This is a genomic window from Streptomyces musisoli (genome assembly GCF_016741855.1).
Taxonomy (GTDB): Bacteria; Actinomycetota; Actinomycetes; order Streptomycetales; family Streptomycetaceae; genus Streptomyces; species Streptomyces musisoli.
Genome location: NZ_JAERRH010000017.1, coordinates 57,672 through 170,427 on the forward strand (window position 1 = coordinate 57,672; position 112,756 = coordinate 170,427).

At 72.8% G+C, this 112,756-nt stretch carries 106 protein-coding genes and 1 riboswitch (2 of these 107 only partly in view); of the genes, 61 read left to right on the forward strand and 45 right to left on the reverse strand.

From position 1 onward, the window contains the following. On the reverse strand, positions 1–2,208 hold the beginning of the coding sequence (locus JK361_RS31585; RefSeq protein WP_201824836.1) for a type I polyketide synthase. It extends 5,325 nt beyond the left edge of the window; 2,208 of the gene's 7,533 nt are visible here — the first part of the coding sequence; the start codon lies at positions 2,206–2,208; its stop codon lies off the left edge, out of view. Between the two features lie 437 nt (positions 2,209–2,645). Then, the gene (locus JK361_RS31590) at positions 2,646–4,049 is read right to left on the reverse strand and encodes a cytochrome P450 (protein WP_201824838.1); all 1,404 of its coding nucleotides are present in this window, start codon (positions 4,047–4,049) and stop codon (positions 2,646–2,648) included. 572 nt (positions 4,050–4,621) lie between these two features. Between JK361_RS31590 and JK361_RS31595 the strand changes: the two genes are divergently transcribed. Together JK361_RS31595 and JK361_RS31600 are read left to right on the forward strand one after the other, a co-directional pair. Beyond that, positions 4,622–6,358, forward strand: coding sequence for an AfsR/SARP family transcriptional regulator (locus JK361_RS31595; RefSeq protein WP_201824840.1), 1,737 nt, complete (start codon positions 4,622–4,624; stop codon positions 6,356–6,358). A 43-nt stretch (positions 6,359–6,401) separates the two neighbouring features. After that, entirely contained in the window at positions 6,402–7,472 is a 1,071-nt protein-coding gene (locus JK361_RS31600) for a Rieske 2Fe-2S domain-containing protein (RefSeq protein ID WP_201824842.1), read from the forward strand. Between the two features lie 218 nt (positions 7,473–7,690). Here JK361_RS31600 and thmT read toward each other — a convergent pair whose 3' ends face one another. The 4 genes from thmT to JK361_RS31620 form a co-directional block, all read right to left on the reverse strand. Continuing rightward, a complete protein-coding gene (thmT, locus tag JK361_RS31605; protein WP_073923219.1) occupies positions 7,691–7,876 on the reverse strand; it encodes a 2-hydroxymuconate tautomerase in 186 nt (61 codons plus the stop codon). Positions 7,877–7,980: 104 nt separating this feature from the next. Next, complete coding sequence (solA, locus tag JK361_RS31610) at positions 7,981–9,132, reverse strand: N-methyl-L-tryptophan oxidase (RefSeq protein ID WP_201824844.1); 1,152 nt, start codon at positions 9,130–9,132, stop codon at positions 7,981–7,983. Positions 9,133–9,138: 6 nt separating this feature from the next. Continuing rightward, positions 9,139–9,795, reverse strand: a complete 657-nt coding sequence (locus JK361_RS31615) for an FMN-binding negative transcriptional regulator (RefSeq protein ID WP_201824846.1) — start codon at positions 9,793–9,795, stop codon at positions 9,139–9,141. A gap of 61 nt (positions 9,796–9,856) precedes the next feature. After that, positions 9,857–11,155, reverse strand: coding sequence for a lysine N(6)-hydroxylase/L-ornithine N(5)-oxygenase family protein (locus JK361_RS31620; RefSeq protein ID WP_201824848.1), 1,299 nt, complete (start codon positions 11,153–11,155; stop codon positions 9,857–9,859). A gap of 867 nt (positions 11,156–12,022) precedes the next feature. On the opposite strand from JK361_RS31620, the gene JK361_RS31625 reads away from it, so the two are divergent. Further along, the gene (locus JK361_RS31625) at positions 12,023–12,403 is read left to right on the forward strand and encodes a response regulator transcription factor (RefSeq protein WP_201824850.1); all 381 of its coding nucleotides are present in this window, start codon (positions 12,023–12,025) and stop codon (positions 12,401–12,403) included. Positions 12,404–12,561: 158 nt separating this feature from the next. On the opposite strand, the gene JK361_RS31630 is transcribed toward JK361_RS31625, so the two are convergent. Continuing rightward, positions 12,562–12,729: a hypothetical protein gene (locus JK361_RS31630; protein WP_201824852.1), complete on the reverse strand. Its 168-nt coding sequence runs from the start codon at positions 12,727–12,729 to the stop codon at positions 12,562–12,564. An 805-nt stretch (positions 12,730–13,534) separates the two neighbouring features. Here JK361_RS31630 and JK361_RS31635 point away from each other — a divergent pair. From JK361_RS31635 to JK361_RS31665, 7 genes are all read left to right on the forward strand, one after another. After that, positions 13,535–14,854, forward strand: coding sequence for an aromatic ring-hydroxylating oxygenase subunit alpha (locus JK361_RS31635; RefSeq protein ID WP_201824858.1), 1,320 nt, complete (start codon positions 13,535–13,537; stop codon positions 14,852–14,854). Beyond that, positions 14,851–15,363, forward strand: coding sequence for an aromatic-ring-hydroxylating dioxygenase subunit beta (locus JK361_RS31640; RefSeq protein ID WP_201824861.1), 513 nt, complete (start codon positions 14,851–14,853; stop codon positions 15,361–15,363). Before JK361_RS31635 ends, JK361_RS31640 begins: the two co-directional genes overlap by 4 nt. 184 nt (positions 15,364–15,547) lie before the next feature. Beyond that, the gene (locus JK361_RS31645; protein WP_201824863.1) at positions 15,548–15,940 is read left to right on the forward strand and encodes a carboxymuconolactone decarboxylase family protein; all 393 of its coding nucleotides are present in this window, start codon (positions 15,548–15,550) and stop codon (positions 15,938–15,940) included. Beyond that, a complete protein-coding gene (locus JK361_RS31650; RefSeq protein WP_201824865.1) occupies positions 15,930–16,466 on the forward strand; it encodes a hypothetical protein in 537 nt (178 codons plus the stop codon). Before JK361_RS31645 ends, JK361_RS31650 begins: the two co-directional genes overlap by 11 nt. Before the next feature lie 158 nt (positions 16,467–16,624). Continuing rightward, positions 16,625–17,671 (forward strand): hypothetical protein, encoded by a 1,047-nt coding sequence (locus tag JK361_RS31655; protein ID WP_201824868.1) that lies wholly within the window; start codon positions 16,625–16,627, stop codon positions 17,669–17,671. 426 nt (positions 17,672–18,097) lie between these two features. After that, positions 18,098–18,499 carry a hypothetical protein gene (locus JK361_RS31660; RefSeq protein WP_201824870.1) on the forward strand — a complete coding sequence of 134 codons (402 nt, stop codon included), beginning with the start codon at positions 18,098–18,100 and terminating at the stop codon, positions 18,497–18,499. A gap of 286 nt (positions 18,500–18,785) precedes the next feature. Then, positions 18,786–19,931 (forward strand): 3-deoxy-7-phosphoheptulonate synthase, encoded by a 1,146-nt coding sequence (locus JK361_RS31665; RefSeq protein ID WP_372448762.1) that lies wholly within the window; start codon positions 18,786–18,788, stop codon positions 19,929–19,931. A gap of 52 nt (positions 19,932–19,983) precedes the next feature. Here the strand turns inward: JK361_RS31665 and JK361_RS31670 are convergent, their stop codons facing one another. From JK361_RS31670 to JK361_RS31680, 3 genes are all read right to left on the reverse strand, one after another. Beyond that, entirely contained in the window at positions 19,984–20,139 is a 156-nt protein-coding gene (locus tag JK361_RS31670; RefSeq protein ID WP_201824871.1) for a hypothetical protein, read from the reverse strand. A 15-nt stretch (positions 20,140–20,154) separates the two neighbouring features. Beyond that, on the reverse strand, positions 20,155–20,337 hold the full coding sequence (locus JK361_RS31675; protein WP_201824872.1) for a hypothetical protein: 183 nt from the start codon (positions 20,335–20,337) through the stop codon (positions 20,155–20,157). A gap of 367 nt (positions 20,338–20,704) precedes the next feature. After that, positions 20,705–22,156 carry an MFS transporter gene (locus JK361_RS31680; protein WP_307787367.1) on the reverse strand — a complete coding sequence of 484 codons (1,452 nt, stop codon included), beginning with the start codon at positions 22,154–22,156 and terminating at the stop codon, positions 20,705–20,707. A gap of 121 nt (positions 22,157–22,277) precedes the next feature. Here JK361_RS31680 and JK361_RS31685 point away from each other — a divergent pair, with 121 nt between their 5' ends. The 3 genes from JK361_RS31685 to JK361_RS31695 all read left to right on the forward strand — a co-directional run bounded on the left by JK361_RS31685 (position 22,278) and on the right by JK361_RS31695 (position 25,496). After that, entirely contained in the window at positions 22,278–23,201 is a 924-nt protein-coding gene (locus JK361_RS31685; protein ID WP_201824878.1) for a helix-turn-helix transcriptional regulator, read from the forward strand. 488 nt (positions 23,202–23,689) lie between these two features. Then, on the forward strand, positions 23,690–24,415 hold the full coding sequence (locus JK361_RS31690; protein ID WP_201824880.1) for a lysophospholipid acyltransferase family protein: 726 nt from the start codon (positions 23,690–23,692) through the stop codon (positions 24,413–24,415). A 58-nt stretch (positions 24,416–24,473) separates the two neighbouring features. Further along, entirely contained in the window at positions 24,474–25,496 is a 1,023-nt protein-coding gene (locus JK361_RS31695; RefSeq protein WP_236053870.1) for an NAD-dependent epimerase/dehydratase family protein, read from the forward strand. 51 nt (positions 25,497–25,547) lie between these two features. Here the strand turns inward: JK361_RS31695 and JK361_RS31700 are convergent, their stop codons facing one another. The 8 genes from JK361_RS31700 to JK361_RS31735 all read right to left on the reverse strand — a co-directional run bounded on the left by JK361_RS31700 (position 25,548) and on the right by JK361_RS31735 (position 32,523). Continuing rightward, entirely contained in the window at positions 25,548–27,143 is a 1,596-nt protein-coding gene (locus tag JK361_RS31700; protein WP_201824888.1) for an alpha/beta hydrolase, read from the reverse strand. A 183-nt stretch (positions 27,144–27,326) separates the two neighbouring features. After that, complete coding sequence (locus JK361_RS31705) at positions 27,327–28,094, reverse strand: urease accessory protein UreD (protein WP_307787368.1); 768 nt, start codon at positions 28,092–28,094, stop codon at positions 27,327–27,329. Continuing rightward, positions 28,082–28,759, reverse strand: a complete 678-nt coding sequence (ureG, locus tag JK361_RS31710) for an urease accessory protein UreG (RefSeq protein WP_201824890.1) — start codon at positions 28,757–28,759, stop codon at positions 28,082–28,084. The genes JK361_RS31705 and ureG overlap by 13 nt, the downstream gene beginning before the upstream one ends. Before the next feature lie 171 nt (positions 28,760–28,930). After that, entirely contained in the window at positions 28,931–29,605 is a 675-nt protein-coding gene (locus JK361_RS31715) for an urease accessory protein UreF (RefSeq protein ID WP_201825097.1), read from the reverse strand. 11 nt (positions 29,606–29,616) lie between these two features. Next, complete coding sequence (locus JK361_RS31720; RefSeq protein ID WP_201824892.1) at positions 29,617–31,338, reverse strand: urease subunit alpha; 1,722 nt, start codon at positions 31,336–31,338, stop codon at positions 29,617–29,619. Continuing rightward, positions 31,331–31,642 (reverse strand): urease subunit beta, encoded by a 312-nt coding sequence (locus tag JK361_RS31725; RefSeq protein WP_201824900.1) that lies wholly within the window; start codon positions 31,640–31,642, stop codon positions 31,331–31,333. Before JK361_RS31725 ends, JK361_RS31720 begins: the two co-directional genes overlap by 8 nt. Positions 31,643–31,651: 9 nt before the next feature. Then, positions 31,652–31,954, reverse strand: coding sequence for an urease subunit gamma (locus JK361_RS31730; protein WP_201824902.1), 303 nt, complete (start codon positions 31,952–31,954; stop codon positions 31,652–31,654). A 281-nt stretch (positions 31,955–32,235) separates the two neighbouring features. Then, on the reverse strand, positions 32,236–32,523 hold the full coding sequence (locus JK361_RS31735; RefSeq protein WP_201824904.1) for a type II toxin-antitoxin system Phd/YefM family antitoxin: 288 nt from the start codon (positions 32,521–32,523) through the stop codon (positions 32,236–32,238). Between the two features lie 85 nt (positions 32,524–32,608). Between JK361_RS31735 and JK361_RS31740 the strand changes: the two genes are divergently transcribed. The 3 genes from JK361_RS31740 to JK361_RS31750 all read left to right on the forward strand — a co-directional run bounded on the left by JK361_RS31740 (position 32,609) and on the right by JK361_RS31750 (position 34,607). Further along, on the forward strand, positions 32,609–33,244 hold the full coding sequence (locus JK361_RS31740) for an ATP-dependent Clp protease proteolytic subunit (protein WP_201824905.1): 636 nt from the start codon (positions 32,609–32,611) through the stop codon (positions 33,242–33,244). A gap of 7 nt (positions 33,245–33,251) precedes the next feature. Continuing rightward, complete coding sequence (locus tag JK361_RS31745) at positions 33,252–33,557, forward strand: hypothetical protein (protein WP_201824908.1); 306 nt, start codon at positions 33,252–33,254, stop codon at positions 33,555–33,557. Positions 33,558–33,976: 419 nt separating this feature from the next. Beyond that, positions 33,977–34,130: riboswitch (cyclic di-AMP (ydaO/yuaA leader) on the forward strand. A 3-nt stretch (positions 34,131–34,133) separates the two neighbouring features. Continuing rightward, positions 34,134–34,607, forward strand: coding sequence for a C40 family peptidase (locus JK361_RS31750; RefSeq protein WP_184962525.1), 474 nt, complete (start codon positions 34,134–34,136; stop codon positions 34,605–34,607). A 252-nt stretch (positions 34,608–34,859) separates the two neighbouring features. Here the strand turns inward: JK361_RS31750 and JK361_RS31755 are convergent, their stop codons facing one another. Further along, complete coding sequence (locus JK361_RS31755) at positions 34,860–35,318, reverse strand: ATP-binding protein (protein ID WP_201824910.1); 459 nt, start codon at positions 35,316–35,318, stop codon at positions 34,860–34,862. A gap of 212 nt (positions 35,319–35,530) precedes the next feature. On the opposite strand from JK361_RS31755, the gene JK361_RS31760 reads away from it, so the two are divergent. Together JK361_RS31760 and JK361_RS31765 are read left to right on the forward strand one after the other, a co-directional pair. Then, positions 35,531–36,391 (forward strand): helix-turn-helix domain-containing protein, encoded by an 861-nt coding sequence (locus JK361_RS31760; RefSeq protein ID WP_201824911.1) that lies wholly within the window; start codon positions 35,531–35,533, stop codon positions 36,389–36,391. A 9-nt stretch (positions 36,392–36,400) separates the two neighbouring features. Continuing rightward, entirely contained in the window at positions 36,401–36,622 is a 222-nt protein-coding gene (locus JK361_RS31765) for a DUF397 domain-containing protein (RefSeq protein ID WP_201824913.1), read from the forward strand. A 57-nt stretch (positions 36,623–36,679) separates the two neighbouring features. On the opposite strand, the gene JK361_RS31770 is transcribed toward JK361_RS31765, so the two are convergent. Further along, positions 36,680–37,807: an 8-amino-7-oxononanoate synthase gene (locus tag JK361_RS31770; RefSeq protein ID WP_201824915.1), complete on the reverse strand. Its 1,128-nt coding sequence runs from the start codon at positions 37,805–37,807 to the stop codon at positions 36,680–36,682. A 147-nt stretch (positions 37,808–37,954) separates the two neighbouring features. On the opposite strand from JK361_RS31770, the gene bioB reads away from it, so the two are divergent. The 4 genes from bioB (at position 37,955) to JK361_RS31790 (ending at position 42,299) form a co-directional block, all read left to right on the forward strand. Then, a complete protein-coding gene (bioB, locus tag JK361_RS31775) occupies positions 37,955–39,187 on the forward strand; it encodes a biotin synthase BioB (RefSeq protein WP_201824917.1) in 1,233 nt (410 codons plus the stop codon). After that, a complete protein-coding gene (locus tag JK361_RS31780) occupies positions 39,180–40,460 on the forward strand; it encodes an adenosylmethionine--8-amino-7-oxononanoate transaminase (RefSeq protein ID WP_201824918.1) in 1,281 nt (426 codons plus the stop codon). Before bioB ends, JK361_RS31780 begins: the two co-directional genes overlap by 8 nt. Position 40,461: 1 nt before the next feature. After that, a complete protein-coding gene (gene bioD, locus JK361_RS31785; protein ID WP_201824920.1) occupies positions 40,462–41,178 on the forward strand; it encodes a dethiobiotin synthase in 717 nt (238 codons plus the stop codon). A 428-nt stretch (positions 41,179–41,606) separates the two neighbouring features. After that, the gene (locus JK361_RS31790) at positions 41,607–42,299 is read left to right on the forward strand and encodes a class I SAM-dependent methyltransferase (protein ID WP_201824922.1); all 693 of its coding nucleotides are present in this window, start codon (positions 41,607–41,609) and stop codon (positions 42,297–42,299) included. A gap of 84 nt (positions 42,300–42,383) precedes the next feature. Here the strand turns inward: JK361_RS31790 and JK361_RS31795 are convergent, their stop codons facing one another. Both JK361_RS31795 and JK361_RS31800 read right to left on the reverse strand, forming a co-directional pair. Next, complete coding sequence (locus JK361_RS31795) at positions 42,384–42,758, reverse strand: fic family toxin-antitoxin system, toxin component (RefSeq protein WP_201824924.1); 375 nt, start codon at positions 42,756–42,758, stop codon at positions 42,384–42,386. Positions 42,759–42,846: 88 nt separating this feature from the next. Further along, positions 42,847–43,089, reverse strand: coding sequence for a toxin-antitoxin system HicB family antitoxin (locus JK361_RS31800; protein ID WP_201824926.1), 243 nt, complete (start codon positions 43,087–43,089; stop codon positions 42,847–42,849). A gap of 124 nt (positions 43,090–43,213) precedes the next feature. On the opposite strand from JK361_RS31800, the gene JK361_RS31805 reads away from it, so the two are divergent. From JK361_RS31805 to mug, 10 genes are all read left to right on the forward strand, one after another. After that, a complete protein-coding gene (locus JK361_RS31805) occupies positions 43,214–44,026 on the forward strand; it encodes an ABC transporter ATP-binding protein (RefSeq protein ID WP_201824928.1) in 813 nt (270 codons plus the stop codon). A gap of 4 nt (positions 44,027–44,030) precedes the next feature. Then, positions 44,031–46,598, forward strand: a complete 2,568-nt coding sequence (locus tag JK361_RS31810; protein WP_201824930.1) for an ABC transporter permease — start codon at positions 44,031–44,033, stop codon at positions 46,596–46,598. A 247-nt stretch (positions 46,599–46,845) separates the two neighbouring features. Beyond that, complete coding sequence (locus JK361_RS31815; RefSeq protein ID WP_201824932.1) at positions 46,846–47,730, forward strand: LLM class F420-dependent oxidoreductase; 885 nt, start codon at positions 46,846–46,848, stop codon at positions 47,728–47,730. Positions 47,731–47,776: 46 nt separating this feature from the next. Further along, the gene (locus JK361_RS31820; protein WP_201824934.1) at positions 47,777–48,202 is read left to right on the forward strand and encodes a GNAT family N-acetyltransferase; all 426 of its coding nucleotides are present in this window, start codon (positions 47,777–47,779) and stop codon (positions 48,200–48,202) included. 318 nt (positions 48,203–48,520) lie between these two features. Beyond that, the gene (locus JK361_RS31825; RefSeq protein WP_201824936.1) at positions 48,521–49,882 is read left to right on the forward strand and encodes a hemolysin family protein; all 1,362 of its coding nucleotides are present in this window, start codon (positions 48,521–48,523) and stop codon (positions 49,880–49,882) included. Then, positions 49,879–50,898, forward strand: coding sequence for a hemolysin family protein (locus JK361_RS31830; protein ID WP_201824938.1), 1,020 nt, complete (start codon positions 49,879–49,881; stop codon positions 50,896–50,898). Before JK361_RS31825 ends, JK361_RS31830 begins: the two co-directional genes overlap by 4 nt. A gap of 66 nt (positions 50,899–50,964) precedes the next feature. Beyond that, positions 50,965–51,753 carry an SGNH/GDSL hydrolase family protein gene (locus JK361_RS31835; RefSeq protein ID WP_201824940.1) on the forward strand — a complete coding sequence of 263 codons (789 nt, stop codon included), beginning with the start codon at positions 50,965–50,967 and terminating at the stop codon, positions 51,751–51,753. 10 nt (positions 51,754–51,763) lie between these two features. Continuing rightward, a complete protein-coding gene (locus JK361_RS31840) occupies positions 51,764–51,994 on the forward strand; it encodes a hypothetical protein (protein WP_201825107.1) in 231 nt (76 codons plus the stop codon). Positions 51,995–52,053: 59 nt separating this feature from the next. Further along, entirely contained in the window at positions 52,054–53,496 is a 1,443-nt protein-coding gene (purB, locus tag JK361_RS31845; RefSeq protein WP_201824942.1) for an adenylosuccinate lyase, read from the forward strand. Between the two features lie 80 nt (positions 53,497–53,576). After that, the gene (gene mug, locus JK361_RS31850) at positions 53,577–54,107 is read left to right on the forward strand and encodes a G/U mismatch-specific DNA glycosylase (RefSeq protein WP_285440301.1); all 531 of its coding nucleotides are present in this window, start codon (positions 53,577–53,579) and stop codon (positions 54,105–54,107) included. Here the strand turns inward: mug and JK361_RS31855 are convergent. Genes JK361_RS31855 through JK361_RS31865 form a run of 3 tightly spaced genes read right to left on the reverse strand, consistent with a single transcriptional unit; the run spans position 54,068 to position 56,186 of the window. Beyond that, a complete protein-coding gene (locus JK361_RS31855; protein ID WP_201824944.1) occupies positions 54,068–54,511 on the reverse strand; it encodes a hypothetical protein in 444 nt (147 codons plus the stop codon). The two genes, mug and JK361_RS31855, sit on opposite strands and share 40 nt — an antisense overlap. A 41-nt stretch (positions 54,512–54,552) precedes the next feature. Further along, complete coding sequence (locus tag JK361_RS31860) at positions 54,553–55,263, reverse strand: ABC transporter permease subunit (protein ID WP_201824947.1); 711 nt, start codon at positions 55,261–55,263, stop codon at positions 54,553–54,555. A gap of 2 nt (positions 55,264–55,265) precedes the next feature. Then, positions 55,266–56,186 carry an ATP-binding cassette domain-containing protein gene (locus tag JK361_RS31865; protein ID WP_201824961.1) on the reverse strand — a complete coding sequence of 307 codons (921 nt, stop codon included), beginning with the start codon at positions 56,184–56,186 and terminating at the stop codon, positions 55,266–55,268. A gap of 107 nt (positions 56,187–56,293) precedes the next feature. Here JK361_RS31865 and JK361_RS31870 point away from each other — a divergent pair, with 107 nt between their 5' ends. The 3 genes from JK361_RS31870 (at position 56,294) to JK361_RS31880 (ending at position 59,370) form a co-directional block, all read left to right on the forward strand. Next, positions 56,294–57,448, forward strand: coding sequence for a sensor histidine kinase (locus tag JK361_RS31870; RefSeq protein ID WP_201824963.1), 1,155 nt, complete (start codon positions 56,294–56,296; stop codon positions 57,446–57,448). A 14-nt stretch (positions 57,449–57,462) separates the two neighbouring features. Further along, positions 57,463–58,119, forward strand: coding sequence for a response regulator (locus JK361_RS31875; protein ID WP_201824965.1), 657 nt, complete (start codon positions 57,463–57,465; stop codon positions 58,117–58,119). A gap of 96 nt (positions 58,120–58,215) precedes the next feature. Further along, positions 58,216–59,370, forward strand: coding sequence for an ROK family transcriptional regulator (locus JK361_RS31880; RefSeq protein WP_201824967.1), 1,155 nt, complete (start codon positions 58,216–58,218; stop codon positions 59,368–59,370). A 280-nt stretch (positions 59,371–59,650) separates the two neighbouring features. On the opposite strand, the gene JK361_RS31885 is transcribed toward JK361_RS31880, so the two are convergent. Next, complete coding sequence (locus JK361_RS31885; RefSeq protein WP_201824969.1) at positions 59,651–60,412, reverse strand: GntR family transcriptional regulator; 762 nt, start codon at positions 60,410–60,412, stop codon at positions 59,651–59,653. A gap of 337 nt (positions 60,413–60,749) precedes the next feature. Further along, positions 60,750–61,631 (reverse strand): RNA polymerase sigma-70 factor, encoded by an 882-nt coding sequence (locus tag JK361_RS31890; RefSeq protein ID WP_201824972.1) that lies wholly within the window; start codon positions 61,629–61,631, stop codon positions 60,750–60,752. Positions 61,632–61,752: 121 nt separating this feature from the next. Here JK361_RS31890 and JK361_RS31895 point away from each other — a divergent pair, with 121 nt between their 5' ends. The 4 genes from JK361_RS31895 to JK361_RS31910 all read left to right on the forward strand — a co-directional run bounded on the left by JK361_RS31895 (position 61,753) and on the right by JK361_RS31910 (position 66,680). Then, positions 61,753–62,406 carry an NADPH-dependent F420 reductase gene (locus JK361_RS31895; protein ID WP_201824974.1) on the forward strand — a complete coding sequence of 218 codons (654 nt, stop codon included), beginning with the start codon at positions 61,753–61,755 and terminating at the stop codon, positions 62,404–62,406. A 170-nt stretch (positions 62,407–62,576) separates the two neighbouring features. After that, a complete protein-coding gene (locus JK361_RS31900; RefSeq protein ID WP_201824976.1) occupies positions 62,577–63,407 on the forward strand; it encodes an alpha/beta fold hydrolase in 831 nt (276 codons plus the stop codon). 132 nt (positions 63,408–63,539) lie between these two features. Beyond that, on the forward strand, positions 63,540–65,126 hold the full coding sequence (locus JK361_RS31905; RefSeq protein WP_201824978.1) for an alkaline phosphatase D family protein: 1,587 nt from the start codon (positions 63,540–63,542) through the stop codon (positions 65,124–65,126). Between the two features lie 117 nt (positions 65,127–65,243). Then, positions 65,244–66,680, forward strand: a complete 1,437-nt coding sequence (locus JK361_RS31910; protein WP_201824979.1) for a GNAT family N-acetyltransferase — start codon at positions 65,244–65,246, stop codon at positions 66,678–66,680. A gap of 437 nt (positions 66,681–67,117) precedes the next feature. On the opposite strand, the gene JK361_RS31915 is transcribed toward JK361_RS31910, so the two are convergent. Further along, entirely contained in the window at positions 67,118–68,317 is a 1,200-nt protein-coding gene (locus JK361_RS31915; protein ID WP_201824981.1) for a trans-sulfuration enzyme family protein, read from the reverse strand. Positions 68,318–68,377: 60 nt separating this feature from the next. On the opposite strand from JK361_RS31915, the gene JK361_RS31920 reads away from it, so the two are divergent. From JK361_RS31920 to JK361_RS31945, 6 genes are all read left to right on the forward strand, one after another. Beyond that, the gene (locus JK361_RS31920) at positions 68,378–68,863 is read left to right on the forward strand and encodes an Lrp/AsnC family transcriptional regulator (RefSeq protein ID WP_201824982.1); all 486 of its coding nucleotides are present in this window, start codon (positions 68,378–68,380) and stop codon (positions 68,861–68,863) included. Positions 68,864–68,916: 53 nt separating this feature from the next. Continuing rightward, positions 68,917–70,608, forward strand: a complete 1,692-nt coding sequence (locus JK361_RS31925; protein ID WP_201824983.1) for a DUF885 domain-containing protein — start codon at positions 68,917–68,919, stop codon at positions 70,606–70,608. Positions 70,609–70,741: 133 nt separating this feature from the next. Next, positions 70,742–71,419 (forward strand): hypothetical protein, encoded by a 678-nt coding sequence (locus tag JK361_RS31930; protein WP_201824984.1) that lies wholly within the window; start codon positions 70,742–70,744, stop codon positions 71,417–71,419. A 160-nt stretch (positions 71,420–71,579) separates the two neighbouring features. Further along, positions 71,580–71,825, forward strand: coding sequence for a ferredoxin (locus JK361_RS31935; RefSeq protein ID WP_201824985.1), 246 nt, complete (start codon positions 71,580–71,582; stop codon positions 71,823–71,825). Further along, the gene (locus JK361_RS31940; RefSeq protein WP_201824986.1) at positions 71,815–73,206 is read left to right on the forward strand and encodes an NAD(P)/FAD-dependent oxidoreductase; all 1,392 of its coding nucleotides are present in this window, start codon (positions 71,815–71,817) and stop codon (positions 73,204–73,206) included. Before JK361_RS31935 ends, JK361_RS31940 begins: the two co-directional genes overlap by 11 nt. 36 nt (positions 73,207–73,242) lie before the next feature. Beyond that, complete coding sequence (locus tag JK361_RS31945; RefSeq protein WP_201824987.1) at positions 73,243–74,481, forward strand: cytochrome P450; 1,239 nt, start codon at positions 73,243–73,245, stop codon at positions 74,479–74,481. Positions 74,482–74,712: 231 nt separating this feature from the next. On the opposite strand, the gene JK361_RS31950 is transcribed toward JK361_RS31945, so the two are convergent. Continuing rightward, positions 74,713–75,189, reverse strand: a complete 477-nt coding sequence (locus JK361_RS31950) for a rhodanese-like domain-containing protein (RefSeq protein ID WP_201824988.1) — start codon at positions 75,187–75,189, stop codon at positions 74,713–74,715. Between the two features lie 94 nt (positions 75,190–75,283). Here JK361_RS31950 and JK361_RS31955 point away from each other — a divergent pair, with 94 nt between their 5' ends. Continuing rightward, positions 75,284–75,730, forward strand: a complete 447-nt coding sequence (locus tag JK361_RS31955; protein WP_201824990.1) for an Lrp/AsnC family transcriptional regulator — start codon at positions 75,284–75,286, stop codon at positions 75,728–75,730. Positions 75,731–75,760: 30 nt separating this feature from the next. On the opposite strand, the gene JK361_RS31960 is transcribed toward JK361_RS31955, so the two are convergent. Together JK361_RS31960 and JK361_RS31965 are read right to left on the reverse strand one after the other, a co-directional pair. Further along, positions 75,761–78,760 carry an AAA family ATPase gene (locus tag JK361_RS31960; protein WP_201824991.1) on the reverse strand — a complete coding sequence of 1,000 codons (3,000 nt, stop codon included), beginning with the start codon at positions 78,758–78,760 and terminating at the stop codon, positions 75,761–75,763. Further along, a complete protein-coding gene (locus JK361_RS31965; RefSeq protein WP_201824993.1) occupies positions 78,757–79,920 on the reverse strand; it encodes an exonuclease SbcCD subunit D in 1,164 nt (387 codons plus the stop codon). Before JK361_RS31965 ends, JK361_RS31960 begins: the two co-directional genes overlap by 4 nt. Before the next feature lie 458 nt (positions 79,921–80,378). On the opposite strand from JK361_RS31965, the gene JK361_RS31970 reads away from it, so the two are divergent. From JK361_RS31970 to JK361_RS32010, 8 genes are all read left to right on the forward strand, one after another. Beyond that, the gene (locus tag JK361_RS31970; RefSeq protein WP_201824995.1) at positions 80,379–80,777 is read left to right on the forward strand and encodes a hypothetical protein; all 399 of its coding nucleotides are present in this window, start codon (positions 80,379–80,381) and stop codon (positions 80,775–80,777) included. Between the two features lie 156 nt (positions 80,778–80,933). Next, positions 80,934–83,276 carry a hypothetical protein gene (locus JK361_RS31975; protein ID WP_201824997.1) on the forward strand — a complete coding sequence of 781 codons (2,343 nt, stop codon included), beginning with the start codon at positions 80,934–80,936 and terminating at the stop codon, positions 83,274–83,276. Positions 83,277–83,329: 53 nt separating this feature from the next. Next, positions 83,330–84,937: a hypothetical protein gene (locus JK361_RS42230; protein WP_268983202.1), complete on the forward strand. Its 1,608-nt coding sequence runs from the start codon at positions 83,330–83,332 to the stop codon at positions 84,935–84,937. Next, positions 84,934–86,238, forward strand: a complete 1,305-nt coding sequence (locus JK361_RS31990) for a serine/threonine protein phosphatase (RefSeq protein ID WP_236053871.1) — start codon at positions 84,934–84,936, stop codon at positions 86,236–86,238. The genes JK361_RS42230 and JK361_RS31990 overlap by 4 nt, the downstream gene beginning before the upstream one ends. Then, complete coding sequence (locus JK361_RS31995) at positions 86,235–87,467, forward strand: protein kinase domain-containing protein (protein WP_201825003.1); 1,233 nt, start codon at positions 86,235–86,237, stop codon at positions 87,465–87,467. Before JK361_RS31990 ends, JK361_RS31995 begins: the two co-directional genes overlap by 4 nt. Before the next feature lie 51 nt (positions 87,468–87,518). Continuing rightward, positions 87,519–88,223 (forward strand): vWA domain-containing protein, encoded by a 705-nt coding sequence (locus JK361_RS32000; protein ID WP_201825005.1) that lies wholly within the window; start codon positions 87,519–87,521, stop codon positions 88,221–88,223. Next, positions 88,220–88,645: a hypothetical protein gene (locus tag JK361_RS32005; RefSeq protein WP_201825007.1), complete on the forward strand. Its 426-nt coding sequence runs from the start codon at positions 88,220–88,222 to the stop codon at positions 88,643–88,645. The genes JK361_RS32000 and JK361_RS32005 overlap by 4 nt, the downstream gene beginning before the upstream one ends. A gap of 913 nt (positions 88,646–89,558) precedes the next feature. Then, complete coding sequence (locus JK361_RS32010; RefSeq protein ID WP_201825009.1) at positions 89,559–89,948, forward strand: hypothetical protein; 390 nt, start codon at positions 89,559–89,561, stop codon at positions 89,946–89,948. Position 89,949: 1 nt separating this feature from the next. On the opposite strand, the gene JK361_RS32015 is transcribed toward JK361_RS32010, so the two are convergent. The 3 genes from JK361_RS32015 to JK361_RS32025 are packed head-to-tail and all read right to left on the reverse strand — an operon-like array spanning position 89,950 to position 91,879. Further along, on the reverse strand, positions 89,950–90,576 hold the full coding sequence (locus tag JK361_RS32015) for a YigZ family protein (RefSeq protein ID WP_201825016.1): 627 nt from the start codon (positions 90,574–90,576) through the stop codon (positions 89,950–89,952). A gap of 35 nt (positions 90,577–90,611) precedes the next feature. Continuing rightward, positions 90,612–91,154: a SixA phosphatase family protein gene (locus tag JK361_RS32020; protein ID WP_201825018.1), complete on the reverse strand. Its 543-nt coding sequence runs from the start codon at positions 91,152–91,154 to the stop codon at positions 90,612–90,614. Beyond that, the gene (locus JK361_RS32025; RefSeq protein WP_201825020.1) at positions 91,151–91,879 is read right to left on the reverse strand and encodes a hypothetical protein; all 729 of its coding nucleotides are present in this window, start codon (positions 91,877–91,879) and stop codon (positions 91,151–91,153) included. The genes JK361_RS32020 and JK361_RS32025 overlap by 4 nt, the downstream gene beginning before the upstream one ends. A 164-nt stretch (positions 91,880–92,043) precedes the next feature. Between JK361_RS32025 and JK361_RS32030 the strand changes: the two genes are divergently transcribed. The 3 genes from JK361_RS32030 (at position 92,044) to JK361_RS32040 (ending at position 95,574) form a co-directional block, all read left to right on the forward strand. Continuing rightward, a complete protein-coding gene (locus tag JK361_RS32030) occupies positions 92,044–92,454 on the forward strand; it encodes a CoA-binding protein (RefSeq protein ID WP_201825022.1) in 411 nt (136 codons plus the stop codon). Between the two features lie 199 nt (positions 92,455–92,653). Then, entirely contained in the window at positions 92,654–94,288 is a 1,635-nt protein-coding gene (locus JK361_RS32035; RefSeq protein WP_201825023.1) for an APC family permease, read from the forward strand. A gap of 68 nt (positions 94,289–94,356) precedes the next feature. Further along, complete coding sequence (locus JK361_RS32040) at positions 94,357–95,574, forward strand: 4-hydroxybenzoate 3-monooxygenase (protein WP_201825029.1); 1,218 nt, start codon at positions 94,357–94,359, stop codon at positions 95,572–95,574. A gap of 19 nt (positions 95,575–95,593) precedes the next feature. On the opposite strand, the gene JK361_RS32045 is transcribed toward JK361_RS32040, so the two are convergent. Continuing rightward, positions 95,594–95,941 carry an ArsR/SmtB family transcription factor gene (locus tag JK361_RS32045; protein ID WP_236053872.1) on the reverse strand — a complete coding sequence of 116 codons (348 nt, stop codon included), beginning with the start codon at positions 95,939–95,941 and terminating at the stop codon, positions 95,594–95,596. Between the two features lie 60 nt (positions 95,942–96,001). On the opposite strand from JK361_RS32045, the gene JK361_RS32050 reads away from it, so the two are divergent. After that, positions 96,002–97,273 (forward strand): cation diffusion facilitator family transporter, encoded by a 1,272-nt coding sequence (locus JK361_RS32050; protein ID WP_201825031.1) that lies wholly within the window; start codon positions 96,002–96,004, stop codon positions 97,271–97,273. A gap of 174 nt (positions 97,274–97,447) precedes the next feature. On the opposite strand, the gene JK361_RS32055 is transcribed toward JK361_RS32050, so the two are convergent. Together JK361_RS32055 and JK361_RS32060 are read right to left on the reverse strand one after the other, a co-directional pair. Then, positions 97,448–98,005, reverse strand: coding sequence for a YbaK/EbsC family protein (locus JK361_RS32055; protein ID WP_201825033.1), 558 nt, complete (start codon positions 98,003–98,005; stop codon positions 97,448–97,450). Between the two features lie 43 nt (positions 98,006–98,048). Then, on the reverse strand, positions 98,049–98,621 hold the full coding sequence (locus JK361_RS32060; protein WP_201825040.1) for a helix-turn-helix domain-containing protein: 573 nt from the start codon (positions 98,619–98,621) through the stop codon (positions 98,049–98,051). A 109-nt stretch (positions 98,622–98,730) separates the two neighbouring features. Between JK361_RS32060 and JK361_RS32065 the strand changes: the two genes are divergently transcribed. Beyond that, positions 98,731–99,588 (forward strand): EamA family transporter, encoded by an 858-nt coding sequence (locus JK361_RS32065; RefSeq protein WP_201825042.1) that lies wholly within the window; start codon positions 98,731–98,733, stop codon positions 99,586–99,588. A gap of 136 nt (positions 99,589–99,724) precedes the next feature. Here JK361_RS32065 and JK361_RS32070 read toward each other — a convergent pair whose 3' ends face one another. Then, positions 99,725–100,489 (reverse strand): acyltransferase, encoded by a 765-nt coding sequence (locus JK361_RS32070; RefSeq protein WP_201825044.1) that lies wholly within the window; start codon positions 100,487–100,489, stop codon positions 99,725–99,727. 108 nt (positions 100,490–100,597) lie between these two features. Between JK361_RS32070 and JK361_RS32075 the strand changes: the two genes are divergently transcribed. After that, complete coding sequence (locus JK361_RS32075) at positions 100,598–101,125, forward strand: gamma carbonic anhydrase family protein (RefSeq protein ID WP_201825046.1); 528 nt, start codon at positions 100,598–100,600, stop codon at positions 101,123–101,125. A 262-nt stretch (positions 101,126–101,387) separates the two neighbouring features. On the opposite strand, the gene JK361_RS32080 is transcribed toward JK361_RS32075, so the two are convergent. After that, entirely contained in the window at positions 101,388–102,035 is a 648-nt protein-coding gene (locus JK361_RS32080; protein WP_201825048.1) for a DedA family protein, read from the reverse strand. A gap of 573 nt (positions 102,036–102,608) precedes the next feature. Between JK361_RS32080 and JK361_RS32085 the strand changes: the two genes are divergently transcribed. Then, positions 102,609–103,541 (forward strand): lysylphosphatidylglycerol synthase transmembrane domain-containing protein, encoded by a 933-nt coding sequence (locus JK361_RS32085; RefSeq protein ID WP_201825050.1) that lies wholly within the window; start codon positions 102,609–102,611, stop codon positions 103,539–103,541. Positions 103,542–103,580: 39 nt separating this feature from the next. On the opposite strand, the gene JK361_RS32090 is transcribed toward JK361_RS32085, so the two are convergent. The 6 genes from JK361_RS32090 to JK361_RS32120 form a co-directional block, all read right to left on the reverse strand. Next, positions 103,581–104,648: a class I SAM-dependent methyltransferase gene (locus JK361_RS32090; protein WP_201825052.1), complete on the reverse strand. Its 1,068-nt coding sequence runs from the start codon at positions 104,646–104,648 to the stop codon at positions 103,581–103,583. Next, positions 104,645–105,826: a glycosyltransferase gene (locus JK361_RS32095; RefSeq protein ID WP_201825054.1), complete on the reverse strand. Its 1,182-nt coding sequence runs from the start codon at positions 105,824–105,826 to the stop codon at positions 104,645–104,647. Before JK361_RS32095 ends, JK361_RS32090 begins: the two co-directional genes overlap by 4 nt. After that, positions 105,823–106,623, reverse strand: a complete 801-nt coding sequence (locus JK361_RS32100) for an alpha/beta fold hydrolase (protein WP_201825056.1) — start codon at positions 106,621–106,623, stop codon at positions 105,823–105,825. The genes JK361_RS32095 and JK361_RS32100 overlap by 4 nt, the downstream gene beginning before the upstream one ends. Before the next feature lie 4 nt (positions 106,624–106,627). Then, a complete protein-coding gene (locus JK361_RS32105; RefSeq protein WP_201825058.1) occupies positions 106,628–106,948 on the reverse strand; it encodes an acyl carrier protein in 321 nt (106 codons plus the stop codon). Then, the gene (locus tag JK361_RS41585) at positions 106,945–112,518 is read right to left on the reverse strand and encodes a type I polyketide synthase (RefSeq protein ID WP_236053875.1); all 5,574 of its coding nucleotides are present in this window, start codon (positions 112,516–112,518) and stop codon (positions 106,945–106,947) included. The genes JK361_RS32105 and JK361_RS41585 overlap by 4 nt, the downstream gene beginning before the upstream one ends. A gap of 1 nt (position 112,519) precedes the next feature. Then, on the reverse strand, positions 112,520–112,756 hold part of the coding region annotated (locus JK361_RS32120) for an SDR family NAD(P)-dependent oxidoreductase (RefSeq protein WP_201825070.1) (this coding region is incomplete at its 5' end). 1,510 nt of the annotated region lie beyond the right edge of the window; 237 of 1,747 annotated nt are visible.

Sequence of the window (112,756 nt, forward strand, 5' to 3'; positions counted from 1 at the left end):
GTCCAGGCGCAGGAACCGGAAGGACACGCTGTCGGCGACGCAGCGGTCCTCGAGGGCCTCCAGCGTCTCGCTGTCGCCGGCCAGGGTGACGTCGTTGCGGGAGTTCACGGCCGCGACCACCACGCGGTCGGCCGACCCCGTCTCGTCGAGCAGGCGCTGGGCCTGCGCGGGCGACAGCGCCACGGCCGCCATCCGCCCGGTCCCGAAGGTGGGCGCCTGCGAGAGGCTGCGGTGCGCGATCACGCGGCACGCCTGGGAGCGGTCGAGCACGCCGGCGCAGTAGGCGGCCGCGACCTCGCCGACGCTGTGGCCGCAGACCGCGTGCGGGAGCACGCCCCGCTCGCGCAGCGACATGACCAGGCCGGCCTGCAGCGCGAACAGCATCGGCTGCGCCACCTCGGTCAGCGCCCAGCGGGCGTTGTCGGGCGTGGCCATCTCGGCCTCGACCGACCAGCCGAGCAGCGGCTCCAGTTCGCGGCTGACGGCCTGGACCTCGGCGGTGAAGGCGGCGTCGTGCCCCAGCAACTCCGCGCCCATCCGCGGCCACTGGGTGCCGTTGCCGCTGAAGACGAACCCGACGCGTCCGCGGGAGGTGCTGACGGCCGAGGCCGCCTCGTCCGACGCGCCCTTCTCCGCCAGCTCCCGCAGCGCCTGCGCGGCCGCCGCGCCGCTGGTGGCCAGCACGGCGGCGCTCAGCTCGCGGCGCGCGCGCCGCCGCACGGTGGTGTACCCGACGTCCGCCAGGGCGGAGTCGTCGATGGTCTCCAGGTGGTCGGCCATCGCCAGCGCCGACTCGCGCAGCGCCGCCTCGGTGCGGCCGGTTACCACCACCGGCACGGCCGCGCCCGCCGGGGCGGACGCGCCCGCGTCGGCGCCCGGGGCCGGCTGCGTGTCCAGCAGCTCCAGCACCACGTGCGCGTTCGCGCCGCCGATGCCGAACGAGTTCACGCCGGCGATGCGCCGCACGCCGGGGCCGCCGTCCAGCGGCTGCATCGCCGTCACCGGGTCGAGCCCCAGTCCGCCGAAGTCGATCGACCGGTTCAGCGGCTGCGCGTGCAGGGTCGCGGGCACCCGCTGCTCGCGCAGCACCAGCAGGGCCTTGAACAGGCCCGCCATACCGGCCGCGGCCTCCAGGTGTCCCAGGTTCGACTTCACCGAACCGATCGGCAGCGGCTTCCCGTTGCGCCGTCGGCCCAGCACCCGTCCCAGGGCCTCGCACTCCGCCGGGTCGCCCGCGGCCGTGCCGGTCCCGTGGGCCTCCACGTACGACACCTGGTCGGCGGTCACCCCGGCCTCGGCGTACGCGCGCTCCAGCATCGCCGCCTGCGCGTCCGCGCCCGGCATGGACATCCCGAGGGTCCGGCCGTCGGCGTTGACCACCGACGACCTGATCACCGCGTGCACCCGGTCGCCGTCGGCCAGGGCGCGGCTCAGGGTCTTCAGCAGCACGACGCCCGCGCCCTCGGACCTGACGAAGCCGTCGCCGTCCTGCGAGAACGAGTGGCAGCGCCCCGTCGGGGAGAGCATCGACGCCTGGCTGGAGATGACGTGCCCGCCGGGGCCGAGCACCAGGTTCACGCCACCGGCCAGCGCGACGTCGCAACGGCCCGAGCGGACCGTCTCGGCCGCCAGGTGAAGGGCCGTCAGGGAGGAGGAGCAGGCCGTGTCGACCGTGTGGGACGGCCCGTGGAAGTCGAACAGGTAGGACAGGCGGTTCGCCGCGCTGAACGCCCCGGTTCCGGTGGGGGCGAACGAGTTCATCACCCCGGGGCGGCGCAGCAGCAGGCCCCAGTAGTCCTGGACGGTCAGGCCCATCACGACCGCCACGTCCGAACCCGCCAGCAGCCGCGGGTCGACGCCGCCGTCGTCGAAGGCCTCCACCGCGCACTCCAGCAGCAACCGCTGCTGCGGGTCGATCTGGGCGGCCTCCTTCGGCGAGATGCCGAAGTACTCCGGGTCGAACCCCCAGACGTCCCCGAAGATCCCGGCCGCGCCGGTGTATGCCTTCCCCGGCCGCACCCCGCCGCCGTCGATCACGAAATCGTCGGTGCTGAACCGGTCACCGGGTACCGACGTGACGAGGTCCTCGCCGCCGGCCAGGGCCGCCCACAGCCCGCCCAGGGTGGTGATACCCCCCGGGAGGCGCAGGCCCACCCCGATCACCGCGACAGGCTCCCCCGTGCCCTCGGCAGTCCTGGCACCGCTCATGCCGTCTCGTTCCTGACTGACCATTACTGCGCCTGCCTTTCACATATTTTTTCCACACGCGTTACCGCTTGCGTTTTCATATGCGTGACCGCTCGCGTTTCCGGACAGGGGATCCTGTGGCCGTCCACGCGGCTGCTCGTGGTTCTCGAATAACTCGCACCGGTCCCCGTTCGGGGACCTGTGTCCGGTAGGGAGTGGAGAAGACCGGCTTCGGCGGGGCGCGGTCCACCGCACGGTGTCCTGCGGGCTCGCGCCGCGTCACACCGTGGGAACGCCACCGCTTTGCCGGAGATCGACGGGTGCGCCCCGGAGCCCTGGAGGCTTCACCACTCCAGGGCACGGGCGACCCGCGCGAGCGGCCCACCGGTCGTCCCGGGCGGCGGGAACAGCCTCGCCGACCCGGACTCGTCCGTGCGCTCGCGCCGTGTTCCGTGCGCTTATGCGGCCGCCCTGGCGGTCAGTCGCATCTTGAGGTGACGCGGCCCCATCGAGGGGGTGATGGGCGGGTGCCCCTGGCCGGGCATCGTCTCCAGCCGCCAGCGGGAGGCGATGTCCGCCAGCGCCAGCACGGCCTCGACGACGGCGAACTGGTCGCCGATGCACTTGCGCGCGCCGCCGCCGAAGGTGAGGAAGGCGTTGTTGCGCGGGGTCGAGTGCCGCTTCTCGGCGTCCCAGCGGTCGGGGTCGAAGGCGTCGGGGTTCGGGTAGTAGTGCGGCAGGCGGTGCATCGCGTAGGGGCTGTACGCGATGGTCGTGCCGGCCGGGATGTCGTAGTCGCCCAGGCGGGTGTCCGCCGTGACGATCCGGGTCCAGATCATTCCGGCCGGCGGGTACAGCCGCAGCGCCTCGGTGATGATCTGGTCGGCGAGCTTCAGGTCGGGCAGGTGGTCCATGGAGACCGGCTTGCCCTCCAGGACGCGGTCGACCTCGGCGAACAGCCGCCGCTGGATGTCCGGGTGAAGGGCGATCAGGTACAGCGCCCAGGACAGCGTGATCGCCGTCGTCTCCGAACCCGCCACCAGGAAGGTCAGCACCTCGTTGCGGAGTTCGGCGCTGCTCAGGCGCTCGCTCTGGCCGCCGACCGGGCACTCGGAGGCGCCGGTGTCGCGGGACGCCAGGAGCGCCGAGAGCAGGTCCCCGTGGTCCTCCGGGTTGGCCTGGGCCTTGGCGATGATGTCGGTCACGGTGTTGTGGAGCCCGGCCAGGGCCCGCTGGTAGCGCCGGTTGCCCGGGGTGGGTATCCGGTTCAGCACGGCCGGCGTGAACGTCTGCCGGTAGGTCGCGTGCTGCACCTCGATGGCGTCGCTGACCAGCCGGCGCAGGTCCTGCGGGGGCAGCGTCCCGCCGAGCATCGCCTTGAGCATGTTGTGCATCGTCAGGCTGAGCATCTCCGCCGGCATGTCCAGGATCTGACCGTGGCGCCACTTGCCGGTGATCAGGCTCGTGCCCTCGGTCATCACCCGGGCGTAGCCGGAGAGCCGGTTGCGGTGGAACGCGGGCTGGACCAGCCGGCGCTCCCGCCGGTGCATGGAGTGCGGGCAGGTCACCAGGCCGTCGCCGAACACCTCCCTGGCCCGGTCGAACAGCAGGCCGCCCTTGTCGTAGATGCGGTCGTTGAGGAGGATCTGCGAGGTCAGCTCCGGGTCGCAGACCATCACCGCCTTGAGCGGGCCGACGCTGATGCTCATGACGTCGCCGTGCGCGGGCAGCGAGCGCAGGAATCCCCGTGGGTCGCGCAGGGCCTTCACCGCGTGGCCCACGACGGGGAGGCCGCCGGGCGCTACGGGAATGTCCTCACCGGGATCCGCGGTGGACCTCTTGCCTGCAAGCGAGTTGCGCATGTGCCCCTCCCAGGTGCGTCAAGTGCCATTTCGGCCTATTTGAAAAACGGGCCGATAAACTGATCGAGTGTTTTACCGATGCGACACAAATGAGCGCATTTCGCGATAGCCCAGACTATCAACATGATCGCGACGGGGGCGTGACTCGAGCGTGATCGAAGCGTGATCCCGCTGGTAGACCCCACTTTCACCGACCCGAGCCGGCCAATCGTCCACGCCCGGAAGGCACTCCGGGATCACCGGCAGGGCGCCGGATCCGGACCCCTTGGTGACGATTGCCAGCCAAAGATCACAAACGGAACTCCAAACATGACCCGGACACTCCCGACGGAAACCGCCGACGGGCCTTGACGGCCCCCATATGAATTATGATTCAATAGCATCGTGCGTCCGGAACCTGTGTGCTTCATGGGTTCCGGTTGACGAGAACTGCTACTCAAACGGGGGCTTAAGTGCAGTTCGCAATCCTTGGGTCGGCTACGGTGCGTTCTGCGAGCGGCGACCCCTTGGCAATTATGAGGCCCCGCCAGCGGAGCACGCTGTGCATCCTCTTACTGAATAGCGAACGACGGGTGAGCAAGGAATATCTCGTCGACGCGTTGTGGGGAGCCGACCTGCCCAGCGATCCGGGCGGCGCGCTCCGGAGCAACCTCTACGGCCTGCGCAAGGCGACGCCGATCAAGGGCCGGCTGCAGACCGGCCGCGACGGCTACGGCCTCGCCCTGCACGAGGGCGACGTGCTGGACCTGCACCGCTTCCGGGGCCTGGCCCAGCAGGCGCGGACGGCCCAGCTGCTGGGCGACGTCGACGCCGCGGCCCGGCTGTTCCAGCGCGCCCTGGACACCTGGGGCGACCCGCCGCTGGCCGACATCCCGGCCACGCCGATCATGCAGCCGGTCATCTCGGAACTGCTCGAACACCGCCACGCCGTCCAGGAGTCGCTGGTGGACGCCCGGCTGGCCCTCGGTCAGCACCACGAACTGCTGCCGTTCCTGATGTCGCTCACCACCGCGCAGCCGCTGCGGGAGCGCCGGTGGGAGCAGCTCATCCTCGCCCTGTACCGGTGCGGCAGGCGGGCGGAGGCGCTGGACACCTTCACCCGGGCGCGCCGGCTCCTCGTCGAGGACTACGGCATCGACCCCGGGGGCCCGCTGCAGCACCTGCAGCAGCTCATCCTGGCGGACGACCCGCTGCAGGCCCTGACCCTGCCCGTCCCGCCCCAGCGGATCCACGCCGACACCGCGCGCGAGCCGCGCCCGCAGCGGCCCGAGGTCCCCCGGCCGCTGGTCGGTGTCCCCCACCAACTCCCGGCCGAGCCGCGGAACTTCATCGGGCGCGAGGCCGAACTCAGGATGCTCACCGAGGTGGCGGACGGAATGTCGCCGGTCGGCTCCTCCCCGGTGGTCTCGGTGCTGTGCGGCCCCCCGGGGATCGGCAAGACGGCCTTCGCCCTCCACCTCGCCCACCGGATCGCGGACCGCTTCCCCGACGGGCAGCTGTACATCGACCTGGGTGCCTTCGGCCCGACCGACCCGGTCGACACCCAGCAGGCGATCCGGTCCGTCCTCGCCCCGCTGATCCGGCTGCCGGAGCCGGACACGATGTGCCCGGCCGCCTACGCCAACCTGTACCGGACCACCCTCGCGCAGCGGCGGATGCTCATCCTGATCGACAACGCGTACGACAGCGCGCAGGTGCAGCCACTGATCCCGGCCGGCCCGCAGTGCATGGTCATCATCACCAGCCGCCGCAAGCTCACCGGCCTGGTGACCTCGCACGGCGCCCGGCTGACCACCCTGGACCTGCCCTCCCGGGCCGAGGCGACCGCCCTGCTCGCGAGCCGGCTGGCCGCCGACGACCTCGCCGTCGACAGCGCCGCCCTCGCCGAGGTGACCGAGGCGTGCGGGCGGCTGCCCCTGGCGCTGGTGATAGCGGCCACCCGAGCGGTCGGCAGGCCCACGGTCCCGCTGCGCCACCTGGCCGACGAACTGCGCAGCGAGCAGAACCGGCTGGACGTGCTGCGCGGCGGCCGGGCCTCGGGCGACATCCGGGCGGCCTTCTCGTGGTCCTACCGGCGCCTGACCTGCGCCCAAGCACGCATGTTCCGCGTCCTCGGCGCGCACCGCGTGCGCGAGACCACCGCCGCCGAGGCGGGCCGGCTGGCCGAGGTGCCGGCCCTGGCGGCGACGCAGGCCCTCACCGGGCTCGCCTACGCGCACCTGATCCGGGAGTACGCCCCCGGGCGGTACCGCTTCGACGACCTGGTGGGCGCCTACGCAGCCGAGAAGGCGCGGGAGGAAGAGGACTGACCGCCCGGGTGGCGGCCGTGAGCAGAGGAACGAGGAGGAAGACTTGGACAGGCCATCGCTGGCCGGGCTGTGGGATCTCCTGTGGCCGGGAGCCGGTCCGTCACGGGCCGACCTCGCCGTGGGAGCCGAGGATCGGGCGCCGCTGCCGTACCCGTCGGGCTGGTTCTGCCTGGCGCTGTCCCGCGAGGTGCCGGCCGGCGCGGTGGTGAACCGGCGCTTCATGGGGCGCGACGTCGTCCTCTACCGCACCAGGGGCGGCGTCCTGCGGGTCGTGGACGCCCACTGCCCCCACCTGGGCGCCCACCTGGGCGCCGGCGGGGCGGTGGACGGCGAGCACCTGGTGTGCCCGTTCCACCGGTTCGCCTTCGACGTCGAGGGGTCCTGCGTCAGGGCGCCGGGCGGCGCCCCGCCCCGGGCGGCGCTGGGCCAGTACCCCGTGCGCGAGCGGGGCAGGGTCGTCTACGTCTGGCACGGCCACGACGCCGTGCCGCCCTCCTGGGAGCCTTCGGAGCTGCCCGACGACCGGTTCGCGCCCGCCGCCACCTGGAGCACGGTCCTGACCTCGCACCCGCAGGAGGTCATGGAGAGCTTCGTCGACTACGAGCACCAGGCGGTCGTGCACAACGTCGCGCTCCGTGAGGTGAAGCCGCCGCTGGAGGACGGGCCGCTGCTGCGCATCGCCTTCGGCGCGGCCATCAGGCTCTCCGTCGGCCTGGGGACCATCCGGGTGGAGCAGGGCCTCGCTCTGTCCGGACTCGGGCTGGCATCAGGCGAGGTGACGCTCCACCAGATCGGCATGACGCTGGGGGTGGTGGTCACGGCGACCCCGGTCGGGCCGTGGCGGACGCAGCTGCGGGTGGTCATCATGACGGACGCCGCCTCGCGCCCGGACTCCCCCCTGCTCCGGAAGGCCGCCGCCATGTCGCTGTCCGCCGTGGCGGGGCAGGCGCTCATGCGGACCGTGGTCCACCACATGGTCCAGGACGCCCGGATCTGGAACCGGAAGCGGTACCTGCCGGACCCCGCGCTCACCTCCGAGGAGGGCGCGATCGGCCAGTACCGCGGCTGGGTGGGGCAGTTCTACCCCCTGGAGGCACCGGCCGACCGGACCTGACCGGCGGCCGACCCGGGCCCTGCCTGGACGCCAATGAACTCCCTGCGGTCCGCAGGGAGTTCATTGGCATCCAGGCACCGATCAGAACCGCCGGCCGGCCTGCGTGCAGTCGGCCGGGGCGACTCTCCGCGCCCCGGCGACGGCTGACGGCGCGACAGGTCGCGCCTGGGCTAGGCCTCTCCTTTGGATCATGCCGGGCTGATCCGAACGAAATACCCCTAGCGGCGGGAGTACATGGTCCCGCCGAGCGCCCAGTGCTCGCGGTCGACCTCGTCGATGATCACCCAGACGTCCTCCTGCTTGGCGTCGCAGGTGCGCACGATCGCCTCGGTCACCTCCTTGACGAGGGCTTCCTTCTGGTCGGAGGTGCGACCGGGGAACATCTGCACGCGGATCATGGGCATGTGCTTCTCCTCAAGGGGGTTGGGGATCGGTGGGTCAGCCGAGCGGAGCGACGAGGCAGGGCCGGCGATGGTCGGGCCCCGGTGCACGGTGCGGGCCGCGCCGGTCACGCGTTCGCGTCGGTCAGGCGGCGCGGGTCGAACAGCGAGATGTCGTGGGTGCTGGTGCCCTCGGTGGCCAGCTGCGCGATCACCTCGCCGAGCGCGGGGGCGAACTTGAAGGCGTGGCCCGAGGTGCCGGCGGCGACGGTGATCCGGTCGCTCTGGGCCGACGGGCCGATGATGAAGCCCAGGTCGGGCGAGTTGTCGTACATGCAGACGCGGCTGCGCAGGTAGCGGCCGGGCAGCGCCGGGATCCGCTTGGCCAGGAACTCCCGTACAGCCTCGACGTCCTGCGTGCTGACGTGGCGGTCGAGGGAGTCCGGGTCCGCGAGCTCACCGCCGCTGTGGATGCCGGCCTTGACGCCGCCGGAGGGGCCGTCGACGGCCGGGTGGCCGTAGCCGACCGTGCCGTTCTCGCCCTCCCAGATCCAGTACGGCTGACGGCCGGTGTAGAAGTCCTCGGCCCGCGAGATCGGGTCGAACCAGAGCATCACCTTCCGCAGCACCTTGATGTGCGGCCGGAGCTCGGCGAGCAGCTGCGGGGCCCAGGCGCCGGCCGCGACCACCAGGCGGTCGGCCTCGTACACGCCGGTCTCCGTGCGCACCCGCACACCGCTGCCGGTGTCCGAGAAGTCCAGCACCTTCTCGTCGAACCGCAGGTCGGCGCCGTGTTTGCGGGCGAGGTCGAGGTGCGCGGTGACGACCTGCTCGGGACGCACGTAACCCGAGGACGGGTCCCACACGGCGACGTCGCCCGGCCCGGGGTTGAACTCCGGGAACCGCGAGCGGATCTCGTCGCTCTCCAGGTACTCGAACTCCAGGCCCGCCTCCCGGGCCGAGGCGAGCGCGGCGGGCACGAGCGCGCCGCCGGCCGGGCCGACGCAGATCCCGCCGGTGCGGTGGAACAGCGTCTCGCCGCGGATCTCGCCGAGCTCGTCCCAGAGGTCGTAGGCGCGGTCGAGCAGCGGGACGTACCCGGCGCCCATGAAGTACGCCTTCCAGACCCCGCGGCTCTCGCCGTGGCTCGCACCGCGCGCGTGCGCGGGCCCGAACCGGTCGATGCCGATCACCCGGCTGCCGCGCGCGGCCAGGTGGTAGGCCGCGGCGCTGCCGAGCCCACCCAGGCCGACTATCAGGACATCAGCGGTTTCGGTCACGCTCTCTCACTCTCCGGTGGTGGCGGTCGGGGCGGCGGTCTTCATCAGGCGGCTGACCTCACGGCGCAGCCCGACCGGGCTGTCGGCGAAGTGCGCGACCACCTTGTCCCTGGTGCACTCGGCCTTTTCCTGGCTGAGCTTGAGCATCGTGTCGACCGACTCGACGGTGAAGCGGAAGGCGCCGACGCCGTCGACGATCTCGTCGAAGTAGTCGAGCGACGGGCCCGGGTCCCAGCCGAGGCCGTGCTCGGCCTCGAAGGCCGCCACCGTCCAGCGCACCACGTCGAGCGCGTCCTCCCGGGCGGGCATCGGGTGGATGCGGCCCTGGACGTGGGTGGTGGCGAAGTTCCAGGTGGGGGCGGCCGGGGTCTGCTCGTATACGGCGGCGGAGACGTAGGCGTTGGCGCCCTGGAAGACCAGGGTCGCGTGCTGCCCCTCGTACAGCGTCGCCCAGTGCGGGTTGGCCCGGTTGAGGTGGCCGTAGAGCGTGACGCCGCTCAGCGACTCGATCCCCTCGGGCTCGGCGGCCGGCGGGAAGATCACGGGCAGGTGCGTGGCGAACGGCGCCGCGGGGCCGTTGCTCAGCAGCAGCGCCAGCGGGTACTCGCGGATCAGCCGGACGGCTTCGGTGTCCGGGGACTGGTAGATCTTCGGAACGTACATCTCGTGCGTCTCCTTTCTCCTGGCCGCTCACCCGACCTCCCGGAAGCCTCCGGGACCCCGGTCATCGGGCGGACGCGGTGAGGACCTGGGCGGGAACCGCGGCCGTCACGGCCGCGAGGATCTCGCCTGCGCGCACCGCGGTGACCGAGAGCAGCGTCGAGGCCAGGCCGTGGGTGTGCTCCGTCGGGCCCTGCACGTAGATCCCGGCGCGGACCCGGTCGGTGGTGACGAGCCGGTAGTCCCGGTCGAGGTGCGGGCGGGACTGGTCGTCCAGCTTGAGCTGGTCGGCCAACGAGCCGAGCAGGGCGAGCGGATCGGCCGGGCGGTACCCGGTGCCGAACACGACCGCGTCCGTCTCGAACTCGGTCAGCTCCCCGGTGGGCAGGTGCTCCACGACCAGCCGTACCGCGTCGCCTTCCTGCGACAGCGAGGCGAGCCGGCTGACGTTCATCATGACCAGCCGCGGCTGGGTGCCCCGCACCTGCTCCCGGTAGGACCGCGCGTACAGGTCCTGGATCAGTTCGAGGTCCACGACCGCGTAGTTGGTGTTGCGGTGGTAGTCGACCAGCCGGCGGCGGACGTGCTCGGGCGCCACGTAGTACTCGTCGACGGCGTCGGGGTCGAAGATCTGGTTCGCGAACGGGGAGTCGTCCGCCGGGCTGTACCCGTAGCGCCCGAACACGGCCCGTACCTCGGCCTCCGGGAACCTCCCGTGCAGGTGCGCCACCGCCTCGGCGGCGCTCTGCCCGGCACCGACGACGGTGAGGCTGCGCGGCGCGACGGACTCGAACTCCGGCAGCCGGTGCAGCAGTTCCGAGGTGTGCCAGACCCGGTCCGACCGTTCGATCCCGTCCGGCAGCCAGGGCTGCAGACCGGCGGCGATCACCACGTTCCGGGTGCGGTGCACCTCCTCGGCCCCGTCGCGGTGCACCACGACGTCGAGCAGGTCGACGGCCCCGTCCGGGCCGGGCACCGGACGGATGTCCACCACCTGCGCGCCGTAGCGCACCAGGTGACCGACCCGCTCGGCGCACCACGCGAGGTAGTCGTGGAACTCGGTGCGCAGCGGGAACAGTGACTTCTGGTTGATGAACGCGGCGAGCCGGCCCCGGTCCCGCAGGTAGCACAGGTAGCTGTGCGGGCTGGCCGGATTCCGCATGGTGACCAGGTCCTTGAGGAACGAGACCTGCATCGTCGCCTCGTCCAGCAGCATTCCGGTGTGCCAGCCGAAGGCCGGCTGCCGCTCCAGGAACAACGCGTCGCACCCGGCCGGCGCGCCCGCTTCGTCCAGCGCGAGCGCGACGGCCAGGTTCGACGGTCCGAATCCGACGCCGACCAGGTCGAGCACCGCTTCCGGCATGGTGGGGCTCCTCTGACGAAGTGGAGAACGGGTTGCGTCCCGGCATGTGCGATGCCCCCGTGGACAGTGGTGCAGCCGGGGCGGTACCGGATTCATCCTTTATCGGGCCCCCCGGCTCAAACAAGCAGCGCTGTCGGCGATGGCCCGATCGCGATCCGCTTTGGCCGGTTCGAAACCGACCCCGAGCGGCTTTGTCACCCTTGACTGCTTGCACGCAAAAAAGACTGACGAGGCGTCATATCGGTCCGGGGCCAATGCGGCGGCATGGCGCATACACTCCTTTTCCAACCCCCGCAACAGCGAATCCAGTAGACCCACCCCGCGGAGTCGGCCACCGTTCACCCCACCGACCGCCCACCGATACCGATTCCCACCCACGGATGCGTCCGCGAATTCCCGCCCTGCCCGCCCCGCGGGAATTTCATGACCATCCGTCAGATACGACCGAATCCGTCGCGACTGCGGCGCGCGCGGATCGACCGGAAGTACTCCGGCAGCGCCCGGGTGAGGAGCGCGTACGCCGGCCCGTACGGCGTGTGGGATCGCCCGGCACACTCCACACGACGTCCATCACGGACACACCGACGCAATCAACGCCGTCCGCGCCGAGGTCCTGACCGCCGCCTACCAACGCCGCCCCGGACCCGCCGACCTGCCGACCGCCGCCTGGATCAACCCACCCAGCCGCGACCAGCAAGAACTCTGACTCAAAGATTCTCGGACCGACCTACCTCCGAAATCTGGACAGCTACCGCCCTCTCCCGAGTTCGATCTTCGATACAGTTGACGTGGTTACTACCGGGCCTGGGGCAACGGAGCCGACCGGGCGCGGGACTGTCCATTCGACCACGGGGCAAGGAGACACGGATGGCTGCCCAGAATAGCGACCGCTTACACCCTCTGACCGACCAGCAGACGGATATCCCCGTCGCTCGGGACTCGACGGCGACGCGCCCGCGTCCGCGACGAGCGGAGGCTCCGACCACCCGCGCTTCTCAGGGGAGGGTGACAACCAATCGCGGCGGTGAACCGGCCGGCCAGATGTCTCCCTCCAGCGCCCTGACACCGCGCCAGCTCGAGGTTCTCGCCCTGCTGACCGACGGCATGACGAACCGCCACATAGCTCGGGCACTCGGTATCACCGAGAAGACCGTAAAGAACCACATGCAAGCGATCTTCGCCCGGCTCAACGTGTCCGATCGGACCCAGGCCGCGGTCTACGCGGTCCGGCACGACCGAGCAGCATGACGGCTGCTGCCCGGCCGTCACCGCGCCGGGCAGCAGTGGCACCATCGATCGTTCCCGGCGTCGCCGGTGGCCGCCAAAGGCTCGGACGGCCGACCCGCTCTCCACTGTCCGAGACGCCACGCGGTCGCTCTCACCGGACGGACGACCGGCACACGTTCTCACACCAGCCTCTGAGCGCTGCCGTGTTGATGTTCACGCAGGATCTCCACCAGCCGGCCCCCGCCTTCCCCGAACGGGTCGAGCACCAAAAGTCCCGTCTGGCCCTGTAGCTTCCCCACCTCCCGCCGGCAGTCCAGGCCGGAGAAACCGGCGCTGTCGACACTCACCGCTGCGACCTTGGCCGGCCTGACGAAAACGGTGAACTCCTCGACGCAGGCGCCCTCGTCGAGGAGTTCGTGGCAGACGGCCGCCGGGGCCCTGTCGACGTGGTCCGGATGGTTCAGCAGCCACCGCAGCGTGGCGCGTTCAGGCCGGTGTCAACGCCTCTGGTCGCGGCTTGGGTTCGGAGCCGGCTCGCTCCCGCCGCTCGGGTTGCCGGTCGCGAGTTGCCCCGGCAGCGCGGTGAGTCTTCCCTGCACCTCGATCACCGCCCAGCCTTCGCCGGTTCGGCCTGCAAACACCGGCCGAACCGGCGTTCGTGACCCGGCCCTCGCCGGCACCTCGGAATTCGGGTGCCTCGCTGCTGGAACTCACCGGGCCGGGTCTTGGTGCTCGCCCTCGACTCAACATTTGCAGAATAGATCTTGCCTCACACGATCATGACGGAGAGGGTCTAATCCCGGAGCCCCGTCCCAGGGCTCGGCCGCCGGCCCGTCGACGGCAAAAACCCTGCTCATGACCTGTCGGCGGGCGCCGAAACATAGCGACAGCGAGCGATGGGTCTTAAGTCCTATGTACGGCCGACTTGGCGATCTGACAACCTGCCCGTGGTTGCAATCCACCACCTAGGAGAGCTGCGGAGTCCCGTACAGCCCCCGGTGGTCGGGTTTTACATCCCACACTGATGCATTTGGTTCAGACACACGTCGGGGGCCGGGTGTGCGCCGCGCAGCCGGAGTGCGGCGATGCTGCCGCACGCACGGCCGAGGCGGTCGTCAGAACCGTCCAGAAACTACTGCGAAAGAAGGAGCAGTGACGATCGAACTGCAGCCGCCGGTGGACGACCCGATCGTCGTCGATGATTTGGAGCGCCTCTCGTTCCGGGTGGATCGCCGCGCCTACACCGACGACGACGTGGCCACGCGGGAGATGGCCAGGATCTTCGATCGCTGCTGGTTGTACGTCGGGCACGAATCGGAGGTGCCCGAGCCGGGCTCCTACGTGTCACGCGACGTCGGCGGGCGCCCGGTGATCATGTCGCGCGGCTCCGACGGGGTGATCCGGGTATTCGCCAACAGCTGCACTCACCGCGGGGCTCTGCTCTGCTCGCAGCCGGCCGGACAGGTCAAATCATTCCGGTGCCCTTATCACGACTGGACGTTCTCCAACAAGGGCGAACTGACCGGGGTTCCGCTTCCCGACGGGTACGGGCCGAGCTTCCGGAAGGCGGACTTCGGTCTGGCGACGCACCGCAGTGACAGCTACCGCGGTTTCGTCTTCGTCACCTTCGATCCGGAGCAGCCGCGCACCCTGGTCGAGTACCTGGCGGGAGCCACGGAGTACATCGATCTGGTCGCCGACCAGTCCGAGACCGGGATGGAGGTGATCCAAGGCGCGCAGCTCCACGGGGCTCAGGCCAACTGGAAGCTCATGATGGAGAACAGCGTCGACATCTACCACTTCCGAGCACTGCACAAGCGTTACGTCAGCTACATGCAGTCGCTCGGGTCGGTGCCACCACGACGACGCGGTGGCTTCGCCCGCGCCCTCGGCCTGGGCCATGGAGCCAACGAGCTGCCGCCGGCCGCGGCCCGCCCGCTCGCCCACTGGACGCCGATGTTCGATCCCGAGCTCCGGCCGCGGATGGAGGCGACCGCCGCACGTTTCGCCGACAAGTTCGGCGCCGAACGCGCCGAGCGGATCACCGGCATGAATCGCGCGCTGCTGATCTTCCCCAACCTGATGATCATCGACGCGATTGCGCTCACCATTCGCAAGATCGACCCGGTCGGTGCCAACCGGATGTCCATCACCTCGGTTGCGCTGGCCCCCAAGGACGAAGATCCGGAGATCCGGGAACTCCGCAAGAGTCACTACCTGACGTTCCTCGGTCCCGCCGGCTTCGCCACTCCCGACGACATCGAGATCGTCGAGTCGTGCCAGCGAGGTTATCTCGACCGCACGGTGCGCTACTCGGATCTGTCGCGCGGTATGGACAAGGAGATCCCCGAGACGACCGACGAGCTTCCTGCCCGAGAATTCTGGCGGCAGTGGGACCGGCTGATGCACGGCGACGACGGTCACTTCGAGGTCGCTCAGCAGGCCGAGTTGCAGGGGACGGAGAAGCGATGACCAGCGAAGTGATAGTCGACGAGGCAGCCCAGGTGAGGCTGTGGCACCGGGTCAGCCAGTTCCTGTTCCGTGAAGCTCGGATGCTCGACGAGTGGCGTCTGAACGAGTGGTACGACGAGATGCTGACCGATGACATCCGCTACGTGGTGCCGGCTACCGACGTCCACGGCGAGTCGGCCGACGCGCTCGGGCTCATCGATGACAACGCTGCCCGGCTTCGCCAGCGGATCGAGCAGCTCCTCAATGGCGAGGTGTGGTGCGAGGACCCTCGGTCGCGAACCAATCGCGTGATCAGCAACGTGGAAATCCTGGCTGATCAGGGCAGCTACCTCGAGGTGGCGGCGAATGTCGTCGTGTACCGCTTCGGGCACGGGCGCTCCGACGCCTACGTCGGAAAGTATCGGTTCGAACTCGTCCCCGAGGGCGAGTCGTTCCGGATCCGGCGACGTCTCGTGGTGCTCGACCACGAGACGTTGTACGAGCACGGCAAGATCAGCATCGTCCTGTAACGGGGCCGATGACAGCGGCCAGCCCCGGCGGCTTCCCAGCCGTCGCCGCCGCAGCCGAGCCGGGCCTCTCTCTCGAGGCAGGCCTACGTCCTCGGCGTCGACGGCGGCTGGGGCCCGGACTGGTCCTCGTCTTCGTGACGTCGTGACGTTACAACCATCCGCCCCAATATGGAGGAGTTGATCGATGAATCAGCCGTCTGCCCGGCACGAGCGGGGTGAAGCCATCTTCAAGGAGGTCTTCGGCCGCGAACCGCGCCCGGGTAATTACCCGGAATTCCTGCAGATCACCATCGACCACTTGTTCGGGGAGATCTGGGCCCGCCCGCAGCTGAGCCTCGAGGAGCGCGAACTGGTCGCACTGACCGCGGTCGCGCTGGCGCGGACCGATTGGGAGCTGCGGGGGCACATCGGTGCCTCCCTGAACCTCGGGATGTCGCGGGAGAAGATCGTCGAAGTGATCATTCAGCTCGCCTATTACGGCGGCTGGCCGGTCGCCAACAACGGACTGCGCGTCGCCCAGGAAGTTTTCGCCGAGCTGGACGCCGCCACCGGAAAGGACGCGGACCATGACCAGTGAAACGTCTCCTCTCGACCCGGCGGAGAAGGTCGACCTGTGGCGCCAGCGGTACTTCGAGGCCCAGGCGGCCGCGGAGGAGTTCGTCCTGGGAGAGCACGGCGAAGAAGGCCTGGCCGGATGGATCGAGGCGAACTCCCGTATCACCGCGGACCTGCTGCGAGCGCAACGGCCCGACGGGGTATCGGCTACCGATCACTTCATGACCCGGATGCAACGCCAGCTCTTGCTGTACGACTCGGCAGTGTCCACCGAGCCTCAGCCCTCGGGCACCGTTCTGCGTAACGCCGACTGCGGGATCCTCCGGTACCGCAAAAAGGCCGCCCGCGCCGGCGTCGTCCTGACGTTCAAGTCCCCGTGCGGGTACTGCCAGAAACTCCACACCGCCATCGCCAACCGCTATGTGGAGCCGGACGTCAAGGTCTCGTGCGAACAGACGGAAGACGGGTGCACCTGGCGCGCCGAATCCGCTCACGCTCCCGGGGAGGATGCGGCCGGGTCACCGCACGGCGGACAAGCTGCTGATTGAACCGACGGCAGTACAGTCCCCCGCCGGTCGGCCTAGAAGGGCGTTCGGCGATGCCATCAGCTCGGACATTTTGTCGCGACTTTGCCTGACCCCCGACCGAAACGTCTTCCAGCACTTCTCGTACTCGTCTATCGGAGTGATTAGGCATGCCTTTGTCGATGGTTGACAAAATAATCCGCCTGAACCTGATGTCTTTCCCGCGCCCCCTTAATGTGGCGCAGTTCTACCCGGCGCTTTCAACGTACAGCGTCGAGCAGCCCTTTTCGCTCGACGATTTCCGAGACGCGGTCGGTCACTTCTTCGACAAGAACCCGCTCTTTTCGAAGTGTCATTTGATCGAGCGAGAGTTCGAGAGTCCGGAAGAATTCCCGATCGGGTCCTTCCAGGGGATCGTGCTCGACGAGTACCCCAACTACTACGACGGATTCCTGTTGATGTCCGTCAGGTACAAGTCGAACCCCAACATCCAGGGGATCTTCACAGCCTTCCCCATGTCGATGCAGGACGGCTTCCGGTGCTTCCAATTCCACCAGGCGTTGATGAGCACCATGAAGGCGGGCGAAGACCGCTTCCGCATCGCGGAGGTGATAGCGGAGCTTCAACTGCAGACCGCTGACATGGACCAGTACCTCCCCGCGAGGAAGCCGTCCGTCGATGAGGGCGAAACGGTGCGCCTCATGCCCTGGACGGTTCGAGAGACCGTCGAGCCGGCCGTGAAGCTCGGTTCATTTCTCGACACGGTCAAGGCGGAGTTCCAGAGGAGGTCCAGCGAGAACCTTCTCGTGATGAAGAACGCCTCGTACGCCGCAGGCCTTCCCTTCGGAAACCATCTCGTGTTCCTGTTCGTTCCGCGCGAGGTGGTCGATCGGAGCAGTGGTAGTCAGATTCGCGACTACTACAAGGAGTTGGCGGTCGCCGCGGAGAAGAAGGTCGCGGAGTTGGAGACACCGGAGGACTTCGCACGAGCCGGCGCGGAAGTGTTTCCGTGGATAGGCACGCACCCCCGTCGATTCGGCGTCAACAACTACGGCGACGTCTCGCGGTTCGACGGGTCGGACTTCCTTCCGGACAAGGGAACCCTCGTGCAGTACCAGTGGCACATGCCGTACATGGTCTCGCGTGGAGCGGCCGAGGAAGGCTCGGGGATGTACATGACCATTACCATCAACGGTAAGGCGCTGCATTTCCTGACGCAGCGGCGGTAGGGAGAGATGAAGATCGTCACGTTGTCTTGCGCGTGGGGTTTCTCCCGTCGCTGACAGGCGCGTTGCTCGAGGCGGGGACGATCGTGCATGCGCGGACGATGCCGACTGAGCGTGCACCGGGATCGTTGTTCCCGTGGTACCTGCGCCTACGGAACAAGAACGTGGCTTCGGCGTGCGTCAGCCGGAACGATCACCAGACCTGGCCCGCACCGCGGCCCTCGGTCCATGTGTGGCCGTGGGCCGCCAACGCGGCATGAACCTCGACGGCAGCCGGGCGTGAGCGGATTCCGCGCGCCAGGGGCGTCCGTCGCCCGCCTGTTCGCACGACACCGTGACGTCCGGTTCGGTTCCACCCCGAATCGGTGCTCAGTCAGGACGGTCAAATACAACACAAGAAACAAGCAATAGCTTGAGTCTGGAGTAGCCGTGAAGATCCTCAAATCTTTTTACAGGGTATACCTTCGAAAGACGGAACTCGAAGCATGTAAAAAGTTCTACATGGCACTCCAAGGAGTGGACCGTCCGCACCACGAATTCTACTACGAGGAGTTCAGGCTCGATATCGTAGGGATCGGAAGTTTTCTCCTGCTCGCGGGAGACAAGGCTGACACTGAGCGGTTCGAGGCTACCAAGTTGACCTGTCTGGTGGATGACCTGGACGCCGTGCGCGCCTACTTCATCCAGACCGGGGTCAAGATCATCGACGACATCAAGGTGGTTCCTTCAGGACACAACTTGCGCGCCATGAGTCCGGACGGAACGATCGCCGAGTACGTCCGACACAGCGATGAATTCAAGCGCAAGATGGCTGGAAACGCCTACGACTGAGAATGCCGGATCGATCACGCTGATCCCCTCGAATCGGGTGATCAGCGCGCGGTACGATCGTTCCAATCGATCTAGCGCGATCTCCTACTCATCTGAGTAGTTGACCGACTTCGCCTTCCAGAACAGGCTGGGTGCCAGTGGGCCGTCGGCGGAATGTCTGCAAATTCGGAGCGACGAGCTTCCAATTCGGGGGATCAAACTCGTGACCACGCCTCTCACTCTCACACCGTTAGTTGAACCCGACTTCACTTCCGATCCGGAGCGCGAGGGCCAATGGCTTCGGACTCTGCCGGCCCAGCAGCAGCCGCGGTGGAAGGACCACGGTCTGGCTGAACGGCTCAGCAGCGAGCTCAGTGACTTGCCCGGCATGGTGACCTGGGACGAGGTACGCCATCTGCGGCTGCTCCTCGCCGAGGTCGCGGCCGGCGGACTACAGATCCTTCAGGCGGGCGACTGCGCCGAGGACCCCGCGGATTGCGTTCCCGAGGTGCTCCGCCGCAAGGCCGGCATGCTCGACGCGCTGGCCGGGGCGATGCAGGCCCGAACCGGGCTGTCCGTGGTGCGGGTGGGTCGGATCGCGGGTCAGTTCGCCAAGCCCCGCTCCGCCGACCTGGAGCGGCACGGAGAGCTGGAAATACCGGTGTTCCGCGGCCACTTGGTCAACGACCCGCAGCCCGATCCGCAGCTGCGCCAGCCGGATCCGGCGCGCCTGCTCACCGGCTACCGGGCCGCTCACGCCGGAACGGAATTCCTGCGCCGACTCGGCGGTGCCTGGGGTCTGCCGGCCGCGGCACCCGTGTGGACGAGTCACGAGGCCCTCGTGCTGGACTACGAGCTGCCGTTGCTGCGCCGTGGCCAGCAGGGCTTGCTGCTGTCCTCGACGCACTGGCCGTGGATCGGGGACCGCACCCGCCAGCTGGACGGTGCACACGTGCAGCTGCTGGCCCGGGTCCAGAATCCGGTTGCCTGCAAGGTCGGTCCGACGATGACACCCGCCGAGCTGACTCAGCTCTGTGCGGTCCTTGACCCGGCTCGTACGCCCGGCCGACTGACGCTCATCTCCCGGATGGGCGCGGATCGGGTCGCGGAGTGGCTGCCACCGTTGATGGCCGCTGTCCGCGACGCGGGGCATCCGGTCATCTGGCTGTGCGATCCGATGCACGGCAACACTCAGCGCGGCCCCCTGGGCCGCAAGACCCGCCTGCTGACCAGCGTCACGCGCGAAGTGGAGCTCTTCCAAGAGGTGGCCGCCGCAGAGCACGCGGTCGCAGGGGGGCTGCACCTGGAAGCCACGCCGGAGGACGTCCGTGAATGTGTGGCGGACGAGTCGTATCTCGATGACCTCCTCGACCCGCTGGGCTACACCACCCTGTGCGACCCGCGCCTCAACATCGACCAGGCCGTGGCAGTCGTGTCGGCCTGGCGTCCTTGAGCGACACGACCACCGTCCACGGAACGACGACCGGCCGCTGGACACTTTGCGTTCAAGGTCTGGTCGGTAACGGTGGAGACAGACCTGCTCCGGTGAAGTAGCCGTCGATCGGACGGGTGCGGTTCTGCACGCGTCCGAGGCGGCTCTTCACCGCGGCGGCGAGTTCGCCGGCGGTGCGGGCGGCGAGGTCTGCCAGGCTGCCTTTCATCGTCGACCAGACCTTTCATCGTCGACCAGACCTTCTCGACGGGTTGAGTTCGAGCGCGTAGGCGGGTAGCCGGAAGACCCGCAGCAGACAGCGGGCGGCGATCGCCGAGCGGATCGCGGGAGTCCTGCGCAGCGACAGGCGGCGGTCCCAGATCAGCGCGATCGGTGCCCGTAGCTGCTGGTGAGCGGCGTCGAGCAAGCAGAGCCCGGCCAACGCTGTCGGCCCTGCCGGCGACCTCTACGCCCTCGCCTGCGTGCTCCGCGAACCGCGCACCGGGAAACCGCCGTTCACCCCCGACGACAGCCGCTCCCACAGGTGGCACCTCGTCCAGGCCCCGTCCGCGCCCATCCGTACCCTGCGCCCGGACGTGCCGGCCGACATCGAGAATCTCCTGCCGCCGATGCTCACCAAGGAATCCGAGCAGCGGTGGTGCCGGCGGCGTCCTCGAAGGGGAGCTGAGCGGCTACGAGTCGGCGAAGTCCTTCGACCTCGAAGTGGCCGGCCCGCAACTCCTAGGGGAGTTGCGGGCCTTCACCCTGTCCGCCCGTCTGCGGGCCCGGCGCTCTCAGACCGCCTTGCGCGGCAGTCGCAGGCTCAGCAGCACCGTCAGCACGACCGTGCCCAGCTGGACGAGCAGCGTGATCAGCAGGGCGTCCCGCATGCCCGAGCCGGGCAGCAGCGCGAGGAAGAGCGAGCCGAGCGTCGCCACCCCGAGCGCCAGGGCCGACTGCTGGGTGGTGATCATGACGCCGCTGCCCACACCGGCCCGGTGCGCGGGCACGTCCGAGAGCACGATGCGGAAGAGCGTCGGCTGTTGCAGTGACGTGCCGAGTCCGGCGAGCGCGACCCCGGGGGCCAGCTCCACGATGCCGATTTCCGGCCAGTTCCGCCAGACCGCCCCCGCGATCAGCGCGACGCCCACCGCCTGGATCAGCCCGCCGGCCGACACGACCCGGCTGCCGAACCGTGCGGTCAGCCGCGGTCCCGCGAGGGAGCCGAAGAAGAACACCACCGCCATCGGCACCAGGGCGAGCCCCGCCTCGACGGGCCCCATCCGCAGCCCCTGCTGCAGCGCCACGGCGAACACGAACATAAAGCCGCTGAAGCCGAGTATGAGCGGCAGGAGCAGCGCGAGTCCCCTGCGCAGCGGTACCGATTGGAACAGGCTCGGCGGTACCAGCGGAGTCCGGCCCGTCCGGTCGGCACGCAGCTCGACCCGGCAGAAGGCGGCCACGGAGACCGGGAACAGCGCCAGCATGACCCAGGTCCACACCGGCCAGCCCGCCGCCCGGCCCTCGGTCAGCGGCAGCAGCAGGGTGATCAGGGAGGCGGCGAGCAGCAGCGTGCCCGGTACGTCGACCGACGCGGGCTGTGGGCTGCGGGTCTCCGGGACGGAGCGCGCCGCGAGGATCAGACCGAGCAGGGCGACCGGCACGTTCACCAGGAACACCGCACGCCAGCTCATGCCCTCGACGAGCACACCGCCGAGGATCTGCCCGACCACCATGGAGAGCCCGGTGGTGGCACCGTAAAGGCCCATCGCCCGTGCCTTGCGCGGACCTTGGGTGGTGGACTGGATGGTGGCGAGCACCTGCGGCAGCATCAGCGCGGCCGCGGCGCCCTGGGCGACCCGGGCCCCGACCAGCGTCCAGGCGTCGGGGGCCAGACCGCAGGCGAGCGAGGTGAGGCCGAAGGCGGCCATGCCGGTCAGGAAGAGCTTGCGGCGTCCGACCGTGTCGCCGAGGCGGCCGCCCAGGACGAGGAGTACGGCGTACGCGACGCCGTAGCCCGCGACGACGAGTTCGAGCAGGGCGGGGCCCGCCTGGAGATCCTGGTCGATGGCGTGCAGGGCGACGTTGACGATGAAGAAGTCGATGAGCGGCAGGGCGGCGCCGAGCAGCAGGGTGAACAGCCCGAGCGGGCTTAACTCGGGCGCTGCGGAGATGTGTTCACGCGGATGGAGAGGGGTAGTGGGAAGGGAGACGGGAGGACGGGGCGACGCAGTCGATTCACTCACGACGTCTACGATCCTCGCCTCCTGAGCCTGGTACCAGAGTGTCTTTGGAGTGCCCTTATCCTGGTATAAGAAGTACCTGGCAACGGGCTGAGGCATACGGCACCCTGGGAGTACGACGACGATGACGCACAGTCCGGTGAGCGTGTCCCAGGCCGCTGAGCGCAGCCCTCAAACCAGCGGGAACGGGCCGGGCGCCGAGGTCGAAGCGTCTGAACCCGCCGTCCGCAGGGCCGAGTTGGCGTCCTTCCTGCGAAGCCGTCGCGAGCGCATCACCCCGGAGCAGGTGGGCCTGCCGCCGGGCCGCAGGCGCCGCACACCGGGGTTGCGCCGCGAGGAGGTCGCCCAGCTCGCCGTGGTCGGGGTCACCTGGTACACCTGGCTCGAGCAGGCCCGTGACATCCAGGTGTCCGGACAGGTCGCCGACTCGATCGCCAGGGCGCTGCTCCTGGACCCGGCCGAGCGCACCCATCTGTTCGCGCTCGCCGGTGTGGCCGATCCGCACGCCGACTCGCAGTGTCCGGCGCTTTCGCCCGCGATCGAGACGATGCTGCGCCAGCTCGAGCCCTATCCGGCCGCGGTGATCAACAGCCGCCTCGACGTGCTGGCGTACAACCGCACGTACGGCAGGCTCGTCATCGACCTCGACCAAGTCCCGGTGGAGGACCGCAACTTCCTGGTGCTCAGCTTCCTCTACCCGGCCTGGCGCAAGGGCGTCGTCGACCAGGAGACGGTGACCAAGGTGGTGGCGAAGTACCGCGCGTCGATGGTCGAGCACATGACCGACCCGCTGTGGAAGGGCCTGGTGGCGCGGCTGCAGCGGGAGTCGCCGGAGTTCTGCGAGGTGTGGGGCCGGCACGAGGTGCTGCAGCCGGACCAGCCCACCACCAGGTTCCTCACCACCGACCTGGGCCTGATGACCTTCGACTACACCCGGCTGTGGCTGGGCCCGCGCAGCGGACCGCAGCTGGTGACGTACACACCGTCGGACGAGGCCACCCGGGAGCGGATGACCACGCTGTACGAGCGAGTGCGCGGCGAGGACTGAGGCCGCGCCGCCGGCCGCGGGCGTCGGCTACCGGCCGGCCGGGGCGTCGCGGGTGGTCTCCGGAACCGGCCGACCGGGTCCGCAACCGCAAGCGCCGGGGTGCGAGCGGCGGGGTGCGATCGGTGGACGTCCGGCCGGCTTCGGCCGTGAGGACTACAGGGCCCGCGATGGCTACGAGACCGTCCGCCGCGACGCGAGCCGCCGCGAACACGACGTCGTCGCCGAGACCGGCATCGCAACCATCGCTCGCGGCCTCATCCTCTGGTCGGCCGCCCGAAGCTTTCCAGGTCGGCCGACCAGCCGTACATTCGATGCCTTCCGAAGCACGCCCTGACGGCTCGTCAGGTGACTCGCCAGGGGGTCAGCATGACATCGACCGAACGTGGCTACAGATGACGACGGGTGCATATCGGCCTGCACCCGCCATGGATGAGTCGACCCGGGGAAACGCCGGTTCCACGGGGACCCGGTGATGTGAGGAGCGAGCCGTGTTCTACTACCTGCTCAAGTACGTGCTGCTGGGTCCCCTGCTCAGACTGGTCTTCCGTCCCCGGATCGAAGGTCTGGAGCACGTGCCCGCCTCGGGTCCGGCGATCGTCGCCGGCAACCACCTGTCCTTCTCCGACCACTTCCTGATGCCGGCGATCCTGAAGCGCCGCATCACCTTCCTCGCCAAGGCGGAGTACTTCACCGGCCCCGGGCTGAAGGGCCGGCTCACCGCCTTCTTCTTCCGCAGCGCCGGGCAGATCCCGGTGGACCGCTCCGGCAAGGAGGCCGGGCGGACGGCGATCCGTGAGGGCCTCGGGGTGCTGGGCAAGGGAGAGTTGCTCGGCATCTACCCGGAGGGCACGCGCTCGCACGACGGCCGGCTGTACAAGGGCAAGGTCGGGGTGGCCGTGATGGCGCTGACGGCGGGGGTCCCGGTGGTGCCCTGCGCGATGATCGGCACGTTCGAGGCGCAGCCGCCCGGCAAGGTCGTGCCCCGGATCCACCCGGTGACCATCCGCTTCGGCGAGCCCCTCGACTTCTCCCGCTACGCCGGCATGGAGCACGAGAAGGCCGTGCTGCGGGCGGTCACCGACGAGATCATCTACGCCATCCTGAGGCTGTCCGGGCAGGAGTACGTCGACGAGTACGCGGCCGTCGTCAAGGAACGGCAGGCGGCGGAGCAGCGCGCGCGTCAGCGCAGGTTCCCGCGCGCGCCGCTCGTCTGATCTCTGCCGTCGGCAGAAGGACCGCGCCCCCGGCGGCCCGTGTACCTAGGCTCGCCGCATGAAGAGGGCTGTGGTGATCGGGGCGAGCGGGCAGATCGGCCGCCCTGCGGTGGAGGCGCTGGCACGGGACGGCTGGGCGGTGACGGCCGCCTCGCGCGGCGGCGGCCGGGACGCGGCGTGGGGCGAGGGCGTGCGCACGGTGCGGCTGGACCGGGCCGACGACGCGGCCCTGGCCCGGGTGGTGGGCGACGGCTGCGACCTGCTGGTCGACGTTGTCGCGTACGACGCCGGGCACGCACGGCAGTTGACGGGGCTCGCGGACCGGATCGGGTCGGCGGTGGTGATCTCCAGCGTGTCCGTGTACGAGGACGGCGCGGGCCGGGGCTTCGACACCCAGGGCGAGCCGGACGGTTTCCCGGTCTACCCGGTGCCGGTCCCCGAGACCCAGCCGACGGTCGCGCCGGGTGGGGCGACCTCCGCCACCCGCAAGGCCGCGCTGGAGCGCGAACTGCTCGACTCCGGCTCCGGGCTGCCGGTCACGGTGCTGCGAGCGGGGGCGGTGCACGGGCCGTACACCCCGCTGCCGCGCGAACTGTACTTCGTCAAGCGGAATCTGGACGGGCGGGAGCGGCGGGTGCTGGCGTTCCGGGGGGAGAGCCGGTTCCATCCGTCGAGTGCCCGGAACATCGCCGAGCTGGTGCGGCTGGCGGCGGCCCGGCCGGGCACGCGGGTGCTCAACGCCTGTGACGGGCAGACCCCCACGGCCGCCGGCATCGGTGCGGCCGTCGACGCCGTGATGGGGGCACGGACCCGGACGGCGTACCTCGACGGGCCGCCGGCCGGCTCCGTGGGCCGGACGCCGTGGTCGGTGCCGCTGCCGGTGGTGTTCGACATGTCCGCCGCCGAGCGGGAGCTGGGCTACCGGCCGGTGGTGTCGTACGACGAGAGTCTGTCCGCGACGGTGGAGTGGCTCACCGGTGTGCTGCGCGGGCGCGACTGGCGGGCCTGTTTCCCGCTGCTCGCCCAGGCGTACCCGGACCTGTTCGACTACGCGGCGGAGGACGCCTGGCACACGGTATAGCGAAGGGGCGGCCGGGGGAACCGGCCGCCCCTCGTCACCGTACCGGTGCGGTCACGGCTTGGGCGTGGCGTGCGGGGTGCAGGTCACGTCCTTGCGGTCCAGCGTGCCGTCGAGCAGGTAGGCGTCGACGCGCTGGTTGATGCACGGGTTGACCAGGCCGGTCACCCCGTGGGAACCCGCGTTCTTCTCGGTGATCAGGCGGGAGCCGTGGAAGCGGTGGTGCAGTTCGACGGCGCCCTCGTAGGGGGTGGCGGCGTCACGGGTGGACTGCACGATCAGCACCGGCGGCAGGCCCTTGTGGGTCTTCACGTCCAGCGGGGTGTGCTGCTTGGCGGGCCAGGTGGCGCACGGCAGGTTCATCCAGGCGTTCGCCCAGGTCATGAACGGGTAGTCCTTGTTGAGCCGGGTGTTGTCCCGGTCCCACTTCTGCCAGCTGGTGGGCCACTTGGCGTCGGCGCACTCGACGGCCGTGTAGACGGCGTTGGAGTTCTCCGAGGCGATGTTGCCCGCGGTGTCGGACAGGTCCGGCGCCGCCGCGTCGACCAGCGCCTGGGTGTCGCCGGCCTCGTACTTGCTGAACACCGTCGCGACCGGCACCCACGAGGAGTCGTAGTACGGGGCGCTCTGGAAGAAGGCGATCAGCTCGGCCGGGCCGACGACTCCGCCGATGGGCTGCTTCTTCGCCGTGGCGCGCAGCTGGAGCCACTTGGCCTGGACGGCGGCGCGGGTGGTGCCGAGGTGGAAGGCGGCGTCGTTGGCGGCGACCCAGTCCTCCCAGTCCTTCCAGCGGCCCTCGAACGCGACGTCCTGGTTCAGGTTGGCCTGGTACCAGATGTTGTCGCGCGCCGGGTTGACCACGCTGTCGACGACCATGCGGCGCAGGTGGCCCGGGAAGAGGGTGCCGTAGACGGCGCCCAGGTAGGTGCCGTAGGAGACGCCGAGGTAGTTCAGCTTCTTCTCGCCGAGCGCGGCGCGGATGACGTCCAGGTCACGGGCGGTGTTCGGCGTCGTCATGTACGGCAGCATGGCGCCGCTGTGCTCGCCGCAGCCGTCCGCGTACTCGTGGGCCAGCTTGCGCTGCGCCCTCTTGTCCGCCTCGCTGTCCGGCACCGGGTCCGCCTTCGGCGCCTTGACGAACTCCTGCGGGTCGATGCAGGAGATCGGCGCCGAGTGCCCGACGCCGCGCGGGTCGAAGCCCACGAAGTCGTACGCCTTGGCGACATTGGCCCAGACGGGGTTCTTGCTGGTGACCCGGGCCGGGAAGCGCATGCCCGAGCCGCCGGGACCGCCCGGGTTGTAGACGAGCGCGCCCTGGCGCTCCTTCTTGGTGCCGGTGTTGCCGATCCGGTCCACGGCGAGCTTGATCTGCTTGCCGTACGGGTGGGCGTAGTCGAGCGGCACGCTCACCCAGCCGCACTGGATGGGCTTGGCCAGCCCCCAGTCGGCCGGGCAGTCCTGCCAGTGGATACCGGCCTTGGCGGCCCGGGCGGCGGCGATCGCGGCGCCCTTGGCCTCCGGGTCCGGGCCGGGCCGGGACGCGGCGCCGGCCATGGGTGCCGACACCGCCCCGGCTATCAGCGTCGCGGTGACGAGTATTCCGGCCGAACCGACCGCCAACAGGCGGCTCTTCGGTCTGTTCTCCCTCAAGTGAGCCCCTCCCCGAACCTTGCTGCGAACGAATCTTGCTGCGAGTGTCAGACGGGGATCCTCGCGGCTGTCAGCCCGCTGAGAACAGGGGTAGCCATACTAACTTTACCAATCCGATAACCGGACCGCCATGTCCCGCTGAGCGGAGCGCCGCCGCTCCCCGGGCAGTGGCCCCCGGGCGCCTCAGACCAGCCTGGTCAGCGCCTCGTCCAGCAGCCGCCGCAGCCGCAGCGCGTCCGGGGCGACCGCGCTGACGAGGGCGGCCGGCCCGGCCAGCGGCACCAGTGCGGCGCACTCGCCCAGCGCCCGCGCCTCGACCGGACGCTCACCGAACTCGGGCCGGACGACGACCAGCTGACCCACGGCGCGATACCCCGCCAGCACGGCCGGCCCGTCCCAGCCGCCGGGTGCGCCGAGCCCGCAGGCCAGTTCCTGGTCCAGTACGGTGCGTCCCGCGGCCCGCACGGTCAGCCGGCTGGTGAGCCGCCCGGGCCGTTCCCCGACGCGGCCGAGCACCTGCTCCTCGCGCAGCACGAGCCGGGCACCGGCGCCGGCCTCGACCCGGGTCGTGACATACAGGTCGCTGCCCTCGGCGGAGATCAACTGCTCGGGCAGCCAGTGCAGTTCGGCGCCGTCGGCGACGTCGAGCCGTACGTCGTACCGGGCTTCGCCGCCGGCCTGGCCCGGCAGGGCGATGGTGGCGGCGGCCGACCCGACGTGCAGCCGGGCGCCCTCCTCCACCCGGACGTCCACGGTGAGGCGGTCGCCGCCGAGCGGGCCGCTCATCGCCCCGACGAGCACGACCTTCGCCTCGGATCCGCTGGACCGGGTGCGGCGCGGTGCCAGCGGCACTTCGCCGTCCAGGACGGGCAGGGCCGTACCGCCGCGCCCGTCGGCGCGGGCGACGATCCGGGCCTGCGCCCGGACCCCGGTGACGGTCACGCCGTCCACGCGGCGAGCTGTCCGCGCACCCACGCGGCCACGTCGGCGACGCCTGCGCCGCCGCGCAGCGACTGGAACACGACCGGGAGTTCCGCCCGCTGCGCCTTGGCGTCGGCGGACATCCGGGTGAGGTCGGAGCCGACGTACGGGGCGAGGTCGGTCTTGTTGACGACGAGCAGGTCGGCGGTGGTGACGCCGGGCCCGCCCTTGCGCGGGATGTCGTCGCCGCCGGCGACGTCGATCACGAAGATCTGCGCGTCCACGAGACCCTTGGAGAAGGTGGCGGTGAGGTTGTCGCCGCCGGACTCGACGAGGATCAGGTCCAGCGGGCCGACGGCGTCCTCCAGATCCTCCACAGCCTCGAGGTTGGCGGAGATGTCGTCGCGGATCGCGGTGTGCGGGCAGGCGCCCGTCTCGACGGCGCTGATCCGCTCGGGCGGCAGCACGGCCTCCCGGAGCAGGAACTCGGCGTCCTCGCGGGTGTAGATGTCGTTGGTGACGACCGCGAGGGACAGTTCGTCGCGCAGCGCCCGGCAGAGGGCGGCGACGGTGGCGGTCTTGCCGGACCCGACGGGACCGCCGAGCCCGACGCGCAGGGCCCGCCGGGTTCCGTCGGGACGGCGGGCGTCGGCGCTGAGGGCGGCGGGGCCGGGGTGGGTGTGGTCGAGGTGCATGCGGCGGCTCCAGTTTTCGGCCGGTCCGGCCCTGTGGCCCGTCCGGCGGGTGCGGACGCAGCCGTTCGGGCCGTTTCGGGGGTCGGGGGCCGAGCCCCCGGGGTCGGGAAGGCAAGCGAAGGGAAAGGGAAGCGAAGGAAAAGGGAAGGAAAGGAGCGGCGGCGGAACCCGCTAGGACGCGAACAGCCGGACGGGCCAGGCCGCGTGCCACTCCGCACCGACCTCCAGCAGGGGTCCGGACGCCGCCGGCAGCGCGTCGACGCCCTCGGCGCGCGCTCTGCGTGCCGCCGCCACGGCGCGGTCCGCCACGCGGTCCAGCTCGGGTGCCAGCCGGGCCAGCGCCGCCGTGGCGTGGAACGGGTCGAGGCTCAACAGCCGCACGGTGGCCGTCGCCGGCCCGCTCACGCTTTCGTACACCGCGCAGTGGGCCGCGTCCTCGGGCCCGAGCCCGGCCGCCCGGGCGGCGAGGCCGAGCACGACCGGCTGATGCGCCCCTTTGGGGAACTCCCGTGCCACCGCGTCGAGTTCGAGGGAAGGCCAGGTCGCCCGGGCGGCCCGCAGCAGTTGCCGGCCCAGGCGCCGCGCGGCGGTCCGCAGGGCCGGGGACGGCGTCCGGGCGTCGGCTGCCGCGTCCAGCTCGCCCGGATCGGCGCCGAGGGCGGCCGCCGCCGCGAGCGCCCCCGCGACCAGCCCGGCGGTGTGCAGCCGGCCCCGGCAGAACTCCTCCAGGCTCGCGGCGTCGGTGATACGGCCCGCCTTGACGGCGGCCTCGGCCCCGCCGGAGTGCGCGTGCCCGCCGGCGGGGAAGCGGCCGTCGGCCAGGACGAGCAGTGCCGCTCGTGTCATCATGCCGCCCCTCAGAAGAGGAAGTAGCGCTGGGCCATGGGCAGTTCGACGGCGGGGGTGGCCTCGACCAGCTCGCCGTCGATGTGCACGGCGAAGCTGTCGGGGTCGATCCGGACGTCGGGCCGGGCGTCGTTCTCCCGCATGTCGGCCTTGGTGACCGCGCGTGTGGACTCGATCGCCACGAACCGCTTGCCGAGCCCCAGCCGCTCCGGCAGCCCGTCCTCGATCGCCGGACGGCTCACGAAGTTGACCGAGTTGGCGGCCGGGGCGCGGCCGATCGCGCCGTACATCGGGCGCGGCAGGATCGGCTGCGGGGTGGGGATGGAGGCGTTGGCGTCGCCCATCTGCGCGTAGGCGATCTGTCCGCCCTTGATCACGAGGAGCGGCTTGACGCCGAAGAAGGCGGGCTCCCACAGCACCAGGTCGGCGAGCTTGCCGGTCTCGACGGAGCCGATCTCGGCGGCGAGGCCCTGGGCGAGTGCCGGGTTGATCGTGTACTTGGCGACGTACCGCCGTACCCGGTGGTTGTCGGCGCGGCCGTCGCCGGGCAGCGCGCCCCGCCGGCGCTTCATGACGTGGGCGGTCTGCCAGGTGCGCAGGACCACCTCGCCGACACGGCCCATGGCCTGGGAGTCGGAGGAGATGATCGAGATCGCGCCCAGGTCGTGGAGGACGTCCTCCGCGCCGATGGTGGACGGCCGGATCCGGGATTCGGCGAACGCCAGGTCCTCGGGGACGGCCGGGTTGAGGTGGTGGCACACCATCAGCATGTCGAGGTGTTCCTCGGCGGTGTTGACGGTGAAGGGCCGGGTCGGATTGGTGGAGCTGGGCAGGATGTTGGCCTGCGAGACCACGGTCATGATGTCGGGTGCGTGGCCGCCGCCGGCGCCCTCGGTGTGGTACGAGTGGATGCCCCGGCCCGCGACGGCCGCGAGGGTGTCGCCGACGAAGCCCGCCTCGTTCAGGGTGTCGGTGTGGATCGCGACCTGGACACCGGTCCGGTCGGCGACGGTGAGCGCGGCGTCGATCACTGCGGGCGTGGAGCCCCAGTCCTCGTGCAGCTTCAGGCCGACGGCACCGCCGCGGATCTGGGAGAGCATCGCCTCGTGGCTGACGGTGTTTCCCTTGCCGAGGAGGCCGACGTTGACCGGGTGGGCCTCCATCGCCTCCAGCATCCGGGCGAGGTGCCAGGGGCCGGGGGTGACGGTGGTGGCCTTGGAGCCCTCGGCGGGGCCGGTGCCGCCGCCGACCAGGGTGGTGATGCCCGAGGCCAGCGCCTCGTCGGCGACCTGGGGGCAGATGAAGTGGACGTGGGCGTCGATGGCGCCGGCGGTCAGGATGCGCCCGTTGCCGGCGATGATCTCCGTCTCGGGGCCGATGACCAGGCCGGGGTGGACACCGTCCATGGTGTCGGGGTTGCCGGCCTTGCCGAGGGCGGTGATCCGGCCGTCGCGGATGCCCACGTCGGCCTTGACGATGCCCCAGTGGTCGACGACGACGGCACCGGTGATCACGGTGTCGGGCGTGCCGTCGGCCCGGGTGGCGCGGGACTGGCCCATGGACTCGCGCAGGACCTTGCCGCCGCCGAAGACGGCCTCGTCCCCGGAGGCGCCGGGGCCGCCGGAGCGGTCCTCCTCGATCTCGATCAGCAGGTCGGTGTCGGCGAGCCGGATGCGGTCACCGGTGGTCGGGCCGAACAGGTCGGCATAGGCGGCGCGGGAGATCTCAGGCATCGAGGGCACCTCCGGTCTCGCCGCGCAGGCCGGGCACGATGCGGGCGCCGGCCAGTGGCACGAGTTCGATCTCCACGGGGATGCCGGGCTCGAAGCGGACGGCCGTGCCGGCGGCGATGTTCAGCCGTCTGCCGCGGGCGGCGGCGCGGTCGAACTCCAGACCGGGGTTGGCCTCGGCGAAGTGGTAGTGGGAGCCGACCTGGACGGGGCGGTCGGCGGCGTTGAGAACGACCAGTCGGGTGACCTCGCGCCCGGCGTTGAAGTTGACGGGGTCGTCCGCGAACAGGATCTCTCCGGGAATCATCGCGGGCCCTCAGATGATCGGCTCGTGGACGGTGACGAGCTTGGTGCCGTCGGGGAAGGTCGCCTCGACCTGGACGTCGTGGATCATCTCGGCGATCCCGTCCATGACGTCGTCCCTGGTGAGGATCTTGCGGCCGGAGGACATCAGCTCGGCGACCGTACGGCCGTCCCGCGCGCCTTCCAGGATGTGCGACGTGATGAGGGCGATCGCTTCCGGGTGGTTGAGTCTGAGGCCGCGGGCCCGGCGCTTCTCGGCGACGTCGGCCGCCACGTGGATCAGCAGCCGTTCTTGTTCGTGCGGGGTCAGTTGCACGTCCCACCTCACATTTCTTGCTCCGGACCGTGCGGGGTCCGGTTGCCGCAGCCACCGCGACGGGGATAGGTGTAACACACAGACAAATCCCCGAATCGTCGTCAATCCGGGCAGAAAAACCCCTGGTGGCGTGGATCGGCAGGCTAGAACGCCGGAGTTTCAACGACGTTAACCAGACCTTGGAACGCGTATGACCGCCGGATGGGCTCCCGCAGAGACGGGCGGACCGCCCGGGAAACACCGGACCACCGGCGCCCGGCGGCCAGGGAGGTACCGAGGGCTCAGGAGGTGCCCGGCCGCCGGTGCTCGGCGGCGAGGCCGAATCGCTGCTGTCCGTGCGCCGCGGATCCGGCCTCGTGGACCCCGGACACCGTGCTGACGATCTGCTCCTCGGTCTGTGCGTCGACCGCGTCGAGCGCGTCGAGCCGCTCCAGGTCGGCGGCCGAGACCAGCGCGACCAACGGCTTGCCGTGCCGGGTCACGACGACGCGCTCACCGCCGTAGACCACCCGGTTGATCAGGTCGGCGAGTTCAGCCCTGGCTTGCGTCACCGGAATTTCGTAGGCCATACCCCCATCATAACGTCACGTACGTCCTGTACATTTTTTACAGAAGCCGAGCCCATCGGGGCCCGTCGTGAGGAGGCGCATGTCCATGACCCGCCCGTCCGCCCGCCACGTCCTGCCCGAGTTCACCGAGCGCACCGGCTCCGCCCTGCGCACGCTCGATCCGTACGCGAAGCTCTTCGAGGACCGGATCGTCTTCCTCGGGACGCCGGTCGACAACGCGGCCGCGAGCGATGTGACCGCCCAGCTCATGTACCTCGAACACACGGCGCCGGACCGGGACATCACGCTGTACATCAACTCGCCGGGCGGCTCCTTCGACGCCGTGGCCGCCGTCTACGACACAATGCGGTACGTCGGTTGCGACGTGGCGACCTACTGCCTCGGCCAGGCCGCCGCCTCTGCCGCCCTCCTGCTCGCGGCCGGTGCCCCCGGCAAACGGTTCATGCTGCCCGGCGCCCGGGTCCTGATCGAACAGCCGGCGCTGCCGGAGCCGGTGCGCGGCCGGCCCAGCGACCTCCTCATCCAGGCCGAGGAGTTGCAGCGGATCCGAACGACGATGGAGGAGATGCTCGTCCGGCACACGGGGCGCACGGCCGGACAGGTCCACAAGGATCTGGAACGTGACCTCGTGCTGGACGCCCCCGGGGCGCTCGCCTACGGCCTGGTGGACGGCGTCGTGCCGAGCCGCCGGGACATGGCCGGCGCACCGGACGCGAGGTGAGCCGCCCATGCTGCCGGAACTGCCACCGCTGCCCGCCCTGACCCGCGCCGAGGGCGAGCTGATCGACCGTTACCTGGAGACGATCGACCTGCTGGGCCGTATCAATCCCGGCAGGCAACGGGACACCTACGGCGGCCTGCGCGCGGCCCAGGCGCTGGTGCGCAAGGCCGCAGAGCTGCGGGACGCGCTCGCGCTGATGCACCGCCGGGGCGAGACGGAGCTGCACGGGGACACGCTGGCACGGGCGCTGCGGGTGCTGGACGGTGAACGCCGGGCCGCTCGCGTCGCGCTCCCGCCGGACGGCGTCGGCTGAGGCGGACGCCCGTCCGGCCCCTGGGACCCGCGCGTCGACACCGGCCGCTCGGACCGGACTTCAAACGGCCCGAACGACGTACCGCCGACCGGTGTACATCCAGATCGTTTTCCGGAACTCCCGAGTTGCGCAACGCGCGGGTTCATGTGTCGCCGGGAAAGCGCTTTTCCCCAGGTCCGGGGCTACGCCCGGGATCTGACGGCGACTCGAACGGAGCACTGTCCACCCGAACGGATGAGTGGTGAGTAACGCCACAAACACCCGGTTCCGTTGGGATTTTCGGACAGTCGTGAGTCAAGATCCCTGTCTGACGACAAGCCCCCGCCACCGCGGCGGGGCGGTCCGGGCGGACGCCGAGTCCTGCCGCCGCCCGGATGACCGGTCGACAGGAGTGGATCGGCAGGAGTGGAGGACCCAAGCAAGACGGGTCGCCGGAACGGATGTCCGTGTGTTCGACACAGACGGACGGATGCTCCGAGCAGCCCTTGGGGTGAAGCCGCGGCAACGCGGCCGGGCAACTTCGCCAGCCCGAATCCGACAGGTCATCCTTCACAGGCGGCTGACGAAGGGTTGCGCATGACTGCGCTCAATCGTGTCCCGTCGCTGATGGCCCGGGCCGGCACGGCCTCGGCCCTCACCCTCGCCGCCGTGGGCGGCTCGATCGCGGTGCCCGGTCTCGCCACCGACGCCTCCGCCGCGACCATCGCGACGAAAGCACTCAAGATCGCGGCTTCCAAGAAGGGCGCCCCGTACGCCTGGGGCGCCAGCGGACCGCGCAGGTTCGACTGCTCGGGGCTGACGCTCTACTCGTTCAAGAAGGCGGGGAAGAAGCTCCCGCGTACCGCCGCCCAGCAGTACAACAAGTCGCACCACATCTCCGCCCGCAGCCGCAAGGCCGGCGACCTGGTCTTCTTCCATTCGGGCTCCTACGTCTACCACGTCGGCATCTACGCCGGTCACGGGAAGATCTGGCACGCCCCGAAGACCGGAGACGTGGTGAAGCTCCAGAAGATCTGGACGAAGAGCGTCTGGTACGGCCGGATCAGCTGACCCGCGGTCAGGCCGGGAGCGGCTCCAGCAGCAGGGCCGCTCCGAGTGCCGTCGGCGCCACCCCGGTGCCCGCCTGGAGCCCACGGGCGGCCCGGGGCCGTCGCGCGCCCGCTCGGCGCGAGCGAGAGCCCGAGCGGGGCCCGAGCGGGGGCCTTGGCCGGCGTACGGACCGGGCTCCGGCCTCCGGGGGCTCCGGGGCTCCGCCAGGGCCCTCTCGTGCGGCCCGATGCCCGGGATCCGGCTCCGGTGGGGTCACGGCTCCTGCGGCAGGCCCGCCGGGACGGGTGCGGCCGGGACCGCCCAGGGAAGCTCGATGGAGACCGTCTTGCCGCCCTCACGGGTGGGGCGGACGCGGAGCCTGCCCCCGCACTCCGCGGTGAGACAGCGGATGATGACCATGCCGCGGCCGTTGTCCTGCTGGACCGCGGCGGGCAGTCTCTTCGGAAAGCGGGGATGGCTGTCCGTGACGCCGATGCGAAGGTGTTCGTCATGGTGCAGCGCGATGTCGACCGTGAAGGTGGGTGACTGGCCGAAGGTGTGCTGTACGGCGTTGGTGGCGAGTTCGGAGACGATGAGTCGCACGGTGTCGGCCACTTCGGTGTCCGACGGCAGGCCCCACTCCGCCAGGGTACCCACGACGTAGGAACGGGCGGCGGAGACCGAGGCGGGATCGCTCGGCAGAGTGACGGATGCTTCCAGGTGGTCTGCCATGGCGACGTCGTCCCTTTCCCACGGGACCGCGGTCCGACAGACGGCGGAGGGTTCGAGTACGGTCCCGGACTGGTGCTTGCCCGTCAGACTGCCATCACCGGGACGGTCACGGGGGGCATCCACCAAGATATGCATATATCTGTCGCTCGAAGCGGTGAACTCTGCGACGCGAGACCGTATTTGGGCGGCCCGGAAGGAGTAAGGAGGAGCCCATGCAGAACGGTCCGGCAGTACGCCGCCGCAAACTGGGCGCCGAACTGCGTACGCTGCGTACCGGCGCCGGGCTCACGAGCGGTGAGGCGGCTCGGCTGGTCGGCTGGCACCAGTCGAAGGTGAGCCGCATCGAGACCGGCTCAAGCGGTGTGAAACCGGCCGATCTGCGGTTACTGCTCGACGCCTACGGGGTGCGGGACGGGCATCTGCGCGAGTTGCTGCTGATGCTGGCGGGGGCGGAGGACGCCGGCGGCCGGCACCGCTGGTGGCACGCCTACCGCGGGGTGCTCCCGCCCACCTACCGCGATTTCATCAGTCTGGAGTCGCAGGCGAGCGCGATGCGCACCCTGGAGACCACGGTCGTACCCGGCCTGCTCCAGACCCCCGAGTACGCCCGCGCGGTGACCCGGGCGGCCGTGAAGGACCTGGACGAGGACGGCCTGGACACACTGGTGGAGGTGCGTTTGGCCAGGCAGGACGTACTGCGTTCGGACCCGCCGCTGGTGCTGAGCGCCGTGCTGGACGAGGCGGTGCTGCGCCGCGAGGTCGGCGGTCCGGGGGTGATGGCCCGGCAGCTGGAGCGGCTGATGGAGGCCGCCCGCCTGCCCCAGGTGCGGCTCCAGGTGCTGCCGTACGCGGCGGGAGCCCATATCGGCCTCACCGGGCCTTTCGTTATCTTCTCATTTCCGAGCACTTCTGATCTGGATGTGGTTGTTCTCGACCAGTTGACGAGTAGCCTCTACCTGGAACGGAAAGAAGACCTGATGGCCTACTCCGAGGCCTTCAGCACCCTTCAGTTCCACGCCCTTTCCCCCGAGGACTCGTTGGACTACATCGCCGGGATAGGTGACGGCGCGTAAGGAGGCACCATGTCAGCTCTGCCTCGGAACGTCCCTGCCAGTACCGACCTGCACGACGTGCGCTGGCTGCGCAGCAGCTACAGCACGGGAGCCAACAACTGCGTGGAGACGGCCCGGCCGCGCTCCGGCCCCGTGGCCGGACTGCTCGCCGTGCGCGACTCGAAGAACCCCGCCGGACCCGCGCTGCTCTTCTCAACCGCCAGCTGGGCGGGCTTCATCACCACACTCTGATCAGAATCGATCATTTTTCATTCACACTCGTGCGACACACGGCCGTGTCACGCCGACTCATGGTCGCGTTTCGCCGATGACTCGTACAGCGCGTTCGATCTCGGCCCCGGAGAGGTCCGCGCGGGCGGTCAGCCTCAGCCGTGAGATGCCGTCGGGCACGGAGGGAGGTCGGAAGCAGCCCACGGCCAGGCCCGCGGTCCGGCAGTCGGCCGCCCAGCGCACCGCCTGCTCCGGGGAGGGAGCCCGCACGGAGACCACCGCGGCGTCCGGACGTACCGCCTCCAGACCCGCGGCGGTCAGCCGTGCGTGCAGTTCCGCGGCCACCTCGCGGGCCCGCGCGGCCCGTTCGGGCTCGCGCCCGAGCAGCCGCAGCGCCGCCAGCGCGGCACCGGCCGCCGCCGGCGCCAGCCCCGTGTCGAAGATGAACGTCCGGGCCGCGTTGACCAGGTGGTCGATCACCCGGGCCGGGCCGAGCACCACCCCGCCCTGGCTGCCCAGCGACTTGGACAGGGTCGCCGTGACGACCACGTCGTCGGCCCCCGCGAGCCCGGCCGCGTACGGCGCGCCCCGGCCGCCGTCGCCCAGCACGCCGAGTCCGTGGGCGTCGTCCACCACCAGCCCGGCGCCGTGCTCCCGGCACGCCGCGGCCAGCGCGGCCAGCGGCGCCCGGTCCCCGTCCACGGAGAACACCGTGTCGGAGACGACGATCGCCGCCCCCTCGTGCGCGCCGAGCGCCTTGCGCACGGCCTCCGGGTCGGCGTGCCCGACCACCTGCGTCTCGCCCCGGGCGAGCCGGCAGCCGTCGATGAGGGAGGCGTGGTTGCCCGCGTCGGAGACGACCAGCGAGCCGTGCGGGCCGAGCGTGGTGACCGCGGCCAGGTTGGCGGCGTACCCGGAGGAGAACACCAGGGCCGCCTCGAACCCGCAGAAGGCGGCCAGCTCCTCCTCCAGCTCGGTGTGCAGGCCGGTGGTGCCGGTGACCAGCCGGGAGCCGGTGGAGCCGCCGCCCCAGGTCCGGGCGGCGTCGGCCGCTCCCCGGGTGACCTCGGGGTGCCGGGCCAGGCCCAGGTAGTCGTTGCTCGCCAGGTCCAGCAGCGGCGAGTCGGCGGGGCGCGGACGCAGGGTGCGCACGAGTCCGGCGCGGCGGCGCGCCTCGGCCTGCTCGTCGATCCAGCCGAACGCCATGGGTCCTCCGGTGCTTTTGTAGGTAGCGGACAGACCCTAGCGGCACGGCCGACTACCCAGGGTGTGGCAATACCCACACGGTGAACCGCCTCTGTTGTGCAAAGTCTCCTTGGCCCGGGACGGTCCCGTAGGACAGGATCGGGCCTCATGGACCTGCTGAACACGCTGGTGGACAAGGGGCTTCGGCGCGAGCTGCCGACCCGCGAGGAAGCGCTCGCCGTGCTGGCCACCTCCGATGACGACCTGCTCGACGTGGTGGCCGCGGCCGGAAAGGTGCGCCGGCACTGGTTCGGGCGGCGGGTGAAACTCAACTATCTGGTCAACCTCAAGTCCGGTCTGTGCCCGGAGGACTGCTCCTACTGCTCCCAGCGGCTCGGCTCCAAGGCCGACATCCTGAAGTACACCTGGCTCAAGCCGGACGAGGCGTCCCAGGCCGCCGCCGCGGGCCTGGCGGGCGGCGCCAAGCGGGTCTGCCTGGTGGCCAGCGGGCGCGGTCCGACGGACCGGGACGTGGACCGGGTCTCGGAGACCATCAAGGCCATCAAGGACCAGAACGAGGGCGTCGAGGTGTGCGCCTGCCTCGGCCTGCTCTCCGACGGCCAGGCCGATCGGCTGCGCGAGGCGGGCGCGGACGCCTACAACCACAACCTCAACACGTCCGAGGGAACGTACGGGGACATCACGACCACCCACACGTACGCCGACCGGGTGGACACGGTGCAGAAGGCGCACGCGGCCGGTCTGTCCGCCTGTTCGGGCCTGATCGCGGGCATGGGCGAGACCGACGAGGACCTCGTCGACGTCGTCTACTCGCTGCGTGAGCTGGACCCGGACTCGGTGCCGGTGAACTTCCTCATCCCGTTCGAGGGCACCCCGCTGGCCAAGGAGTGGAACCTCACCCCGCAGCGCTGCCTGCGCATCCTCGCGATGGTCCGGTTCGTCTGCCCGGACGTGGAGGTCCGCATCGCGGGCGGCCGCGAGGTCCATCTGCGCACGATGCAGCCGCTGGCGCTGCACCTGGCCAACTCGATCTTCCTCGGTGACTACCTGACCAGCGAGGGCCAGGCCGGCAAGGCCGACCTGGAGATGATCGCGGACGCCGGCTTCGAGGTCGAGGGCGCCGGCCAGGTGACGCTGCCCGAGCACCGGACCGGGGAGGCGGGCGGCTGCGGCTCGCACGCGGGCACCGGCTGCGGGCCGGGCGCCGACGCGGGCTGCGGGTCGCACGCCGAGGCCGGCTGCGGCTCCCACGAAGGCGGCGGGGTCTGTGGTACGGCAAGCGCTTCCCCGGCCACCGCCACCCCGGCCGACGAGCCGCGCACCGACCTCGTCGCCGTCCGCCGCCGCGGCGCCGGAACGGATCTCGCGCCCAATGCCTGACCTCGGCGTAGCGGAGCTGCTGGAGCTGGACCGGCGTCATGTCTGGCATCCGTACGGCCCGATGCCCGGGCAGGCGGAACCGCTCGTCGTCGAGGCGGCGAGCGGGGTCCGGCTGCGGCTGGCGGACGGCTCCGGTGAACTGATCGACGGTATGTCCTCGTGGTGGTCGGCCATCCACGGCTACAAGCACCCGGTCCTCGACGAGGCCGTGCGCGAGCAGCTCGGCCGGATGAGCCATGTGATGTTCGGCGGGCTCACGCACGAGCCCGCCGTCCGGCTCGCGAAGCTCCTTGTCGACTTGTCGCCGGAGGGTCTGGAGCACGTCTTCCTGGCCGACTCCGGGTCGGTGTCGGTCGAGGTCGCGGTGAAGATGTGCCTCCAGTACTGGCGTTCGCTCGGCCGGCCGGGCAAGCAGCGGCTGATGACCTGGCGCGGCGGCTACCACGGCGACACCTGGCAGCCGATGTCGGTGTGCGACCCCAAGGGCGGGATGCACGAGCTGTGGTCCGGGGTGCTCCAGCGCCAGGTGTTCGCGGACCCGCCGCCCGCCGAGTACGAGGAGTCGTACGCGGAACAGCTGCGGGAGCTGATCGCACGGCACGCGGACGAGCTGGCCGCGGTGATCGTGGAGCCGGTGGTGCAGGGCGCGGGCGGGATGCGCTTCCACTCCCCCGGCTACCTGCGGGTGCTGCGCGAGGCGTGCGACGCGCACGACGTGCTGCTGGTGTTCGACGAGATCGCCACCGGCTTCGGCCGCACCGGCGCGCTGTTCGCGGCGGACCACGCCGCCGTCACCCCGGACGTGATGTGCGTGGGCAAGGCACTGACCGGCGGCTATCTGACGATGGCGGCCACCTTGTGCACCGCGCGGGTCGCCGACGGCATCTCGCGGGGCGAGGTGCCGGTGCTCGCGCACGGTCCGACCTTCATGGGCAACCCGCTGGCGGCGGCCGTGGCCTGCGCGTCCATCCAGCTGCTGCTGAGCCAGGACTGGCGGGCGGAGGTGAAGCGGATCGAGGCGGGCCTGCGCGAGGGCCTGGCACCGGCGCTCGACGTGCCCGGGGTGCGGGACGTCCGCGTGCTCGGGGCCATCGGGGTCGTCCAGCTCGACCACCCGGTCGACATGCAGGCGGCCACCGACGCCGCCGTGCGGGCGGGCGTGTGGCTGCGCCCGTTCCGCGACCTGATCTACACGATGCCGCCGTACGTCACCTCGGACGAGGACGTGGCACGGATCGCGCGCGCGGTGTGCGCCGCGGCACGGGAGGGATGAGATGCCGGTACTGGTGATCACGGGGACGGGCACGGAGGTCGGCAAGACGGTCACGACCGCCGCCGTCGCCGCCGCGGCGCTCGCCGCCGGACGGTCGGTGGCCGTGCTCAAGGCCGCCCAGACGGGCGTGCTGGCGGACGAGCGCGGGGACGCGGACGAGGTCGCGTGGCTCGCGGGCCCGGTCACGACCGACGAGGTCGCGCGGTTCCCGGAACCGTTGGCGCCGGGTACGGCGGCCCGGCGGGCCGGTATGGCGCCGGTGCATCCGCACGAGGTGGCCGAGCGGGCCGCCAAGCTGGCCACCGAGCACGATCTGGTGCTGGTGGAGGGGGCGGGCGGGCTGCTCGTCCGGTTCGACGCGGCCGGCGGGACGCTCGCCGACGTGGCCCGGCTGCTGGACGCGCCGGTGCTGGTCGTCGCCCAGGCCGGGCTCGGCACCCTCAACACCACGGAGCTGACGGCTCGCGAACTGCGGCGGCGTGAGCTGGAGTTGGCCGGCGTGGTGATCGGCAGCTGGCCCGGCGACCCCGACCTTGCCACCCGCTGCAATGTGGCCGACCTGCCGGAGGTCGCCGGCGCCCCGCTGCTCGGCGCGCTGCCCGCCGGTGCCGGGGCGCTGCCCCCCACCGCGTTCCGCACGGCGGCACCGAGCTGGCTCGCCCCCCGCCTGGACGGAACCTGGGACGCGGAGGCATTCCGCGTACGCGAGGCGCCGTAGCCCCGGGACCTGGGGGCACGCAGACGCTCCCGCCGACCGGGGCGCGCCGTGACCCCGGACCGGGAAGCGCAGGCATTCCGGGTGCCTGGGGCGCCGTAGCCTTGGGCCCTGGATCAGGCGCTCCAGTTGTGCGAGGCGCCGTAGCTGCGGACCTGCGACGCGGAGGCATTCCGCGTACGCGAGGCGCCGTAGTCCCGCCCGCCGGGGGCCTTCCGGTGTGTTCCGGCCGCCGCTCCGTGTACGCGACGCGCCGTAGCCCCGCCGGGGGCCTTCCGGTGTGTGCCGTTCCGGCCGCCGCTGCGTGCGGCCGGAGCGGCGGAGTGGCGGTCGACCCCGTCGGCACGGACACGCGGCGGAGTCCGGTGGGGGTGCGCCGGGCCGTCCCGGGGGACACTCTCCCTAGGGCCGTCCTGCCCAGGGAGGTTGCCATGCGGCTGCTGTCCACCCGTTCCGGCCAGATGACACGGGGTCCCGTCCACCATCCGCTGTTCGCCCGCTACTACGCCCGGATCAGCGTCGGCGCCGAGTCCCGGCTCGGGATGGCCGGGGTGCGCCGGCGGCTGCTCGCCGGGCTGTCCGGCAGGGTGATCGAGATCGGTGCCGGCAACGGGCTGAACTTCGGGCACTACCCCGGGACCGTCGCGGAGGTCGTGGCGATCGAACCGGAGGCGCTGCTACGGCAGTTGGCGCTGGAGGCGGGCCTGCGCGCCCAGGTTCCGGTGGACGTGGTGCCGGGCGTCGCGGAGGCGCTGCCGGTCAAGAGCGAGGCGTTCGACGCGGTGGTGCTGTCGCTGGTGCTGTGCAGCGTGCGGGATGTCGCGCGGGCGCTCGGCGAGGTACGGCGGGTGCTCCGGCCCGGCGGCGAGGTGCGGTTCTTCGAGCACGGGCAGGGCGGCGGCCGGATGATGACGCTGACCCAGCACGCCCTGGACCGGATCCTGTGGCCGGCCCTCACCGGCGGCTGCCATCTGGCCCGGGAGCCGGTCGCCGCGCTGCGCGAGGCCGGGTTCCGCCTCGGACCGCACCGGCGCGTGATGCTGCCGGAGCGTGGGCCGGCGCTGCCGACCTCCTACTGCACGCTCGGGGTCGCCTGGCGGCCGGACGAGCCGGCCGAACACTGACCGGCCGACGGCGCCAGCCGCTCCGGCCGAAGGACTCGCCCGCAACGTCCGTCAGCCAGCCGCACGGCACGCACGTGACCTGCTTCAGCCGCTCCAGCCGCGCAGCTCGCGGGTGATGTCGTCGACGCTCGCCGTGCCGTCCTTGACCAGCCGGGCGAGGTCTCGTACCTGCTCGGGCGTGGTGATCACCTTCTCCCCGCTGGCCACCAGATAGGCGTACGCGACCGCCGAGGCGAACAGCGCGTTGGAGCGTTCCAGCGCCGGGACGTGGATGAGCAGTTGGAGCAGGGAGGCGGCGCGGGCGTGCGAGGTGTCGTAGACGGGCACGCCGAATATCTCGGCCCGGTGCCGGGCGACGGCGGCGACCAGGGCGCCCCAGTCGGTGACCTGCGGGTCTCCCGGGGTCTTCTGTTCGGCGAGCATGAGGAGCCAGGCGAGGTCGATGCTGAGATCGTTCAAGGAATCGGCTTCGTGGGATCGGCTTCGGGAACGCGGCTTCGGCGGATCATGCTTCAGCAGACCAGCTTCGAGGGACCGTCCGCAAGGTTCAGCGGCGTTCTCCGGCCTCGTCGGCGCCGCGTGTCTCCGCGAACTCCTCGGCGAACACGGACTCGTACTGCTTCATGAAGTCGGCGGCGGCCTCGACGAACGTGCGGCCCGTTTCCCCGGCGTCCTGTCTGACCAGTTCCTCGATGTAGCGGTTGACGCTGATCCCGCGGGCCAGGGCGCGTTCACGGGCCGCGCGGGCGGTGCCCTCGTCCACGCGCACGTTCAGCTGGGTCTTCGCCATGCTTCGACGCTAGCGCCGGATCGCTAGCGGCGGCAAGAGCGCACGGATGCGCTGCGCCGGGCCGCCGGTGTCCCTTACGCTCGCCCCCGGACGGACGGGCAGTACAGGCGACCGGGAGGCGGTCTTGTCGACACCTGCTGCGCAGCACGTACCCGGTCGCACGCCGGACGGCGGGCCCGCGGCCCGTGCCCGCGGGCTGACCAAGGCGTACGGCTCCGGCGAGACGGCCGTGCTGGCCCTGGACGCGGTGGACGTGGACATCGCGCGGGGCCGGTTCACCGCCGTGATGGGCCCCTCGGGTTCCGGCAAGTCCACGCTCATGCACTGCCTCGCGGGCCTCGACACGGTCTCGGCCGGCCGGGTGTGGCTCGGCGACACCGAGATCACGGGGCTGCGCGAGCGGGAGCTGACCCGGCTGCGGCGGGACCGGATCGGGTTCATGTTCCAGTCGTTCAACCTCATTCCGACGCTGACCGCGGCGGAGAACATCACCCTGCCGATGGACATCGCGGGCCGCAGGCCCGACCCGCGGTGGCTGGACCAGGTCATCGACGCCCTCGGGCTGCGCGACCGCCTGGGACACCGGCCGTCCCAGCTCTCCGGCGGCCAGCAGCAACGGGTGGCGTGCGCGCGAGCGCTGGCCTCCCGGCCCGAGCTGATCTTCGCCGACGAGCCGACCGGCAACCTGGACTCGCGGGCCGGCCTGGAGGTGCTGGGCTTTCTGCGCGGCGCCGTGGACGACCTCGGGCAGACCGTCGTCATGGTCACGCACGACCCGGGGGCCGCCGCCCACTCCGACTTGGTGCTCTTTCTCGCCGACGGGCGGATCGTGGACGAGATGCCAAAGCCGACGGCGGACGCGGTGCTGGAGCGGATGAAACGGTTCGACGTGGTCCGGGGTCCCTCCGGCGACGGTCACGGCGCCCAGGAGGGGTGACCCGGTGCTCAAGACGACCCTGCGGAGCTTCCTCGCGCACAAGGGACGGCTGGCGCTGTCCGCGCTGGCCGTGATCCTCTCCGTGGCGTTCGTCGCGGGCAGCCTGATCTTCTCCGACACCGTCACCCGCACCTTCGACCGGCTGTTCGCCTCCACCGCCGCCGATGTGACGGTCCAGCCGAAGCAGGACCTGCGGTCGGCGCGGCTGAGCGGGTCGGTGCAGACCTTGCCCGCCGCGCTGCGGGACCGGGTGGCGAAGGTCGACGGGGTCGCGGCGGCCCGCGCCGAGGTGTCGGTGCAGAACGCGTTCGTGGTCGACGGCCACAACAAGTCCGTCGGCCCGACCACCGGCGCCCCGACCGTCGTCAGGGGCTGGTACGTCACCCGGCACAGCCCCGTGCGGCTCACGTCCGGGCACGCCCCGCACGGCCCCGGCGAGGCGCTGCTGGACGCCGACACGGCCGGCCGGAGGCACGTGCGGACCGGTGACACGCTGACCGTGCAGGCGCAGCCCGGCACGTTCCGGGTCCGGGTCGTCGGCATCGCCACCTTCACCACCACCAATCCCGGCGCGGCCCTGATCTACCTGGACCCCGCGGTGGCCGGCCGGGAACTGCTCGGCTCGTCCGCGAAGGCGACCAGCATCACGGCGGACGCGGCGGCGGGCGTGTCCGACGCCGTACTCGAACGCCGCGTCGGCGCGGCGCTCGGCACCCGGGCGTACGACCTGAAGACCGCCGGTGAACAGGCCAAATCGGCCGCGGCCACCCTCGGCACGTTCCTCGACGTGATCAAGTACGTGATGCTGGGCTTCGCCGGCGTCGCCCTTCTCGTGGGTGTTTTCCTGATCGTCAACACGTTCTCCATGCTGATCGCCCAGCGCACCCGCGAACTGGGGCTGCTGCGGGCGCTGGGCGCGGACCGGCGGCAGGTGCGGCGCTCGGTGCTCACCGAGGCCCTGCTGCTGGGGCTGGTCGGTTCGACGCTCGGTCTGGCCGCCGGGACTGGGCTGGCGTACGGGCTGATCCGGCTGATGAGCGCGTTCGGGATGAACCTGAAGGCCGCCGAGATGGTGATCGGCTGGGGGACGCCCGTCGCGGCGTACGTCGTCGGCCTCGGGGTCACCTTCGTGGCGGCCTACCTCCCGGCGCGGCGCGCGGCGGCCGTCTCGCCGATGGCGGCGCTGGCGGACGCGGAAGTCGCCGGTGTGGGCAAGCCGTTGCGGGTACGGGCGATCGTCGGGGCGGTGATCGGGGTGGCCGGCGCCGTGGCGCTCGCGGGGTGCGCGGCGGCGACGCGGACCGCGCGGGCGGCCTCGCTGCTCGGTGTCGGTGTCGGCCTGACCCTGATCGCGACCGTCGTCGCCGGGCCGCTGCTGGTGCGGCCGGTGATCCAGGTGCTGGGCGCGGCCTTCCCCGCCCTGTTCGGATCGGTTGGCCGGATGAGCCAGCGCAACGCCCTGCGCAATCCGCGCCGGACCGGCGCCACGGCCGCCGCGCTGATGGTGGGCCTGGCCCTGGTCAGCGGGATGTCGGTGGCCAGCGCCTCGATGTCCGCGTCGTTCGACCGGCAGATCGACCGGACGCTGGGCGCCGACTTCGTCGTCCAGAACGCCAACTTCACGCCGTTCACCCGGCAGATCGCGGACCGCGTCACCGCGACCCCCGGGGTCGGGCTCGTCGTACGGCAACGGCTCACGCCCGTCGCCGTACGCCTGCCGGACGGCCGGCGGGTGACGACGACGGCCGCCGGGTACGGTGCGCGGCTCGACGACGTCGCGCACCTCACCTACGCGCGGGGCGGCTCGGCGGCCGCCCTGGCCGACGGGCACCTGGCCCTGGACGCCGACTACGCCGAGGACCACGGTGTGCGCCTCGGCAGTGTGCTGCCGGTCCGGTTCCCCGGCGGGGGACGGGCGGAGCTGACCGTCGCGGCCCTGACCGACCAGGAGTCGGCCGAGGGTTTCGGCACCCAGGGCGGCATCTTCTTCGGGCTGCCGACGCTGGAGAAGTACGTGCCGGACGGGCAGGACTCGGCGCTCTACGTCAACGCGGCCCCGGGCACACGGGCGACCGACCTGCGGCCCCGCCTGGAGCGGGCGCTCACGGCGTTCCCGCAGGTCCAGGTGCGCGACCAGGCCGACTACAAGGAGCTGGTGCACGACCAGATCTCCGTCCTGCTGTACCTGGTGTACGCGCTGCTGGGGCTGGCGATCGTCATCGCCGTGCTCGGGGTGGTCAACACCCTCGCCCTGTCGGTCGTGGAGCGGACCCGGGAGATCGGGCTGCTGCGCGCGATCGGGCTGGGGCGGCGGCAGCTGCGCCGGATGATCCGGCTGGAGTCGGTGGTGATCGCGGTGTTCGGGGCGGTCCTGGGGCTGGTGCTGGGGCTGGTGTGGGGACTGTGCATGCAGCAGGTGCTGGCCCTGCGCGGACTGACGGCCCTCGCGATCCCGTGGGGCACGATCGTCGCGGTGATGATCGGCTCGGCGGTGGTGGGCGTGGTGGCGGCCCTGCTGCCGGCGCTGCGGGCGTCACGGATGAACGTGCTGGCGGCGATCGCCCACGAATGACCGCCCACGGGCGGGCATGAGCGACTGGCCACGATCGCCCACGGGATCTTCCGCGGGCAGACGTGAGCGACTGACGGAGAGCGCCCACGGGCATCGTCGCGGGCGGGCATGAGCCACTGGCGGAGAGCGCCCACGGGGTCTTCCGCGGGCAGGCGTGAACGACTGGCGAAGGGCGCCCACGGGGATCGTCGCGGGCGGGCATGATGGCATCCAGACCGGTCAAGTCGTCCTCCGGCGAGGAGAGTTCATGGCACGCCCGTTCCGTTTCGGAGTCAACCTGCTCACGTCGGCGCCCGCCGCCGAGTGGCGCGCCAAGTGCCGTCGCGCCGAGGAGCTGGGCTACGACGTGATCCTCGTCCCCGACCACCTCGGGATGGTCGCGCCGTTCCCCGCGCTGGTCGCCGCTGCGGAGGCGACCGAACGGCCGCGGCTCGGCACGTTCGTGCTGAACGCCGGCTTCTGGAACCCGGCGTTGCTGGCCCGGGAGGTGGCGGCCACGGACGCGCTGACCGGCGGCCGGCTCGAACTCGGCCTCGGCACCGGGTACGTGCGGGCGGAGCACGAGGCGGCGGGGCTGCCGTACGGTTCGCCGCGCGAACGGGTCGACCATCTGCGGCGGACGGTGCGGGAGCTGGAGCGGCTGCTCGGCTCCGCGGACCACGAGCCGCGTCCGGCCCAGTCCCGGGTGCCGGTGCTGATCGGCGCCAACGGCGACCGGATGCTGCGCCTGACCGCCGAGCACGCGGACATCGCGGCCTTCACCGGGGCCCGGCCGGGGAACACGCCCGGCACCCTGGAGCCGCTCCGCGCCGACGAGCTGGACGAGCGCGTGGCCCGGTACCACGCGGCGGCGGACCGGGCGGAGCCCGCCGAGCTGAACCTGCTGATCCAGCTGGTGGCCGTCACCGACGATCCGGAGCCGGTGCTGAAGCCGCTGCTGGAGCGGCAGCCCGCGCTGACCCCGGACGAGGCGCAGGCCCTGCCCCTCGTGCTGGCCGGTCCACTGGAGGAGGTCGTGGCGAAGGTGCGGGCACAGCGCGAGCGCTTCGGGTTCTCGTACCTGACCGTGCTGGAGCCGTTCATGGAGGCGTTCGCGCCAGTCATGGAGCGGCTGCGCGAGGAGTCCGCATGACGGAATTCCCCGCGCCGCGCGACCTGGTCGTGATCACGATGACGGCATGACCGAACTGCGTGTACGCGCCGCCGTCCCCGCCGACCTCGACGCCGTCCTCGCCTTCTGGAAGACGGCCGCCGAGGGGACGAGCATCAGCGACGACCGCGCCGGGGTGGAGCGGCTGGTCGCCCGCGACGCCGAGGCGCTGATCCTCGCCGAGACCGCGGGCGAACTGGTGGGCACGGTGATCGCCGGCTTCGACGGCTGGCGGTGCCATCTGTACCGGCTCGCGGTGCATCCGGAGCGGCGGCGGCAGGGCGTCGGCTCGGCCCTGCTGGCCGCCGCCGAGGACCGTTTCGTACGGCTCGGCGGACGCCGGGCGGACGCGATGGTGCTGGTCCGCAACGAGAGGGCGCACCACGCCTGGCGCTCGGCCGGCTACGGGCCGGAGGAGCACTGGCGGCGCTGGGTGAAGCCGCTCACCGACTGACCGGGGCGGCCGGAAACCGGAGAACCCAACCCCCTGGGACCACCGGCCACGGCGAGACGGAACGACGGCCGGGACCGAAGGACATCCGGGACCGAGGACATCCGGGACCGAAGGACGGCCGGGACCGAAGGACGGCCGGAGCGGAGGACGGCCGGGAACGGAGTCACTCCGGAACCTTTCTTTGCCCATCCTTTACCATTGTGGGAGCACTCGGCCCTCTATGAAAGGTTGTGAGCGTCCGCCCATGGGCGAGCCTCCCGGTACGCGACACCGCGCGCACTCCCCTGCCCTGCCCGATCATGGGACGGGGGTGACCCGATGACCGAAGTGCTCCTCCTTCTGGTGGCGATCCTGCTGTCGCTGGCCTGCGGCGCCTTCGTGGCGGCGGAGTTCTCGCTGACCACGGTCGGCCGCGGCGAGCTGGAGCGGGCCGCCGAACGCGGCGAGCGCGGCGCCGCGGGCGCCCTGAAGGCCGTACGGAACCTGACCTTCCAGCTCTCCGGCGCCCAGCTCGGCATCACCGTCACCAACCTGGTGGTCGGCATGCTCGCCGAGCCGTCGATCGCCAAGCTGCTCGCCGGGCCGTTCCAGGCGATGGGTCTGTCGCAGACCACGGCGAACTCGGTGGCACTGGTGCTGGGCACGGCCCTGTCGACGGTGTTCCTGATGGTCGTCGGCGAGCTGGTGCCGAAGAACTGGGCGATCTCCTCGCCGCTGGCCGTGGCCAGGCGGGTGGGCAACGCGCAGCGCTTGTTCAGCGCGGCCTTCCGGCCCTTCATCACCCACCTGAACAACACGGCCAACCGTTTCGTGCGCCGGCTCGGCATCGAACCGGCCGAGGAACTGGCCTCCGCGCGCGGCCCCCAGGAGCTGGCCGCGCTCGCACGGCACTCCGCCAAACAGGGCGCGCTGGAGGCGGACACCGCCGAACTGTTCGTCCGGACCCTGAACCTGGCCGACCTCACGGCCGAGAACGTGATGACACCGCGCGTCCAGGTCATCGCCCTGGACATGCAGGCGACCTGCGAGGACGTCGCCAATGCCACCCGGGCCACCGGTCTGTCCCGGTTCCCGGTCTACCGGGGCAGCCTGGACGCGGTCGTCGGGACCGCCCACATCAAGGACGTCCTGGCCGTCCCCGCCGACCAGCGACCGCACCGCACGGTCGCCCAGGTGATGCGCGAGCCGCTCCTGGTGCCCGAGTCCCTGACCGTGGACCGCCTGCTGGACCGGCTCTCCGGCAGGCGCACCATGGCCGTCGTCATCGACGAGTACGGCGGCACGGCCGGCGTGGCCACCCTGGAGGACATCGTGGAGGAGGTCGTCGGCGAGGTGCGGGACGAGCACGATCCGCACGAGACGCCCGACCTCGCCTCCGCAGGCGCGGACGAGCGGGGCCGGGCGCTGTACTCGGCGGACGGCGCCGCCCGCACCGACCAGCTCGCGCGCGTGGGCCTGCGGGTGCCCGAGGGCCCGTACGAGACGCTGGCCGGCCTGGTCGCCACCGAACTGGGCCGGATACCCGCCGTCGGGGACAGCGTCCAGGTGGCCGGCTGGCGGCTGGACGTCGTCGACGCCTCGGGCCGACGGGCCGCCCGGGTGCTGCTGCACGCACCGCTGGACGACGAACGGGCCGACGGGGCCGACGGGGCCCGCGGGACGCGGGAGGGGACGCGATGACCACCGTACAGCTGCTGATCGGTCTGGCGACCCTCGTCGTCAACGCCTTCTTCGTGGGCGCGGAGTTCGCGCTGATCTCCGTGCGCCGCTCGCAGATCGAGCCGCCGGCCCAGGAGGGCGACCGCCGCGCGCGCAGCGTGCTGTGGGGACTGGAGCACGTGTCCGCGCTGCTGGCCGCCGCCCAGCTCGGCATCACGCTGTGCACGCTGGTGCTTGGCGTGGTCGCCGAGCCGGCGATCGCGCACCTGCTGGAGCCGGTGTTCCACGCCGTGGGCGTGCCCGCGAGCGCCGGTCACGTCGTGTCCTTCGTGATCGCGCTGACCCTCGCCACCTATCTGCACATGCTGCTCGGCGAGATGGTCCCGAAGAACATCGCGCTCGCCGAACCGGTGCGCAGCGCACTGCTGCTCGGCCCGCCGCTGGTCGCGCTGGCCCGGGCACTGCGGCCGGTGATCTTCTCGATCAACGCCTTCGCGAACGGGCTGCTGAAGCTGCTGCGTGTCGAGGCGAAGGGCGAGGTCGCGGCCACCTTCACGGACACGGAACTCGCCGAGATCGTCAAGGACGCCAGCGAGGCGGGCCTGATCGACGACCGGGCGCAGGAGCGGCTGCACGACGCCCTGGAGCTGGGCAGCCGGCCGGTGCGGGACGTGGTCGTACCGCTTCAGAAAGTCGTCTACGCGCGCATGGGGGTCACCCCGGAGCAGCTGGAGCGGCTGTCTGCCGATTCGGGCTTCTCCCGGTTCCCGGTGGTCGACACCGGCCGCCGGATCGTGGGTTACCTGCACGTCAAGGACGCCCTCGACGCCTCGCCGCGGGACGTGCCGTTCCGGCTGCGGGACATGCGGGCCATCGCGCGCGTGCGGGCGGGGACGCCGCTGGACGACGTGCTCACCGCGATGCGGGCCGGCCGGACGCACCTCGCGGCCGTGCTCGGCGACGACGGGCGGCTGGCGGGCCTGGTGACCATGGAGGACGTGCTGCGGGAGCTGTTCGGCCAGCCGGCTCCGGGGTGATGACGCCCTGGGGTTTGCGGGGTGACCGACCGCTGGGTATGGAGCCGGGATACCATCGTCCTCGCCATGCAGACGAATCCCACATCTCCCCCGTACACCAGCCTGGTCGCGGTCGGCGACTCCTTCACCGAGGGCATGTCGGACCTGCTTCCCGACGGCTCCTACCGGGGCTGGGCGGATGTCCTCGCCGCGCGGATGGCCGCCGGCACGCCCGGGTTCCGGTACGCCAACCTCGCCGTGCGCGGGAAGCTGATCGGGCAGATCGTCGACGAGCAGGTGCCGACGGCCGCGGCCATGAACGCCGACGTCGTCACCCTGGTCGGCGGGCTCAACGACACCCTGCGCCCCAAGTGCGACATGGTCCGGGTCCGGGACCTGCTCACCGAGGCCGTGGAACGGCTGGCGCCCTCCTGCGGGCAGCTGGTGCTGATGCGCAGCCCCGGCCGCCAGGGCCCGGTGCTGGAGCGGTTCCGGCCGCGCATGGAGGAGCTGTTCGCCTGCGTGGACGAGCTGGCCGGCAAGCACGGCGCCCTGGTGGTCGACCTGTACGGGGCGCCCTCGCTGGCCGACCCCCGGCTGTGGGACGTGGACCGGCTGCACCTGACGGCGGAGGGGCACCGCCGGGTCGCCGAGGCGGTGTGGCAGACGCTCGGGTACGAGCCGGAGGACGCCGAGTGGCACGTGCCGATGGCGGCCACCCTCCCGCCCGGCTGGATGAGCCGGCGGGTCGCGGACGCGCGGTTCGCCCGGCAGCACCTCCTCCCCTGGATAGGCCGGCGCCTGACCGGCCGCTCCTCGGGCGACGGCCTCCCGCCGAAGCGCCCGGAGCTGCTGCCGTACGAGGGCCCGGCGTAGCCGCACGGTGATGACCACCCGCGTGACCGGCGTCCGGGGCCGGATCCACGGGTTCGGCCCCCGGCTCGAGCACGCCCCGGCCGACGTGGTGCGGGAAGCCGACCGAGACGGAGGAACCGGCCGAGGCGAAGAGCCGGCCGAGGCGGAAGAGCCGGGCGAGGCGGAGGGCCGGCGGCCGTGGGGGAGGGCGGCCGGCGGCGGGGTTTTCGGCGCCGCGGCCGGGGTGACCGGCGTCTCGTAGCTTCCGCCGAACCCACCCATGGCGCTGGCCTGCACGAATCGCCAGTAAACTCTGGACACGTGACTTCTGCGCCCGCCAAGCCCCGCATCCCGAACGTCCTCGCCGGACGCTACGCCTCCGCCGAGCTCGCCACGCTCTGGTCCCCCGAGCAGAAGGTGAAGCTGGAGCGGCAGCTCTGGCTCGCCGTGCTGCGGGCCCAGAAGGACCTCGGCATCGACGTGCCGGACGAGGCGATCGCCGACTACGAGCGCGTTCTCGACACCGTCGACCTGGCCTCGATCGCCGAGCGCGAGAAGGTCACCCGGCACGACGTGAAGGCCCGCATCGAGGAGTTCAACGACCTCGCCGGGCACGAGCACGTGCACAAGGGCATGACCTCGCGCGACCTCACCGAGAACGTCGAGCAGCTCCAGATCCGGCTGTCGCTCGAGCTGATGCGCGACCGTACGGTGGCCGTCCTCGCCCGCCTGGGCAAGCTCTCGGGCGAGTACGCCGAGCTGGTCATGGCCGGCCGCTCGCACAACGTGGCCGCGCAGGCCACGACCCTCGGCAAGCGTTTCGCGACCGCCGCCGACGAGCTGCTCGTGGCGTACGGCCGCGTCGAGGAGCTGCTGGGCCGCTACCCGCTGCGCGGCATCAAGGGCCCGGTCGGCACCGCGCAGGACATGCTGGACCTGCTGGGCGGCGACGCGGCGAAGCTGGCGGAGCTGGAGGACCGGATCGCCCGGCACCTGGGCTTCGCCCAGGCGTTCACCTCGGTCGGCCAGGTCTACCCGCGCTCGCTGGACTACGAGGTCGTGACCGCCCTGGTGCAGCTGGCGGCGGCGCCGTCCTCGCTGGCCAAGACGATCCGGCTGATGGCCGGGCACGAGCTGGTCACCGAGGGCTTCAAGCCGGGCCAGGTCGGCTCCTCGGCCATGCCGCACAAGATGAACACCCGTTCCTGCGAGCGCGTCAACGGCCTCATGGTCATCCTGCGCGGCTACGCCTCGATGACCGGCGAGCTGGCGGGCGACCAGTGGAACGAGGGCGACGTGTCCTGCTCGGTGGTCCGCCGGGTGGCCCTCCCCGACGCCTTCTTCGCCCTGGACGGCCTCCTGGAGACGTTCCTGACGGTCCTCGACGAGTTCGGTGCCTTCCCGGCCGTCGTCGCCCGCGAGCTGGACCGCTACCTGCCGTTCCTCGCCACCACCAAGGTGCTGATGGGCGCCGTGCGGGCCGGCGTCGGCCGCGAGGTCGCGCACGAGGCGATCAAGGAGAACGCGGTCGCCACCGCGCTGGCGATGCGCGAGCAGGGCGCCGAGCGCAACGACCTGCTCGACAAGCTCGCCGCCGACGGGCGCCTGCCGCTCGACCGTGAGCAGCTGGCGTCCCTGATGGCCGACAAGCTCTCCTTCACCGGTGCCGCCGCCGACCAGGTCGGCGTGGTCGTCGGCCGGATCGAGGACATCGTCAAGCGGCACCCGGAGGCCGCCGGCTACACGCCCGGGGCGATCCTCTGACCGGCACGCCCCGCACCCCTCGCACAGCCCGCTTCACCCAGGCGGAGCTGGAGGCCGCCCGCGACCGCCTCGTCCCCGACGTGGTCGCGGACGGCCTCCGCGTGCTGTTCAGCGGCATCAACCCGGGCCTGATGACGGCGGCGACGGGCCACCACTTCGCCCGCCCCGGCAACCGGTTCTGGCCGGTGCTGCACCTGTCCGGCTTCACGCCCCGGCTGCTGAAGCCGGCCGAGCAGGGGGAACTGCCGGCGTACGGGCTCGGCATCACCAACGTGGTGGCCCGGGCGACCGCGCGGGCGGACGAGCTGACCGCGGAGGAGTACGCCGAGGGCGGCCGGCTGCTGACCGAGAAGGTGACGCGGCTGCGGCCGAGGTGGCTGGCGGTCGTCGGCGTCACCGCGTACCGCGCCGCCTTCGCCGACCGGACGGCCCGGATCGGCCCGCAGGAGCGGACGATCGGGGAATCCCGGGTGTGGGTGCTGCCCAACCCCAGCGGCCTGAACGCCCACTGGACCACGGCCACCATGGCGGAGGAGTTCGCCCGGTTGCGCGAGGCGGCGGACGCCGACGGTCACGGCGGATCGGCCGACGTCACTATCCCCAGCAGCTGACAGGGCAGTTCCCGGTCCCACCGGGAGACGCCCAGGGCCACCCACCGGCCCGCCCCGGGCACCCGCCACAACTGCACGTCCGGAACATGACCACTGAGACCGGCCCAGGGCTCCTCCATGTCCTCGCCTCCCAGGGACCGGTCGAGCACGCTGTACAGGCTGACGTGCTGGGGGCTCCCCCACCGCTCGCCGAGCCGCTCGGCGAGACCGTCCCGGTCGGCCTCGTACTGCGCCTCCGTCTCGTCCCGCGCGCTGCCGTCGCCCTCCCGGAAGTCCTCGCTCGTCCGTAAAGCGGCTATGTGGTAGCCGGGCCCGCTCTCGCCGTACTCCGTCCTGCCGTGCGCCGCCGGGAACTCCCGTGCGCACAGCAGGTCGATGAGGCTCAGGCACTCCACGATGTCCATGAGAGCCAGTAAAGCGGGCACCACTGACAACTGGCGGCCTGTCAGGCGTCCCTGCGGGCCAGGCTCCAGCCGCCCGCGAGCAGGGCCGCCGCCGCCCACAGCGCGCTCACCGCGAGCCCGCTCCACGGGCCCAGCGTGCCCTCCCAGCTGCTGTGCAGGGCCACTTGGCCGGCCCGGTCGGGGAGGTAGTCGGCGACACCCGCGGACAGGTCTCCGATGACGAAGGAGACGATCAGCAGGAACGGGACCAGCACGGAGAGGGTCGCGACCCCGCTGCGCAGCACGGTCGCGAGTCCGGCGGCGAACAGGGCCATCAGCGTCAGGTGCAGGCCGCAGCCGACGGCGCCGCGCAGTCCCTCGGCCCAGCCGGGCGCGGACGCGCCGAGGACCGCCCGGCCCGCCAGGAGCGTGACGCACCCGGTGAGCAGTCCGGCGGCCAGCGCCGGCAGCGCGATCGCCGTCGCCTTCGCGGCGAACCAGCGTCTCCGGTCGGGGACCGCCGACAGCGTCAGGCGCAGCGCACCGCCGCGGAACTCGGCCGAGACCGCCGTCGTACCGAAGGCGACGGCGGCGACCTGCCCGAAGTTGATGCCGAAGAAAGCCGAGAAAAGCCGGTCGGAGTCGTCGGCGTCGGCTGCGCCGAGCGCGGAGAACGCGGCGGTGACCACGACCATCGCGGCGAGGGCCGCCGGCAGGGAACGCAGCGTCCGGATCTTGATCCACTCGGCGTGGAGCGCGGGTGCGAAGGACATGGTCAGACCTCCTGGGGCTGTGCGGTGAACTCGGTCTCGGCCGCCGTCAGATCGAGGTACGCCTCCTCCAAGGTGGCCTCCCGGGTGGCGAGTTCCAGGACGGGGACGCCCGCCTCGGACATCAGCCGGCCGAGGTCGTCCCCGCGCGCGTGCCGCACGGTCCAGGTGCCGTCCTCGTCGCGGGAGGCGTCGTGGCCGTGCCGGGCCAGGAGGTCGGCGAGGGCGGCGGGCTCGGTGGTGCGGATGCGGACGTGGGGCTGCACGCGTGCGTGGATGAACTCCCGCACCGGTGTGTCGGCGAGCAGCCGGCCCCGGCCGAGGATCAGCAGGTGGTCGGCGAACGCAGCGGTCTCCCCCATGAGGTGGCTGGAGACCAGGACCGTGCGGCCCTCCGCGGCCAGCCGGCGCAGCAGCGCTCGGATCCAGACGATGCCCTCGGGGTCGAGGCCGTTGGCGGGTTCGTCGAGCAGGACGACCTCGGGGTCGCCGAGCAGGGCGGCGGCGATGCCGAGCCGCTGGCGCATGCCGAGGGAGTACGTCCGCACCCGGCGCCGCGCCACGGCGGTCAGGCCGGTCTCCTCCAAGGCGGCGTCGACCCGGCGGGCCGGGATGCGGTTGCTCGCGGCGAGGGCCAGCAGGTGACCGCGGGCGGTGCGGGAGCCGTGCGCGGCGCGGGCGTCGAGCAGGGCGCCCACCCGGCGCAGCGGGTCGCGGAGCCTCGGGTACGCCGTGCCGCCGATGGTGGCGGTGCCGGCGGTGGCGCGGTCGAGGCCGAGGACGAGGCGGAAGGTGGTGGACTTGCCGGCGCCGTTGGGGCCGAGGAAGCCGGTGACCCGGCCGGGCCGGACGTCGAAGGTGAGGCCGTCCACGGCCCGTCGGCCACCGTACTCCTTGGTGAGGTCTCGTACGTCGATGCTGGTCATGGCAACAGCGTGGCCGTTGGGGCGCGTTCTCTCCTCCCCCGCCGGTGGAGATCGGCTCCCCCGTGCGGGGGAGGGTCGTCGTCGGTGCCGGCTGCGACGATGAGGTCATGGCCCGCTTTCTGCGCCCGCTGCTGCGCGGGACGACGTACACGCGCCTGCTGCATCTGTGGGTGCCGATGCTGGTGGTCAGCGTCTGGCTCTACATCCTGCCCTCGACTCCCTGGGTGCCCGCGCTGTTCCTCGTCCCGATCGGTCTCCTGCCCGCGGTGCGCAGGGGCGAGGGCGTGCAGGCGCGGCTGCTGCTCACGCCCGGCGAGACGGAGCCGGGCATCTCCGAGGCCCCGTCGGCGACCTGGCGGGACCGGGTGCGCACGGTGCTCTGGCTGGAGCTGCGGATGCTGCTCGGCGGGGTGGCGATGCTCGCCACGGTGTGGCTGCCCGCCATCACCTTCGAGCTGTCCCGGTGCGCCTGGGTGGGCGTGCCGTCCGGGGTGCCGCTGCTGGACCGGCTTCCCCCGCACCGGGCCTGGGCCCTGCTGGCGCCGCTGCCGCTGCTCGCCCTGTACGGCGCGGTCGTCGGCCTCGGCGAGCTGATCACCGCCGGTGCGCGCCGGCTCCTGGGCCCGAGCGCGGCCGAGCGGCTGGCCGCGCTGGAGGAGCGTACCGAGCAGTTGCTGGAACGTACCCGGATCGCACGGGAGTTGCACGACTCCATCGGGCACGCCCTGACGGTGGCGGTGGTGCAGGCGGGCGCGGCGCGGGCGGCGGGCGATCCGGAGTTCACCGACCAAGCGCTGGACGCCATCGAGGAGACCGGCCGGGCGGCCCTGGCGGACCTGGAGCGGGTGCTGGGCGTCCTGCGGGAGTCCGGGCGGCCGGTGAGCGCGCGGCCCACGCTGGCCGACGCCGGCCGGCTGCTGGAGTCGGCGCGGGCCTCCGGCGCGAAGGTCGACGCCGAGGTGACGGGTCCGGTCGAGGCCGTGCCGGGCCCGGTGTCCCGCGAGGGCTACCGCATCCTCCAGGAGTCGCTCACCAATGTGCTGCGGCACGCCGGAGCCGTACCCGTGCGGGTCCGGGTCGCGGTCACCGGCGGCATGCTCACGCTGGACGTCCGCAACTCGCTGCCGGGGGCGACAACGGGACCCGGCCGGGGCAGCGGCCTGCGCGGCATACGGGAGCGGGCCGCGCTGCTCGGCGGCACCGCCCGGACCGGTCCGGTAGACGGCGACTGGCAGGTGCGCGCGGAGTTGCCGATCGGTTGATCTAGGCTGGCCGGATGCCGGTCACCGTACTCCTCGTCGACGACGAGCCCCTGGTCCGCGCGGGTCTGCGGGCCGTGCTGGAGGCGCAGCCCGACATCGAGGTGGTGGGCGAGGCGGCCGACGGTGCGGCGGTCATCCCGCTCGTGCGGCAACTGCGGCCGGACGTGGTCGCCATGGACGTGCGGATGCCCCTCATGGACGGCATCGAGGCCACGCGCGCGGTGCTGCGCACGGTGGCCGAGCCGCCGAAGATCCTCGTGGTGACCACCTTCGAGGACGACGAGCACGTGTACGAGGCGCTGCGCGCGGGGGCCGACGGGTTCCTGCTGAAGCGGGCCCGCCCCGCCGAGATCGTGCACGCCGTGCGGCTGGTCGCGGAGGGCGAGTCGCTGCTGTTCCCGGCCTCCGTACGGCGCCTCGCCGCCCGGTACGGCGACGGCGACCGGCCGGCGCGGGCCGTGCTGGAGCGGGCCCGGCTGACCGAGCGGGAGGCGGAGGTGCTCCGGCTGATGGCGCGGGGGCTGTCGAACGCCGAGATCGCCGGCCGGCTGATCGTCGGCGCGGAGACGGTGAAGTCGCATGTGAGTGCCGTGCTGGGCAAGCTCGGCGCGCGCGACCGCACGCAGGCGGTGATCGCGGCCTACGAGTCGGGGTTCGTGGAGCCGGGCTGACCCCGGGTCCGGCCGCGGGCGCAACCCGGAACTCGCCGGGGTGGGCCGGGCCGAGTACGATCCGGCCAACACGCCCGCGAGCTGGGAGGACGGACGGTGGGGCAGCTGACCGGCGGCGATCCCTCGCTGCTGCGGAGGATCAATTCCGCGGTGGTGCTGCATGCGCTGCGCGCCACGGACTGCGCGACACTCACCGAGATCACCCGTGTCACCGGACTGTCCCGGCCGACCGTCGAGGGCGTGGTCGAGGGGCTCATCGAGGGCGGTCTCGTGGTGGAGGCGGCGGCCGACGAGGGCGGCACGCGGCGGCAGGGGCGGCCCGCCCGGCGGTTCAGGTTCCGGGCCGAGGCGGGGCATCTGCTGGGCCTGGAGATCGGGCCGCACCGGGTCGCCGCGCTCCTGTCCGACCTCGACGGCCGTGTGCTGGGCGCCCAGGCCAAGCAGGTCGACGAGACGGCCCCGGCGGACGAGCGGCTCGACCGGCTGCGCGGTGCGGTGGCCGAACTGCTGCGCCGGGCCGGGGTCGCGCGCAGCTCGCTGCGGGCGGTGGGCGTGGGCACGCCGGGCATCGTGGAGGTGGACGGCACGGTCCGGCTGAGCACGGCCCTGCCGCAGTGGACGGGCCTGAGGCTGGGCGAGCGGCTGAGCCGTTCCTTCAAGTGTCCGGTGCTGGTGGAGAACGACGCGAACGCGGCGGCTGTCGCCGAGCACTGGAAGGGTGCGGCGACCGAGACGGACGACGTGGTGTTCGTGCTGGCCGGGCTGAGCCCGGGGGCCGGTTCACTGATCGGCGGGCGGCTGCACCGGGGCTTCGGCGGGGCGGCCGGGGAGATCGGCGCGCTGCATCTGCTGGGCCGTGGGGCGACTCCGGAGGCGCTGCTGTCCACCACCGACCAGCCGCTGCATCCGTTGGACGAGCAGGCGGTGGCCGAGGTGTTCACGCTGGCGCGGAAGGGTGACCAGCGGGCGCTGGCCGCCGTCGAGCGGTTCATCCAGCGGCTCGTGCACGATGTGGCCGCGCTGGTGCTGGCGCTCGATCCGGAACTGGTCGTGGTCGGGGGCTGGGCGGCCGGGCTGGACGGGGTGCTGGAGCCGCTGCGTCGCGAACTGGCCCGGTACTGTCTGCGTCCGCCGCAGGTGACGCTCTCCCTGCTGGGCGAGGCGGCCGTGGCCACGGGGGCGCTGCGGTTGGCTCTGGACCACGTCGAGGAGCAGTTGTTCGCGGTCGACGGCACGGTGACGCGGCGCTGAGCGGTGGCGTTGGGGGGCCGCCGAGGGTGCCGGGTTGCGGTTCTTGTTCGGGTGCGGCTCGGGGGGTGCAAGTGCCGGTTGCGGTAGTCGTTCGGGTGCGGCGCCGTAGTGGCTGGTCGCGCAGTTCCCCGCGCCCCTTGGGGAGTTGGCCCCGGACTTGGTTGTGAGCGTTCGGCCCTTGGGGAGTCGGCCTCGGCCTTGGTTGTGAGCGTCTGCACCCTCAGGAGCCGGGCCCTCGGTCGCGCGCCCCGGCTGGTTTCCGGGGCGCGGGACCTGTGGCTCAGGAGGCCTGGCGTTCCGGGTCGTGGTGTATTTCCACGCCCGCCGAGTCACCGAAGGTCAGCCGGCAGGTGTCGGCGCGGTAGGTCGCCACCGAGAGGGCCGCCGTGCGGCCCTGGGCGAAGAAGCGGGTGGTGACGACGAGAACGGGCGAGCCGGGCAGCCGGTCGAGTTCCTTGGCGTCGTCCGCACGCGCGGAGCCCAGCTCGACCGCGCGGTCCTCCCCCTCCAGCGGCAGGTGCTGCAGTTCCCGCAGCACCGCACGCGCGCGCGCCGCGCCGGACGGGGCGTCGATCGCGGTCAGGCCCGGCACCGTCGCCGCCGGGATGTAGAGCAGCTCGGTGGCGACCTGCTGGCCGTGGGACATGCGGGAGCGGCGGACCGTGTGCACGGTCTCGTCCGCCGCGGTCTCCAGGGCCGCGGCGACGGCGGCCGGCGGCGTCGCCTGCACGGCGTCGAGGGGCTGCCAGGCATCGCCGGCGGCGCCGGGCCAGGTGTGCTGTTCCGAACCGACGGCCACGCCCACGCGCGGGGGCGCGACGGTCGTGCCGACCCCGCGCCGGCGCTGGAGCCGGCCCTCCAGCTCCAGCTGTTCGAGAGCCTGGCGGAGCGTGGCACGGGCCACGCCGAAGCGTGCGGCGAGTTCACGTTCGTTGGGCAGGATCTCGCCGACCGAGAAGTCGGAGTCCAGTGCTTCGCTCAGCACGGTCTTGAGATGCCAGTACTTCGGTTCCGGTACCGAGTCCAGCTGCGTGGTCCCCACCCTGTCCTCCGCAAGAGCCGTGGTCCGGCGGTTTTTAGCGCCCTTGTTTATTAAAGGTTGTTGCACTTCTCTGCGACGATAGGGCGGCCGCCACCCTTGGTCAAGACCAATCCTCGGACCCGTGAAGGACACACGGGCGGCCCGCAGCACAGCGTTCACGAGGCGTTCGTGCGCCACGGCGTGTGTGACATCGCGGCGAAGCTCCCGTCGCCCGCAAAGCCCCGTCACCCGCCGAGCCCCCACCGCACGGCCGGTCCCCTGCCGTGCGGCGGACCGGTTCTGGCGTACGACGAAGCCCCCGTCGTGCGACGAGGGCTTCGTGAAAGGGGGCGTCGGCTCAGTCGCCGAGGTACCGGAGCTTGTCCGGGTTGCGCAGGACGTACACGGACGTGACGCGGTCGTCCGCGATGTCCAGCTGGAACAGGCTGTCGGGCTTGCCGCCGGACAGGAGCAGGATGGCGGGGCCGCCGTTGACCTCCAGGACGCGCAGGGACAGGTCCGCCGGGACCGAGCGGGCTGCGCCGACGAGGAAGCGGCCGACCTTGTCCGCGGTGTGCAGCGTGCGCACCGGCGCCTTGGCCTTGCCGCCGCTGTCGCCGACCAGGCGGACGTCCAGGGCGAGCATGGACATCAGCCCCTCCAGGTCGCCCTCGGCCACGGCGGCGAGCAGACGCTCGGTCAGCTCCCGGCGCCGGACGGGATCCACCTCGTACCGGGGCCGCCCCTCCGCCACGTGCCTGCGGGCCCGACCGGCGAGCTGCCGTACCGCCGGCTCGCCCCGGTCGAGCAGCTCGGCGATCTCGGCGTACGGGTAGCCGAACGCCTCCCTGAGCACGAAGACCGCCCGCTCCAGCGGGGACAGGGACTCCAGGACGACCAGGACGGCCAGGGAGACCGTGTCGGCGAGCACGGCCCGCTCCGCGGTGTCCGGGGCGGTGTCGGCGAACTCGGTGAGGTAAGGCTCCGGCAGCCACGGCCCGACGTACGCCTCGCCGCGCGCCTGCACCTGGCGCAGCCGGTCGATGGCCAGCCGGGTGGTGATGCGCACCAGGTAGGCACGCGGTTCGCGGACCTCCGTGCGGTCGGCGTGGTACCAGCGCAGCCATGCGTCCTGGACCACGTCCTCGGCGTCGGCGATGCGGCCGAGCATTCGGTACGCGACCCCCATGAGCAGGGAGCGGTGTTCTTCGAAGACGTCGGTGGCGGGGTCGGCGGTCACGGGTCCATCCCATCCGACACGCTTGCCGGTGTCCACTCGGAATGCCTGGTTCCGGGAGCGGTCCGGATCACAATGACCGCGGACCGCCGGTGGGCGGCGGCCGGCGACCTCGAGGTGGGCGATGCGGTACGCGGTGCTGGGCACGGGCGAGGTGGGCCGCACCCTGGCCGGCAGGCTGCTGGAGCTGGGGCACGAGGTGACCCTCGGGTCCCGCACCCGGGACAACCCGGTGGCGGTGGAGTGGGCCACGGCCGAGGCGGGCCGGGCCCACGCGGGCACGTTCGCGGAGGCGGCAGCGGCGGGCGAGGTGGTCGTGAACGCGGTGGCCGGCCGGGTGGCGCTCGACGCGCTGGAGGCGGCGGGTGCGGAGCACCTGGCGGGCAAGGTACTGGTGGACGTCTCCAATCCGCTGGCGTTCGAGGACGGGCAGCCGCTGCTGGACCCGGTCGGGTCCGACAGCGTGGGCGAGCGGATCCAGCGGGCGTTCCCGCAGGCGCGCGTGGTGAAGACGCTGAACACCGTCAACTGCCGGGTGATGGTGGATCCCCGGCGGGTGCCCGGCGAGCACCACCTGTTCGTGTGCGGGGCGGACGCCAGGGCCAAGGAGCAGGTGACGGCGCTCCTCGGGGAGTTCGGCTGGCCCGCCGGGCGGGTCCTGGACCTGGGCGGCATCGAGGCGGCGCGCGCGGTGGAGATGTACCTGCCGCTGTGGCTCACCCTGTTCGGCCGCTTCGGGGACGCGGACTTCAACATCGAGGTGCGCCGGTCGGGTTGACGGCCGTACGAGAGGCGGTACGGCGAGACCTGCGACGGGACACCGACGTGTAGTCCGACGGGACGCCGGGCGCTGGGCGGCGGAAGGTGCGGCACCAGGGCTACCGGCTGGTAGTAATTGCTGACAAGCTGTCTACGATTTCCGCCGGCAGTCCAGACCAGGAGCGCTCCATGTCCGCCACCGTCTCCTTCAAGGTCCCCACTCCCCACGGCACGGGCGACGTGAGCGTGTCCTACACGCGCGTGGGCCGTGGCGAACCACTGGTCCTGCTGCACGGCATCGGCCACCATCTCCAGGCCTGGGACCCGGTCGTGGACATCGTGGCCACCGAGCGCGAGGTGATCGCCGTCGACCTGCCGGGCTTCGGCGCGTCCCCGGGGCTGCCGGACGGCCTGGCCTACGACCTGCCCACCACGAACTCCGTGCTCGGTGCCCTGTTCGAGGCGCTGGAGCTGGACCGCCCGCATGTCGCCGGCAACTCGCTGGGCGGTCTGCTCGCGCTGGAGCTGGGCCGGGAGAAACGCGTACGGTCCGTCACCGCCTTCTCCCCCGCGGGCTTCTGGACGGAGGCCGAACGGCGCTACGCCTTCACGGTGCTGCGCACGATGCGGGGCGTCGCCCGGCGGCTGCCGGAGCCGCTGGTGCGGCAGCTGTCCCGCTCGGCGGCCGGCCGTACGGCACTGACCAGCACCATCTACGCCCGGCCCGGACGCCGTTCGCCGGACGCCGTGGTCGCCGAGACACTCGCGCTCGTCACGGCCGGCGGCTTCGAGGCGACCCTGCGGGCGGGGACCACCGTCCGGTTCACCGACGACCTGGCGGGCCTGCCGGTCACGGTGGCCTGGGGCACCCAGGACCGGCTCCTCGTGCGCCGCCAGGGCATCCGCGCCAAGCAACTCATCCCGCACGCCCGGCTGATACGGCTGCCCGGCTGCGGCCACGTCCCGATGAACGACGACCCGGCGCTGGTCGCCCGGGTGATGCTGGACGGCAGCCGCTGAGGCACCGGTCCGGCGGGCGGGGGCATACCGCCGCAACGGGCGGTTGTTCACTTGCGGTTTGCGTGCGCGCCGCGGCGCACCAGTAGGTGTGGCTCTGCACACCGGCCGGATCCCGTCCCTGGAGGCGCAGCCATGTCACACCGTCCGTTCCCCGGCCGCCGCGGAGTTCTGCGCGGCTCCCTCGCCGCGTCGGCGGCCCTGACCCTGCCCGTCGGCCTCGGCGCGGCCCCGGCGTTCGCCCGTTCCGGACGTCCCCGGGCGGACTGGGGTGTGCAGGCCGGTGACGTGACCGCCGACTCCGGCCTGGTGTGGGTGCGTTCGGACCGGCCGGCCCGGATGATCGTGGAGACGGCCGCCACCGAGTCGTTCCGCAACCCGCGCCGATGGCACGGACCGCTGCTGGGCGCCGGCACGGACTTCACCGGCACCACCCGGCTGCACGGCCTGCCGGCCGGCGAGCAGATCCACTACCGCGTCCTGCTCGCCGACCCGGACGACCCGCGGCGCACCGGTGAGCCCGTGACCGGCACCTTCCGCACCGCGCCCGGGCGCCGCCGGGACGGCGTGCGCTTCCTGTGGTCGGGCGACCTGGCCGGCCAGGGCTGGGGCATCAACCCCGACGTCGGCGGCTACCGCATCTACGACGCCATGGCGAAGCTGGACCCGGACTTCTTCCTGTGCAGCGGCGACAACATCTACGCCGACGGCCCCATCACCGCCACCCAGGCGCTGCCCGACGGCACGACCTGGCGGAACATCACCACCGAGGAGAAGTCGAAGGTCGCCGAGACCCTCGCCGAGTACCGGGGCAACTTCCGCTACAACCTGCTCGACGAGAACCTGCGCCGGTTCAACGCCCAGGTGCCCTCGATCGTCCAGTGGGACGACCACGAGGTGCGCAACAACTGGTACCCGGGCGAGACCGTCGCCGCCTCCGACACCCGTTACACCGAGAAGAGCATCGACGTCCTCGCCGCGCGCGCCCGGCGGGCGTTCGGCGAGTACTTCCCCCTCTCCACACTGCGCCCCGGCGCGCGGGAGGGCCGTGTGTACCGGGTGCTGCGCCAGGGCCCGCTGCTGGACGTGTTCGTGCTCGACATGCGGACGTACCGCAACGCCAACTCGGCCGACGACCGGACGAGCGACCCGCAGGGCATCCTCGGGCGGGAGCAGCTGGAGTGGCTCAAGCGGGAGCTGGCCCGGTCGCGTGCGGTGTGGAAGGTGATCGCCGCCGACATGCCGCTCGGTCTCGTCGTACCGGACGCGACGGAGGGCAAGCCGAACTTCGAGGCCGTGGCCCAGGGCGACCCCGGCGCGCCGCTCGGCCGTGAGCTGCAGATCGCCGAGCTGCTGCGGTTCGTCAAGCACCGGCGGATCACCGGCACGCTGTGGCTCACGGCGGACGTGCACCACACCTCGGCCCAGCACTACCAGCCGTCCCGGGCCGCCTTCACCGACTTCGAGCCGTTCTGGGAGTTCGTCTCCGGGCCGCTCAACGCCGGCGCCTTCCCGGCCGGCGCGCTGGACGACACCTTCGGCCCGGAGCGGGTGTTCGTGAAGGCGCCGACCGCGTCCAACGTCTCGCCCGCGGGCGGTTACCAGTTCTTCGGCGAGGTCGACATCGACGGGGACAGCGGCGAGCTGACGGTACGGCTGCGCGAGCTGGACGGCACGGTCCTGTTCACGCGGACGCTGCGACCGGGCCGGGTGGGTCAGTAGGGGACAACCGGCCGGCCGGTCTGCCATGGAAAGCCCAACAAATGGGACGGAGCATGCTTTACCTATCGGTCACAAGCAGTTCGTGATCACGCAACACCGTTCCTTCACAGTGGCTGTATGACTCCGAACATTCCTCATGTGACCCGGGCGAAGCACGGGCGGCCCGTGCACCACTGGCGGCGGGACGTCGTCGAGCTCGCCGCGCTCTTCACGGCCGTGGCCGTCGCCGACGCGGTGGCGAACCTGGTCGGGCACGGGCCGGACGGCCCGGCCCTGCTGGTGATCTCGGCGATGGCGCTGGCCGCGACGGCCGCCTTCCACGTGTGGTGGTCACGCCGCCACGGACACGCCCCGCCGGCGATCGATACCGGTGCCCGGCCGACCGCCGAACCGCGGCCGGCCGGGCCGTCCGAGCAGTCCTCCGCCGACGCGGTCGCCGGCGCGCTGTGGCGGATGCGGACGACGGTGAAGGACGAGCCGGGCTCCCTGGCCGCCCTGTGCGCCGCGCTCGCCGGGCGTCGGGTGGACATCCTGAGCCTTCAGGCGCACCCGCTGGCCGACGGTGCGGTGGACGAGTTCCTGCTGCGGGCACCGGGCACGCTGACGGCGGCCGAGATCACCCGGGCGGTCGCGCTGGCCGGGGGCAGGTCCACGTGGATCGAGCGGGCCGACGCCCACGACCTGGTCGACGCGCCCACCCGGGTGCTCGGTCTGGCGGCGCGCACCGCCCTGGACACCGCGGAACTGCCGCTGGCGCTGCGCCAGTTGCTGGGCCGCTGCACGATCCGTTCGCTGCCCGGCACGCCGGCCGGCGGGGGCCCGGGTCCGCGGCCGGTGCCGGTCGAGGGTGTCCTGGAGGACACCGTGATGCGGCTGCCGGCGCCGGAGGGCGGTGTCCTCACCGTGGAGCGGCCGTACCTGCCGTTCACCCCGACCGAGTTCGCCCGGGCGCGGGCGCTGGTGGAGCTGGACAGCCGGCTCGGGCCGCGCATCCCCGGCGGACAGGACGTACTGACCCTGCCCGGGGGCAACGACATCACCGTGCGCCGGGTCGACACCGGGGATCTGACCGCGGCCCGGGCGATGCACGAACGGTGCTCGCCGCACACCCTCGCACTGCGCTACCACGGCCCGGTCGGCGACGCGGACCGCTATCTGAACCACCTGCTCAGCCCCCGCTTCGGCCGGACGCTGGCCGCGCAGACCGCCTCCGGCCGGATCGTCGGCCTCGGGCATCTGCTGTGGGACGGCGACGAGACGGAGGTCGCGCTGCTGGTCGAGGACGACTGGCAGCAGCGGGGCATCGGCGGTGAACTGCTCGGCCGGCTGGTGGCGATGGCGGTGGAGGCGGGCTGCGAGAGCGTGTACGCCGTGACCAAGGCGTCCAACACCGGCATGGTCGCCGCGATGCGCGGCCTCGGGCTGCCGCTGGACTACCAGATCGAGGAGGGGACGCTGGTCATCACGGCCCGGCTGGACTCCGTGCCGGAGGCGGCCCGGCCCCTGCACGACATCGGCCGCCACCCGCTCGGCGACCCCGCCCGCCGCGACTGACCCGGCACCCCCACCACTGCGGTCCGCCCCGCTTCCCCGACACCGGCACCGCCCACGGCCGCCCAGGTCCCCGGCGGCGACGGTGCCCCGCCACGGGGGGCCGGGGGGTGTCCGGGCGGTGTCCGGCGGTGCCGACCCGCGCTCGGCCCACCGCCGGACACCACCGCGACCCGGCTCCCCGACACCGGCCCGCCGGACACCACCGCGACCGCCCATCGGACCCGGCCGCCGGACACCACCGCGACCGCCCACCGGCCCCCGACCGCCGGACACCACCGCGGCCACCCACCGGCACCCGGCCGCCGGACACCACCGCGGCCACCCACCGGCCCCTGGCCGCCGGACACCACCGCGACCGCCCACCGGCCCCCGACCGCCGGACACCACCGCGGCCACCCCCCGGCACCCGGCCGCCGGGCGCCACCGCGGTCCTTCTCTCAGTGCACAGCCTCCCGCAGCGGGACCGGTGTCGGAATGGGCTCTCCCAGGGCCTGGTCCAGGTCGGCCCAGAGGTCGTCCACGTCCTCCAGGCCCACCGACAGGCGCAGCAACCGGTCGCTCACGCCCGCCCCGCGCCGGTCCTCGGCCTCCACGATGCGGTGGCTGATGGACGCGGGATGCTGGATGAGCGTGTCGACGCTGCCCAGGCTCACCGCGGGGGTGACGAGCCGGACCCGGGAGATCAGCTCGTGCGGGTCGCCGTGCACCTCGAAGGCGATCATCGCGCCGCCGAGCCGCGGATAGCGCACCCGGGCCACGCGCGGATCGGCGGCCAGCCGGCGGGCCAGCTCCGCGGCGTTCGCGGAGGCGGCCCGCACCCGCACCGGCAGCGTGGCGAGCCCGCGCAGCAGCAGGTAACCGGCCAGCGGATGCAGCACCCCGCCGGTGGCGAACCGTATCTGCCGCAGCCGGCCGGCGAACTCCTCGTCGCAGGCGACCACCCCGGCCAGTACATCGCCGTGCCCGCCGAGGTACTTGGTGGCGCTGTGCAGCACCAGCCGGGCACCCTGCTCGGCCGGCCGCTGGAGCACGGGCGTGGCGAAGGTGTTGTCGGCGAGCAGCGGGACCGACCCGCAGGCGTGGGCGATGGCCCGCAGGTCGAGTTCGGCGAGGGTCGGGTTGGCCGGGGTCTCGACCATCACCAGGCCGGTGTCCGGGCGCAGCGCGTCGCGGATGCCGGCCGGGTCGGTCCAGGTGACCTCCGTGCCGAGCAGCCCCGCGGTCAGCAGATGGTCGCTGCATCCGTACAGGGGCCGTACGGCGACGACGTGGCGCAGGCCCATGGCGGCCCGGGCGAGCAGGACGGCGCTGAGCGCGGCCATGCCGCTGGCGAAGGCGACCGCGGACTCGGTGCCCTCCAGGCGGGCCAGGGCGGTCTCGAAGCGGGCCACGGTCGGGTTGCCCAGACGGCCGTAGATCGGCGGCCCGGCCGGGTCCGCGCCGTCGGTGGCGAAGGCGTCGATACGCGCGGCCTCGGCCCTGCTGTCGTACGAGGGGTACGTGGTGGACAGGTCGATCGGCGGGGCGTGCAGGCCCTGGCGGGCGAGGTCGTCGCGGCCGGCGTGCACGGCCTCGGTGGCCAGGGCTCTCGATGCGGCGCGTACGTCGTCGTAGGCGCCGGTGCTCGCTGTGTCCATGGCCGGAAGGGTGAACATCGAACGGTTCCTGAGAATCGAACACCGTGCTACGTTCGGCCAATGGCCGAATCTGTCGTACTGGATCCGGTGGATCTCCATCTGCTGCGGCTGCTGCAGAACGACGCCCGGACCACCTACCGTGACCTCGCCGCCCAGGTCGGCGTGGCACCGTCGACCTGTCTGGACCGGGTGACCCGGCTGCGCCGCTCCGGCGTGATCCTCGGCCACCGGCTCCAGCTGGATCCGGCCAGGCTCGGACGTGGTCTGCAGGCGCTGCTGTCGGTGCAGGTGCGACCGCACCGCAGGGAGCTGGTGGGACCCTTCGTGGAGCGGATCCGGGCCCTGCCGGAGGCGCGGACGGTGTTCCACCTGACCGGGCCCGACGACTACCTGGTGCACGTGGCCGTCGCGGACATGGCCGATCTCCAGCGGCTGGTACTGGACGAGTTCACGGCGCGGCGGGAGGTGGCCCGGGTGGAGACCCGGTTGATCTTCCAGCAGTGGGAGTGCGGGCCGCTGCTGCCGCCCGGCCACGCCCAGAGCTGAATCCGCCGATACGTGGGTGACGCGGAGATCCTCCTCGTACGAGGATGGTCCGCATGTCTGAGACCCGGATCCTTCTGCCCCGGCAGGTCGCCGACGCATATGTGGACGACCTCATCGCCCTCGACCCCATCACCGGTACGTATCTCGGCGTGAAGGAGAGTTCGAGCAGGCTGCCCGACTACTCGCCCGCGGGCGCGGAGGCGCAGGCGGAGCTGGCGCGGGCCACGCTCGCGAAGCTGGACGAGGCGGAGCGCCGGCCCGGTGCGGACAGCGACGTGGAGCGGCGCTGCGGACGGCTGCTGCGGGAGCGGCTGACCGCCGAACTCGCCGTCCACGACACCGAGGAGCACCTGCGCCGGGTCGGCAACATGGACACGCCGGGCCACGCGGTGCGGGACGTCTTCACGGTCACCCCGGCGGACACGGAGGAGGACTGGGCGGCGATCGCCGAGCGGCTGCGCGCCGTGCCGGGCGCCCTCGCCGGCTACCGCGCCTCGCTCGAACTCGGCCTGGAGCGCAAGCTGTTCGCGGCCCCAAGGCCCACCGCCACGTACATCGGCCAGCTCACCGAGTGGACGGACACGGACGGCAAGGGCCGCGGCTGGTACGAGGACTTCGCCGCCGCGGGACCGCAGGCGCTGCGCGCCGAGCTGGACGAGGCGGCGCGGTCGGCCACCGGGGCCCTGGTGGAGCTGCGGGACTGGCTGCGGGACGTGTACGCACCGGCGATCGAGGGCACCCCGAACGTGGTCGGCCGCGAGCGGTACGCGCGCTGGTCCCGCTACTTCAACGGCACCGACCTCGACCTGGACGAGGCGTACGCCTACGGCTGGGCGGAGTTCCACCGCATCCTCGGCGAGATGAAGCAGGAGGCGGAGAAGATCCTGCCCGGCGCCGGGACGCCGTGGGTGGCGCTCGCACACCTGGACGAGCACGGCCGGCACATCGAGGGCGTGGACGAGGTCCGCGAGTGGCTCCAGGGCCTGATGGACAAGGCCATCGGGGAGCTGGACGGCACGCACTTCGAACTCGCCGAGCGGGTGCGGCGGGTGGAGTCGCGCATCGCCCCGCCCGGCGGCGCGGCGGCCCCCTACTACACGGCCCCGTCGGAGGACTTCTCCCGGCCCGGCCGCACCTGGCTGCCCACCATGGGCCTGAACCGCTTCCCGGTCTACGACCTCGTGTCGACCTGGTACCACGAGGGGGTGCCCGGCCACCACCTTCAGCTCGCGCAGTGGGCGCACGTCGCCGAGAGCCTCTCCCGCTACCAGGCCACCATCGGCATCGTCAGCGCCAACGCGGAGGGCTGGGCGCTGTACGCGGAGCGGCTGATGGACGAGCTGGGCTACCTCACCGACCCGGAGGAGCGGCTCGGCTACCTGGACGCGCAGATGATGCGGGCGGCCCGGGTGATCGTGGACATCGGCATGCACCTGGAGCTGGAGATTCCCGCCGACTCGCCGTTCCACCCCGGTGAGCGGTGGACGCCGGAACTGGCGCAGGAGTTCTTCGGTGCGCACAGCAGCCGGCCGGCGGACTTCGTGGAGAGCGAGCTGACCCGGTACCTGACGATCCCGGGCCAGGCGATCGGCTACAAGCTCGGTGAGCGGGCGTGGCTGCTCGGCCGGGACAAGGCACGCGAGCTGCACGGCGACGCCTTCGACCTGAAGGCGTGGCACATGGCGGCGCTGTCACAGGGTTCGCTTGGCCTGGACGACCTGGTGGACGAGCTGTCCCGGCTCTGACCTCCGGTCCGGAGACCGGCGACCGGCCCGCGATCGACGTACCTCTGGGCCGGACGGCGGTCTCCGGGTGGCGCAGGCGGTGCCCGGGCGGCTAGCTGGTGCCCGGGGACCGATGCGGAGAGGCGGGCCGGGCATGCGCGAGACGGGGCCGGGACGGGAGCCACTGCGGACACCGCGCGCCGCGGGGCTCGCCGGGGTCTTGTTCGCGCTGCTCCTGGCGGCGGCGATCGTCCTGGTCAGGCTGGGAATCCCGGAAGGGGCCGACGCGGCCGACGTCCAGGCCTTCCCCGACTCCGGGCGGCGCACCGCGCTGCGGACGGCCCTCGCGCTCGTGCCGTTCGCCGGCATCTTCTTCCTGTGGTTCGTCGGCGCGGTACGCGCGCACGTCGGCACGGTCGAGGACAAGTTCGTCGCCACCGTCTTCCTGGGCAGCGGGCTGGTCTTCACCGCCATGATGTTCGCCGCCGCCGCGACGGCGAGTGCCGTGCTCGTGGTGCCCGGGCCCGCCGGCGGGCAGTCGCAGCCCGTCCTGTGGGACTTCGGCCGGCACCTCGCGTACGCGCTGATGACGGAGTACGGGATGCGGATGGCGGCCGTCTTCGTGTCCTCCATGTCGGTCATCGGCCACCGCCTCGGCGTCCTGCCGCGCCGGCTCACGGTCCTCGGCTTCCTCTCCGCTCTGGTGCTGCTCTTCGGCTCGTCGAACGTCCCCTGGGTGGAACTCGTCTTCCCCGCGTGGTCGCTGCTGCTCAGCCTGCACATCCTCGCGGTGAACCGCCACAACCGCCCCCGGCCGGCGACGGCCGGATGACACCCGCCCACACCGGCCGCTCACTCGATCGGCGTGCCCGGCGCGCGGGCTCGCACCCCGCGCTCGCATGCTTGCGAGCGGGGGAAGTCCGCCGTCCGGAGCCGCCCGCGCGAGCCGTACGGCGGGCACCGGACCTGGCCACCGAAAGGGCGGAGCGTCGATGAGGCTGGTCGTCGATCTCAACAAGTGTCAGGGATACGCACAGTGCGCCTTCCTCGCGCCCGACGTCTTCGCCATGCACGGCGAGGAGTCGCTGATCTACAACCCGCACGCGGACGAGGAGCAGCGGGAGCGGCTGGCGCGCGCCGTCGCCGCCTGTCCGGTGCAGGCGATCACCGCGGACGGCCTGGACCGGACGGACGGATCGGCGGCCGGTCCCCCGCAGGAGGCGTCCGATGGCCGCTGACCAAGTGGAATGGCTCAGGCGCGAGGGCCGGATCGTGATCGTGGGTGCCTCGCTGTCCGGCCTGCGGGCCGCCGAGACCCTGCGTGCCGAGGGCTTCGCCGGTGAGCTGACCCTGATCGGTGACGAGCCGCACGAGCCGTACGACCGGCCGCCGCTGTCGAAGTCCGTGCTGCTGGGCATGGCCTCCCCACAGCACACGGAGCTGCCCCACCGCTGGGAGATCGACGCCAAGTGGCGCCTCGGGGTCGCGGCGTCGGGTCTGGATCCGACGGCCAAGCGGGTCCGGCTGGCCGACGGGGACGAGGTGGAGTACGACCGGCTGCTCATCGCCACCGGGGTCCGCGCCCGGCCGTGGCCGAAGGAGGAGGAGGCCAGGCTGGACGGTGTCTGTCTGCTGCGCACCCGGGAGGACGCGGCCGACCTGTACCGGCGGCTGAAGGCGGGGCCGCGTCGGGTGTTCGTCATCGGCGCCGGGTTCGCCGGTTCGGAGGTCGCGTCGGCCTGCCGGGAGATGGGCATCCCCGTCACCGTGGCGGAGCGTGCGGGGGCACCCCTGGTGGGCGCGCTCGGCGGGGTCGTCGGCGCGGTCGCGGCCGACCTCGCGACCGAGAACGGCGTGGACCTGCGGACCCATGTCACGGTGACCTCGCTGGAGGGCGACCCGGTCGGCAGGGTGCAGGCGGTCCACCTGTCCGACGAGAGTGTCGTCGAGGCGGACGTGGTCGTGGTCTCGCTGGGTTCGCTGCGGAACACCGAGTGGCTGTCCGGGTCGGGGCTGGGCGCCGGTCCCCGGGGCATCGCCTGCGACGCGGGCTGCCGGGCCTTCGACTTCCGGGGCATCGTCACGGACGACGTCTTCGTGGCGGGCGATGTGGCCCGCTCCCCGCACGCGCTGTTCGGCTACCAGTTCCTGTCGCTGGAGCACTGGGGCAATGCCGTCGCCCAGGCGGAGACGGCCGCGCACAACATGATCTGCCACGGCGCCGACCGGCGGCCCCACCTGTGGATGCCGGCCTTCTGGTCGTCGATGTTCGGGGTGAACATCAAGTCGGTCGGGGTGCCGCCCATGGGCGAGCAGCTCATGATCACGCAGGGTTCCCTGGCGGAGCGCCGGTTCGTCGGCGTCTACGGGTACCAGGGCCGGGTCGTGGCCGCGGTGGCCTTCGACAACACGCGGTGGCTGGAGTTCTACCAGCGGCAGATCGAGCAGGGCGCGCCGTTCCCGGTGGAGCACCCGACGGTGGACCGGCGTCCCGAGGGCCGCCGGCCGGTGCCGGCCGACTTCCCGGACCCGTCCCTGCCGACCCACGGCCCCATGGTGACCCTCAGCGGCTACTCACCGGCCGACCAGCAGCTGGTCTTCCATCCCGCCCGCCACTGACCGCCGTCCCCGGCCCCCACGCTCCAAGGACCCGCCATGCCGCACGCCTCGATGATGCGCCAGATCACCGACTTCGCCAACCGCGCCGACCCGTATCCGGTGTACGAGAAACTCCGCGGGACACCGGTCCTCCACGAGGAGGAGGGCGGCCCCTACATCATCAGTTCGTACTACGACATCAAGGCCCTCCTGCACGATCCGCGCATCAGCTCCGACGCCGCCAACCTGACCGCCGCCGGGGACGACGAGCTGGCCCGGTCGGAGGAGACGGGCGGACTGCCGCCGTCGTTCCTGCGTCTGGACCCGCCCGAGCACGACCGGCTGCGGCGCATCGCCAACAGTGCCTTCGGACCGCCGCACCGGCCGCGGCGGATCGAGAGCATGCAGGGCGACATGCGGGAGATCGTCACCGGCCTGATCGACGGTTTCGGGGACGCGCACGAGATCGACCTGGTCGACCAGTTCGCCTACCCCTTCCCGGTGACCGTGATCTGCCGGCTGCTCGGGGTGCCCCGGGAGGACGAACCGCGGTTCCGCGCCTGGGTCGACCCGCTGGTCGCGAGCCTCGACCCCGACACGCGCCAGAACGGGGACGCCGACTTCCAGCAGACGGCGCAGGAAGCCCGGATGCAGCTCGGCATGTACCTGGCCGGGCTGGTCGAGCAGCGCACCAAGGAACCGCGGGACGACCTGCTGTCCGACCTGGTGAACAGCCGGGGACCGGACGGCGCGATGACGATGATGGAGGTGCTGAGCACCTCGGTCCTGCTGCTGATCGCCGGGCACGAGACGACGGTGAACCTGATCACCAACGGCATGCTGACCCTGCTGCGCCACCCGGACATCCTGCGGCGGCTGCGGGAGGAGCCGGGGCTGTCGGTCAGGATCGTGGAGGAGCTGCTGCGGTACGAACCGCCGGTGCAGCTCGTGCCGCAGCGCACGTGCATCGCCGACATCGAGGTGCGCGGGATCACGATCCCCAAGGGTTCGCGGATCTGGCTGGTCCTCGCCGCGGGCAACCGGGATCCGGAGCGGTTCGAGGACCCGCAGCGGTTCGACCCGGACCGCGGGGACATCCAGCACCTCGGCTTCGGCAGCGGCATCCACAGCTGCTTCGGGGCTCCGCTGGCCCGGCTGGAGACCCAGATCGCGCTGTCCGAGCTGGCCCGCAGGCTGCGCGACCCGCGTCTGGTCGAGGACCCGCCGCCCTACCGCCCGAACGCCGTGCTGCGCGGCCCGCGGCATCTGCGCATCGCCTTCGAGGGGCTGGACTGAACCGGGAGCGGCCCGCGGGCCGGTGCCGCCGGCACTCCCGCGCCCGGACCATGGCCGGCCCCCGCCCGGCACCGAGCCGACAGGTGGCGAGCCGGCAGGTGGCGAGCCGGCAGGTGGCGAGCCGAGAGGTGGCGAGCCGACAGATGGCGCACAGTTCCGTCGGGCAGTCCCTCATGGCTCCTGCCGGGCGCCGGAAGGCCGCCTCGGAGCACCGGCGCCTCGACCGGTGGCTCAGCAGCCGCACTCGCCTTCGACGGGCGCCGTCAGCGGGTCGGCGTCCCGGTGCGCCGGGCCCTGCCAGGTCTCGTAGGCGAAGCCCTCGCGTACCCAGTACTCGAAGCCGCCGAGCATCTCCTTGACCTGGTAGCCGAGTTCGGCGAGGGCGAGGGCGGCGCGCGTCGCACCGTTGCAGCCGGGGCCCCAGCAGTACGTCACCACGGGCACGGACTTGTCGAGGAGCTGTTCGGCCTGCTCGGCGATGAGCGAGGTCGGCAGGTGGACGGCGCCGGGGACGTGGCCCTGGTCCCAGGACTCCGTGGAACGGGAGTCCAGGACGGCGAAGCCGGGGTCGCCGCCGGCCGCGAGTGCGGCGGCGACGTCGGAGACGTCGGCGTGGAAGGCGAGGCTCGCACGGAAGTAGGCGGCGGCCTCGGCGGGGGCGGCGGGGGCGACGCGCAGGACGGGGTTCTCGGAAATGGTGTTGATCATGACGGAGAATCTACGGTCCGCGGGCCGCCTCCTGAAGGGATGATCCACGGGCTTCCTCTTGCCCCGCCGGGGATTCCCCTGCTATCCATCCGGGATGACCGTGTATTCCCCGGACGCCGTGGACCGGCGCATTCTCGATGTCCTCCAGCGCGACGGACGGGCCAGTTACGCCGAGCTGGCGCGTGCCGTGTCCATGTCGCCGAGCGCCGTCACCGAGCGGGTCCGGCGGCTGGAGGAAGCCGGTGTGATCCAGGGCTACGCGGCGGTGGTCGACCCCGAGCGGCTGGGCCTGTCGATCCTGGCGTTCGTGCGGCTGCGCTACCCGAACGGCAACTACAAGCCGTTCCACGACCTGGTCGCGGCCACGCCCGAGATCCTGGAGGCGCACCACGTGACGGGCGACGACTGCTTCGTCATCAAGGTCGCCGCGCGGTCGATGTCCCATCTGGAGGAGATCTCGGGGAGGATCGGCGCGCTGGGCTCGGTGACGACCAGCATCGTGTACTCGTCCCCGCTGCCCCGGCGCCCCCTCATGGGCTGACCCGGCGGTCCGCGCCCCGGACCGCGGGGGTCACGGGCCGTCCACGCCCCGCTGGAGGACCCTGGAGCCCGCTCGTCCCTTCACCACCTCCAGCTGCGCATGGATCCGCCGCCGCAGATCGGCGACGTGGCTGACGATGCCGACGCTGCGGTCGCGTTCGCGCAGTGCGTCCAGGACGTCCAGGACCTCGTCCAGGGTCTGGTCGTCCAGGCTGCCGAAGCCCTCGTCGATGAAGAGGGTGTCCAGGCGGACGCCGCCCGCCTCGTCGGTGACGACGTCGGCGAGGCCGAGAGCGAGCGCGAGGGAGGCGAAGAAGGTCTCGCCGCCGGACAGGGTCGCGGTGTCCCGTTCCCGTCCGGTCCAGGCGTCGACCACGTGCAGTCCGAGTCCGCTGCGTCCGCGCCCGGTGCGGTCGTCGGAGTGGACGAGGGTGTAGCGGCCGGCGGACATGCGCTGGAGCCGGACGGTCGCGGCGGCGGCGACCTGTTCCAGACGGGCGGCCAGGACGTACGACTCCAGGCGCATCCTGCGTTCGTTGTCGGCCGAGGTGCCCGCGGTGAGGGCGGCGAGCCGCGCCACCCGGTCGTACTCCTCGCGCAGCGGGGCGAGCTCGCGCACCGCCTCGGCGGCCCGTGCGGAGAGGCGGTCCAGCTCGGTGCAGCAGCGGGCGGCGGCGTCGCGCGCGGAGGCGGCCTCGCGCAGCCGGCGTTCCGCGGTGGCCGCCGCCCGCTCGGCCGTGGCCGGGTCGGCGGGCGGCTGCTGGGCGGCCGCCGCGGTGCCGGACTCGGCGAGGACCGCGCGCACGGCGGCCTCCTCCTGCTGCCAGGCGTCCAGGCGGTGTTGCAGCTCGCGGTGGGCGGCGGGGTCCAGGAGCGCCGCCGCGGCGGCCTGCGGGGTGTCGAAGCCCGCGCGGTAGGCGGCGTCCGCGAGGCGGGCGTCGGCGTCCTTCAGCCGCTGGGCGGCGTCCTCGGCGGCCCGTACGGCGTCGGCGGCCTCGGTGAGCAGCGCCACCCGCCGCTCCAGCTGCGCGGCACGCGCGGCCACGCTGTCGGCGCTCCCCCGGGCCTGCGTCAACTCCGCTTCCAGCTGGCCCCGTTCGCGCTCCAGGGTGTCACGGCGGGTGAGCCGGGAGGCGGCCCGTACGGCGGCCTGCTGACGGTCGGCGAGCCGCTGCTCGCGCTCCTGCTCGGCACGCCGCAGCTCCTCCTGGACGGCGTGCAGGGAGGAGGCCGCGCGGCGGGCGCGGGCGTACTCCTGCTCCAGTTCGCCGGCCTCGGCGGCGAGCCGGCCGGTGGGCGTGTCACCGGCTTCGGCGGTGGCGGCGGCCAGCGCCTCCCGGACCACGCCGAGCCGCCGCTCGTCCTCGGTGTGCTGTTCCTCGGCCTGCCGACAGGCGGCGAGGGCGCGGTCCTCGGTCTCGCGGTCGACGTGTCCGGCGATCTTGCGGGCGGGGGCGGGGTGTTCGGTGGCTCCGCAGACCGCGCAGGGTTCGCCGTCGGTGAGGTGGGCGGCGAGTTCGGCGGCGATGCCGTTCAGCCGCTGCTCCTTGAGGTCGAGCCAGTGGGCGCGGGCGTCGAGCGCGCCCTGCCGGGAGGTGCCCGCGCGCTGCCGGGCCCGCTCGAGGTCGGCGGCGAGCTGGTCGCGGGTGCGGGCCGCGTCGAGCCGCCGCTGCATGGGGGCGCGCTGGACGGCGAGCTGCTCGGCGCGGGTGGCGGCCTCCTGGGCGGAGTCGATGCGGGTCTGGAGGGCCGCGCGGGTGCCGTCCCAGTCGGCCAGCCAGGTGTCGGCCTCGCGCAGGACGTCCTCGTCGACGCGTTCCTGCCGGTCGAGTCCGGCCCGTTCGACGGCGAGTTCGGCGAGCCGGCGTTCGGCGCGCCGGGCCGCGTCGAGGCCGCCCAGTTCCTCCGCGGCCCGGCGGGCGGCGGTGGCGAGTCCGCTCGCGCCGTCGTCGGCGCAGGAGTCGGGGAGCAGTCCGCGCGCGCGTGCCTCGGCCGCGGCGGCCCGGCGGTGTTCCGCCTCGGCGGCCTCCCGCAGCTCCAGCGCCGGTGCGACCGCCTCCGCCTTGCGGGCCCGCGCCATGCGCTCCTGCGCCTCGTGGTGGGCGCCGGCCCGCTCCTGGAGGCCCGCGGCGCGCTGCCGGGCCTCGGTGAACCTGTTCTGGAGGCGGGCGAGTTCGCGTTGCTCGTCCAGGGTGCGCCGGGCCGCCGCGTGGGCGGACTCGGCGGCGGCGAGGCGGCAGCGGGCGACGGTGAGGCGTTCCCGGGCGGTGCTGCGGGCGACGGCGGCGGCGCCGAGGACGGCCTCGGCGAGGCCGGGTTCGCCGGGGGCCGGCTCGGGCAGCTCCATGGCGTCGCCGGCCGCCTGCTGCATGCGGTGGGCGTCGGCGAGCAGGGCTGTGTCGCCCTCGCGCACACGCGCCTCGGTGGCACGGCGGCGTTCGGCGAGGCGCTTCTCGACGTCGGCGAAGCGCTGGGTGTCGAAGAGCCGGCCGAGGAGTCTGCCCCGGGCCTCGGCGTCGGCGCGCAGGAAGCGGGCGAAGTCGCCCTGGGGCAGCAGGACGACCTGGCAGAACTGTTCGCGGCTCATGCCGAGCAGCTGCTCGATCTCGGCGCCGATCTCCTGGTGGGAGCGGCTGAGGTCCTTCCAGGCGGCCGACCCGGCGTCGTACGCGCGCAGCCAGGTCTGGGCCTTGTCGACCGTCATGCCCTTGCCGCGCAGCTTGCGCCGCTCCCACGGGGGCTGCCGGGTGATCTCCAGCCGGCGTCCGGCGACGGTCAGTTCCAGGCGGACCTCGGTGCGGGTGCCGGGCCGGGCGTGGTCGCTGCGCAGGTTCATGCCCTGGCTGCTCTGCCGGGCGCCGGGGACGGTGCCGTAGAGGGCGTAGCAGACGGCGTCCAGGACGGTGGTCTTGCCCGCGCCGGTGGGGCCGTGCAGCAGGAACAGCCCGGCGGCGGACAGCTCGTCGAAGTCGACGCTCTGGGAGCCGCCGAAGGGGCCGAAGGCGGTGATGTCGAGCCGGTGCAGCCTCACCGGGCCACCTCCCGTTCGGCGTGGTCGGCGCGGACGGTGTCGAACGCCTCGCGCAGCACGGCCGCCTCGTGCTCGTCGGGTCCGGAGCCGCGGACATGGGCGACGAAGTCCTGGGCGATCTGCTGGTCGCTGCGGCCCGCGAGGCGGCGGGCGTACGACACGCGGGGGTCGTCCTGGGCCCGATCGGGGTCGAAGACCAGGCTGAGGGTGTGCGGGAAGCGCTCGGTGAGCCGGGCCATGGGTTCGGGCGGGCGGACCGGGTCGGTGAGGGTCGCCTCGACCCAGGCGTCCTCGTGGCGGGTCAGTTCCGGGTCGGCGAGGAGGTCGTCCAGGGTGCCGCGGATGCGGGCGAGCGGGCGCGGCACCGGGCAGTCGACGCGCTCGGCGCCGACGGAGCCGTCCGCGTCCAGGTCGATCAGCCACGTGCTCTTGCGGTGGCCGGCCTCGGAGAAGGAGTAGGCGAGCGGCGAGCCGGAGTAGCGCACGCGCTCGGTGATGGTCTGGCAGCCGTGCAGGTGGCCGAGCGCCACGTAGTCGACGCCGTCGAAGACCCCGGCGGGTACCGCGGCCACCCCGCCGACGGTGATGTCCCGCTCACTGTCGCTGGCCTGGCCGCCGGTGACGAAGGCGTGGGCGAGGACGACGGAGCGGGTGCCCCGCGCGCGCGTGGCGAGGTCGGCGCGGACGCGGTCCATGGCGGCGCCGAGGACGGCCTCGTGGCCGGCCCTGTCGACGGCGAACTCGTCCTTGACCAGGGCCGGTTCGAGGTACGGCAGGCCGTAGAAGGCGACGTCGCCGTGGGCGTCCCGCAGGATCACCGGGGTGCCGGCGGCGGACGGTTCGGTGCGCAGGTGGATGCCGGCGCGGTCGATGAGTCCGGCGCCCACGCCGAGGCGGCGGGCCGAGTCGTGGTTGCCGGAGATCATCACCGTCGGCACACCGAGGTCGGCGAGACGGTGCAGGGCGGTGTCGAACAGCTCGACCGCGGCGAGCGGGGGCACCGCGCGGTCGTACACGTCGCCCGACACGACCACCGCGTCCACCTCGCGCTCACGCACGGTGGTGACGAGGTGACCGATGAACTCGGCCTGGGCACCGAGCAGGTTCGCCCGGTGGAAGGCCCGGCCGAGATGCCAGTCGGACGTGTGCAGCAGTCTCATGAGCCCCGAGACTAACGGCCGGGTCCGACATCACGGCCGGTAACTCCCGTCTTCGTCCCTCCACCCCCTCCGGCCGTGTGGGCGGGCCCCCGCTCCGGCTCCCCTGTCCGCGGCCCCCTCCGGCTCGCGTATCGGCGGCCTCCTCCGGACCTCGCGTATCGGCGGTCCCCGCTCCGGCGGGCCCGGCCGCACCGGGCCGACGGGCCGACGGGCCGCGTCCCGGCCGCAGTCGGGGGTCCGGGATCCGGGGTCCGGGGCTCGGGGTCGGGGCTCGGGGTCCGGGCACAGCATGTTCGAGCCACGGCCACGGGTCCGGCACACCGGGGAAACGTCTCCTCTTTGGTCATCGGCGCATGGGTTCAGGCGACTTTCGGACAATGTGAGAAGAAGCACTCCGAGGTCCACCGCGGTCACCTAGATTGACTGCCCTGTTAGAGCTGGGTTTCGGGGGGAACGACATGGATCCGGTGACGGCCGTGGCAGCGGCGGGAGTGGCACTCGTGGCCAAGGGAGCGCTGGAGACCGCGGGGCAGGAGGCCGGCCGCTCGGGATGGGCCGGCGGCGCCCGTCTGATCGAGCGGATCCGCGCACGATTCCGGGGCAATTCGGACGCGGAGCAGGCTCTGGACCGGGTCACGGGCACCCCGGACGACGAGGCCGCGCAGCAGACCCTGGAGCGGCAGCTCGCGGCGCACATGCTGCTCGACCCGGAGTTCGAGGCCGAGATCAGGCGGCTGGTCGACGAGGCCGTCGCCGCGCAGGGCCGGTCCGGTGCCCAGATCAGCGCCGCGCTCATCAAGAACGCCCAGGTGTTCAACGGCAAGGTCGACGTGCAGGGCAACTGGACGACCTCCTAGCACCGGCGCCGGCGGCGGGCCGACCGGCCGTGCCCGGCCCTGGGCGGCCTGCCGTCCGCCCGCCCTGACACACGGCCGGGGCGCGTACCCGCCGCCTGCCCGCCGCGCGCCCGACGGCCACCGCACCGCAGATTTCGAAGCCGAAGAAGCAGAACCATGAGCGAGGACAGCTCCTCCGAGAGCCCCCGGCCCGGAGCCGGCACCACCGACCGCCCGGACGACCCCTTACGCACCAAGGACAGGAACCCCGCCGAGCGGGACGCGGGCACCGGCCGGGACCCGGCGGAGCCCGGCAGGGAAGACGGCGCGCGGGACACCGGACCACCGCGCGCGGACGCCGAGGAACACGACGGCCCGGTCGGCGAGCGGGACGCCCTGCGCTACCTCACCGAGGGCAGCGGACGCGACGACGCCGAGCGGTCCGAGGCGCTGCGCGCCGGAGCCATCGCCGACGAGATCGCCCGGCGGCTGCACGCCGACGCCTCCGGGACCCGCATCGGCACACTCGCGCTGTTCAACGCGGACGTGAGCTTCGGCGGCGGGCTCCACACCGGCGGCGCCCGGACCGCCGGGCCGCGGCCCGGCGGGGTGTCCGTGCTCGCCATGGACGCGACCGACATCGCCGACCACACCGAGCTGTTCGTCGCCCCCGAAGGCTACGGCGAGGCGTTGGACGCCCTGTGCGAGCAGCGCGTGCTGGTCCTCACCGCGGCGCCGGGCAGCGGCCGCGAGGCCGTCGCCGTGAACCTGCTCGGGGAGGCGCTGGCCATGGACGGCGGCGGCGCGGGCTGCCACCGGCTGCTGACGCCCGCCACCGTGCTGGAGGCGGGCTGGGAGCCGCCCGTGAAGAACTCCGGCTACCTGGCACTGCTCGACGACGGTCCCGCCGCCGACCGCGATTTCACCTCCGCCTTCCTCGGCGGGCACGCCCACGGCACCGCCAGGTGGGCCGCGGTCGTCGCCGCGCTGCGCGCCGCCGGCTGCTTCCTGATCCTGGCCGGCGGTCACGACCTGGACGTCCTCGCGGCCGGACCGGGCGGCGACCAGGTGGCCCGGCACGCGCTCGTCCCGGCCGACCCGCTGGCCATCGTCGAACGGCGGGTGCTCGGCCACGGCGGCAGCGCGGACGCGTACGCCGACCTGCACGCCCTGCTGGAACGCACCGGGGCGGCGACCGCCCTGCGGGAACAGCCCGCCGCCCGCAACGCCGCCCGGCTCGCCTCCGTGATCCGCGCCGACGGCGACGTGACGGCCGCGGTGGCCCAGCTGCGGGACCCGAGCGAGCAGGTACGGGCCTGGTTCAACCGGTACCGGGCGCCGGAGGCGGTGGCCTTCGCACTGGCCGCGGCCGTACTGGAGGAGTGCGGCTACCTCACCGTGGCGGACGCCGCGGCGAATCTGCGCGCGGCCCTCGTCGAGCCCGAACCGGCCCCGCCGGACCTCCGGTTCGGGGACCGGCTCGGACACGAGCAGCAGTGGATCCGGCTCGACCTGCCAAAGGAGGGCGGCTTCGCCCCGCCCCGGGTGCGGTTCCGCAACGCACTGCTCGGGCAGGTCATCCTGGGCTACGCCTGGAACCTGCTGGACGGTCGCCGGGGGGCCGTACTCGACTGGCTGCGCGGCCTGCTGAGCCACCGCGACCTCCAGGTGCGGGCGCGGGCCGCGGTGGCCGCGGGCGTGCTGGCACTGACCGATCCGCACTACGCGGTGCACCGCTTCCTGACGACCTGGGCGGGCAGCACGTCCTGGCCGCTGCGGCAGGCCGCCGCCACCGCCCTCGGTGTCGCGGGCAGCAGGCCGGAGACCGCGGAGGCGGTGTGGGAACTGCTGCACCAGTGGGCACGCGGCGACGCCTCCGCCTACCAGCGCCGCCTGGCCGGCACGGCGGCGAACGCGGTGGGCGGCCTGCTCGGCCGTACGGCCCCGGACCGGGCGGTGGCCGTCCTGCGCAGCGCCCTGGACCGGGAGGACGACTGGGGCACGCTGCCGTCGGTGGCGTGGGGCGGCGTCCACCTCATCCACCAGGGCCGCACCGAGGCCGTCCTGCGGGCCTACCTGGACTGGTCCGAGCCGCAGGACCTGTCGCCCATGGTCGTCAAGTCGCTGTCCGCGTTCGTGTTCGCGGTGTCCCGGCCGTACGAGGAGCCGGTCATCGACACCGCCGGCGACCGCGGCCACGGACGCGTGCCGGGCGTGCCCGTCCTGCTCTGCGAACTGCCGCGGCACCGCGAGCCGCTCGCCGAGCTGTGGGCGCGCGCACTGGCCCGCAGGCCGGTGCAGGACTCCGCGCTGGAGGCGCTGCACTCCTGGATCGACGACTACGCCGGCCGGAGCCCCGGCTCCCTCGACGCCATCGGCGCGCTGCTGGTGTCCGTGGCCCGCAGGCCCGGCCGCCACCGCGAACGGCTCACCTGGTGGCTGGAGAAGTGGGCGCGCGACCGCGAGAAGCCTTCGGCGGGCGCCGCCCGCCTGCTCCGCACGCTCGACCCCGCCCGGTGAGGCCCACCACGGCGGCCGAATCCCCGACAGCACCTGGAAGGAGAGGGGGAGACATGGAGGAACAGACTTACGACCCGGTCCTGAGCAGCGACGACGTGCCCAGGTGGCGGCTGGTGAACCCGCTGCGGCCGCCGGCTCCCGGCCGGGCCCTGGTCCTCGTCCGGGACAGCGGCCCCTCGTTGACGATCCGCAGCGGCGAGGAGATCCCCTCGTCGCGGTTCGGGGCGTACCGCAGCGTCTTCACCGTCGACATGACCGAGCACCGGCTGATCCTGGACATCCCGCTGCTCAGCCGTGACGCCACGTTCTCCTTCCGGAGCCGGGTGGACCTCGTCTGCCGGGTCGCCGACCCGGCGCAGGTGGTCGCGCGCGGCATCCGCGACATGAGCGGCGCGCTCTACGGCTATCTGCGCAAGACGCTTCAGTCGGTCGCCCGGAACCACGACATCGCCGAGTTCCACGAGACGGAGATGGCGCTCAACGCGGCGCTGGCCGGGTTCGGCGGGGACGACGCGATCCGGATGCGCGACATCCAGATCGAACTCCTCGTCGACGAGGACGAGATCGCGGCCAGCGGGCGCGAGTACCGGGACGTCGTGCGCGAGACCCGGCTGGAGGGCATGCGCCGCAGACGGCACCTGGACATGGTCCGTGAGGAGGGCGTCGACGGGCTGATCGCCGCGATCACGGAGAAGGAGGGCCCGCGCGCCGCCCTCGCCTGGATCGAGAAGGGCGAGGCGGAGAAGCGGGAGGTCCGGCGCGAGGTCATGCGCATGGTCCTGGAGCGCGGCGACGCGGACCGGGAGCCGTTCGAGCAGGCGGAGCTGGAGCGGGCGGTGCTGGATGAAGTGCTCCGCGACGGCGACGGACTGTTCGAGACGGCCACCCGGCGCGGCCGGTTGCGCGGCAGCCTCGCACGCGCGTTGGAGCCGGGCGCCGAGGACCGTGACGAGGGCCGCGAGGAGGTCCGGGGCGGGCGCGCAGGCGAACGCGAGCCGCTCAGGGGCGAGGTGGTGCGGGAGCGGTACGGCGACGACACCGGGCGGGTACCGGACGGCCGGCGCCCGCGGGACGAGGACGGCGCGCCCCGCTCACGCCTGTCCGGCACCGGCAGCCGCCGCGCGGCCCCGGCCAAAGCCGCAGGACCGCCCGAGGACGAGCCCCTGCCCGGCGCCGGGGGCGGGCGCACCGACGAACACCGCGCGGGCGGCCGTCCCGGCGACCGCGCCACGGGCTCCGACCGCCGGTACGGCCACCGCGGCGACCCGGGCGCGGCAGGTCGCACGACCGACGACTGGACGGGTGACGGCTGGACGGACCGGGGAACGGGTACCGGCACCGGCGACGACCTCCGCGACGGGTACCGGCCCGGTTACCGCGGCACCGAAGACCGCACCGCCGACCGGCCCGGTTACCGCGGCACCGAAGACCGCACCGCCGACCGAACCGGTGACCGCGGCACCGAAGACCGCACGGCCGACCGCCGCACGGCAGACCGCGGCCGGACCGACGGCACAGGTACCGGCACCGGAGAGCGGGTGGCCGGTGGACGGGCCGGCGAGCGTGATGCGGGTGACGCCGGTCCGCGGGTGAGCCGGGTCCGCGGGACCGCGAAGAAGCACCGGCCGGACACGTCGGGCAGCGACGGGGAGCGGCGATGACCGGCCACCAGGAACACGCGGCGCGGACACCGGCCCCGGGCGGGAGGCCGTCGGGGTATCCGTCCGCCCCGGCCCATGCGTCGGCGGTAGGTGCGGCCCCGCCCGACCCGGCGTCCCGGTCGGCCGTCCAGCCGCCGCCCCCGTCCCCGCACGTGCCGCCCGCGGACATCGCCGCCCCGGCGTCCGGGCCGGACGGCAACGCGGCGGGCCGCCACGTGCCGCAGCGGATCTGGTGCGTCGACCACGACCGGATGGGGCTGCTGGCGTTGTCCGTGTGGACCGAGCGGGTGGCGGGGCGCGGTGAGGACGCGGAGCCGTTCGTCGCCCACCACATGGACAGCGACCAGGGCCTGCTCGCGGTCTTCGACGGATCGGGCGGCGCCGGCGCGGCGCCCGTGTGGCAGGCGTCCGACGGGGAGAGCCGTACCGGCGCCTGGGTGGGCGCGCGGGTGGCGCGGCTGGCCACGGACGTCTGGTTCCACGACGTCGCCGCCGAGGGCGAACCGGCAACGCCGGAGACCCTGCGCGAGTACCTCCGGTTCTTCCTCGGCTACGCCCCGCAGCGGCGCAGCAAGATCAGCGGCACGATGCGCCGTCAGCTGCCCACCACGCTGGCCGCCGTGCACTACCGGCTGGCGGTCGCGCGGGACGAACCGGTGCTGGAGGTCCACCCGTTGTGGGCCGGGGACTCGCGCGCGTACGTGCTGCGCCCCCACGCGGGGCTGCAGGTGCTCACCCGGGACCACACCCGGGAGAGCGACGCGCTGGAGCTGCTGCGCACGGACCCGCCGATGACCAATCTGGTCTGTGCCGACCGGGAGTTCGAGGTCGACAGCCAGCGGCTGACGTATCCGCTGCCCTGTGTGATGGTGACCGCGACCGACGGCTTCTTCGGCTATGTGCACACCCCGGCCGACTTCGAGGCCCTGCTGCTGCGCACCATGCACCGGGCGGGCACCGTCGGCGAGTGGGCCGACCTCATCCGCCGGGAGGTGCAGTCCTACACCGCGGACGACGCCTCGCTCGCCGTCGTCGCCCTCGGCTACCGCGGCTTCTACGATCTGCGGGCCGAGTTCGCCGGGCGTCTGGAGCAGCTGACCGACCGCTACGTCCGCACCCGGCCGCGCGGCCTGGACCGCCACTCCCCCGCCGCCGACGAGGCGGCCGCCGGCCCGGCGGCGCCGCAAGGGGATCCCGCGGACCTGCCGGCCCGGGTCCGCGCCTGGCAGGACGACACCTGGCACGCCTACCGGGCCGGCTACGAGACCCACCTGCCCCCGGCACTCGAGGAGCGCGCATGAAGAAGGGTGATGTCATCGGGGGCTACCGCGTCATCAGCGAGCCCACGAACGCCAACGGCGGGAAATGCATATGGGCGTTCGCCGAGAAGGGGGGCGGCCAGTACTTCGTCAAGCGGTTCCTGGAGCCCAAGCGGCCCCGTGACGACGCGGCCGACTCGCCGAGCGTGCGGATCCGGCGGCAGCTGGCCCGGGAGTTCGAGTCCCGGCACCGCACCATCATGGAGCGGCTGCGCCCGGACGCGCGCGGCGGCGGCAACCTGGTGCTGGCCACCGACTTCTTCCACGAGGGCAGCACCTACTACAAGGTCACGGAGCGGATCGACACCTCCAGCCTGGAGAAGCCGCAGACCCTGGAGCCCCGCCACAAGATGGTGCTGCTGAAGACGCTGGGCAACAGCCTGAAGCAGCTGCACGACATCGACGTCGTGCACGGCGACCTCAAGCCGCTGAACGTCCTGGTGCAGAAGCGGGACGGCGCCGCGTTCCACACCGCGAAGCTGATCGACTTCGACGACTCCTACGTCTCCGGCAAGCCGCCGGAGCCCGACGACATCGCGGGCGACTCGGTCTACGGCGCGCCGGAGTGGCGCCACTACATGCAGCGCGACGAGTCCGTCGGCCCCCGGCATCTGACCTGCGCGGTGGACATCTTCGCGCTCGGACTGATGACCCACCTGTACCTGACGGGTGAACTGCCGCACCACGACAAGCGGTACGGCTCACCGGCCGACGCGGTCAACGCGGGCGAGCTGCTCGATCTGGACCTGCGGCTGTCGGACGAGATGCTCGGTCTGCTGCGCGGCATGACCGCCCGGGCCCCGGGCGGCCGGCCGCGGATCACGACGTTCCTCAAGGCGCTGTCCGACCCGAAGGTGTGTGCCCTTCAGCACCGCCGCCCGGGAACCGCCAAGGGCAGGCCCCCGGCGGGGAAGCCCGCTCCGGCCGGGGACGGCGCCAAGCCGTCCGGGTCGTCCGCGGCCGGCCCGCGCACCAGCCGTATCAAGGCCAAGAACCTCACGTCGGCGTCGCGGCCGCGTACCGGGACACCTGCGCCGGAGCCGCCCCGCACGCCGGCGGAAGCGGACGGTCCCGCGGCCCCGGCGCCCTCCGCACCCGCCGCGCCCTCCGCCCCCGCCGCGACCCCGCCGGCCGCCGAAGCCCCGGTGGAGCGCGCCTCCCGTGTGCGCATCAACCTCGGCGACCGGCGCCGACGGCCCGGTTCGTCCTGATCCGGGTCCACCGACCGAGACACACCGCCCGTACCACCCAGGAGACTCCGTATGAGCAACATCGAGCAGTACCAGGGGAATCTGCAGTACGCCGTCGACATCGTGCTCTGCGTCGACGCGACGGGCAGCATGTTCCCCGTCCTCGACAACGTGAAGTCGAGCGCGCTCCAGTTCCACGACCGGCTCAACGACGTGATGGCGAAGAAGGGCAAGGCGATCAGCCAGCTCCGGCTGAAGGTCATCGCCTTCCGCGACTTCGGCGACGACCCCTCCAGCGCCATCCAGCAGACCGGTTTCCTCCACCTGCCGGGGCAGGCACGGGACTTCGAGGAGTTCGTGCGCGGCATCGACGCCTCCGGCGGCGGTGACATCCCCGAGTCGGGCCTGGAGGCGCTCGCGCTGGCCATCAACTCGCCCTGGGAGCAGGGACTCGACCGCAGGCGCCACGTCATCGTCATGTTCACCGACGCCCCGGCCCATCCGCTGGGCACGCACGCCTCCGCGCCCTCGTATCCGGCGGGCATCCCCGGCGACCTGGACGAGCTGTTCGAGCAGTGGGGGTACGCCCGCAGCCAGACCTCCGTGATGGAGCAGTCGGCGAAGCGGCTGGTGCTCTTCGCGCCGGACCAGGCGCCGTGGTCCGATCCCATCGCCGAGGAGTGGGACCTGACCCTGCACTTCGCCTCCAAGGCCGGTGAGGGTCTGGAGGAGTTCGAGATGGACGAGATCATCGAGACGATCGCGAACAGCCTGTGAGACTGGACTGGCCGGAGTTCGAGCTGGACTGCGACGCCTCGGGCTATCTGACCTTCACCTGGCGACGCTACGGCCGGGTCCGGACGCACGCGCGCCACTGCACCCACCTGCGTCTGCTCCCGCAGGGCTCGGACGGGCTGTCCCGGTGGGTCTTCCAGCTGCGTTTCCCCGAGGGGCCGACGCCCGGACTGCTCGTGGTGCGGGTGGACGTCCCGGCGGACCGGCAGGAGGAGGCGGAGCAGTACGGCGATCTGCTGCGGCGGCGCTACGGCATCCCGGAGCAGGCGCCCGACGCGGAGGAGGAGGCCGGGCTTCAGCGGGTGCCGCTCGATACGGACGAGTGGATGGCCGCGCCCGCGTCCACCGCGTCGGAGGAGCTGTTCGCCGCGGTGACGGCCCGGGTCGACGGCGACACCGGCTGACCGCGCGGTCGTACGCACACGAGAGGGAGGGCGGCACGAGGTGGCGGCATCGGCCAACTGGCGTTGCGCGGACTGCGACACGTTCAACGTGCCCGCGGAGACGACCTGTACGGTCTGCGGCGGGACCCGGCGCGGTACCGCGCCGCCGCCCCGGTCCACGCCGAAGCCGGCCGCGAAGCCGGGCTCGAAGCCGGCCGCGAGGGCGCCGCGCGGCGGATCGGGGACGGCGTCGGGCGCGGCGGCAGCTGCCGAGCCGGGTACGAAGTCCGCCGCGAAGCCGGCTGCCAAGGGGGCGGGGTCCGGTGGCGGTGCCGCGCGGCCCTCCGCCAAGCGGCCCGGCGGCTCCGGGCATCCGCCGGGCCCCTGGCGCTGCTCCGAGTGCGACACGAACAACGCGCGCACGGACCTGTCGTGCATCGCGTGCGGCACCTCGTGGAAGGCGGCGCGGAAGAGCACGGCGAAGCCGCCTCCGTCCGGGAGCACTGGCGCGGGCGCGGGCGCGGGTGCGAAGAAAGCCCCGCCCCGGAAGACCACGCCCCGCAGCACTCCGTCCTCGGCGGCCTCGGCACCGCGGAGCACCGCGCGCAGCGCGCCCTCCTCGTCCTCGACGCCCCGCAGCACACCGCGGACCCCCCGCAGCACGCCCCGGACGTCCCGCCCGGGCACGTCCGGCACGGCGGGCGCACGAACCGGCGCCGCGCCCGGCAGGCCCCGGCCGCGCACCGAGGAAGGCGTCTTCTTCCCCTCGTCCGGCACCACGGGCTACCGGCCGGCCGGACCGCACGCCCCGGCCGGCCCACCGCCGCGCACCGAGCCGGTCCGCACCCCCGCGCCCCCGCCGCGGTACACCCCGCCCGCCGGGAGCACGAGCCGGAGCAACGGTTGTCTGGGCGGCTGCGTCGGCGTCGGCGTCGTGTTCCTCCTGATCGCCCTGGTGGCCCACGGCTGCGACTCCTCGTCGGAGTCCAGCGGCTCGACGCCCCGCAGTACCGCCGAGGCCTGCCCGGAGCGCATCGCCGCCGAGCTGCCCGGCGGGGACGGGGCCGAACTGGTCCGGGCGTTCCGCACGAAGAACAAGCAGATCACCCTGTGCCGTACGGCGTCGGGATCGCTGTACTACTACGGCGAGTTCAGCGACGGGCGGGAGAAGGGGATCGCCATGAAGGCGAGGGCGACGAGCAAGGGGTTCGAGGCGCGCAACGGCGAGTACCGCTACGTCGTCCACGGCGGTGCCGTGACCATCTACCAGTCGGGCCGGCGGATCGGCGAGGAGGATCTGACGCCGGAGCCGTCACCGTCCTGACTCACGCGTCGCCGTACGCCTCCCCGCCCAGTGCGAAGCCGGCCGTGCCCGCCGTCGCGTCGGCTAGCCATGCGCGGAAGGCGTCCACGTCGGCGTCGGGGAGGCCGATCTCGATGGTGACGGCCTCGCCGTAACGGACGTCGCGCACCTCGCGGCCGGTCGCGCGCAGGTCGTTCTGGACCTTGCCCGCCCGCTGGTGGTCGACGGTCACCGTGGCCAGCCGGAAGCGGCGCCGGGTGATCGTGCCGAGCGCGTCCAGGGCCTCGCCGACCGAGCCGCCGTAGGCGCGGATCAGTCCGCCGGCGCCGAGCTTGACGCCGCCGTAGTAGCGGGTGACCACGGCGACGACGTACCGCATGTCGCGGCGCAGCAGCATCTGGAGCATGGGCACGCCGGCGGTGCCGCCCGGTTCGCCGTCGTCGCTGGCCTTCTGCACGGAGGCGTCGGCGCCGATGACGTACGCCCAGCAGTTGTGGGTGGCGTCGGCGTGCTCCTTGCGCACGGCGGCGACGAAGTCCTGGGCCTCCTGCTCGGTGGCGGCCGGGGCGAGGGCGCACAGGAAGCGGGAGCGGTTGATCTCGGTCTCGTGCACGCCCGCGCGGGCGACTGTGCGGTACTCGTCCTGCATCCCGCCAGCCTATGTGAAAGCCGGACGCCCCCCGATCACCTCTTCTTCCCGCGCGGGACCGTGAACGAGGTGAGCAGGGCCGCGCCCGGGGCGAGGGCCGGCCAGCCGGTGCCGTGCCAGGTGAGCACGGCGATCGCCGAGGTCGGGAACTTCTCCCGCACCCGGTCCAGGGAGTCGTCGAGGCCGTCGGCGGCCAGCGCGCGCACCAGTTCCTCGAGGCCGGGGTTGTGCCCGATGAGCAGCAGCGTCCGCACGTCCGCCGGCGCCTCGCGCACGACCTCCAGCAGGTCCGCGGGGCCGGCGGCGTACAACCGACGGTCGTAGTGCACCGGTGGCGGAGTGGCCCACTCGGCGGAGACCAGCTCCCAGGTGCGGCGGGCGCGGACGGCGGTGGAGCACAGGACGAGGTCGGGCAGGGAGCCGGCGGCGGCGAGGGCGCGTCCGGCGGCCGGGGCGTCCCGCCGCCCGCGTGGCGCAAGCGGTCTGCGGTGGTCCTCGACGCCCTCGGGCCAGGCGGACTTGGCGTGCCGCAGCACCACCAGCCGGCGCAACGGGCCCCTGCCGGCCGGCCCGGTCACGCGAGGCTCCCGAGGTCGCGCGCGAGGTCCAGGGCGAGCAGGCGGTCGGCGTAGGCGTAGGTCTCGAAGCGGGCACCGTCCGGGATGCCGGGCTCGCTCTCCACGTCGCGCAGCACGCCAAGCACCGCGGGCAGGTCCAGGTCGTCCTCCCAGGCGGCGCGCAGCCGCGCCCGCACCTCGTCGGGCACCGGCCGCGAGGGCCGCCGCGCCCAGCCGGCGACGGCGCGCCGCCATCGGGCGAGGCTCCGCGCGGCGTCGTCCAGTGCGGCCGTGTCCAGCCGTGCGGGTTCGCTCCGCGGGACGGCGAGGAGCGCGAGGCGGAGGGCGGTGGGGTCGGCGAGGAGAGCATCGAGCGCGGTGGGGGTCACCGGGGCCACGTCCATCACCGGTCCCGGCCCCGGTCTGTCCCGGGAGTCCCGCTGGGCCACATGGATGGCCTGGGCCTCGCCGAGTCCGGACGCGAGGTCGCGGCCGTCCTCGAAGGGGCGGATGGCGAGCCGGTCGGCGGCCGTGCGGAGTTCGGGCTGGTCACGGGGTGCCGTGAGGATCGTCCAGACCGGGGTGCCGCCCAGTTCCAGGGCGCGGACGAGCAGGTCGGCCGTGAGCAGCACCCGCAGGGCGGTGGGGTCGAGGCCGGAGGCGTGGGCCTCGATGCGGGTCAGGCCGCGGCGGGCGGGCGCGGCGGGGACGGGCTCACCGGTTCGGGCGTCGAGGATGCGCAGCACGGGGCGAGCGTAGGCGGCCGGACGGCCGTATGCAGCGGCTTGCGCCGATTCCGGACAGCGTGGCGGGGTACGGCGGGAGTCCGGACCCGCGTACGGCGGGAATCCGCACCCGCCGTGGCGATGTTGCCACGGCACACGTTCCCGACAGCCCGAGGAGGCGGCCGATGTACGGCGACGAGGCGACGATCCGCAGGATCCTGACCGAGCTGGGCGACACCTGGGCGGTGGTCGGCCTGTCCTCGAACCGGGGCCGGGCCGCCTACGGGGTGGCGCAGGTGCTCCAGCGGTTCGGCAAGCGGATCGTGCCGGTGCACCCCAAGGCGGAGACGGTGCACGGGGAGCGGGGCTACGCCTCCCTCGCGGACATCCCCTTCGACGTGGACGTGGTCGACGTGTTCGTGAACGGCGACCTGGCCGGCGCGGTGGCGGACGAGGCCGTGACGAAGGGGGCGCGGGCGGTGTGGTTCCAGCTGGACGTCGTCGACGAGGCCGCCTACCAGCGCACCCGGACGGCGGGCCTGGAGATGGTCATGAACCGGTGCCCGGCGATCGAAATTCCTCGCCTGACACTGTGACTCTTCTCCTTCATCACAATTGTCCGCTGAATATTGACATTCGCTCGGCCCCTCTGACCTGTGCGAAGGCTGATCCCAAGACAGGCAAGATCCCGGGTCAAATTTTGGGAAACAGTCTTTTGCTGACGCGGAGTGGCTTCCTAGCCTGTGGCCTCATTGCCCGTTAATTCTGCGTTCATGAACTGAGAGGCCACTTGACATGGCGAAAGTCGACGCCCTGCCACAGGCCACGACGGAGTCCGGCGGTCTACGCCGGGACGTCGGACTGATCGGACTGATGTGGGCCTCCGTGGGCTCCATCATCGGATCCGGCTGGCTGTACGGCGCCGAGAAGGCGGTCGTCGTGGCCGGCCCCGCGGCGATCATCTCGTGGGTGATCGGCACGGTGGCCATCGTGCTGCTGGCGCTCGTGCACGCCGAGCTCGGCGGCATGTTCCCGGTCGCCGGCGGCACGGCCCGCTATCCGCACTACGCCTTCGGTGGCCTGGCCGGCATGTCGTTCGGCTGGTTCGCCTGGCTCCAGGCGGCCACCGTGGCGCCGATCGAGGTCGAGGCGATGATCGGCTACGCCGGTCACTGGAAGTGGGCCCAGGCCCTGCAGCACGCCGACGGAACACTGACGACCAGCGGTTTCGCTTCGGCCGTCGTCCTGATGGCGATCTTCGTGGGCGTCAACTTCTTCGGCGTCCGTGCGCTGGCGCACACCAACAGCGCGGCCACCTGGTGGAAGATCGCGGTCCCGCTCGCGGCGATCTTCATCATCGCGGTGGGCAACTTCCACAGCAGCAACTTCACCTCGGAGGGCTTCGCGCCGTTCGGCATGAAGGGCGTCCTCGGCGCCATCAGCTCCAGCGGCATCATCTTCGCGCTGCTCGGCTTCGAGCAGGCGATCCAGCTGGCGGGCGAGAGCCGCAACCCGAAGCGTGACCTGCCGCGGGCGACCCTCGGCTCGGTGGCGATCGGCGCCGTGATCTACATCCTGCTCCAGATCGTGTTCATCGCCGCGCTGCCGCACGCCTCGTTCGCGCACGGCTGGGCCAAGCTCGACTTCGAAGGCATCAGCGGCCCCTGGGCGGGCCTGGCGACCCTCGTGGGCCTGGGCTGGCTGGGCTGGGTGCTCTACGTCGACGCGATCATCTCCCCCGGCGGCACCGGCCTGATCTACACCACCGCCACCTCGCGCGTCTCGTTCGGTCTGGCCAAGAACGGCTACGCGCCGAAGGCCTTCGCCAAGACCGACAAGCGCGGTGTGCCGTGGTTCGGTCTGCTCATGTCGTTCGTCACCGGCGTGGTCTGCTTCCTGCCGTTCCCGAGCTGGCAGGAGCTGGTCGGCTTCATCACCTCGGCGAGCGTGCTGATGTACGCGGGCGCACCGCTGGCCTACGGTGTCTTCGCCGACCGGCTGCCGCACCTCGAGCGCCCCTACCGGCTGCCCTTCGGCAAGTTCATCTCGCCGGCGTCGTTCGTGGTCGCCAACCTCATCATCTACTGGGCCGGCTGGGACACCCTGTGGCGGCTGGGCTTCGCGATCCTGCTCGGGTACGTGCTGCTGGGCTCCTACGCCTGGTACGCCACCGCGACCCGGAAGCCGGACGCGCCCCGGATGGACTTCAAGGCGGCGCAGTGGCTGCCCGGCTACCTGCTCGGCCTGGGCGCGATCTCCTGGCTGGGCGGCTTCGGCGGCCGCGGCTCCATCCCGATGTACTGGGACATCCTGGTCGTCGCTGCCTTCTCGCTGGTCATCTACTACTGGGCCAAGGCCACCGCCTCGGCGACGGAGGCCATCGAGCGCAGCATCGACGAGGTCGTGGTGACGGACATGCCCGCGCACTGACCCGCTCCCGCGTCACCCACGGTGTCCCGTCGGCTCGTCTGACGGGACACCGTCATAATGCTCGCGTGATGTCTCCTTCCCCCCACTCCGACTCACCCTCCCCCACCCGTTGTCCGGTCGTCGTCCTCGGCGCCGGACCCGCCGGGCTGACCGTCGGCAACATCCTGCGGGCCGCCGGTGTCGACTGCCTGGTCCTGGAGACCGAGAGCCGGCAGTTCATCGAACAGCGGCCCCGCGCCGGGGTCATCGAGGAATGGGCCGTGCGCGGCCTCGAACGGCGCGGGCTGGCCGGCCGGCTGCTGGAGCGCGCCGAGGGGCACTCCGAGTGCGAGTTCCGCTTCGACGGCCGCGGCCACCGTTTCGCCTACACGGAGTTGACGGGACGCCATCACTGGGTCTATCCGCAGCCCCTGCTCGTGACCGACCTGGTACGCGAGTACGCCGACGTGCGGGGCGGGGAGATCCGCTTCGGCGTGCGGGACGTGCGCCTGCACGACCTGGACTCGGACCGGCCCGCCGTCTCCTACACCGACCCGGACACCGGCGAACGGCTCCTGGTGCGCTGCGACTTCGTGGCCGGCTGCGACGGGGCCCGCGGGGCGAGCCGGGCCGCGCTGCCGCCGTCGGCGCGCACCTCCCGGCACGACTACGGCATCGGCTGGCTGGCGCTGCTCGCTGAGGCACCGCCGTCCGCCGACTGCGTACTGTTCGGCATGCACCCCGCCGGGTTCGCCGGGCACATGCCCCGCGGTCCCGAGGTGACCCGCTACTACCTCCAGTGCCCGCCCGGCGACGACCCGCGAAACTGGCCCGACGACCGGGTCTGGGAGCAGCTCCAGCAGCGCCTGCGCGCGGCGGACCGCCCGCCGCTGACGGAGGGGCGGCTGCTGGAGAAGCGCGTGCTGGACATGCACAACTACGTCGTCGAGCCCATGGTGTCCGGCCGGCTCTTCCTGGCCGGTGACGCCGCGCACCTCGTCGCGCCGATCGCCGCGAAGGGCATGAACCTGGCCCTGAACGACGCGTTCCTGCTCGGCGACGGCCTCGTCGCGCGGCTGACCGAGGGCGACGGCACGGGTCTGGACGGCTACTCGGCGGCGTGCCTGCGCCGGGTGTGGGACTACCAGGAGTTCTCGGAGTGGCTCTCCGAGATCTACCACGGCACGTCCCACGGCGATCCCTACCGCGCCGGGACCACCCTGGCCCGGCTGCGCCGGCTGTTCTCCTCACCGGTCGCGGCGGCGGCCTTCGCCGAGCAGTACCTGGGCACGGCCGGCGCGTACTGAGCGCACGACCCCGCCCGGCTCACCGTTCGGCGAGGCGGTGGTCCGCGGTCTTCAGGGCCTCCTCCACCAGCCGCCGCAGGTGCCCGTGGGGCAGGGAGTAGATCACCCGCCGGCCCTCCTTGCGGGTGTCCACCAGGCCGGCGAGCCGCAGCCGGGCCAGGTGCTGGCTGACGGCCGGGCGGGCGGCTCCGCAGGCCTCGGTGAGCGTGGTGACATCGGCCTCGCCCGCCGTCAGGACGTGCAGCAGGGTGAGGCGGGTGCGGTCGCCCAGCAGGGAGAGCAGTTCGGCGGCGAGCGCGAACTGCTCCTCGCCCGGGCTGCGCGGGTGCGCATGATGCGCAGGTGACAGGTGCATGCGTGCGCTCATATGCACATAATGGCTCCGTGGGCGCCGTGCGTCCACTCCGGCCACCGGAAGGGGATCGACGTGAGCGACCGGCACCCCGATCAGCACGGGCACGGGCACGGGCACGAGCAGGGGCCCATCGGACATGAGCACGGGCACGGGCACGGCGGCCACGGGCACTGGCACGGCGACCGCGGGCACGGGCACGGCTCGGAGCACGGCGACCACGAACACAGCGGCCGCGGCGGCCGCAGCGGCCGAGGCCACCGGGACGGGCAGCAGCCCGGCGGCCAGGGGCATGGGCGTGGGCACGGGCACGGCGGCCGGGGACGCGGGCACGGCCACGGGCCCGCCTCCGGTGCGCGCCACGGTTTCGGTCACCGTCTCGCCCACCTCCTCACCCCGCACTCCCACGAGACCGCCGACAAGCTGGATCCGGCGCTGGAGTCCTCGGCGCACGGCATGCGCGCGCTGTGGGTGTCGCTGGCCGTGCTGGGAGCGACCGCGCTGGCGCAGGCGGTCGTGGTGGCCGTCTCCGGGTCGGTGGCGCTGCTCGGGGACACCGTGCACAACGCGGCCGACGCGCTGACCGCGGTGCCCCTCGGCATCGCCTTCGTGCTGGGGCGGCGGGCGGCGACCCGCCGGTTCACCTACGGTTACGGCCGCGCCGAGGATCTCGCGGGACTCGTCATCGTGCTGACCATCGCCGGATCGGCGGCCTTCGCCGCCTGGGCGGCCACCGGACGGCTGCTGGACCCCCGGCCGGTGACGCACGTGCCGGCGGTGGCGGTGGCCGCGCTGCTCGGCTTCGCCGGCAACGAGTGGGTGGCCCGGTACCGGATCCGGGTGGGCCGGGAGATCGGCTCGGCCGCACTCGTCGCCGACGGGCTGCACGCCCGTACCGACGGATTCACCTCGCTGGCCGTGCTGCTGGGCGCCGGCGGCTCGGCGCTGGGGTGGCATCTGGCCGACCCGGTCGTGGGGCTGGCGATCACGGCCGCGATCGTGCTGGTGCTGCGGGACGCGGCGCGGGAGGTGTTCCGGCGGGTGCTGGACGCCGTCGACCCGGCGCTGGTGGACCGGGCCGAGCGTGCGGTGCGCGCGGTTCCGGGGGTGCGGGAGGTGGGTGAGCTGCGGCTGCGCTGGATCGGGCACCGGCTGCGCGCCGAGCTTGCGGTGGTGGTCGACGGCGAGGCGACCGTCCGGGAGGCACACGCGATCGCCGTCGAGGCCGAACACGCCCTGCTGCACGCGGTACCGCGGCTGACGGCCGCCCTGGTGCACGCCGACCCGGCGCACGCCCCGGGCGAGGCGGACCCGCATCTGGCGCTGGCCCACCATGCGACGGCGTGAGACCAGGCCACCCCCGACCCGCTCGGATCCGGCACCGGCCCACCACGCGACACCGCGAGGTCAGGCCACCCCAACCCGCTCAGATCCGGCACCGGAACCACGCGACACCGCGAGGTCAGGCCACCCCCAGTCCGCTCAGGTCCGGCACCGGCCCACCACGCGGCGGCGGTGAGATCAGGCCATGCCGAGTCCGTTCAGTACGACCGCGCCGGGCAGTTCGGCGAGGGCCTTGCCGGGCACCAGCAGCTTGCCGCGCCGGCGTCCGCTGCCGACCAGGACGTAGGGCAGGTCGACGACGGCCGAGTCCACCAGCACCGGCCAGCCGGTGGGCAGCCCGACCGGGGTGATGCCGCCGTACTCCATGCCGGTCTCCCCGGTGGCCGTCTCCATCGAGGCGAAGGAGGTCTTGCGGGCGCCCAGTTGCCGGCGTACGACACCGTTGACGTCGGCCCGGGTGGTGGAGAGCACCACGCAGGCGGCCAGCGTCGTCCGGCCGGCCCGCTTGCCCGCGACGACGACACAGTTCGCCGACCGCTCCAGCAGGTCACGGCCGTAGTGCTCGACGAAGACGGCCGTGTCGGCCCACCCCGGTTCGGTGTCGACGTACAGGATCCTGTCGGCCGGGACCGCCCCCTGCCAGTCGCGTACGGCGTCGGCGACGGGAGCGGTCAGCTCGTCCAGGCAGTCCGGGGCGGGAGTGGCGGTGTCGAAGTCTCCGATGGGTGCGCGCATGGCCGCACGCTAACAAGGGCCCCCCGCCCGGGGTACCGGCGTCTCACGGCACGGGCGGAACGGACACGGCCATCACCATCTCCATCGGCACGTCGCCCTGATTGCCGTACAGGTGCGGGACGTTGGCCTCGAAGGAGGCGCTCGCGCCCGCCGGGACCCGGTACTCCGTGCCCTCCACGGTGAGCGTCAGCTCGCCCGCGGTGACATGCACCAGCTCGATGGTGCCGCCGGGGTGCGGCTCGGAGGGGCTGTTCTCCCCCGGCATCAGCCGCCAGTCCCACATCTCCAGCGGTCCGGGCGCCTCCGTGCCGGCGAGCAGCCGGCTGAAGCTGCCGGCCTCCGTGTGCCACAGCCGTACGGCCCGTTCGGCGGGTACGACACGGACCCTGGGGCCCTGCTCGTAGTCGAGGAGCGTGGGGACGCTGACGCCGAGCGCGTCACCGATCTTGACGACCGTGCCGATGCTGGGGTTGGTGCGGGCCTGCTCGATCTGGATGAGCATGCCGCGGCTGACACCGGCCCGGGCGGCGAGCACGTCCAGCGTGAAGCCGCGCACCGAGCGCCAGTGCTTGACGTTGCGCGCCAGGGACTGGGTCAGGAGTTCGAGGTCCGACACGTTGTGTCCAATATTCGGGAAGTTCAATATTATGGTTATGAGAGTGCAGTCGACTGAACTACGGTGGGGTGCACCCGATCGTCCACCGAACTGTACTGCGAGGCCGGCCGTGACAGCACTCTTCGCCCTGCTCACCAGCTTCCTGTGGGGGCTGGCCGACTTCGGCGGCGGCTTGCTGACCCGACGTACCCCCGCGCTGACCGTGGTGGTCGTCTCCCAGTCGATCGCGGCGGCCGTACTGGGCGTGATCGTGGCCGCCACGGGCGGCTGGAGCGAGGCCGGGCCCCGGCTGTGGTTCGCGTTCGCGGCCGGCCTCGTCGGACCGGTGGCCCTGCTCTCCTTCTACAAGGCCCTCGCGCTCGGCCCGATGGGCGTGGTCTCACCGCTCGCCACCCTCAGTGTCGCCGTGCCCGTCGGCGTCGGACTCGTCCTCGGTGAGCGGCCGGGACTGCTCCAGGTCGCGGGCATCGCTGTCGCCGTCACCGGGGTCGTCCTCGCCGGCGGGCCGCAACTGCGCGGCGCGGCCGTGCAACGGCGGGCGATCCTGCTCACGCTCGTCGCGGCGCTCGGCTTCGGCGCCGTGTTCGCGCTGATCACGGAGGCCTCGACCGATGTCGCCGGCCTGTTCCTCGCGCTGTTCGTGCAGCGGCTGACGAACGTCGCGGTGGGCGGGGCGGCGCTCGCCGTCTCGGTCCGGCGCGGCGGTGCCGCCGTACCGGACGGCGGCTTCCCCTGGTCCTCACTGCCCGCGCTGGCCTTCGTCGGCCTGGCCGACGTGGCCGCCAACGGCACCTACGCGATCGCCGCCCGCAGCGGTCCGGTCACCGTCGCGGCGGTGCTCGCCTCGCTGTATCCGGTGGTGACCGCGCTGGCCGCGCGCGGCTTCCTCAGCGAGCGGCTGCGCGCGATCCAGACGGCGGGAGCGGGGCTCGCCCTGCTGGGCACGCTGCTGCTGGCGACCGGCTGACCGCACGGCCGGGTGGGCGGCCTCGCCGAGGCCGGCCGGTCCCGGGGCCTCCGGGACCGGGGCGGCCGGGTGGACCCGGACGGGCCGGTGCCGCCGGGGGGATCCGGACGGGCCGGGGCGGCCGGGTGGGCTTGCGTCAGCCTTCGGGCTCCAGCGCGGCGAGCCGCGCCACCGTCTCCTCGTCCAGGTCCGCCAGCGCCCGCAGCTGCCCGGGCGTCATGCCGTCCGGGATCGGCACGGGAGCGGGGGTCCGCAGCGGTGGCTGCCAGCCCCCGTCGGGCGTCCAGCGCCGTACGACCCTGGCGGGCGCCCCCGCCACCACCGCGTGGTCGGGCACCGTGCCCCGGACCACCGCGCCGGCCGCCACGACCACGTTCCGGCCGATCCGCGCTCCCGGCAGGATCACCGCGCCGGTGCCGATCCAGCAGCCCGGGCCGATCTCGACGGGCTCCATCCGCGGCCACTGCTTGCCGATGGGCTGGTGCGGGTCGTCGTAGGAGTGGTTGGTGGAGGTGACGTAGACGTACGGCCCGAAGTAGCAGTCGCTGCCGATGGTCACCGTCGTGTCCGCGATGACGTGGCTGCCGCGGCCGAGCACCACGCCGTCACCTATGCACAGGATCGGGTCGGGACCGAGGTCGAGATCGGGCATCAGCCCCGCGGTGAGGGTGACCTGCTCGGCGATGATGCAGTAGGAGCCGAGCCGGATCCAGGGCTCGCCGAAGACCGTGCCGAGCGGGAAGGCGAGCCGGGTGGCCTCGCCGATCGAGCCGAAACGGAAGCGGCCGGGATGCTCGGCCGTCACCGAACCCGCGCGCTGCACCCACGACCAGCCCGTGTGCACGGCACGCTGCACCAGGTGGCGTCGCCAGGATGAGAACGTGTTCTTGCGCTTCGGCACGGGGTCACGTTACTCATCGGTCGCCAGGAGGGAGAGAGCGGGCCGCTGTGATCTTTGCCCCACCCCGTGTCGTACGGTGCCGTGTACTGCCGACACGAGGAGACGGTGATGACGCACAAGGCGCTGATCGTGGGTATCGGGGGCAAGGAGCCGCAGATCGACGCGGAGGCGTTCGTCGCGCCCACGGCGTCCGTGATCGGGGACGTCACGCTGCGCGCGGGGGCCAGTGTCTGGTACGGGGCCGTCCTGCGCGGTGACGTCGAGAAGATCACCGTGGGGGCTCAGGCCAATGTTCAGGACAACGTCACTCTGCACGCCGACCCCGGGTTCCCGGTCACCGTCGGCGAGCGGGTGTCCATCGGGCACAACGCGGTGGTGCACGGCGCGACCGTGGAGGACGACTGCCTCGTCGGGATGGGCGCGACCGTGCTCAACGGGGCGGTGATCGGGGCGGGCTCGCTGGTCGCGGCCCAGGCCCTCGTTCCGCAGGGGATGGTGGTGCCCCCGGGCTCGCTGGTGGCGGGGGTGCCGGCCAAGGTGAAGCGGCCCCTGACCGAGGAGGAGCGGGAGGGGGTCACCCTCAACGGCACCCTGTACGCGGAGCTGGGCAAGGCGCACGGGGACGTGTACCGGTAGGAGAACGGGCGGGATGCGTGGGCCGTCCAGGGCCGCCGGCTGAACGGGACCCTGCCCGAGTCCGCGCCCTGTGTGGAGCCACGCCCGGACCCGCGAGCTGCATGAGGTCCGCCTCCGGGCCCGCGAACTGCGTGCGGCCTCCCGGCTCCGCAGGCTGTGTGGGCCCCGTCCTGGCCCCTGGATTGCGTGGGGCCGTCCGGCCCCACACCCTGGCGCCGCGGAGCCGCAGGTCAGCGCGGCCCGTAGCCCTCGCAGGGACGCTTCAGTCCCCGGCGCCGACGGGTTCCGCCTCCGGCTCGGGCTGCTGCTGGGCCTTCTTCGCCTTGCGCTTGATGATCAGCATCGAGGCCAGGCCGATCAGTACGGCCACCGCCAGGCCCAGGTACGAGAAGCGCTTCAGCCAGTCCTCGGCGACGGTGCCGACGTAGTAGATGACGGCCGTGGTGCCCCCGGCCCAGCAGATGCCGCCGAGGACGTTGGCGATCAGGAACTTCCAGTACGGCATGTGCAGGACGCCCGCGAGGGGGCCGGCGAAGATGCGCAGGAGGGCGACGAAGCGGCCGAAGAAGACCGCCCACATGCCCCACTTCTCGAAGGACCGCTCGGCCGTTGCCACATGGCCGGCGCTGAAGTGGCGTGGGAACTTGCCGCCGAGCCAGGCCAGCAGCGGGCGTCCGCCCTTGCGGCCGATGGCGTAGCCGATGGAGTCGCCGATCACCGCGCCGGCGGTCGCGCACGCGCCGAGGATGATCGGGTTGACGCCCGAGTGCTGGGAGGACATCAGCGCCGCGGAGATCAGGACGATCTCGCCCGGCAGCGGGATGCCCAGGCTCTCCAGACCGATCACCAGGCCCACCAGGGCGTAGACGGCGGCCGCAGGCACCGAGTCGAGCCAATCCTGGACGTGCACCGCCGGTTCCTCCCCTGTCGCTGGTCCTGCTCCGGCATTCCGGGCCGCCGCATGTAAAGGGCGTCCCAAGGGAAGGCTACCTGGTCGGCGGTGAACGGCTGCCTGCTCGCGTCCGCCCGGCGGCACCGTCCCGCCCTCACCCCTTACGTTTCAGGACATCCCCGTGTCACGCGGGAGGGGAAGGCTCCCACGCGGTTTCGCCCGGTCCCGCTCCCCCAGGCCCCGCCGCGGGGCCCGCCGCGGAAGGACGACGTCCCCGTGTCCTCACTGTCCCCGTCCCGCTCGCCGTCTCCTCTCCCACGGCCCTGCCCGGAGCGGGCGGCCCCGTGCACCGAGATCCCCGCGCCCTGTCCTGATCTGCCCGCCTCCCGTTCCGGGACCGTCACGCCCTGCCCGCAGCGGCCGGAGCCCCGCCCCGAACCCGCAGGCCCCACTCCGAAGCCGCCGACCCCCCGCCCCCAAACCGCCGCGCCCGGTCCTCGGCCGTCCTTCGCTGGTCCCGAGACCGGCGCCCCGCGTCCCGGGACCGCCGGTGGGTGGGGGGCTTCCGCTCCGGACCGCCCGGTGTCCCGCATGCCCGGTCGGCTCGTGCGGCTGGCCCTGTGCCTGGCCCCCGTGCTGTTCGCCGCCGGCTGGGCCGTGGCCAACCGGCCCGTCGTGTACGTGGGGGTCCGGCGGCTGATCGCGGCCGACCCAGGGTGGCTGCTCGCCGGAGCCGGCCTCACCTGCCTGACCTGGGTGACCGCCTCCTGCGTCCGGCAGGGCGCCCTGCCCGACCCGCTGCCGCCCGGCCTGCTGCTGGCCTCGCAGTTCGCCGCCGGTGCCGCCAACCACGTGCTGCCCGGCGGCCTCGGCGCCCATGCCGTGACCCTGCGCTTTCTGCGCGGCCAGGGCGTGCCGCTGCACCGGGCGACCGCGTCGGTCGGGCTGTACTCGCTGGCCAGGTCCTCGGCGAAGACGGTGGTGCTGCTGGTGTTCCTGGCGGCGTCGCCGGCCTGGCGGCGCCTGGGGGGCCTGGCACCGGACGGGCGGCTGCTGGTACCGCTCGGTGTCGTCGTGGGCGGGGCGCTCGCGGTGGCGGGGGTGCTGCTGACGGTCGTACGGCCATTGCGGCGTCCGGTGACCGGTCTGCTGCGCTCCGCGCTGGCCGACGCGCGCGCGGTGCACAGCCGGCCCTGCCGGGTGCTCGCCCTGTGGGGCGGGGCCGTCGCGATGCCGCTGGTGCAGGCGGGCACGCTGGCCTGCGTCGGGGCCTCGCTCGGGCTGGGGCTGCCGTGGGAGCAGGTGGTGCTCGCCTACCTGGCGGCGGGTACGGCGGTCGGGGCGGTGCCCGCGCCGGGCGGGTTCGCGGTCGACGCGGCGCTGGCGTGGACGCTGGTCGCCTTCGGCGCCTCGCCCGCGGCGGCGACCGCGACGGTGATCGGTCACCGGATGCTGACCGACTGGGTGCCGCTGGTGCCGGGCGCGCTGGTGCTGTCGACGATGATCCGCGCCAGGGTGTTGTGAGCCGGAAGCCGCCTCCGCGGCCGCCACGTGTCGTCGTGGTCAGTCCCGGCGGGCCACCAGGCGGTAGGCGTTGGTCAACCGCAGGCGGCGGGACAGGGGCCGTGCCGCGATCCGGTCCAGGAGTGCGGCGGTGAGGAGGACGGGGACGCCCGTCAGGAGCAGGGCGGTGCGCAGGGTGCGCCGGAGCGCGCCCTGCGGCTGCGCGAGCCAGGGCGCGTCCTCGCGCGGGGCGGTGTGGTCGAGCGCGAGCCAGGCGGCCGCGAGCAGGTCGACCGGATCGTGCGCCTCGGCGTGCTGTTCCGCGACCACCGTGAAACCCCGCTCGGTGAGCCGGCGGCGCAGGTTCGCGACCGGCATGAGGTGCAGGTGCTGCGGCTGGAGCCAGGGCAGCCACCAGCGGCCGAGGAGCCGGGCGTAGCGGCTCTCCGGGTCCGGCACCTCGATCAGGAGGTGCCCGCCGGGACGTACCGCCTCGTGGGCGGCACGCAGTTCACGGTCGGGATCGGTGCTGTGCTCCAGGTAGTGGAACATGCTCACCACGTCGTAGCGGGCGGCGAGTTCGGGGGCCAGGTCGGGGAAGGCCCCGCGGTAGGCGTGCGCCACGCGGCCCTCACGGGCGGCGAGTTCGACACCGTCGGTGAAGTCGAGTCCGTCGAAGGCCGTGCCGGGCAGGACACCGCGGGCGGCGGCGCAGAAGTGGCCGTGCCCGGTACCGACGTCGAGCCAGGTCTTCGGCGCGGGATCGTGGCGCAGCACCGCCTCGGCGCGGCCCCGGTACATCGCCCCGCGCCCGCCGAGGGCTTTGCTCATCCGCTGCTCACCGAGCCCGTCGTAGAAGTCGCGGTAGTAGAACTCCAGGCCCTCGGCGGTGAGTTGTGGGTTCTGGAAGACGTGGCCGCAGTCGGCGCAGGCGTCCAGGGTGAAGCGGCCGGGCTTGTGCTGGAGCAGGTCGGTGGTGCGCAGGCGGCGGGTGAGCCGGGCGGAGGAACACCAGGGGCAGGTGGTGCGCCGGGGCGCGAGGAAACGGTCGGTGCCGCCGTTAAGGTCTTCCCGGTAGGCGGGGCGCAGGGCGGCGATGCGGGCTTTCTTCTCTCGGGCGTCGCTCATCGGCTCTCCCCTGCCATCCGTTCGAGGTGGGCCGCCGCGGCCTGGGCGCCGCCCGCCGCACGGAACGCGGCACGGATCCGGGCGGCGGCGGCCCGGTGGGCGGGGTCGTGCAGGACGGTGTCGAGGGCCTCGCCCAGCCGGGCCGCGGTGACCCGGCCGAACCTGACCCGGAGGCCGGCGCCGGAGTCCACGACCTGTCCCGCCACCACCGGCTGGTCGTCCCTGATCGGCGCGACGACGAGTGGGACGCCGTGCCACAGCGCCTCGCACACGGTGTTGTGACCCGCGTGGCAGACGACGGCGTCCGTCCGTTCCAGCAGGGGCAGTTGCGGCACGGACGGCAGGATCAGGACGTCCTTGTCGTCGGCCGCCGCGGGCAGGGTGCGGCCCGGGTCGGCGATGACCGCCTGGATCCGGTCGGCGCGGTCCCGCAGCGCGGCCAGGAACTCGGTGAGGAACCGGCCGCCGGTGTCGGCGTTGGCCGTGCCGAGGGTCACCAGGACCTTGGCCCGGCCGGGGTCCAGCCACTCCCAGGGGAAGCCCGGCCCGGCCGGGCGGCCGGCGAGCGAGGGTCCGACGTAGTGGATGTGCGACGCCAACGGCGCCTGGGGTCCGATGAGTTCGGGTGTGCTGAACACCAGCAGCAGATGCGGCGAGGAGCGCGGGTCGGCGGTGCCGGCCGGGTCGCCGACGCGGGCGCGCAGCTCGGTCAGGCGCTCCCGGAGCCACTCGGCGACCTTGGGCAGGCCGTCGTACGCGCCGCTGAACTCGGCGGACGTGGTCGCGGAGGTGGCCCACGGCAGCCCGAGTCGCTCGGCCACGAGGGCGCCCGCGAAGGCCTGCTGGTCGGCGACGACCACGTCGGGGCGGACCGCCGCGACGGCCTCGGCGACTCCCGGTGCCATCGCGTCGGCGAGCGGCAGCAGGTACCACTCCCACAGGAACCGCAGGGCTTCCGCGCCCCGCAGGTCCGGCGGCCGTACGGCGCCGGGGGCGCCCGGCACCGGGCCCGCACACGCGAACACCTCGGCGTCCGCGCCCGCGAGGCGCCGTACCAGGGCCGGGTCGGCGCAGGCCCAGGCCACGCGGTGCCCGTGCGCGGTCAGCCGGGCGGCGACGCCGACGGCAGGGTTGATGTGCCCGGTCAGCGGCGGGACGACGAAGAGGAAGCCGCTCACCGGACGCCCGCCCCGGCGTGGACCAGGTCGAGGATGTGCCCGCCGACCGTACCGGGCGCCTCGACCAGGACCGAGTGCTCGTGGCCCGGCAGCACGACCGCCCGGAAGTCCGGCAGGAGCCGCCGGTGCGCCGGCACCAGGTCCACCATGTCCGAGTCGCCGCCGTACAGGCCGAGCACCGGGCAGCGTACGGCTCCGATCTGGGCCTCGGTGAGCACCCGGCTGGCGGGGATGTCCCGGCCGAGGGTGGTCTCCCGGACGAGCCGGGCCGCGCCCTTGGCGAGGCGGGCGGTGTTGCGGCCGTGGTGGGCGGTGACCCAGGCGAGGGCGTCCGCCTCGTTGTGCGCGAGTTCGGCCACCACCCGGCGCAGGATGCGGCCGAGTTTCGCGGCCCAGGCGGCCGTCGCCGGCTCCGACTCGATCAGGGTCAGGCCGGCCACTCGGTCCGGGTGGCGGGCCGCGTACCCGAAGGCGATGGTGCCGCCGTAGGAGTTGCCGACGAGGTGCACGGGCCCGGTGACGTCCAGCCGGTCGAGGAGCGCCGCCAGGTCGTCGATGTTGTGGTCCAGGGTGTAGCCGTGCGGCGGGCGTTCGCTTCGGCCGTGGCCGCGCAGGTCGTACATGACGACGTCGAGTCCGGCCGCGGCGAGCCCGGGCGCGACGGTGAAGTAGTAGCTGGCCAGGCTGTCGGTGAGCAGTCCGTGCACCAGGACGACGGTGGGGTGCGGGCCGTGGCCGGGCGCGGGGCCGGTCCGCTGGACGTGCAGCCGGATGCCGCCGGCGTCGACGATGGCCATGGGCTCAGCCCGCCTGGGTGGTCTTCAGGCTCCACACCACGTACTCCACGAGCCGGCCGACGGTGAGTTCGATGATCTCGTCGAACTCCATGCCGGCCAGGAACTCGGCGAGGTTGACCCGCCGTCCGTACCGTTCCTCCAGCAGGCCCGCCAGGGTGACGAGGTCGATGCTCTCCAGTTCCAGGTCGCGGTTGAAGCCGGTGGACATGCCGATCACCACGTCGTCGTCGCCGTACTCCGCCAGTACCGTGCGGAGCATGCCGGCGATGTCGGCGAGCACGGTGTCGGCGGTGGGCTGCGCCGGGGCCGGCTGGGTGGGGTTCATCGGGCGTACTCCTCGGCTGCTGCGTCGTGTTGTCCGTCGTCGGCGGCGGGCCCGGTCGTCCAGGCCACCACGTAGCCGCGTTCCGGCAGGGCGGGCGGGTTGGTCACCGGTGCGCAGTGCACGGTGCAGGCGCGTTCCAGGCGGCCGGAGACCAGCAGCCGGGTGCCGTCGGGGGCGGCCTCCAGCACGGCGAAGTCCCGGGGCCGGCCGCCGAATCCGACGCCTTCGGCCTTGGCGACCGCCTCCTTGGCGGCCCAGAAGCGGGTGAACCACACGGCCTCCGGTTCGCCGCCGTCCGCACACCGGGCGCGCAGGAGCCGCAGTTCCGCCGGGCCGAGCGCGGTGGTGAGGGTCGCCGGGTCGCGATCGGTGATCTCTTCGATGTCGATGCCGGGACCGGGCCGCGGGCGGTGCGGGCGGACGATCGCCACGCCCGCCTCGGCCCGGTGGGCGAGCGAGATGTCCAGCGGGGGCAGGGCGCGGCCGTGCAGGCCGGTGATCCGGGGGCGGCCGAGTTCGTCGTTGGTCACCCGGATCTCCGCCGGGAAGACGGGTCCTTCGCCGTGTTGCCAGAGCCAGTGGCGCACGGCGTCCTTGACGGCGATCCGCCCGAGCAGCCACTGCCGGCGTCCGCGCGGCGGCCGCTGCGCGTAGGCGGCGCGTTCCGCGCCGCCCAGCGAGTTGCGCATGATCAGCTCGCGTGAGGCGAGGTCCGGCCACCGTTCGTGCACCAGCGCCCAGCCGCCGGGCATGGCGGTGGCGAGGGTGTGGCGTTCGGGGAAGCGTTCGACGGGGCGGGTCGTGGGGTCGTTGTCGAAGCGGCGGTCCTGCCAGCCGGTCAGCCGGGCCCACACCCGGCCGCCGACGGTCAGCTCCGCGTCCGCTTCCAGCGCGGTGTCCGTGAGGGAGGTGATCCGCAGCAGGCAGTGCACCTCGGTGCCGGGGGCCGGGTGCGGTCCGTGGAAGCGCGCCTGTGCCAGCTGCACCGGGAAGACGACGGTCCGCTCGGCGCGGGTCGCCATGATCCAGTAGCCCAGCAGCTGGCCGACGTTGTCGAGCAGGGCACCGGGGGCGGCCGGCGTGGTGATCACCCCGCGGACGTGCCGCTCGCCGATCGCGGTCAGCTCGGTCAGGCCCTGGAACCGCGGGCCGTGGAACATCCACCGGTCGCGGTAGAGCTGGGCCGCCGTGTGGTCGGGGACGCGTTCGCCGAGGTCCGGGAGCGGCCACGGCGGGGGCGGCGCCGGGTGGCGCGGCGCGAGTTCGACCACGGCGCGGGCGGTGGGCCCGAAGGTGACGACGACCCGGTCCGACTGCCCGGGGGCGGGGGTAACGGTGACCGGGTCCGGCTGCTCCGGGGCGGGGGTGACGGCGACCCGGTCCGACTGCCCGGGGAGGGGGGTGACGGTGACCGGGGCCGGCTGTTCCGGGGCGGGGGTGACGGTGACCCGGTCCGGCTGCCCGGGGGCGGGGGTGACGGTGACCGGGACGTCGACGGGTGGCGTCGCGGTGAGCCAGCGGTCGAACCGGGCACCGTACACGGCGACCGCCCGCCGACCGGGCACCGCGCGCTCGGCCGCGTCCATCATGTGCCGGACGATCGTGGTGGCGGGCACGACCGGCCACCGGTCCTCCACATCCGGCCACCCGGGGCGCTGCGGGAAGAAGCAGTGGTCCAGAAGGTGGGGCATGGCCTGGGTGGAGACACGCAGGATCGTGGTTACGGGGGTGGGGTGGGGGGTGGTGGTGGCGGGGATGGTGGGTGCCGTTCCGAGGGTGGTGGTGGCGGGGTTAGTGGGTGCCGTTCCGAGAGTTGTGGTGACGGGGATGGTGGGTGCCGTTCCGAGGGTGGTGGTGGCCGGCATCGTTCCGGGTGTCGCGGCGGCGATGGACGTGAGGTTGCCCCGGCCGTCCGGACCACGGCTCGCGGCGATCAGTTCGGCGGCCGTGTGCGCGGTGTCCCGCAGCAGGGCGGCCAGTTCGGCGGCGGCCGGATGACGCCGGGCGAGGTCGTCGAGCGCGGGGCCGGCATCGGAGCGGGCGGGGCCGGCATCGGAGCGGGCGGGGGCGGCTCCGGGGCAGGCGGGGGCGGCATCGGAGCGGGCGGGGGCGGCTCCGGGGCAGGCGGGGGCGGCATCGGAGCGGGCGGGGGCGGCTCCGGGGCAGGCGGTGGAGTCCTCCTCTACCCGGAGGGGATCGGCTGGCGGCGGAGGCGTCTCGCCGGTCGGCGCGGTCGGTCCACCCGGTCGTACGCCCGTCCCGCTCCCCCACAGTTGCGCGCGGAGCGCCTCACGGGACGGGCCGTCCAGTGACACCAGGGCGCTGCCGAGGTCGAGGCGGACGGGAAGGCGGGCGCCGGCCGGACGGGCGGCCGCGGCCTGGGACGACGGAGTCCCGGCCCCCCTGGACGCTGCCGACGTTTCCGTGACCACTCCGGACGCTGCCGGCGGTTCCGTAACCGCCCCGGACGCTGCCGCTGCCACGCTCGTTCGGAGGGCTGCCGCTGCCGCCCCGGACGCTGCCGACGTTTCCGGGACGGCCCCGGACGCTGCCGACGTTTCCGTGACCGCTCCGGACACTGCCGGTGCCGTACTCCCCCCGGACACTGCCGGTGTCACGGTGGCCCCGGTCGTCCACAGTGCGGTGGCGACGCGTCGGAGTTGGGCCAGGCCGCCGTGGTGGGGCGAGGTGGCGGCGACGGCCAGGTGATCACGGTCGCCGAGCGTGTCGCCGATGAGCGAGGTCAGCCGGCCGGGACCGGTCTGGACGAAGACGCGGTGGCCGGCGGCGTACATGGCCTCGGTCAGCTCGCGGAACCGGACGGGCTCCAGCAGGTGCCGTACGAACAGTTCGCGGACCCCCGGCTCGTCCCGTGGGAAGGGCGCCGCGGTCGTGCCCGACCACACCGGCACGGTCGGCGGGTGGAGCCGGAAGCGGTCGGCGGCCTCCTTGATCGGGGCGAGGAACGGTTCGAGCATCGGCGTGTGGAAGCCGGACCGGAACGGCAGCACCTGGCAGAGCACACCCTCGGCGCGCAGGGACCGGACGAACTCCTCCACCGCCGTGCCGGGACCGCAGACCATGGACTGGCGGGGCGCGTTGTCGTGGGAGAGCACGATCCCGGCGTCCGCCCAGGCGGCGGCGAGCGTGGCGCGCACGTGCGCGGCGGAGGTGCCGACGGCGGCGAAGACGAGCCCCGGGACGGTCACCGAGTCAGGGTCGAACCCGGCCATGAACGCGTCCACCTGGGCGGCCGAGTACAGCCCGGCCGCGGCCATGGCCGTCCACTCGCCGACGCTGTGCCCGGCGACCGCGTCCGGTACGAGGCCCATGCGGCGCAGCGCCTGGTCCAGCAGGCGGCCCACGCCGACGACCCCGAAACCGTGCCGGCCGATGTCGCCGACCCGGACGTCCGAGCCGGTGCCGGCGACCGGGGGCAGGCCGAAGTGGGCGGCGATGTCGGCCGAGGGGGCGGTGAAGTCGGCCTCCAGTCCGGGGAAGACGAACGCCAGTCCGCCGCCGGCGCGGCCGAGCAGGGGTGCCGGGCGGAACCACACGTCGCTGCGGCCGTGCCAGGCGCGGCCCTTGGCCACCGTGCGGCGGGCCAGGGCGAGCCGCTTGGCGGTCGGGTCCACGACACCGAGACGGACCGGGCCGGCATCGGCGTGCGGCCGGTCGGAGCCGAGTCCGGCGGCGAGCACGGCGGAGTCGTCGGCGCCGAGGAGAGCGGCGAGTCCGGACACGTCGGCGGCGGCGAGCAACAGGACCCGCTCGGGCTCGGTGACACGCACGCGGCCGGGCACGGAGCCCGCGTCCGGTGCGGGCCTCGGCGGCGCGGGGGCCGGACACCCACCGGGCGCCTCCAACTCCCGCACAGGACCCGTACCCGGCCCACCCCTCGACAGCACAGGAGCCGGACACCCGCCGGGCGCCTCCGCCGGAACCCGCACGGAGTCCGTCCCCGGTGCGGGCCTCGGCGGCGCGGGGGCCGGATGGTCGGTGGGCGCCTCCAACTCCCGCACAGGACCCGTACCCGGCCCACCCCTCGACAGCACAGGAGCCGGACACCCGCCGGGCGCCTCCGCCGGAACCCGCATGGCGTCCGTGCCCGATGCGGGCCTCGGCGGCGCGGGGGCCGGATGGTCGGTGGGCGCCTCCTCCAGTACCACGTGCGCGTTGATCCCGCCGAACCCGAACGCGTTCACCGCGGCCCGTCGGGGCGGCCGGCCCGCGGGGGCCGCCCAGGGGCGGGCCCGGTCCAGGGTGCGGAAGCGGGTGTCGGCGAGGCCGGGGTGCGGGTCGTCGCAGTGGAGGGTGGGCAGGAGCGTGCGATGGTGCAGGGCGAGCGCGGCCTTCACGAGGCCCGCCACCCCCGCCGCCGGCATGGTGTGGCCGATCATCGACTTCACCGAGCCGAGCACCGGGCGCTCGTCGGGCCCGCGTCCCGCTCCCGGTCCGAACACCGCCGCCAGCGTGGTGAGTTCGGCCGTGTCACCGGCGGGGGTGGCCGTGCCGTGTGCCTCCAGCAGGCCGACCGAGTCCGTGGCGGCGGGGTCGAGCCCGGCGGCACACCAGGCCTGGCGCACGGCCCGGCTCTGCCCGCCCGGATCGGGGGTGACGAGCCCCGCCGTACGGCCGTCGCCGGCCACGCCCGTGCCGCGGATCACCGCGTACACCCGGTCCCCGTCGCGTTCGGCGTCCGTGAGCCGTTTCAGTACGACGATCCCGGTGCCCTCGCCGATGAGGATGCCGTCGGCGTCGCGGTGGAAGGGCCGGATGCGCTCCGTCGGGGACAGGGCGCGCAGCTGGGAGAAGACGCTCCACAGGGTGATGTCGTGGCAGTGGTGCACTCCCCCGGCCAGCATCAGGTCGCAGCGGCCGGCGGTGAGCGCGGTGACCGCCTGGTCGACGGCGACCAGGGACGAGGCGCATGCCGCGTCCACGGTGTAGGCGGGGCCGCGCAGATCGAGGCGGTTGGCGATGCGGGAGGCGGCGAGGTTGGGGATTAGGCCGATCGCGGCGTCGGGGCTGTCCGGGCCGAGCCGTTCGGTGAACGCCTGCCGGACACGGTCGAGTTGGCCGGGCGTCAGGTCGGGCAGCAGCTCCCCCAGGGTCCGCGTGAGCTGGTGGGCGGTGCGTACCCGCTGGTCCAGCCGGGCCAGGCCGGGGGTCAGGTAGCCTCCGCGGCCGAGGACGACGCCGGCCCGGTGGCGTTCGGGAAGCCGGTCCGGGCCGCCCGCGTCGGCGAGCGCGACGGCGGCCACGTCGAGGGCGATCAGCTGGTCGGGCTCGGTGCCGGGCACGGAGGCGGGCATGATGCCGTGGCGGGTGACCTCCACCTCGGCCAGGCCGTCCACGAATCCGCCGCGCCGGCAGTACACCTGGCCGGCGACGGCGGGTCCGGCGGCCGAGCCGGGACGGTAGTAGTCGGCGTCCCAGCGGCCGGCGGGGACGTCGGTGATGGCGTCCCTGCCGTCCCGCAGATTGGCCCAGTAGGCGTCCAGGCCGGGGGCACCGGGCAGCAGCACCGCCATCCCGACGATGGCGACAGGTGTCTGACGCTCCGTCATTTCACCAGCCCGACGCGGTGTAGACGACGGCGCGGGCCGCCGGGTCGCCCCAGGCCAGTTCGCGGAGCAGGGCCGCGGTGCCCTCGTCCGGGTCGATCAGCGCGACTCCGCGCCGGGCGTACTCGCGCCCGAGTTCCGGGCCGACCATGCCGGGGTGCCCGCCGGCCGGCGCCCAGGGGCCCCAGTGCACGGTCAGCACGCGTCGGCCGGTACGGGCGGCCCAGTCGGCACCGATCGT

Excerpts from the sequence above, each read along its gene's own strand:
- JK361_RS31820 (WP_201824934.1), top strand. The coding sequence starts at position 47,777 with ATGACCGAACTGCGTGTACGCGCCGCCGTCCCCGCCGACCTCGACGCC.
- JK361_RS31790 (WP_201824922.1), top strand. The coding sequence starts at position 41,607 with ATGCGGCTGCTGTCCACCCGTTCCGGCCAGATGACACGGGGTCCCGTC.
- JK361_RS31925 (WP_201824983.1), top strand. The coding sequence starts at position 68,917 with ATGTCTGAGACCCGGATCCTTCTGCCCCGGCAGGTCGCCGACGCATAT.
- JK361_RS32040 (WP_201825029.1), top strand. The coding sequence starts at position 94,357 with ATGTCTCCTTCCCCCCACTCCGACTCACCCTCCCCCACCCGTTGTCCG.
- JK361_RS31765 (WP_201824913.1), top strand. The coding sequence starts at position 36,401 with ATGTCAGCTCTGCCTCGGAACGTCCCTGCCAGTACCGACCTGCACGAC.
- JK361_RS31825 (WP_201824936.1), top strand. The coding sequence starts at position 48,521 with ATGACCGAAGTGCTCCTCCTTCTGGTGGCGATCCTGCTGTCGCTGGCC.
- JK361_RS31670 (WP_201824871.1), bottom strand. The coding sequence starts at position 20,139 with ATGAAAGGCAGCCTGGCAGACCTCGCCGCCCGCACCGCCGGCGAACTC.
- JK361_RS31865 (WP_201824961.1), bottom strand. The coding sequence starts at position 56,186 with ATGACCAGCATCGACGTACGAGACCTCACCAAGGAGTACGGTGGCCGA.
- JK361_RS31625 (WP_201824850.1), top strand. The coding sequence starts at position 12,023 with ATGGCTGCCCAGAATAGCGACCGCTTACACCCTCTGACCGACCAGCAG.
- JK361_RS42230 (WP_268983202.1), top strand. The coding sequence starts at position 83,330 with ATGGAGGAACAGACTTACGACCCGGTCCTGAGCAGCGACGACGTGCCC.
- JK361_RS31900 (WP_201824976.1), top strand. The coding sequence starts at position 62,577 with ATGTCCGCCACCGTCTCCTTCAAGGTCCCCACTCCCCACGGCACGGGC.
- JK361_RS31915 (WP_201824981.1), bottom strand. The coding sequence starts at position 68,317 with ATGGACACAGCGAGCACCGGCGCCTACGACGACGTACGCGCCGCATCG.
- JK361_RS31855 (WP_201824944.1), bottom strand. The coding sequence starts at position 54,511 with ATGGACATCGTGGAGTGCCTGAGCCTCATCGACCTGCTGTGCGCACGG.
- JK361_RS31650 (WP_201824865.1), top strand. The coding sequence starts at position 15,930 with ATGACCAGTGAAACGTCTCCTCTCGACCCGGCGGAGAAGGTCGACCTG.
- JK361_RS32045 (WP_236053872.1), bottom strand. The coding sequence starts at position 95,941 with ATGAGCGCACGCATGCACCTGTCACCTGCGCATCATGCGCACCCGCGC.
- JK361_RS31720 (WP_201824892.1), bottom strand. The coding sequence starts at position 31,338 with ATGCCTGAGATCTCCCGCGCCGCCTATGCCGACCTGTTCGGCCCGACC.
- JK361_RS31860 (WP_201824947.1), bottom strand. The coding sequence starts at position 55,263 with ATGTCCTTCGCACCCGCGCTCCACGCCGAGTGGATCAAGATCCGGACG.
- JK361_RS31800 (WP_201824926.1), bottom strand. The coding sequence starts at position 43,089 with ATGGCGAAGACCCAGCTGAACGTGCGCGTGGACGAGGGCACCGCCCGC.
- JK361_RS32000 (WP_201825005.1), top strand. The coding sequence starts at position 87,519 with ATGAGCAACATCGAGCAGTACCAGGGGAATCTGCAGTACGCCGTCGAC.
- JK361_RS31990 (WP_236053871.1), top strand. The coding sequence starts at position 84,934 with ATGACCGGCCACCAGGAACACGCGGCGCGGACACCGGCCCCGGGCGGG.
- JK361_RS31835 (WP_201824940.1), top strand. The coding sequence starts at position 50,965 with ATGCAGACGAATCCCACATCTCCCCCGTACACCAGCCTGGTCGCGGTC.
- JK361_RS31685 (WP_201824878.1), top strand. The coding sequence starts at position 22,278 with ATGACGCACAGTCCGGTGAGCGTGTCCCAGGCCGCTGAGCGCAGCCCT.
- JK361_RS31995 (WP_201825003.1), top strand. The coding sequence starts at position 86,235 with ATGAAGAAGGGTGATGTCATCGGGGGCTACCGCGTCATCAGCGAGCCC.
- JK361_RS31955 (WP_201824990.1), top strand. The coding sequence starts at position 75,284 with ATGACCGTGTATTCCCCGGACGCCGTGGACCGGCGCATTCTCGATGTC.
- JK361_RS31965 (WP_201824993.1), bottom strand. The coding sequence starts at position 79,920 with ATGAGACTGCTGCACACGTCCGACTGGCATCTCGGCCGGGCCTTCCAC.
- JK361_RS31750 (WP_184962525.1), top strand. The coding sequence starts at position 34,134 with ATGACTGCGCTCAATCGTGTCCCGTCGCTGATGGCCCGGGCCGGCACG.
- JK361_RS41585 (WP_236053875.1), bottom strand. The coding sequence starts at position 112,518 with ATGACGGAGCGTCAGACACCTGTCGCCATCGTCGGGATGGCGGTGCTG.
- JK361_RS31755 (WP_201824910.1), bottom strand. The coding sequence starts at position 35,318 with ATGGCAGACCACCTGGAAGCATCCGTCACTCTGCCGAGCGATCCCGCC.
- JK361_RS31590 (WP_201824838.1), bottom strand. The coding sequence starts at position 4,049 with ATGCGCAACTCGCTTGCAGGCAAGAGGTCCACCGCGGATCCCGGTGAG.
- JK361_RS32015 (WP_201825016.1), bottom strand. The coding sequence starts at position 90,576 with ATGCAGGACGAGTACCGCACAGTCGCCCGCGCGGGCGTGCACGAGACC.
- JK361_RS31950 (WP_201824988.1), bottom strand. The coding sequence starts at position 75,189 with ATGATCAACACCATTTCCGAGAACCCCGTCCTGCGCGTCGCCCCCGCC.
- JK361_RS31615 (WP_201824846.1), bottom strand. The coding sequence starts at position 9,795 with ATGTACGTTCCGAAGATCTACCAGTCCCCGGACACCGAAGCCGTCCGG.
- JK361_RS31930 (WP_201824984.1), top strand. The coding sequence starts at position 70,742 with ATGCGCGAGACGGGGCCGGGACGGGAGCCACTGCGGACACCGCGCGCC.
- JK361_RS31870 (WP_201824963.1), top strand. The coding sequence starts at position 56,294 with ATGGCCCGCTTTCTGCGCCCGCTGCTGCGCGGGACGACGTACACGCGC.
- JK361_RS32085 (WP_201825050.1), top strand. The coding sequence starts at position 102,609 with ATGCCCGGTCGGCTCGTGCGGCTGGCCCTGTGCCTGGCCCCCGTGCTG.
- JK361_RS31945 (WP_201824987.1), top strand. The coding sequence starts at position 73,243 with ATGCCGCACGCCTCGATGATGCGCCAGATCACCGACTTCGCCAACCGC.
- JK361_RS31780 (WP_201824918.1), top strand. The coding sequence starts at position 39,180 with ATGCCTGACCTCGGCGTAGCGGAGCTGCTGGAGCTGGACCGGCGTCAT.
- JK361_RS31655 (WP_201824868.1), top strand. The coding sequence starts at position 16,625 with ATGGTTGACAAAATAATCCGCCTGAACCTGATGTCTTTCCCGCGCCCC.
- JK361_RS31620 (WP_201824848.1), bottom strand. The coding sequence starts at position 11,155 with ATGCCGGAAGCGGTGCTCGACCTGGTCGGCGTCGGATTCGGACCGTCG.
- ureG (WP_201824890.1), bottom strand. The coding sequence starts at position 28,759 with ATGCACCTCGACCACACCCACCCCGGCCCCGCCGCCCTCAGCGCCGAC.
- JK361_RS31715 (WP_201825097.1), bottom strand. The coding sequence starts at position 29,605 with ATGACACGAGCGGCACTGCTCGTCCTGGCCGACGGCCGCTTCCCCGCC.
- JK361_RS31740 (WP_201824905.1), top strand. The coding sequence starts at position 32,609 with ATGACCCGCCCGTCCGCCCGCCACGTCCTGCCCGAGTTCACCGAGCGC.
- JK361_RS31875 (WP_201824965.1), top strand. The coding sequence starts at position 57,463 with ATGCCGGTCACCGTACTCCTCGTCGACGACGAGCCCCTGGTCCGCGCG.
- thmT (WP_073923219.1), bottom strand. The coding sequence starts at position 7,876 with ATGCCCATGATCCGCGTGCAGATGTTCCCCGGTCGCACCTCCGACCAG.
- JK361_RS31725 (WP_201824900.1), bottom strand. The coding sequence starts at position 31,642 with ATGATTCCCGGAGAGATCCTGTTCGCGGACGACCCCGTCAACTTCAAC.
- JK361_RS31905 (WP_201824978.1), top strand. The coding sequence starts at position 63,540 with ATGTCACACCGTCCGTTCCCCGGCCGCCGCGGAGTTCTGCGCGGCTCC.
- JK361_RS31770 (WP_201824915.1), bottom strand. The coding sequence starts at position 37,807 with ATGGCGTTCGGCTGGATCGACGAGCAGGCCGAGGCGCGCCGCCGCGCC.
- JK361_RS32055 (WP_201825033.1), bottom strand. The coding sequence starts at position 98,005 with ATGCGCGCACCCATCGGAGACTTCGACACCGCCACTCCCGCCCCGGAC.
- JK361_RS31760 (WP_201824911.1), top strand. The coding sequence starts at position 35,531 with ATGCAGAACGGTCCGGCAGTACGCCGCCGCAAACTGGGCGCCGAACTG.
- JK361_RS31735 (WP_201824904.1), bottom strand. The coding sequence starts at position 32,523 with ATGGCCTACGAAATTCCGGTGACGCAAGCCAGGGCTGAACTCGCCGAC.
- JK361_RS31910 (WP_201824979.1), top strand. The coding sequence starts at position 65,244 with ATGACTCCGAACATTCCTCATGTGACCCGGGCGAAGCACGGGCGGCCC.
- JK361_RS31640 (WP_201824861.1), top strand. The coding sequence starts at position 14,851 with ATGACCAGCGAAGTGATAGTCGACGAGGCAGCCCAGGTGAGGCTGTGG.
- bioD (WP_201824920.1), top strand. The coding sequence starts at position 40,462 with ATGCCGGTACTGGTGATCACGGGGACGGGCACGGAGGTCGGCAAGACG.
- JK361_RS31745 (WP_201824908.1), top strand. The coding sequence starts at position 33,252 with ATGCTGCCGGAACTGCCACCGCTGCCCGCCCTGACCCGCGCCGAGGGC.
- JK361_RS31970 (WP_201824995.1), top strand. The coding sequence starts at position 80,379 with ATGGATCCGGTGACGGCCGTGGCAGCGGCGGGAGTGGCACTCGTGGCC.
- JK361_RS32090 (WP_201825052.1), bottom strand. The coding sequence starts at position 104,648 with ATGAGCGACGCCCGAGAGAAGAAAGCCCGCATCGCCGCCCTGCGCCCC.
- JK361_RS32100 (WP_201825056.1), bottom strand. The coding sequence starts at position 106,623 with ATGGCCATCGTCGACGCCGGCGGCATCCGGCTGCACGTCCAGCGGACC.
- JK361_RS31695 (WP_236053870.1), top strand. The coding sequence starts at position 24,474 with ATGAAGAGGGCTGTGGTGATCGGGGCGAGCGGGCAGATCGGCCGCCCT.
- JK361_RS31940 (WP_201824986.1), top strand. The coding sequence starts at position 71,815 with ATGGCCGCTGACCAAGTGGAATGGCTCAGGCGCGAGGGCCGGATCGTG.
- JK361_RS32075 (WP_201825046.1), top strand. The coding sequence starts at position 100,598 with ATGACGCACAAGGCGCTGATCGTGGGTATCGGGGGCAAGGAGCCGCAG.
- JK361_RS31935 (WP_201824985.1), top strand. The coding sequence starts at position 71,580 with ATGAGGCTGGTCGTCGATCTCAACAAGTGTCAGGGATACGCACAGTGC.
- JK361_RS31815 (WP_201824932.1), top strand. The coding sequence starts at position 46,846 with ATGGCACGCCCGTTCCGTTTCGGAGTCAACCTGCTCACGTCGGCGCCC.
- JK361_RS31840 (WP_201825107.1), top strand. The coding sequence starts at position 51,764 with ATGACCACCCGCGTGACCGGCGTCCGGGGCCGGATCCACGGGTTCGGC.
- JK361_RS31830 (WP_201824938.1), top strand. The coding sequence starts at position 49,879 with ATGACCACCGTACAGCTGCTGATCGGTCTGGCGACCCTCGTCGTCAAC.
- bioB (WP_201824917.1), top strand. The coding sequence starts at position 37,955 with ATGGACCTGCTGAACACGCTGGTGGACAAGGGGCTTCGGCGCGAGCTG.
- JK361_RS31975 (WP_201824997.1), top strand. The coding sequence starts at position 80,934 with ATGAGCGAGGACAGCTCCTCCGAGAGCCCCCGGCCCGGAGCCGGCACC.
- JK361_RS31645 (WP_201824863.1), top strand. The coding sequence starts at position 15,548 with ATGAATCAGCCGTCTGCCCGGCACGAGCGGGGTGAAGCCATCTTCAAG.
- JK361_RS31895 (WP_201824974.1), top strand. The coding sequence starts at position 61,753 with ATGCGGTACGCGGTGCTGGGCACGGGCGAGGTGGGCCGCACCCTGGCC.
- JK361_RS31920 (WP_201824982.1), top strand. The coding sequence starts at position 68,378 with ATGGCCGAATCTGTCGTACTGGATCCGGTGGATCTCCATCTGCTGCGG.
- JK361_RS32035 (WP_201825023.1), top strand. The coding sequence starts at position 92,654 with ATGGCGAAAGTCGACGCCCTGCCACAGGCCACGACGGAGTCCGGCGGT.
- JK361_RS32105 (WP_201825058.1), bottom strand. The coding sequence starts at position 106,948 with ATGAACCCCACCCAGCCGGCCCCGGCGCAGCCCACCGCCGACACCGTG.
- JK361_RS32030 (WP_201825022.1), top strand. The coding sequence starts at position 92,044 with ATGTACGGCGACGAGGCGACGATCCGCAGGATCCTGACCGAGCTGGGC.